This window comes from Kribbella sp. NPDC000426, assembly GCF_040300265.1.
Classification (GTDB): Bacteria; Actinomycetota; Actinomycetes; order Propionibacteriales; family Kribbellaceae; genus Kribbella.
The window spans coordinates 448187-560826 of sequence record NZ_JBEPDK010000006.1; the positions used below are offsets into that span (position 1 = coordinate 448187).

The window sequence follows — 112640 nt, forward strand, 5'->3', positions numbered from 1 at the left end:
AGTCCATCCGGGTGTCGAGGATCTTGCCCTTGGTCGACTGGGTCGGCGAGTACAGCCCGTACGTCGGCGCCAGGATCGCCGTCGGCAGGACCGCCTTGAGATGGTTGTACGCCGTGTCGACCGCGTCGGCGTGACCCGGGAAGTACGCCGGGTACGGCCCGTCGGACAGGTACTGGATCGGGAACTCCCCGAGGCACACCTCGCTGCCGCCGTCCTTGGTCAGCACCGGATCGGTCCCGTTCAGCGTGTAATGCCGCCCGAGCAGGCCGAACTTGCGGAACAGGTACTCCTCGGTCCCGAACGGCGCGGCCATCCAGTTCAGCATCCGGAGCAGCATCTTCGTCCGCGCCGGCGGCCCCGGCCTGATCGCCGCGATCGAGTTGTTCGGTGAACCGAGCAGCACCCGCCCGACCTTGCCGTCGTCGGCACGCGGGACCGGGATCGAGATGTTGAAGTCCTCGTCCGTGGCCCGCCGGTAGAAGCTCTGGATCGACGAGTACGTGTCCTGGGTCATCACCGCCGATCCCTGGGTGAACCAGACCTTCTGGTTGTTCTTCGCGACGCCGTCCGGGTGGATCACGCCGTCCTTCACCATCTGCCGGGTGATTGCCAGCATCTCCTTGTGTTCCGGCAGTTCCCGGCTGTGCACCAGCTTGCCGTCGCGGACCTCCCAGCCGTTGGGCAGCCCGAGCATCGCGCTCACCGCCGCGGTCGGCGGTACGGCGAAGCCCCACCGGTTCTTCTTCCCGTCGGTGACCGCCTTCGCCACCTTCTGCAGTTCGGCGACGGTCGGCGACCCGAGCTCGACGCCGAGCTTCTCGAGCAGGTCCTGGCGGGCCAGCAACGTGTTCGACGACATCACGCCGCGCTGGATCGGCACGGCCCGGATCCCGCCGGAGAACACGCAGCCCCGCCAGGACGCCTGGGGAGCGTTGGCCAGGAACGGGTATTCGAGGATGGCGTCGCCGGACAGGTACTCGGTCAGGTCCTGCGCCCGCGCCTCGAGGAATTGCGGCAGGTACGCGAACGACCCGTCCACGTTGAAGACGTCGCCCAAGGTGTCACCGGCCACCGACGTGGCGAACTTGTTGACGTAATCGGTCGCCGCCGTGATGGTCAGGTCGAGCGGCGACCCGAGCCTGCGGTTCAGTTCCTGCCAGTACTTGTTCCGATCGGCGGTCGGCGGAATCGGGTTCGACGTCAGGGTCGTTCCCACCACCTCGCTGCCGTCGCCCGGCACCCCGCTGGTCACCTTCTGCGGATCGGCCGGGAACCGGTAGAAGCAGTCCGGCATCAACGGATGGCTCCGCGGCAGGTCCGGCTTCGGCCCGTCGAACCGCTTGTACGTCGGCAGCGCGACCGGCTTGTTCAGCGCCGCGATGTCGTCCGAGCGGGTCACCGTGGAACACCCGGTCAGGCTGACGGCGGCCGCGGCCAGCGATCCGCCGAGGAGGGTTCTGCGGCTGACGTTCATCCCTTCACCGCCCCGGTCAGCATGCCCTTGGCGAAGTGCCGCTGCAGGAACGGGTACACGATCAGGATCGGGACGAGCGATACCACCAGGATCGCCATTTGGATCGACTCCTGCGGCGGCAGCTGATCGGCCGCCGCGCCGCCGAGATCACCGCTGCTGAGCTCGGTGTTGTTGATCACGTACGTCCGCAGTACCAGCTGCAACGGCCACTTCGCGGTGTCGCTGATGTAGAGCATCGCGTTGAAGAACGCGTTCCAGTACCCGACCGCGTAGAACAACCCGACCACCGCGAGCACCGCCCGGGACAGCGGCAGCACGATCGACCAGAAGATCCGGAAGTCGCCGGCGCCGTCGATCCGGGCCGAGTCCAGCACGGACTCCGGGATACCCATGAAGAACGACCGGAGCACGATCACGTTGAAACCGCTGATCGCCGTCGGCAGGATCAGCGCGAACAACGAGTCGAGCAGCCCGAACTGCTTCACCACCAGGTAGTTCGGGATCAGGCCCGGGCTGAACAGGATGCTGAACAACACGATCATCAGGATCGGCCGCTGCCCGAACGAGCCGGGCCGGCTGAGCGAGTAGGCCAGCATCGTCGAGCCGGCGAGACTGATCAGCGTGCCGCCGACGGCGATCACGACGCTGACCAGCAGCGCCCGCTGTACCACGCCGCCGTTGAAGATCGCCTTGTACGCGTCCAGGTGCAACGCGTCCGGCCACAGCACGAACCCACCGGAGTTCGTCACGTGTTGCTGGCTGGCGATGCTGGTCGAGATCACCCCGAGGAACGGGACGACGACCACCGCACAGCAGACCACCAGCACGATGGTCTTGAGGACCCGCGAGGACATCGCCGGGCCGTCATCGATTCCCTTCTGCATCGTGCTCATTTCTGGTACACCCCCGCCTCACCGAAGATGTGCGCGATCTTGTTGGCGCCGATCACCAGGACGACGGCAACAAGACCCTTCACCAGGCCGACCGCGGCGGACACACCCCATTGGCCTGCCAGTACGCCGTTGTTGTAGACGTACGTGTCGAGTACTTCGGAAGCCGGTCTGCCGACCAGGTTCTGCTGCAGGATGATCTGCTCGAAGCCCACCGTCAGCGAATCGCCGAGGCGCAGGATCAGCAGCAGGATGATCAGTCCGCGGATGCCCGGCACCGTCACGTGCCACAGCTGCCGCCAGCGCGACGCCCCGTCCACCCGGGCCGCCTCGTACAGCCCTGGATCGATCTGGGTCAGCGCGGCCAGGAACAGGATCGTTCCCCACCCGGTGTCCTTCCAGATCACCTGGCTGGTCAGCAACGCGATGAAGCCGTCCGGGTTGCCGAGGAAGTCGATCGTGCCAATCCCGTGCGACCGCAGGAAGTTGTTGATCAGGCCACTGCCGCCAAGGATCTGCTGGAAGATCGCGATCACGATCACCCAGGACAGGAAGTGCGGCAGGTACAGCACCGACTGCACGACCCGCTTGATCCGCTCCGACAGCAGGCTGTTCAGCAGCAGCGCCAGCGCGATCGGCGCCGGGAACACGAAGATGACCTGCACCAGGGTGATCAGCAGCGTGTTCTTCAGGGCGTTGAGGAACTCCTGGTCGCCGTTGAAGATCACGGCGAAGTTGTCCAGCCCGACCCACGCGCTGCGCCCGAACGGGACGAACGGCAGGTACTCCTGGAATGCGATCAGGTTCCCGAGCAACGGCAGGTAATGGAACACCAGCAGCAGGACCAGCCCGGGAAGGGCCATCAGCAACAAGATCTTGTCCCGGCGGGCTCGGGCCCACCAGGACAGGGGTTTAGCGGACGAGGGCAGTCCGGCGTCGCTGCCGGCCGCGCCCGGTGGTCCGGAACCGGTCGCCCCGACGCTGTCGCTCGGGGTGGACCGGTCTGTCTGGAGGCTGTTGATTGCGTCTGTTCGAGCCACGCGAGACTCCCTGGGTGGTTGTCGTCGCTCCCGCAACGGAGAGCGTTTTCCGTTCCCCTTTGTTCGATGCTGTCGTGTCTTGGGGAATCGCGCAGCTTCGTTCGGAGCGTCATCCAGGATTCGTGGTGAGGCGACCACCGGACGTGATCAACCGCACGGACGGTTACCTGAAAGTCATTGCCAGGTTCCGGCCGGTGGCTGCTGGCCGATGCCGGGCTTCGACCAGTCGCACACCCCGCCCGGGAAGATCGAGCGCAGCCTCCGCCACTGGGCGTCGGTGAAGCCCGGGTAGTCCGATCGCGAAGGCGACCTCAGCTTGCACTTGATCACGTCGGCCGCGACGCCCGCGCCCGCGACCTCGCGCGGGAACGACGCCGACGGGAAGAGTTGCTCGCAGCGTGATGCCGGGTCGCGGTTCAGCGGCTGGGCGATGAAGCCCGAGGGGCCGCGGCAGCCCTCTTGCAGTCCGGAAGGCCGCGCGGCGACGATCTTGTCGATCCTCGGCCGGGAGGTGCCGTCGGCGTCCAGCACGGTCAGCCAGCTGTCCATCGAGTCGACCGCGTGCTGCAGGAGCGGGCTGTCGGTGCTGAACAGTCCGTACTTCGCGTCCTCGAGCAGGCTGACCTGGTTCGCCGACGTACCGTTCGCCTTCTCGAGCCGGGCGCGCATCGAGAACGTGTGGTACCGGACGTGGATGTCGCCGTACGACTGGGTGTCGAAGTACGCGCGGTAGTCGATGATCGGGACGTCCTTCAGCCCTCCCCCGCCGTTGGTCAGCCGCCCGGTCCGGTACGCCGTACGCACCGCCAGCGGGTCCGCGACGGTCCGGGCCGGCACGAGGTTCGCGTCGGCGTCGAAGCCGCCGATGTGCTCGTTCAGGTCGAGGAACTGCGCGGGCGTGATCACGCCGGACTTCAGCACGCCGAGCCCGTACTGCACGCCGACGTTGTCCAGTGGCCGCCGTACGAACCCGGTCGCGGGATCCACGCCGTACGTGTTGATCGCGTGGTCGAACACGTCGCACCGCACCCCGCGAGGGTTCGCAACCGGGTCGTAGCGCTGGGCCGCCGGGACGATGTCGCAGTTGCGTCGCGGGTCGATCCGGTTCGCGCTCACAGCCATACTCGGCAGCGTCGCGTACGTCGCGAACCCGGCCACCCGCCGCTTCTGCTCCTGCGTCCAGGCGAGGCTCGACCTGGTGAAGTACGAGTCCAGCAGCCACGAGTCGCTGATGAACGAGATCGTGCCGAAGCCGACCTCCGGGAACGAGCACCCGACGATGATCCCGTCGAAGATGCCCGGGTAGTTGTCGGTGATCTGATGCGCCTGGTACGACCCGCCGGAGCAGCCGAAGCCGACCGTGTACTCCGGCCGCCCGTAGTGCTCGACGAACAGTTCCTTCGTCATCATCGCCGACTCGGCCGCGGTCAGGTCGTTGCAGTTCTGCCCGAAGACGTTGAGCGACGACGACATCAGCGCATACCCGCGGCCCAGCAGGAAGGCATCGGTCACGCCGCCGGTCGTGGAACCCGAGCGGTGCCACCCGCCGGCGCAGCCGCCGCCGAGCGTGAAGATCGCCCGTCCGTTCCAGCTCGACGACCGCCGGGTCGGTGTCGGCGTTGCCTCCCGCAACGGATCGTGCAGCATCGTGGTCTGGACGACGGCCCGGTTCGCGCTGCCCGTCTCCATCCGGACGATGAACGGATCACCCGCGTCGGTCTTCGCGAGATCCGCCGGGTACGCCGTCGTACCGGCCGGCCATTTCGCGAAGGCCCCCGCTGTCGTCCGGTAGAAGTAGTCGACCCGCGGCTTGACGGTGCAGTCGGTGTCGAGCGGGGCGCCGAGCGTGCCACCGATCACCGGGATCGTGAACTGCGCCGTCTCACACACGAACGGCTGCTCGTGCGGCCCGGAGAACACCGGACCCTGGCGCGGGTAGTTGCGCACGTCAAGCGTCGTACGGCGTCCTCCGGACTCGGCGCGCAGCACGTTCGAACCCGGAGGCATGTTCCCGACCAGCCCGGTCACACCGTCGCCATCGGCAACGAACACCGACGACACGTCCTTGCCGTTAAGCGTCACCCGAACACGGTCATCCGGTGTGATGACGTGGACGAGTGCATCGCCACCGGTGATCTTGTCCGGGCGGCTGGACACGATCTCCAGCTTCACCTCCCGCGACGCCACGGCCGGAACCGCGGGAAGGACGAGCGCACTGGCAAGCAGGACCACGGCCAGCCGAACTGGTCGGGAACCGATCACGAGACCTCCTAGTGGGCGGCCACCTCGTAGACACGGGCGATGTCAGGAGTCGTGCTGGACGGGTCGGAGATCGTCAGCCGGATCTGGTCGATCGCCGCCGACGTGACCGGAGTGGAGACCAGCGCCTTCGTGTTGGCGGTGTAGCTCCCGAGCTGGACCCAGCCCGCGGACGTGTGCCCCTCGACCTTGAAGGCGGTCAGAACGGTGCCGGTGGCAGCATTCGGGTACCCGTACCCGCTGTAGACGTCCACCTGACTCACATCCTTGTAGGTCCCCAGATCCACTGTGAGCACCGGCGCCGTGTCACCGACGGCCGACATCCAGCGTCCGCTGTCCGCACAGGACCCGTCAACCGCTTTCGGCGCGCCCGAGTTCGCGTCGTACGTCGAGGACGCGGTCACCGTCGCCCCGCGGGCCAGGTGATCCGAGCACGGTGACGTCGCCGGCGCACCCGCCAGCCAGTCGCGGATGAACGCGCCCTCGTACTCGCCGGACAGCAGGTTCCAATTCTTGTCGAACATCACCGGAGCCCAGAAGTTGTCGAACACCCAGCCGAGCCACCCGATCTGCGGACGAGCGTCCAAATACTGGCGCAGGGGCAGTCCCCAGCCGGACGTCGTACCGGCCGTGACCTGGTTCGCCGACGACGAGGGGTCCCAGCCGAACTCGGTCAGCACGACCGGCAGGGTCGCCGATGCGGTGCCGAACTTCGGATCGAGACTGGCCGCGGTCGTCGGGCCCTGGTTCGGATACAGGTGGTAGACGTACGCGATGTTGCCGCCGGTGATCGGGTCGGTGACCGCGCCGTTCAGCCGGGTGCTCCAGGACGGGCTGCCCATCAGGATCACGTTCGACGCCACCGAGCGGATCGAGTCGACGACCGGCTGGATGTACGACTTCCAGTTGGCCCAGTTGTCCGGCGCGATCGGCTCGTTGAACACCTCGAACAACACGTTCGGGTTGTTCGCGTACCGCGGCGCGACGAAGTCCCAGAAGCCCTTCACGTCGGACTGCGGTACGGCGCCGGCCGCGTCACCGTAGTTGCGGACCAGATGCAGGTCGATGATCACGTAGAGGCCCTTGGCCACGGCGTGGTCGACGTACGGCTTGATGTAGGTCGCGTCGTACGCGTTCAGGTCCTTGCCGATCGCCTCGGTGACGAGCAGGCGGAGGACCTTGGAGTTCCAGCCGTTCGAGACGGTCATGTCGATCAGGTCGTTGATCGGCTTGGAGTTGCAGTCGGTGCAGACGGAGTTCTGCTCGGGGGCGATGATCGACAGACCCTTGAGGGTCACGTCGGTCCCGGCGCTGTTCTTGATGCGATTGCCTTCGGTGTGCAGGGCGGGTAGTGCGGTGGTGCTCGCTGCTGCATTCACCAAACAAGCAGCGGAGAACAGCACCGCGGTACACAGGGCGGCCAAAGACTTTCGGAGCACAGCATCATCCCTTTTCAGTCGCGATGGGTGCGGATCTCTTCCGGCCATGCCAGCGGGATCTTCAGGTTGTCCGCGAGCAGGCGCTGGTAGTCGGCCAGGTGGGTGGGGTCGTTGCGGACCTTGCGTGGTGACAGGCCTTCGGCCAGACAGAAGCTGACCAGTGCGCCAACCGCCTCGCCGATGCTCCATTCGACCGGGTGCAGGCGGTAGCAACCATTGGTGATGTGCGTCGTGCCGATGTTCTTGTTCGCGGGCAGCAGGTTGTCGACGCGGACCGGGATCAGCGCGCCGAGCGGGATCTGGAACGGGTACGCCTCGATGTCGACGTACGTCCGCCCCGCCGTACTCGGGTGCAGATCGATCCGGTACCGGCCGAGCCCGACGGTGTCTGCGAACACTTCGCTGCCGGCGCCGTCCGGCCGGGCCTCGACCCCGACGTGCTGCTCGAGAACGGTGAACTCGGCTTGGATGCGACGCGACTCGCGGATGTACGGCGTCTTGGCCAGGCCGTCCGCAGTGCCGGTGACGTCCGGGCGCAAGGTGAGACCGGGGTATCCGCCCTCGGTCTGCATCCAGTAGAGGAAGGACAGCGACAGATCCCGGCTCGCGGCGAGAACCTTCGAGGGGTCCGGACCGCCGAGCAGCGGCTGCTCCCAGTAGTCGAGCTGCGGCCAGTTCACCACCGTCACGTCCGGGATCACCTTGTCGACAAAGTTGCTGCTGGCAAGGATTTGTCGATACCGCCAGAGCGAGAACGGCGCCCGCCGATCCTGGTTGGCCTCGAGCAACTTCCACTCCCGCTGCTCGAGCGTCACCGGTACGACGTCCGTCCACGACAGCTGCGGCCCTGGCCAGAACGGCGCGACTGTGTCCCGCCAGTGCTCGTAGGTGGCCGGGCGGTCGATCGTGTGGTCCTCCCCGGGCCGATGCTCCAGCGCGAAACACCACGAGAACGCCTGCTGATCAAGGGGATCCGCGACCTCCGGCGCGTGCAGCTCGCCGGTCTGATCGCGACCTTCCGCGCCGATCACGTGCTCGACTCCACCCAGCTCGAGCAGGTCGCCGAGCTCGGTCGCGTCGACGACGTACGTCGCGGACACCGTCAGCTCGTCACCGGTGCGCAGATCCCGAAGCGTCACCGCCTCGATCTCGTCACCGGAGGCGTGGGCCGCGACCGCTTCGTGCTCGAGGAACAGGCGGAGCCGGCCGGATGCCCGCCAGGGAGCGAGCATCTCCTCGAGGACGGCGGCGGCCACCCGCGGTTCGTGGCAGAACCGGCTGACGACACCCAGGCCCGGATCGAGCAGCGGATCGGCAGCGGCCTGCGGCGTCAGCGGGTAGTTGCGGCGGTAGTAGTCCCGGATCCGGCGACGCAGTTCGGCGTACCCGCTCGCGGCGTACTGCTCGATCCACGGGTGCTCGTCGGGCGGCACCAGCTGGCTGGTCAGCTGCCCGCCCAGCCAGTCGGTCGGCTCGGTCAGTACGACGCGGTGACCCAGCCGTACTGCGGTCAACGCAGCCGCGACCCCGCCGAGTCCGCCGCCGACGACCAGGACATCCGTCTCGAGTTCCACCCGTTCACTCCTTTACTCGGGGCGCGGCGACGGTTTCGCCGGCCACCAGATCACAGGCCACCAATTGGCTGACCGGTTCTTCGTCCGGGTTCTCGACCCGCGCCACCAAGGCGTCGATCGCGATCCGGCCGATCTCCTTACGCGGGATGACCAGGCAGTCCCAGCGGTGGCCGGGCTCGTCGCCCGATCCCTCCAGCACCGCGACCGACAAGTCACCCGGGATGCTCAGTCCACGCGTGCCGAGGCGCTCCCGCAGGTCCTCTGCCTGACCGATGTTCTCGGCAACCACCGCCGTCTCCGGTCCGGCCGTCAGCTCCTCCAGCCACTTGTCCGTGAGCCCCGGCTCACCCCGGAAGCCCGGTGAACGGTCCTGCAGACCGAGGCGCTCGACCGCGGCGCGGTAGCCGGCCCGGCGGTCGGCGTACGCCTCCTGCTCGATCCCCGAATGCAGGTACGCGAGGTGCCGATGGCCTCGCTCGGCGAGCGAGCTGACGATCCGGTCGGCGGCCGACACGTAGTCCGGGATGATGCACGGGATCTCCGCACCAGGGACCTCGCGGCGGCCGATGTGCACGAACAGGTAGCCGTCGTGCCACAGGCGCGCCAGCTCCTCGCGATCGGTCGCGGCGCCGAGCAGCACGGTGCCGTCGGCGAGGTTCAACCGGTTCGTGCCGTCGCGGTAGATCCTGCGCCGGCCGTCGCTGGTCCCGGTCGAGGTGAACAGGACCAGGTCGTACCCGATCTCCTCGGCCCGCTCCTCGATCCCGAGCAGGAACTCGAAGTAGAAGTCCTCGCGGGCATGCGGGAAGACAGCCTCGAAGGTGTGTACGCCGAGGAGCCGGTTGCGCTTGTTGCGGAGGTTGCGCGCGGCCGCGTTCGGGACGTACCCGAGCTCCTTCACCGCGGCCCGGATCCGCTCCTGGGTCTCCTCCGGGATCCGGTCGATGTCCCCGCTGACCACCCGGGACACGGCGGACTGCGAGACACCCGCGAGCCGGGCGACGTCGGATTGTCGTGGTGCTTTCATGCGTTCTCCTGCAACCAGCAGTGGGTCCATCGCCCGTCGGGCAGTTCGGTCCGCGGCGGTGTCTCGGTACGGCATCTGTCCATCGCGAACGGGCAGCGCGGGTGGAAGCGGCAACCGGCCGGCGGGTCGATCAGGCTCGGCGGCTCCCCCAGGTCCTCCGCGTCGAACAGGTCCGGCCGGTCCCGGCGTTCGGGATCGGGAGACGAGTCGATCAGCAGCTGCGTGTACGGGTGCAGCGGGTTCGCGATCACGTCTTCTTTCGGGCCGCCCTCGACCATGCGGCCGGCGTACATCACGACGATGTCGTCGCAGAGATAGCGCGCGCTGGCGATGTCGTGGGTGATGTACAGCAGAGCCAGGCCGTCCTCGGTCCGCAACCGGTCCAGCAGGTTGAGCATCTCCAGCCGGATCGACACGTCCAGCATCGAGATCGGCTCGTCGCCGAGCAGCACCTTCGGCTCGACTGCCAGCGCACGCGCGATCACCACCCGCTGCCGCTGCCCGCCGGACAGCTCGTGCGGGAACTTGTCGAGGTACTGCTCGGCCGGCGTCAGGCTCACCCGCTCCAGCAGCTCGACCACCCGCCGGTCCAGCTCCGCCTTCGTCCGTACGGCGTGATGCAGCTTGACGGCACGCTCCAGGTTGTACCGGACGCGATGCAGCGGGTTCAGCGAACCGAACGGGTCCTGGAAGATCAGCTGTACGTCGCTGTAGTACGCCCGCGGCTTGCCCTTCACGGTCTCGCCGTGCAGCCGGATCTCACCGGACGTCGGCGGGTAGAACCGCGCGAGCAGCCGCGCCAGCGTGGTCTTCCCGCTCCCGCTCTCACCGACCAGCGCCACGATCCGGCCCGGCTGCAACGCGAGTGTCGCGTCCTCCACCGCCCGGACCGTCGACCGGCCGGCTGGGAAGTGCTTCGAGACCGCGCGGGCCTCGAGAACAGGTTGGCTCATAGCTGATCATCTCCCGACGGATAGAGCCGGCAGGCGACGGCATGGTCCTCGATCGTCAGCAGCTCGGGTCGTTGCTCGTCGCAACCGTCGAAGCGGTCCGCACAGCGCGGGTGGAACGGGCAGCCGGGCGGCGGGTTGCGCAGGTCCGGCGGGCTGCCGGGGATACCGGTCAGTTTGCGGAGCGGCGAACGTAGCGGTGGGAACGAGTCGCGCAGGCCGCGGGTGTAGGGGTGCCGGGGCTTGGAGTAGAGCGACTCGGCGGTGCCGATCTCGACGATGCGGCCGCCGTACATGATCGCGATCCGGTCGGCGAGCTCCAGCAGCAGCGAGAGGTCGTGGGTGACGAACACGACCGCGAACCCGAGCTCGCGGCGCAGACGCAGTACCTGGGCGAGGATCTGGCGCTGCATCACCACGTCGACGGCGGTCGTCGGCTCGTCCATCACCACGAGCTCGGGACCGCAGGCGAGCGCGAGGGCGATGCTGGCGCGCTGCCGCATGCCGCCGGACAGCTCGTGCGGGTAGCTGCGCACGCGGTCCGCGGAGATCCCGACCATCGCCAGCAGCTCAGCCGCCCGCGCCCAGGCATCCGTCTTGCCGAGGGCCTTGTCGTGCGAGCGCAGGACGTCGACGAACTGCGCGCCGACCCGCATCACCGGGTTGAGCGCGTCCATCGCACTCTGCAGCACGATCGCGAGCGAGGTCCAGCGCAGCGACCGCAGCTCGGCCGGCGCGAGGCCGACCAGGTCCGTGGGCTCGCCGCCGCGCGGATGGAACGTGATCCGGCCGGCGGTGATGACGGCCGGTGGGCGCTGGAGCCGGGTCAGTGCGGTGATCAGCGTCGACTTGCCCGACCCCGATTCCCCCGCCACCCCGAGGATCTCGCCGCGCCGCAGCTCGAACGACACGTCGTCACACGCCCGCACGGGCCGATCCGCGGTCACGTAGTCGACGGTGAGTCCCTCGACCGCAAGGACCGTCGTCCGCGTCCGCGGCTCCGTGATCGTCATGCTTCCACGACCTTCCTGGCCCGGACGAGCACCGACCGGCGGGCCTGCCGCAGCTTCGGGTTGGACACTTCGTCGACGCCGAAGTTCACCAGCGTCGCCGCCGTACCGATCAGGGCGATGCAGAGCCCGGGCGGTACGAACCACCACCACAAACCCCGCAGTACGGCGCTCTGCTGCTGGGCGGCCTGGATCATCGTGCCCCAACTGATCGAGCCGGAGTCGGTGATGCCGAGGAACGCCAGCCCGGCCTCGGCCATCACGCCGCCGATCATCCCGTGCAGGAACATCGCCGAGATCCAGCCGGTCAGATGCGGGAGCACCTCGAAGAAGATCAGCCGCCGGTGCGGCTCGCCGATCATCCGCATCGCCAGCACGAAGTCACGGCTGCTCAGGCTGAGCGACTGCGCCCGGAGCGTCCGCGCGCCGCCCGACCAGCCGAACAGTCCGATGATCAGCGCGATCACGAACGGCCCGGTGCCTTGGACGTACCCTGCGACGATCAGGATCAGCGGGAGCACCGGCATCACCAGGAACAGGTTCGTGAGGAAGTTCAGGCCGTTGTCGACCGCGCCCCCGAAGTACCCAGCCGGTACGCCGACCAGGATCGCGATCAGCGTTCCGATCGCGGCGGCGAGGATGCCGACCAGCATCGAACCGCGGGCGCCGGCAATCGTCTGCGCGAGCACGTCCTGGCCGAACTGCGTCGTACCGAAAAGGTGGTGGGCGCTGGGCGGCTGCGAGATCGAACTGATGTCGTTCGCTCGTGGGTCGCCGCTGATCGCGGGCCCGAGGACCGCGAGCAGCACGAAGAACGTGAGGATGGACAGCCCGACCCGGACCTTCCAGCTCTTCAGCATGATCATCCCCTCGCCCGGATGCGCGGATCGAGCAGGACGTACGCCAGGTCGGCGACCAGGTTGGCCAGCAGGACCGCGAGCGTGATCAGCAGGAAGACGCCCTGCATCATCGGGTAGTCCCGCTTCTGCAGCGACTCGTAGAGCAGGTAGCCGATGCCGGGATAGCTGAACACGATCTCGGTGAGCAGCGCGCCGCCGACGACCCCGCCGAGCGCCATCGCGAAGCCGGTGAAGCTCGGCAGCATCGCGTTGCGGGCGGCGTACCTGAACATCACCCGCTGCGGCGACAGGCCCTTCGCCTGGGCAAGGAGGACATAGTCCTCACGGACCGTGGTGACGGTCATGTTCCGCATCCCGAGCAGCCAGCCGCCGAAGGCCGAGAACACGATGGTTGCTGCCGGCAACACACCGTGGTGGAGCACGCTGACGGCGTACGCGAAGCTGAAGCCCTGCGGCAGGTCGGCGTCGTACCCGCCGGACAACGGGGTCCAGCCGAGGACGAAACCGAAGATCCAGAGGGCGAGCAGCGCGACCCAGAAGTACGGGACGCTGCTCAGGAACGTGGTGAACGGGGTCAGGACCGCGTCCAGACGGCTGCCGGCCTTCCAGCCGGCGACGACGCCGAGCAGGGTGCCGATCGCGAACGCGGTGACGGTCGTCGTACCGACGAGCAACAGCGTCCACGGCAGCGCCTGCCAGACCAGGTCGGCGACCGGGACCGGGAAGTTCACCACGGAGACGCCGAGGTCACCGTGGGACAGCTGGCGGAGATAGTCGGCGAACTGCTGGGCCAGGTTGGCGTGCGGGTTGCCGAAGATCGCGCGGATCGACATCAGCGTCTCGGCCGGGACCTGCTGACCGCTGACGCGCTCGAGCTCCTCGACGATCGCCGACGACGGGTCGCCCGGCATCAGTCTCGGGAGCAGGAAGTTCAGCCCGATCGCGGCGGCCGCGGCGGCCAGGTAGAAACCCAACCGCCGGGCCAGGAACGCCCAGCGCATCAGCTTCCCCGGCGCTGCAGCTTGAGCATGGTGAGGATCGTGTCCGGTCCCATCCCGACGAACGGGATGTGGTCGAAGTCCTCCGGTGTCGGCCAGCCGGTCCAGCGGGTCGCGTTGATGTCGACGAAGTAGAAGTTGTTGTAGATCGGGCTGAACGGCACCTTGTCGACGACGATCTTCTGCAGTTCGCGGCCGAGCGTCTTCAGCTGGTCGACGTCGTCGGTCCGCTCCATCGCCTTGAGGATCGTGTCGGTCTGCGGGTCGCTCCAACGACCTTGGTTCAGCGTCGCTGACTTGCCGATCGGGACCTGGTACGAGCTGCTGAGGAAGCGGTAGACGCCGTACACCCCGGAACCGCCGGTGGATGCGGCGGCCAGGTCGAACTGGCCGAGGTTCTGCTTGTCGTAGTACCCGGCGCTCGGCTGGCCGGCGCCCTTCACCTGCAGGCCGAGGTTCTGCTTCCAGGTGTTGATCAGGATGTCGGCGTAGTTGCCCCAGCCCCAGTCGGAGTTGAACAGGATGCTCGGCTGGTACCGCTTGCCGTCCTTGACCAACGCGCCGTTGTCGATCGTCCAGCCGCCCGCGGCCAGCTCGGCCTTCGCCGCGGCGGCGTCGACCTTCTGGACCTTGCCCTTGTACGCCGGGTCGAGCCAGTCGGCGAACAGCTGGTCGGACAGTCCGGTCGGTCCGGCCTCGGTGCCGGGCCGCTGGAGCGTGGTGACGACGGCCGTGCGGTCGATCGTCAGTGCGAGAGCCCGCCGTACGTGCACGTCGTCGAAGGGCGCCTTGGCGGTGTTGAACAGGACGGACATCGCGCCGCCGTTGGAGTAGAGCTGGTAGAGGTGCTTGTCCGGGTCCTTGGCGACGTACTCCTTCTCGCCGTTCGGCCAGCTCGCGGACGCCCAGTCGATATCGCCCTTCAGCAGCTGGGCCTTCAGCGCGTCGGCACTGGTCGGGATGATCTTGTACGTCGTCATCGGCAGCTTCCCGCCCCAGTAGTCCGAGCGCGCGCTCAGCGTGATCTGCTGCGGCTTGAACTCCTTCAGCGTGAACGGGCCGGTGCCGATCGGGTCCGGGTTCGTCCAGGTGTTGAGGTTCTGCGTCGACCAGATGTGCTTGGGGACCATAGGGAGCAGGATGTTCGCGAACTGGTTCAGCGTCGCGTACGACGGCTCGGCGAAGGTGACATTTACGGTGCTGTCGTCGACCTTCGCCACTGACTTGTAGGTGACACCGGCGATGCTGAAGTCCGGCTTCTCGATCGGCAGGCCGAGCGAGTAGACGACATCGTCCGCGGTGAACTTCTGGCCGTCCGACCAGGTCACGTCATTACGCAGCTTGATCGTCAGCTGCTTGCCCTGCGCGGAGAACGTCCAGCTCTCCGCCAGCCACGGCTTCACCACGCCGCCGTCGCCGTAGTCGACCCGCATCAACGGCTCGTAGACGAGCTCCATGTTCGGCGCCTTGTCGGTCGCCGGGCCCATCACGTTGTAGTTGCGGACGAACGTCGTACCGCCGTCTGTCTTCGCGTAGACGACCGACGCGTCCGCCGCGCCGACGCCACCCGCGGGCTTGGCGGCGGGACCTGAGCATCCCGCCGCCAGCACCGCACCGACCACCAGAAGAACCCGCCACCGACTGCGCATATCTCTCACCCCAGGACTAGAGCGGCTGCACGTTCATACGTATGAGCACTCTGGTATGAGCTATTTCCGGTTTGCTCTTACGTATGCGCAGGAACCTACGAACGTTACGTGCACATGTCAAGACCGAGACGGCTCCGCAACCACGATCCGTGGATGCTGCCCCGCCACGGACACCTCGTAGACGGCGCTGACGCGCCAGCCGCGGGCGAGCTGAGCCGCTTGCTGCGGATTGAGGATCGCAACCAGCCGCCCGTCGAGCACCCGACGCCATTGCCGGATGTACGGCGAGAGATCCCCGATCGCCACCTGGCGATCCCACGGCGGGTTGGTGACGATGCGATCTGCGGTGATGTCCAGGCGAGCCGCATCACCACACTCCCACCTAATCCCCGCACCCCCCGCGCCTGCGGCGCAGGCCGCGCAGGCCGCGCAGGCCGCGCAGGCCGCGCAGGCCGCGCAGGCGGCGCAGGCGGCGCGGGCGGCGCGGGCGGCGCATTGCGTTCCTGGGGAGGCGGCCTCGGCCGCGTTCCCGCACACTGCCGCAAACGCTGCGTTCCCGCGGGCGGCCGCAACCGCGGCGTTCTCGCGGGCGGCCGCAACCGCGGTCGGATCTCTGTCGATGCCGGTGTAGGCAGCTCGCGGCTCGAGGGCCCATGCTTCCAGCAGCAGCGTGCCCGCGCCGCAGAACGGGTCGAGGACCATGTGGCCGGGCTCGATTCCTGCGAGGCGCGCCATCGCGGCGGCGACCGGCGGGTGCAGGCTCCCGCGCACCGTCCGCGTCCGCCAGGAGCGCCGGTGCAGCGGTACGGCGTACGGACGCAGGCCGACCCACAGGGTCTTCCCGTCCAGTACGACGCGCCACTCGGACCGCTCGGCCGGGGGCACCGCGCCTCCCCGGCGCGAGTAGTACCGGCCGCCGAGCCGCGCGCCTACCAGGTCCTCGATGGCGAAGCGGTTGAAGTTCCGCTCGCCGACGAAGGACGCACTGACGGCAAACGCCCCCGATCCCGAAGGCAATTCCAGCGAGCGGATGGCCGCGGCCAAGCCGTCCTTGGTTCGCCCTGGGTCCACCACGGCCGCGTGTACGACGAACAGGTCGTCCGCCAACCGCGGCGGATCAGCCAGAACCGACATCTCGGCGACCACCTGCCGCTTGGACACCTCGACCACCCGATGCCCCGCAGCGACGACTTCCTCAGCCGCCAGTTTTTCCAACCCCGCAACAGTTCGCACCAGCACCAAGTGCATGGAGAATCTCCCGGATAGCACCCGGGAACAACCAGACGGTCACTCCCGCATCGCTGACCGCGGGAAACCTCGAACAGGCCAGCGGAAGCTAGCCGGCGCGGAAGAAGTATGTCTCCATGGCGGAGATCCTGGCACAGCCGTGGCGAACTACCCAGCGAATTTTCGCTGTGCCCTTGAGTAATGAACTCGGCTGGTTTTAATCTCGGGTCTCCGCCGCCCCGGAGGTTGCTCGTGCCCAGACAGCTGTCCTGGATCGCCCGCCGAGCGATGCTCGTCATCGCGCTGCTGCTCGGACTCTCCCCCCTCGCCCCCGCGCAGGCGACCCCGACGGTGGTCGCCCAGCCTGCCCAGGTCGAACACCGCGGCGCCGAAGTCGTCGCGGTCAGGCAGGTCGCGGACCGGCTGACCGACCTGACCGTACGCTCCCAGGCGCTCGGCGGCCGGACCGTCAACGTCCGGTTGCTCACCCCCGACGGCTGGGACCCCGCCGACCGCAGCCAGCACTGGCCGACGTTCTGGCTCCTGCATGGCTGCTGCGGCGACTACACGTCTTGGTCGGGCACGGACATCGCGACGATCCCGAGCCTGCGCAAGGTCCTGGTCGTGATGCCCGAGGCCGGCTGGAACGGCTGGTACAGCGACTGGTGGAACTACGGCGCCGGCGGCGACCCGGCCTGGGAGACGTTCCACACCGTCGAACTGGCACACCTGCTCGAACACGGCTGGGGCGCCAGCTCGAACCGCGTCGTGGCCGGCCTGTCGATGGGCGGCCAGGGCGCGCTGCTGTACGCCGCCCGCCATCCCGGCATGTTCCGCGCAGCCGCGGCGTACTCCGGCTCCGCCCATCCGCTCCTCAACGACGAGTCGGTCAACCGGATCATGGGATTCTTCGCCGGTCAGGGCAACGACCCGCTCCGCGTCTCGGGCGACCCGGTCGCGCAGCGCTCGATCTGGGCGGCACACGACCCGTACTACCTGGCCCAGCGACTCAAGTCGCTGCCGGTCTACCTGTCGTGTGGCGACGGCACCGCCGGACCGTTCGACCCACCCGGCAAGACCGACGCCTTGGAGGCCGACTTCAACCGCCAGAACCACGCCCTGGCCGCCGAGCTCCAGCGAGTCGGCGCGAAGCACCTCACCACCAACTTCTACGGACCCGGCACCCACGCATGGGCGTACTGGCAGCGCGAGCTACACGCGTCGCTGCCGATGCTGCTCCAGGCCCTGCACGTGAGTCAGAGGTAGGTCTGGGTGCTCGGGGGGGCGGATTCCATCCAGGCCAGGACGCCGGTGAGGGCTTCTTCGGTCATGGCGAAGTGGACGGTGCGGCCGTCGAGGTCGGCGTCGACGATGACGTGGCCGGCGTAGGTGACGAGGGGCTCGTTGCCCATCGGGCGGCGGGTGCTGATGCTGTCGAGCTGGCGGCGGTTGACCACCAACTTGGGCCACCAAGCCAGGCTGAAGACGCGGAACCACTGCAGCTCGTCCCCGACGTACCGGGCCAGGCCGAGGGCCCAGCCGCGGCCGTGCTCCTTCTCGGCGAGCTGGAGGCTGCAATCAAAAGTTCCGCCGTCCCTGGACAACCAGCGACGGCGGAACGCGACAAGCACGATGAACAGCACGGCGGCAAGCAAACAGACCCCGACAACATCGAGGACTGTTCTCATACGTTGCCAACCTCATTTCCGGTGCCCGACCCCGGGCACCCCGGAGAACCGTACTGTCGTGACGATATTTGATTATGGCAGGTGGTCAGGAGGTCTGCTCGGCCGCCCGCACTCTGGCCTCGGCGAGGCGCAGTTCGTCGGCGTCGGCGTCGGCCAGACCGGCCGCCAGCGCCTGCTCGAGCTCGCGCCGAGCCTCCTCCAGGTCGATGTCGTGACCCATCTCGGCGTTCTCGGCCAGGATCGAGACCCGGTTGTTCGCGACCGAGATGAACCCGTCCGGCGCGGCCGCGACGAAGTACTCGTCGTCGACGGTCCGCACCTGGACGGTGCCGCCCTGCAGCAGGCCCAGCAGCGGCGCGTGGCCGGGCAGGATGCCGACGTCGCCGTCCGTGGTCCGGGCGATCACGATCGTCGCCTGCCCCTGCCAGACCGTCCGCTCGGCGGCGACGAGCGCCACCTCCAAGTGGTCAGCCATCTCAGTTTTCCTTCTGCAGCTCGGCCCACTTGCGGTCGACGTCCTCGAGCGAACCGACGTTGAAGAAGGCCTGCTCGGCGACGTGGTCGTACTCGCCCTCGGTGATCTTCTTGAACGACTCGATCGTGTCCTTCAGCGGCACGGTCGAACCCGGGATGTTGGTGAACTTCTCCGCCATGTAGGTGTTCTGGGACAGGAACTGCTCGATCCGGCGCGCGCGGGCGACGGTGATCTTGTCCTCTTCGGAGAGCTCGTCGACACCGAGGATCGCGATGATGTCCTGCAGTTCCTTGTTCTTCTGCAGGATCTGCTTCACCCGGACGGCCACGTCGTAGTGCTCCTGGCCGATGTACTGCGGGTCGAGGATCCGCGACGTCGAGGTCAGCGGGTCGACGGCCGGGTACAGACCACGAGCGGCGATGTCACGCGAGAGCTCGGTGGTCGCGTCCAGGTGCGCGAACGTGGTGGCCGGCGCCGGGTCGGTGTAGTCGTCGGCGGGCACGTAGATCGCCTGCATCGAGGTGATCGAGTGACCGCGGGTCGACGTGATCCGCTCCTGCAGCACGCCCATCTCGTCGGCGAGGTTCGGCTGGTAACCGACGGCCGACGGCATCCGGCCGAGCAGCGTGGAGACCTCGGAACCGGCCTGGGTGAACCGGAAGATGTTGTCGATGAACAGCAGCACGTCCTGCTGCTTGACGTCGCGGAAGTACTCCGCCATCGTCAGCGCCGACAGCGCGACGCGCAGTCGCGTGCCCGGCGGCTCGTCCATCTGGCCGAACACCAGTGCGGTGTCCTTGAAGACGCCGGCCTCTTCCATCTCGTTGATGAGGTCGTTGCCCTCACGGGTCCGCTCGCCCACGCCGGCGAACACCGACGTACCACCGAAGTTGTGGGCGATCCGGTAGATCATCTCCTGGATCAGAACGGTCTTGCCGACACCCGCACCGCCGAACAGGCCGATCTTGCCGCCCTGCACGTACGGCGTGAGCAGGTCGAGCACCTTGATGCCGGTCTCCAGCATCTCGGTCTTGGACTCGAGCTGGTCGAAGGCCGGCGCCTTGCGGTGGATCGGCCAGCGCTCGGTGATCTCGAACTCGGACTCGTCCTGGTTCAGGCACTTGCCGGTCACGGACCAGACCCGGCCCTTGGTGACGTCGCCCACCGGGACGGAGATCGCCGCGCCGGTGTCGCGCACCTCGGCGCCGCGGACCAGGCCGTCGGTCGGCTTCATCGAGATCGCGCGGACGATGTTGTCGCCGACGTGCAGCGCAACCTCGAGCGTGATGGTCTGGACGTCGCCGTTGAGGTCGATGTCGACCTCCAGCGCGTTGTAGATGTCGGGCATCGCGTCGGCCGCGAACTCGACGTCGACGACCGGGCCGATCACCCGGGCGACGCGACCGATGCCGGTGGCACCCGCCTCGTTGTTCTTCTCGGTAACCGTGGCAGTCATCTCTCTCACTCGCTCCCGGCGTTCGCGTCGGCCAGCGCGCTGGCGCCGCCGACGATCTCGCTGATTTCCTGGGTAATTTGTGCCTGCCGGGCCTGGTTCAGGTCCCGGGTCAGGCTCTCGATCAGGTCCTGCGCGTTGTCGGTCGCAGACTTCATCGCCCGCTGCCGGTTGGCCAGCTCGGAGGCCGCCGCCTGCAGCATGCAGTAGTGGATGCGGCTGGCGACGTACTTCGGCAGCAGCCCGTCGAGCACCTCGTGGGCCGACGGCTCGAACTCGTACAGCGGCAGCACGTCGTCCGCCGGCGGCTTCTCCTCGCCCTCGACGACCTCCAGCGGCAGCAGCCGGATCACGTCCGCGCGCTGGGTCAGCATCGACACGAACCGGGTGAAGACGATGTGGATCTCGTCCACGCCGCCCTCCTCGGTCGGGGTCAGGAAGGCCTCGATCAGCGCGTCGGCGATCTCCCGGGCCCGGGCGAACGACGGCGCGTCGGAGTCGCCGGTCCACGACTGCGCGACCTCGCGCTGCCGGAACGTGTAGTACGCGACGCCCTTGCGGCCGCTGAGGTAGGAGACGATCTGCTTGTCGTCCTCACGCAGCATCTGGTGCAGCCGCTCGCCCTCACGGATGACGTTCGCCGAGTACGCACCGGCCTGACCGCGGTCGGAGGTGATCAGCAGAACGGCGGCCCGCTTCGGGTTCGGCTTCTCGGTGGTCAGCGGGTGGTCGACGTTCGAGAACGTCGCCACCGCCGACACGGCGCGGGTGAGCTCACGCGCGTACGGACCGGCCGCCTGGGCGCGCTGCTGCGCCTTGACGATCCGGGACGCCGCGATGAGCTCCATCGCGCGGGTGAGCTTCTTGATCGTGGAGACCGAGGCCTTCCGATCACGAAGCTCCCGCAGGTTGGCCGGCATCGGTCAGCTCCGCTTCTGCTTGACGATCTGCTCCTGCTCGACGTCCTCTTCGTCCATCGCCTCGGCCTCGGCCTCGGTACCCAGCAGGGTGCCCTCGGAGGTCTGGAAGGTCGGCTTGAACGCCTTCAGCGCGTCGGTGACGGCCTGCGCCTCGTCGTCGCCGAACAGCCCGGACTCACGGATCGCGTCGAGCACCTTGCTCTCCCGCCGCAGGTAGTCCAGGAAGTCCCGCTCGAAGCGGAGCACGTCGTTCACCGGCACGTCGTCGAAGTGGCCGCGGGTACCGGACCAGATGGAGACGATCTGGTCCTCCACCGGGTACGGCGAGTACTGCGGCTGACGCAGCAGCTGGACGAGCCGCTGACCGCGGTCGAGCTGCCGGCGGGAGGTGGCGTCGAGGTCGGACGCGAACATCGCGAACGCCTCCATCGCACGGAACTGGGCCAGGTCCAGCTTCAGCGAACCGGACACGTTCTTCATGCCCTTGACCTGCGCGGCGCCGCCGACCCGGGAGACCGAGATACCGACGTCGATGGCCGGCCGGATGTTGGCGTTGAACAGGTCCGACTGCAGGAAGATCTGGCCGTCGGTGATCGAGATGACGTTGGTCGGGATGAACGCCGAGACGTCGTTGGCCTTGGTCTCGATGATCGGCAGACCGGTCATCGAGCCCGCGCCCAGCGCGTCGGACAGCTTCGCGCAACGCTCGAGCAGCCGGCTGTGCAGGTAGAAGACGTCACCCGGGTAGGCCTCGCGGCCCGGCGGGCGGCGCAGCAGCAGCGACATCGCGCGGTACGCCTCGGCCTGCTTGGTCAGGTCGTCGAAGACGATCAGCACGTGCTTGCCCTGGTACATCCAGTTCTGGCCGATGGCCGAACCGGTGTACGGCGCGACGTACTTGAAGCCGGCCGGGTCGGACGCCGGGGAGGCGACGATGGTGGTGTACGCCATCGCGCCGGCCTCTTCGAGGGCGCCGCGGACCGACGCGATCGTCGAGCCCTTCTGGCCGATGGCGACGTAGATGCAGCGGACCTGCTTCTTCGGGTCGCCGGACTCCCAGTTCGCCTTCTGGTTGATGATCGTGTCGATCGCGATCGCGGTCTTGCCGGTCTTGCGGTCGCCGATGATCAGCTCGCGCTGGCCGCGGCCGACCGGGATCATGCCGTCGATCGCCTTGATACCGGTCTGCAGCGGCTCGCGGACCTCCTGGCGGTCCATCACGCCGGCCGCCTGCAGCTCCAGCGCGCGGTCGCCGTCGAGGTCGGTGATCTCGCCGAGCCCGTCGATCGGCTTGCCCAGCGGGTCGACGACCCGGCCGAGGTAGCCGTCGCCGACCGGCACCGACAGCACCTTGCCGGTCCGGCGGACCTGCTGGCCTTCCTCGATCCCGTCGTAGTCGCCGAGGATGACGACACCGATGTCGCGCACGTCGAGGTTCAGCGCGATGCCCTGGGTGCCGTTCTCGAACTCGAGCAGCTCGTTGGTCATCGCCGAGGGCAGGCCCTCGACGTGGGCGATACCGTCACCGGCGTCGACGACGGTGCCGACCTCTTCGGCGGACGTCTCGGCGGGTTGGTACTCGTTGACGAACTGATCCAGGGCGTCCCGGATCTCCTCCGGCCTGATCGTGAGCTCAGCCATCTCTATATCCTGCTTCCTTGACCTTGCTGGCCTGTTGTCTGTGAGCCGTCAGCCCGCGATGCGCCGCTGCGCTTCGTCGAGCCGGGCCGCGATGGTTCCGTCGATCACTTCGTCGCCGATGTCCACCCGGACGCCGCCGACCACGTTCGGGTCGACGATCACGTTCAGCTGGATCTGCCGGCCGTACTGCCGGCTGAGCGCGTCGGCCAGCCGGGTGCGCTCCGCCTCCGACAGGTCGGTGGCCACCCGCACGGTCGCGATGCTGGCGTTGCGCCGGGCCGCCGCGGCGACCTGGTAGCTGCGCATCGACGCCGCGAAGCTCCGGCCCCGCCCGTCCACCGCCTGCTCGGCCAGCCGCACCGTGCTGACGTCGGCCTTGCCCTGGAGCAGTCCGCGGATCAGCTCCTGGCGGTGCTCGACCGGGATCACCCGATCCCCCAGCTTGTCGGCCAGGGCCCGCTCGACCGCGACCACGCGGTCCAGCCGGAACAGTTCGTCCTCGACCTCGTCCAGCTTGCGCCGGCTGTCGGCGTACGCCACCTCGGCCTCGACGCTCAGCTGGTCGAGGGCGTCGCCCAGGTCACGACCGCTGACCCAGCGGCCGGACACCGCGACGGACAGGATCTCCAACGCCTGGGGGGAGATCTTGCCGCCGAACAGCTGCCGGGCCAGACCGGCCTTGGTTTCCTTCGGCCGGGCCGGGTCGGTCAGTGCGCGCCGGAGCGCGCCGTTGCCGTCGAGCAGCTTGGCGATCGAGAACAGCTCGCCGCCCAGCGCCTCGGCCGGGCTCGCACCCGCCAGGGCCTGCTCGGCCCGGGCGAGTGACTCGTGCGACGCGCCGCGCATCAGCCGTCCGTTCCGACGGCCTGACGAGCGGACTCCGACTCCTCCAGCTCGGCCAGGAAGCGCTCGACGGTGCGACGCTGACGCGCCTCGTCCTCGAGCGACTCACCGACGATCCGGCCGGCCAGGGTGGTCGCCATCGTGCCGACCTCACTGCGCAGCGATGCGACCGCCTGGGCCCGCTCGGCGTCGATCTGGGTGCGCGCGTGCGTGACGATCCGCTCGGCCTCGGCGTTCGCCTGCTCGCGCATCTCCGCGATGATCGCCGCACCCTGCTCGCGGGCGTCCTCGCGGATCTTCGCAGCCTCTTGGCGGGCCTCCGCCAGCTGCGCGTTGTACTTGTCCAAAGCAGCCTTCGCCTCGGCCTGGGCCCGCTTGGCATCTTCCATGCCGCCTTCGATGGCCGCGGTCCGATCGGCGTACGCCTTCTCGAACTTCGGGACGACGACCTTGGCGAAGAGGATGGCCAGCAGGACCAGGAAGACGAAGCCAAAGATGATCTCTGGGGTGTGCGGCAGCAGCGGGTTCACGTCCTCACCGGCTGCCTCGCTGAGCGGTAGCACCAACGTCGTCATGTCTGCGTCCTGTCAGTCAGTCTGGAAAAGGGGTCAGCTGGCCTTGAAGACGAAGGCGAGCGCGATACCGATGATCGCCAGAACCTCGGTGACGCCGAAGCCGATCCACGCGATCGACTGCAGCTTGCTCTGGGCCTCCGGCTGACGCGCGGTGCCGTTGATGACGGCAGCGAAGATCAGACCGACGCCGACGCCCGGGCCGATCGCGGCGAGGCCGTAGCCGAGGACTGCGATGTTGCCGGCAATCTCGAGAGCCATTTCAGGTGTTTCCTTTCGGTACGGATAGGGACTATCCGGGTTTCCGTTACTACGGGTCTATGGAGGGGAACTGCGGATCAGTGGTCGTCGGCGATGGCGCTGCCGATGTACTGCGCGGTCAGCACCACGAAGATGTACGCCTGGATGCTCTGGACGAACAGCTCCAGCCCGGCGATCGCGAGGCCGAAGACCCACGTGACGACGCCGACGCCGGCAAGCAGGATGTTGTCGGCCTCGAACACCATGTAGTGGCCGCCGAGCACGAACACCAGCAGCAGGATGTGACCGGCGAACATGTTCGCGAACAACCGCAGGCTCAGCGAGATCGGCCGGACCACGATGTTCGAGATGAACTCGATCGGGATCATCAGCGGCATCAGCCAGACCGGGACACCGGCCGGCATCGTCTGGTGCTTGAAGTAGCCCCAGAGGCCGTGCTTCCTGATCCCGACGGTGTTGTAGATGATCCAGCTCATGATCGCGGCCACGTACGCCCAGCCGATGTGGCTGAAGGTCGGGAACTGGACCAGGGGAATCGTGCCGGCGACGTTGTTCAGCAGGATGAAGTAGAACAGGCCGCACAGGTACGGCACGTACTTCATGTACTCCTGGCTGCCGATCGCGTCCCGGGCGATCGAGTTGCGGACGAAGTTGTAGCCCAACTCGCCGGCGAACTGCAGTCTGCTCGGGACGATGGCGGACTTGCGGGAAGCCGCCCAGTAGAACCAGATGATCACGACGACGGTCAGCGCGCTCACCAGCACAGGCTTGGTGAACCAGTCCACGCCGTCGATGATGGGCGGGGTGTCGAAGCTCTGGGGACCGGGCGGGATGAACTCGGTCGGAACGCCGGTAATCACCGGGTCTCCTCTCGCGTCGTGCTCAAGTCGGACGCCTTGTAAGTAAGGGCAGGGCGGCTCAGGGCATGGCGGTCAACAACGTCAGACCCGGTGCGGATCGCGCCAGTCCCCGAAGGAATCAGGACTTTCCGTACCGGAAGTGCAGCAGCAGGATGGTGAGCCCGGCACCGAGGACGATGCCCACCGGAAGCAAGAATTCGGTGCCGAAGAGGCGATCCAGCCCGAAGCCGATGCCCCCGTAGAGCAGGACACCGCCGATCAAGTAGGACAGGACCCGCCAGCCGTCGCCCGAGTTCGGGGGTGATGGCTTCGGATCCTGATGCTCGCTCATTGGCACCCGAAACGTACCAGTTGGCGACAGATGCGGTCACATCGGGCCCCGTAATCTCCACCACAGCAGGGAAATCGTTACCTAGGGTGCTCATGCGGTCACCTCTTTGTCGAGGTCGTAGATCGGCACCCGGAGCCGCGACCAGGCCCAGATCTCGCCGGCCATCCAGCCCATCACGACGACCAGGGCGACCAGGCCGAGCACGGTCAGATTCACGTGCCTGGCCAGGCTGTCCGAGCTCAGCGCGACCGCGAGCAGACCGCCGAAGATCGCGATCCGGCCGGTGTACGACGCCATCGCGACCGCGAGCTGCATGGTCGGAGAGGTCTTGCGGGACAGGTGCAGCGCGATCAGGCCGGCGCCGGAGAAGACGATCACCATCAGCACGCCGAGCAGGGCACCCCACAGACCGGCGACACCGGCCGCGACAGTGGACACCGCGGTCGCATTCACTCCGACGACCAGGGCGGCGATCAGAGCGCCACGCAGCATTGCCAGCGCCGGGTGCTTTGTCGCTTGTCCGGCGGGTTTCGGGCTGTGGTCCGTAGGAGCCATCTGGTGGTTCCGTCCTGCTGGCGAAACTGGCTCGCGGCCAGTTCGTCGGGTGGGCGGGGTCAGGGGTGTCGCTGTTCTTTGCTGGTGCTTGTGAAAACTAGCACAAAGTCTGCACAGTCAGCAAAACGAGGGGCCCTCCCGCTGTACAGCCACACCTTATCGGTATGCCAGGACAGCGAGTGGTCTGGTCCCCGCCCGCGGGGATCAAACTTTGGCGAGCGGTTTCCGGGAACGCCTCGGGAGACCGGTCGTGAGCAGCACCGCGGTGACCGCGACGGCCAGCACGATCAGGGCCGTCCACCAGTACAGGACCAGGCCGAGCACCACCACGCCGTACGCGATCAGCGCGGTCCACAGGTACATCAGCAGGACGGCGCGGCGGTGCGAGTGGCCGCGTTGCATCAGGCGGTGGTGGAGGTGCTGCTTGTCGGCCGCGAACGGCGAGCGGCCGGCCTTGGTACGGCGGATGTAGGCGAGCGTCAGGTCCAGCGCGGGGATCGCGAGGATGGCGATCGGGAGCACCAACGGAAGCAGGGCGGGCAGCAGACTCGAGCCGCCGACCTCGTACGGGACGGCGTTGGGGTCCATCTGGCCGGTCAGGCTGATCGTCGACGCCGCGAGCATCAGACCGATCAGCAGGGCGCCGGAGTCGCCCATGAAGACCCTGGCGGGGAAGAAGTTGTGCGGCAGGAAGCCGAGGCAGGCGCCGGCCAGTGCGACCGTGATCAGGGTCGAGGTGGTCGCGCGGTCGAGGTTCTCGTGGAAGTTCAGCAGGTACGAGTACGCGAAGAACGCGGTCGCGCCGATCGCGGTGACACCGGCCGCGAGCCCGTCCAGGCCGTCGACGAAGTTCACCGCGTTGCAGGAGACCAGCAGGATGCCGGCGGTCAGAACCGCGAGCTGTGCCGGTGACGGCGAGATCACGCCGCCAGGCAGCGGGAGCCAGTACAACTGGATGCCTTGGACAACGAGTACGCCGACCGCGAGGACCTCGCCGGCCAGCTTGGTGATCGCATCCAGCTCGTACAGGTCGTCGACCACGCCGACCGCGCAGATCACCACGCCGCCGACCAGGATCGCGCGGGCGTCGTGTGCGACCTGCAGGCTGTTGCCGAGGAACGGCAGGCTGGAGGCGACCGCGAACCCCGCGATCAGGCCGCCGAGGATCGACAGGCCGCCGAAGTACGGGATCGGCACCTTGTGCACGTCCCGGGCCCGGACCTTGGCGACCGCGCCGTACCGCAGCGCGATCTGCCGGGCGACGCCGGTCAGCAAGAAGGTCGTGGCCATCGCCACGAACAGGACCAGCAGGTACTCGCGCACTAGTCCGCAGGCCTCACATCAGGGTCGGTCTTGTTCTCGTCGTCCTGGTTGGACGCTGCGACCGGCTCTTCAGTTGGCTTCTCCTCGGCCGGCTTGTCTTCGGCCGGCTTCTCTTCCACCGGCTCCTCGGTCGGCTTCTCCGCTGCCGGCTCCTCGGTGGTCGGCTTCGGTTCTTCGTCCTCGGTGCTCACCTCGGGGACGACGGCGCGCAGCTGCTCGAGCGAGAGTGCGCCGACGCGGACCACGCGCGGCGTCTCGCCGGTGATGTCGACGATCGTGGACGGTTCGCCGCCGGTGACCTGGCCGCCGTCGAGGTACACCGCGACCGATTCGGCCAGCTGCTCCTCGGCGTCGTACACGTCCATCGCCGCCGGCTGACCGGACTTGTTCGCGGAGGTGACCGCCAGCGGTCCGGTCCGCGACAGCAGTTCGCGGGTGTTCTCGTGGTCGGGCACCCGGAGCGCGACCGTGCCCTGGGTCTCCCCCAGGTCCCACATCAGCGAGGCCTGCGCGTGGCAGATCAGCGTCAGCGGCCCGGGCCAGAACTCCTGCGCGAGCTTGCGTCCGTTGTCCGGTACGTCGGTCGCGAGCGCGTCCAGCGACTCGGCCACCGAGATCAGCACCGGCGGCGGAATGTCCCGGCCGCGGCCCTTTGCGTCCAGCAGCCGCTGGACGGCGTCGGCCTTGAAGGCGTCCGCGGCGATGCCGTACACGGTGTCGGTCGGCAGGACGACCAGGTCGCCGGCCTCGATGGCGTCCACTGCCGCGCGGTAGGCCGGTGCCAGTTCGTCCCCGGTGAAGTCGAAGCGCTCACTCACGGGGTGAATCGTGCCACTCACGCGGGCCCCGGCACTAACCGGGTCGTTGCTGACAAACGATTGTCAGCTTTGCCCCCGCCCGCACCGTTGGCTCTCTAGGATCCGGCCATGACTGTCTCGCGTGAGTTCCTCGCCGGATTGCCGAAGGCCGAGTTGCATGTCCACCACGTCGGGTCCGCGTCGCCGCGGATCGTCGCCGAGCTCGCCGCGCGGCACCCGGGATCGCCCGTGCCGGCCGACCCGGGTGCGCTGACGGAGTACTTCAAGTTCAGCGACTTCGCGCACTTCATCGACATCTACCTGTCCGTCGTCGAGCTGATCAAGACGCCGGAGGACGTGCGGCTGCTGACGTACGAGATCGCCCGCGAGATGGCCGAGCAGCAGAACCTGCGGTACGCCGAGCTCACGGTCACGCCGTACACGTCGGTGGTGCGCGGGATCCAGGCCGAGGCGTTCTGCGAGGCGATCGAGGACGCGCGGGTCGCGGCCGAGAAGGAGTTCGGTCTGGTGCTGCGCTGGATCTTCGACATCTCCGGTGAGGCAGGGATCCCGGCCGCGGAGGAGACCTTGCGGATCGCGACCAAGATCCGGCCGGAGGGGCTGGTCGGGTTCGGGCTGGGCGGCCCGGAGATCGGCGTACCGCGGCCGCAGTTCCAGCCGCACTTCGAGGCGGCCATCGCGGCCGGGCTGCACAGCGTGCCGCACGCGGGCGAGACGACCGGCCCGCAGACGATCTGGGACGCGGTCCGGGTGCTGAAGGCCGAGCGGATCGGCCACGGTACGTCGACGATGCAGGACCCGGAGCTGGTCGAGTACCTGCGTGAGCACCGGATCCCGCTCGAGGTCAGCCCGACGTCGAACATCGCCACCCGCGCGGTCGCGTCGTACGACGTCCACCCGCTGCGCGCGATGGTCGACGCCGGCCTGGTGGTCACGATCAACTCCGACGACCCGCCGATGTTCGGCACCGATCTGACCAACGAGTACGTCGTCGCGTCGCAGCTGCTCGACCTCGACGCGACCGGCGCCGCCGAGCTGGCGAAGACCGCCGTCCGGGTGTCGTTCGCGGACGACGCGGTGAAGGACTCCCTGCTGACCGAGATCGACGCCTACGTCGAGCAGAACAAGGAGTAGCTGCCAGACTGTGCACCGTGACGGATGACCTGCGGCTGGACCTCCTCGGCCCGCTGCGCGGCCGGTCCGGGGACCGCCGGCTCGATCTCGGGCCGACCCGTCAGCAGACCCTGCTCGCCGTACTGGCGTTGCGGTCCAACCAGGTCATCTCCGCGGACGAGCTGCTCGACCTCGTCTGGAGTGATGCACCGCCGTCGACGGGCGCGAAGATCGTTCCGCCGTACATCTACCGGCTGCGCAAGCTGCTGCCGGACGGCGTGCTGGTGCACACGCGGGACGGCTACAGCTTGCGGCTGGCTCCTGGTGCGCTGGACCTGGATCGGTTCGAGGACCTCGTCAGTGCGGCGCACGCCTGCCGGAGCAAGGACGACGCGGCGGCGAATCTGTCGGAGGCGCTGGGGTTGTTCAGCGGTGAGCCGTTGAGCGGACTGGCCGGCCACTACCTCAGCGTGCAGCGTCACCGGCTGACCGAGCGACGGTTGAAGGTGCTGGCCGAGCGGATCGAGCTGGATCTGGAGCGCGGCCGGTACGGCGATCTCGTGCCGGAGCTGGTTGCGCTGGTGGAGGAGGACCGGCTGCGGGAGCAGTTCGCCGGGCAGCTGATGCTCGCATACTGGCGCAGCGGCCGGATCTCCCAAGCACTCGAGACCTACACGCGGACGCGGCACGAGCTGATCGAGCAGCTCGGTGTGGAACCCGGTCCGGAGCTCCGCTCGATCCACGAGCGGATCCTGCAGAACGACGAGCCGGTGGCGCGCCCGGCGGTGCGTGACGAGCTGCCGTACGACGGTGCCGCGTTCGTCGGGCGGGACGGCGTACTGAAGCAGGTGGTCGACGCACTGCGCGCTGCGGGACCTGCTGTCGTGGCGATCGACGGCATGGCCGGTGTCGGGAAGACTGCGCTCGCAGTACGTGCTGCACGTCAGCTGGCTGACGTGTATCCGGACGGGCGGCTCTTCATCGACCTGCACGGGTACACGCCGGGCCATGAGCCGGTGTCGGCGTTGCAGGCCCTGGATCGGTTGCTGCGCACGCTGTCCGTCCCGGCTGACCGCATCCCGGCGGACCTCGAGGAGCGGGCTGCACTGTGGCGTTCTGAATTGGCTGGGCGACAGATCCTCGTCGTACTCGACAATGCGCCGGACAGCGCGGCAGTGCGGCCGTTGCTGGCCGGTGGGCCGCGGTGTGGCGTGCTGGTGACCAGTCGGCGGCAGTTGACCGGTCTGGACGCCACTGCGCGGCTCGCACTCGACGTACTGCGGCCTGAAGACGCACGGGATTTGCTGGCAGAGATCGTCGGCGCAGACCGTGCCGGCTCTGCGAACGCCGCTGCGGAGGTGGTGAACCAGTGCGGCTATCTGCCGTTGGCGATCCGGGTGGCTGGGGCACGCTTGCGGCACCGTCCGAGCTGGACGATCGAGCACCTGGCCAAACGACTCGACGCCGAGGACAGGCGGCTGGCTGAGCTCAGCACGGACAGCGGTGGCGTCTCCCCCGCGTTCGCCTTGTCGTACGAGCACCTGCCGCCGGACCAGCAGCGCCTGTTCCGCCTCCTCGGCGCGATGACCGGACAGGACATCGAGATGTACGCCGCTGCCGCACTGGCCGATGTCGATGAGGTGGAAGCAGAGGACCTGCTGGAGCAGCTCGTGGACGCCAATCTGCTGCTGCAGCTGCGTCCTGGGCGTTTCCAGTTCCACGACCTGCTGCGGCAGTACGCACGGATGTTGGCGCCGGAGCCGGACGCAGTACGGCGTTTGCTGGACTACTACCTGTACGCGACCGCGGAGGCGAGTGCGGCGATCTTCAGCAGTCGGCTGCACCCTCTGCCCGAGCCGGCGCCTGTGCGGCTACCTGAGTTCGCTTCGGCGGCTGATGGGTTGGAGTGGATCGACACCGAGGGTGCGAACGTGTTGGCCACGCTCAGGGCCGCGGAGTCGTCTGAGCATGTCTGGCGGACCGGTCTGGCGGTGGCGTCGTGCTTCTTCCAGCGTGGCCGGGTCTACGAGATGGATGAGGCGCTGCAGCTCGCTCTGCGCGCGGCTGCGGGCGACGCGGAGGCGGAGTCCCGCGTGCTGTTGTCGATCGGCAGCCTCGGGCGCTATCGCCTTGGTGCGGAGGCCAGTCTGAGGACGCTGCAGGAGGCTCGGGACCGACTGCCGGCGGATGCGGACCTGGCTTTGCGTGCGCGGTTGCTGGCGTCGATCGGCTACAGCCTCGCGAAGCTCACCCCGGACGACGAGGCTCTCGCCGTACTGCGGGAGGCGTTGGAGGTGGCGCGGCGGGCTGGTGATCGGAGCATCGCATCGCGCGTGCTGGCGTACCTCGGAGCGACGTACGGCGATCGCAGGGAGTTCGATGAGGCTCTGGCGGCGTACCAGGACTCGCTGGAGCTGGGGGATTCCGCAGTACAGGGCGAAGTGCTGAACGGGATCGGTGAGTGTCTGCTGGAGCTGGACCGCGTGGACGAGGCGGTCGCTGCGTTGCGAACGGCGCGGGACCTCGGTGTCGAGCGCGGGGCGGACTACAGCTTGATCTACACCTATGCGTTCTTGGGTACGGCGTACGCGCGGCAGCGGCTGTGGAGCGAGGCGATCGACGTCGGTCGTACGTCGCTGGAGCTGGCGTTGGAGAGCGACTCGAAGCAGTCGCAGCGGAACGCGTACCTGCGGCTCGCGGAAACGCTGCTGGCCAAGGGGGATCTGGCTCAGGCGCATCCGCATTTCGCGCGGGCGCTGGAGCTCGCGCTCGAGGAGGGGCACGAGGCGACGGTCGAGCGGGCCGCTGTCGGGCTGGACCGAACCAGTCCGGCGGCTTGAGTGTGGTTGGCTGGTGCGGTGAGGAGAGTCTGTGGGGTGCTGGCCGTCGGCCTGTTGTGCCTGGCCGCCTGCAGCGACACTCCTAGCCCGTCCTCGGCGCCGTCGCCGACACCGGTGCGAAGTACCACTCCGACTCCGACTCCGCCTCCCCCGCCTGCCGATGGTGAGTTGCCGCGCGGCGGGCGGGTGATCTTCCCGAAGTACCAACTGGTCGGTTACGTCGGTCTGCCGGGATCGCCGGCGCTCGGGCCGTTGGACAAGGACCTCGACGCGAAGGCGGCCAAGCTCGAGAAGCTGGCGCAGGCGTACGCGGGCGGCCGGACGCCGCAGCCGGTGATGGAGCTGATCACCGTCGTCGCGCGGGGGTCCCGCGGCAAGGACGGCCTGTATCGGGGCCGGCTGGACGACTCGGCGATCGAGCAGTACCTGTCGGTCGCGCGGAAGCACAAGATGCTGCTGCTGCTCGACATCCAGCCGGGGCGAGCGAAGATCCTGCCGGAGGTGAAGCGGCTCGAGCGGTGGCTGAAGGAGCCCGACGTCGGACTGGCGTTCGACCCGGAATGGGCGGTCGGGCCGGGACAGGTGCCGGGGCGGGTCTTCGGCCATACGACGGGCGCCGAGCTCGACAGCATCGCGGCGTACCTCTCGGGGCTGGTGACGGCGAACGACCTGCCGGAGAAGGTGTTCGTGTTCCACCAACTGTCGGCGCGGATCGTCAGCAACGAGAAGGCGCTGAAGTCGCATCCGGGCGTGGTGGCGATCAAGTCGGTCGACGGGATCGGCGCTCGCGAGGACAAGCTCAAGACCTGGGCGAAGCTGACCACGAGCCTGCCGCCGGCGGTGCATGCCGGGTTCAAACTGTTCTACACCGAGGACACGCGGCACGGTCCGTTGATGACGCCGCCGCAGGTGCTCGCGCTCAAGCCGCGGCCCGAGCTGGTGATCTACGAGTGATCTCGGTCGCCTTCGCGAACGTGGCCGGCGGTCGGTTCGTAGACTCTTCCGGCCGCTACGTGGACGAGGACCGGACGGCGGACTTCGGGCAGGCGCTGGCGGGATTGCGGCCGGACGTGCTGATCGTGACAGAGCTCGACCCGTCCGGCGATCAGCTGGAGCGGCTGACAGCGGCCGCGATGCCCGATGCGCAGCTGGTACGGCATGCGTTCTCGGACTCGCATATCCCGGAGGTGCCGCGGTTGGGGGTCGGGATCGCGTCGACGTACCCGCTGGTCGAGCTCGAGCGGATCGATCTGCCGAATCCGTCGATCGACTTCCTGCATTGGCGAACCGGCGAGCCGCTTGTTGCCCACGGCAAGGGCTTCTTGGTGGTGCGGGGTGACTTCGGGGCACTCGGCGAGATCGACATCGTGGGCGGGCAGGTGTGTCCGATCCATATGTTCCGCAGTGCCGAGGGGGTCGAGTACACGTACCGCGAGGGGCCGGGACGGGAGGCGGGCGAGCAGTTGGCGGCGTACTTGCGGGAGGAGTTCGCGGCGCGCGGCGTGGAGCGCGCGATCGTCGCGGGCGATCTCAACATGCCGAACCCTGGGGACTTCTTCGGCGAGTCCCTGGGCCTGGTGGACGGCTTCGGCACCCCACCACCTGTCACCACCCCTGACAGCCGCTCCATCGACCGACTCTTCAGCACCCGCGACCTGGTCGTCCGTGACGTCGAGGTACGCCGGCTCCCCGGCGCGGACCATTATCCGGTCGTCTGCCGGGTCGACCGCCGTGTGCAGCCCCTCCCGGGCGCGGGCCGGGTGCGCGCGCAGGATCTCACCAGACCGCCGGCCCGCCCGCCCGGCCGGAACCGGGCCTTCGGCCGCGGCTGACCCGTCCGGAGGTCACAAAACGCAAACGGACGTTTGCGCCGGGTGGCCGCAGGAAACATCTCTTCCGGGCACAGAAAACCGCCCCCGAGGTGCTCGCAGGAAGATGATTTGCCATGACCAGTTGGTATTCGGCTCTGGACCGGCTCCGCGCCCACTGGGCCGTGCGTGGAGGACGCGCGGATCTCGTTGCCGCAGGCATCTTGTTGGTGCTGGCCGTGGCGGCGTTCGCCGCGACGTCAGCGCTGCAGTAGGACGTCAGATCCGTCGGCCGGTCGCGAACCTGTTGCGGCCGGCCAGGTCCAAGTTGTCGCGGACCTCGGTGAAGGACGCAGTGGCGGTGAAGACGGCCGGAGCTGATTCGCCCTGGACGTCGGCGTGTTCGCAGGCGAACCATCCGCCGGGTTTGAGCAGGCGGGCCGCAGTGGCGGCGACCACCTTGATCTCGTCGAGGCCGTCGTCGCCGGACCACAAGGCGAGCGCCGGGTCGTGGTCGCGGACCTCGGCGGTCACGGATTCCCAGGCAGTCAACGGGATGTACGGCGGGTTGGAGATCACGGCATCCACCTGTCCGTCGAACTCCGGCAGGCATCCGTCGATATCACCCTCGTGCAGGATCGCACCGGTGCCGTCCAGGTTCCGGCGGGCCCAGACGCACGCCTCCGGTGACAGCTCGACGGCGTGCACGATGCTGTCCGGCCGCTCGGTTGCCACCGCACCGGCGATCGCACCCGACCCCGAGCACAGATCAACCACCAGCGGGTTCTTCACCCCGGCGATCCGCTCGAGAATCCACCCGACCATCACCTCGGTCTCCGGCCGCGGCACAAACACCCCCGGCCCCACCACAAGCTCCCGATACCGAAACGCCGTCGTCCCCGTCAAATGCTGCAACGGCTCCCGGCCCGCCCGCCGCTCAACCAGCTCCCGATAAACCCGCAGCTGCTCCTCGGTCGGCTCGACCAAATGCATCCGACTGGCCCCGGTAACAAACGCCATCAACTCAGCCGCGTCATACTCAGGCGACCCAACCCCCGCCGCCCCCAACCGCCCAGCCGCCAACGCAACCACCGCCCGCACTCCCGAACCCCCGCCCGGAGCGGGGCTTTCTTCTACTCCCCCGCCCCCGGCCGGAGCGGCGCTCTCGTCTACTCCCCCGCCCCCGCCCGGAGCGGCGCTCTCATCTACTCCCCCGCCCCCGAGCGGAGCGAGGGGGCGGGGTTCTTTTTCGTTCACTGGGCCTCGACGGCCTCTAGGCGGGCGGTTAGGTCGGCTTCGGTGAGGGCGGTGATGACCGGCTCCAGCTCGCCGCCGAGGACCTGGTCGAGGTTGTGGGCCTTGTAGCCCACGCGGTGGTCGGAGAAGCGGTTCTCGGGGAAGTTGTACGTGCGGACGCGCTCCGAGCGGTCGACCGTGCGGATCTGCGAGCGGCGGGCGTCGGAGGCCTCCTGGTCAGCAGCCTCCTGCGCAGCGGCCAGCAACCGGGCACGCAGTACGCGCATCGCCTGCTCGCGGTTCTGCAGCTGGGACTTCTCGTTCTGCATCGACACCACGATGCCGGTCGGCAGGTGCGTGATGCGTACGGCGGAGTCCGTCGTGTTCACGCTCTGCCCGCCCGGGCCCGACGACCGGAACACGTCGATGCGCAGGTCGTTCGGGTCGATCTCGACGTCGACGTCCTCGGCCTCCGGCAGCACCAGTACGCCGGCCGCGGACGTGTGGATCCGGCCCTGCGACTCGGTCACCGGCACCCGCTGCACCCGGTGCACGCCGCCCTCGAACTTCAGCTTCGCGTACGGCGCATCGCCCGGCTCCGGCGTGCCTTTCGCCTTCACCGCGACCGTGATCGACTTGTACCCGCCCAGGTCGGACTCGGCCGAGTCGAGCACCTCGGTCTTCCAGTTCTGCGACTCGGCGTACTTCAGGTACATCTTCAGCAGGTCGCCGGCGAACAGCGCGGACTCGTCGCCGCCCTCGCCCGCCTTGATCTCGAGGATCGCGTCCTTGTCGTCGTTGGGGTCCCGCGGCACCAGCAGCGTCTGCAGCCGCTCCGCCAGCTCCTCGCGGCGAGCGGTCAGCCGGGTCGCCTCCTCGGCGAACGTCGGATCCTCGGAGGCGAGCTCCCGCGCGGCCTCGATGTCGTCGCCGGTCTGCTGCCACTCGTCGTACGTACGAACCACCGGCGCCAGCGCGGCGTACCGCTTGCCGACCCGACGGGCGTTGGCCTGGTCGGAGTGCAGCTCCGGCTCAGCCATCTGCCGCTCCAGCTCGGCGTACTCCGCCTTCAGCGTCTGAACCGCCTCGAACATCCCGCACTCCTCCTCTCGAACCAACCCTGACAACACAAACCGCGCGCCGGTCCCACCCAGAACGGGCGGAACCGGCGCGCGGCAGGAAAGCTACTTCTTGGCGTAGCGCTTCTCGAAGCGGGCGACCCGGCCGCCGGTGTCGAGGATCTTCTGCTTGCCGGTGTAGAACGGGTGGCACTGCGAGCAGACGTCGGCGTGGATCACGCCGTTCTCCGCGGTGGAGCGGGTCTGGAACGTGGCGCCACAGGTGCACGTCACCGTGGTCTCGACGTACGTCGGGTGGATGTCAGCCTTCACAACAAGTCTCCTAGGAAGTAACGAGCGCCCCGGGTCGCCCGCACGGTGCGAACGTGAACCGGAACCGACCAACCAGTTTGCCATCCGGGGACGGCAAACTGGTAATCGACGGTCGAGCAGCAGCTGATCGGTAGTCGGTCAGTCGCCGTTGGTGGTGCTGTGGCCGGCGCTGGTCGACGGGGTGGTCTTGTTGACCTGGAGCAGGAACTCGATGTTCGACTTGCTCTCCTTGAGCTTGCCGATCAGCAGTTCCAGCGCCGCCTGGCCGTCGAGTGCCGACAGCACCCGGCGCAGCTTCCAGACGACCTGGGTCTCGTCCTTCGACATCAGCAGCTCCTCGCGGCGGGTGCCGGAGGCGACGACGTCGATGGCCGGGAAGATCCGCCGGTCGGCGAACTCGCGACGCAGCCGGAGCTCCATGTTGCCGGTGCCCTTGAACTCCTCGAAGATCACCTCGTCCATCTTCGAGCCGGTCTCGATCAGCGCGGTCGCGAGGATGGTCAGCGAGCCGCCGTCCTCGATGTTGCGGGCCGCACCGAAGAACCGCTTCGGCGGGTACAGCGCGGACGAGTCCACACCGCCGGACAGGATCCGGCCGCTGGCGGGCGCCGCGATGTTGTACGCACGGCCCAGCCGGGTGATCGAGTCGAGCAGTACGACGACGTCGTGGCCGAGCTCGACCAGTCGCTTGGCCCGCTCGATCGCCAGTTCCGCGACCGTGGTGTGGTCGTCGGCCGGCCGGTCGAACGTCGAGGCGATGACCTCGCCCTTGACCGTGCGCTGCATGTCGGTGACCTCTTCGGGCCGCTCGTCCACCAGCACGACCATCAGGTGCACTTCGGGGTTGTTCGTCGTGATCGCGTTCGCCAGCGCCTGCAGCACCATCGTCTTACCGGCCTTCGGCGGCGAGACGATCAGGCCGCGCTGGCCCTTGCCGATCGGGCTGACGATGTCGACGATCCGGGTGGTGAGGATCCCGGGCTCGGTCTCCAGCCGCAGCCGCTCGGTCGCGTACAGCGGGGTGAGCTTGTTGAAGTCCTGCCGCTGCTTGGCGATCTCCGGGTCGGCGCCGTTGACGGTGTCGATCCGGACCAGCGGGTTGAACTTCTCCTTGCGCTCGCCCTCCTGCGGCTGCTTCACCGCACCGGTGATCGCGTCACCCTTGCGCAGGCCGTAACGCTTCACCATCGAGAGCGCGACGTACACGTCGTTCGGGCCGGGCAGGTAGCCGCTGGTCCGGACGAACGCGTAGTTGTCGAGTACGTCGAGGATGCCCGCGGCCGGCACGAGGACGTCGTCCTCGCTGATCGTCGGCTCGGCGTCGAAGCGCTCGCCGCGACCACGGTTGCGGTTGCCGTCGCGGCCGCTGTCGCGCCCGCCGTCCCGGCCGCCGTCGCGGCTGGTGGGCTGGCCGTCGCGGTTGCGGTCCCGGTCGCGGCCCCGGCGGCGGCGACGACGCCCGTCGCCTTCCTCGCCACGGTCGTTCTGGTCCTGGCGGTTCCGCTGGTCGCCCTGGCCGTCCCGCTGACTGTCGCGCTGGCCGTCGCGGTTCGTGTCCCGGTTCCGGTCGCGGTTCTGACTGCCGTCGCGGCCGCCGTCCCGGTTGCCCTGGCCGTCCCGCTGGCTGTCGCGCTGACCGTCCCGGTTGGTGTCCCGGTTCTGGTTGTCGCGGTTGCGGTCCCGGTTCTGGCCGCCGTCGCGGTTGTCCCGGCCGTCCCGGGCGCGGTTGCGGCTCTGGTTGTCGCCGCGGTCGTCGGTGTCACCACGGTCGCCACGGGTCTCGACCCGCTCGGCGGCGCCGTTCTGGGCGGCGGTCCCGGCGTGCGCGGCCGGCGCCTCGGCGGGGGCCGAGGAGGTCACGGTCGCGGCGGCCGGAGCGGTCACCTCGGGAGCGGCGCCGTTCTGCGCCGGCTCGTCCTGCGGGGTCTCTTTCTGGGCCGCGGCGCGGGTCCGGCGACTGCCGCCCTCGCGCTTGGCCGGCGCCTCAGCGGTCTTCGCCGCGGGCGCGGACGACTCGGCGCCCTCGTCGAGCGTCGGCTGTGTCGCCTTCGCCCGGGAGCTACCGGTCGAGCCGCCCCGGGCGGTGGAACCGCCGGCCTGAGCGGCCTTGATCGCCTCGATCAGCTGGCCCTTGCGCAGCGCGCCGGTGCCCTTGATGCCGAGCGTCCCGGCGAGCTGCTTGAGCTCGGGGAGCAGCATGCCCTCGAGGCCGCCGCCAGCTTTGCGGCGACGCGGCGCGGTGGTGGCCGCGGCGTCTCCTGCGCTGGAGGCTTCAACAGTTTCTGTCACGTGAGGTCCTTCCCACACGGATCGTCGAAGGCCTGCACGGCTCATCGACCAATTTCATTCCACCCACGACCGCACAACGGGCACGCGGGGTACAAGAGGCTCTCGCTTCGATCTGAGTCCCCCCGGACTTCTCCGACGCAGGCGGCGCAAGGTCACATCCACAGGAGGGTCGCCACACAACACAGGGTGCCGGGAGCACAGCCCGGATCGTGACGAGAGTTCACCGATCACCTGGAGGGGATCGGGTGAGTCGAGACTAGCACCACTACGGGTCGTCCGGTTGACTCGGTCAGTACAACGCGTGTCAGCGCCCCAGGATTCCCCCGCGTCAGCCGGCTTCCATCGACCAGACCTGTACGCCGACTGGATCAATGCCCAGCTCGTACTTCGTCCAGCCGTCCGGCGGCTCCGGCGTACCGCCGAAAAGATTGCCCTGACCTGCGCCTTTACCGTCGTGACCGCCCAGTACGGCGACGGTCGGGCCGGCCCCGCTGACGATCGCGGCCAACCCGCTGCCGCGCAGTTTGTGCACCAGCGCGAGGCTCTCCGGCATGGCCGGTTCGCGGTACTCCTGGTGCAGCCGGTCCTCGGTCGCGGTCAGCAGCAGCTCCGGCCGGCCGGTCATCGCGGCGACGAGCAGCGCGGCCTTGCCGGCGTTCGCCGCCGCGTCGGTGTGGGAAACAACGCCCGGGAGGAGTCCGCGCGCCTCTTTGGTCAGCACGCGGTTGTCGGGTACATAGGCAACCGCAGCCAATCCGTCCGCCGGTTCCAAACGAACTGCGCGGCCGGTTTCCCCTTGCGTCCAAGCGATCGTGAACCCACCGAGGGCCGCTGCCGCGACGTTGTCCGGGTGCCCTTCGAGCTCGTTCGCGAGTACGACGAGACGCTCGCGATCGACCGGTTCCCCGGCCAGCGCGTACGCCGCCGCGAGCCCGCCGACGATCGCCGCGGACGACGAACCGAGCCCTCGGCCGTGCGGGATCCGGTTCTCGCAGCGCAAGGTGAATCCGGGCACCGAGGCACCGAGCGCCTCGAGCCCGGCCCGGATCGACTGCACCACGAGATGCGTCTCGTCCAGCGGTACTTCGCCTTCGCCGCATCCGCTCACCTGAACGGTCACACCCGATCCGCACGGGGTCACCACCAGGTCGTCGTACAACGTCAACGCGAGCCCGAACGCGTCGAAACCCGGCCCGAGATTCGCACTCGTCGCCGGCACCCGAACCCGCACCTGGTGACACGGCCGCCGCTGCGCGGCGGTGGCCGGCTCACTCACAGACCGCGAGGCGGCGGAACCTGCCGCCGGGTCCGTGGCGGCCCGCTCGCCGGCCGCCACGGCAGTCCCGCCCGATGCGCCCGATGCGCCGGATGCGCCGTCCATGATGCTGTCCACTGCCCGGCCTCAGGCGAGGCCGGCGACGCGGGCTACTGCGTCGGTGTCGGCGGGGGTGATCGGCGACTCATCCACGGTTGCGTGGTCGAGGGCCGTGTCGATGTCCTTCAGACCGTGGCCGGTGACCGTGATCACGACGGTCGAGCCGCCCGGGAGCCAGCCCTGCGCCTTCGCGTGCAGCAGACCGGCGACCCCGGCCGCCGAGGCGGGCTCCACGAACACACCCTCGCGAGCGGCGAGCTCACGCTGTGCGGTCAGGATCTTCTCGTCGGTGATCATCTCGATCCGGCCGCCCGACTCGTCCCGCGCGGCCTCGGCCAGCGTCCAGGACGCCGGGTTCCCGACCCGGATCGCGGTCGCCGCGGTCTCCGGCTTCTCGACGATCGCGCCGCGCACGATCGGCGCCGCGCCCTCGGCCTGGAAACCCCACATCTGCGGGGTCCGGGTCGCGAGCTTGTCCTTCGCGTACTCCTGGTACCCCTTCCAGTAGGCCGCGATGTTGCCCGCGTTGCCGACCGGAAGCAGGTGCAGATCGGGCGCGTCGCCGAGCGCGTCGCACACCTCGAACGCCGCGGTCTTCTGCCCCTCGAGGCGGACCGGGTTGACCGAGTTCACCAGCGCGACCGGGTAGTGCTTGCCCAGTTCGCGGACGATCCGCAGACAGTCGTCGAAGCCGCCGTCGATCTGCACGAGCTTGGCGCCGTGCACGACCGCCTGCGCGAGCTTGCCCTTCGCGATCCGGCCGGCCGGGATCAGCACCAGCGGCACCATCCCGGCGCGCACGGCGTACGCCGCGGCCGAGGCCGACGTGTTGCCGGTCGAGGCGCAGACGACCGCCTTGTCGCCGGCCTGCGCGGCCAGCGAGATCGCCACCGTCATGCCGCGGTCCTTGAACGAGCCGGTCGGGTTGTTGCCCTCGACCTTCAGCCAGACCTCGCAACCGGTCTGCTCGCTCAGCCACTGCGCGGCCACCAGCGGCGTACCGCCCTCGCCGAGCGTGACGACCGGCGTGTCCGCCGACACGGGGAGCCGGTCACGGTATTCCTCGATCACGCCCTGCCACTGGTGAGCCATAGTTCTACTCGCCTTCCACCCGCATCACACTGCTGACTTCCCGAACGATGTCCATGTCGCGCAAGGCCTCCACGGTCGCGGACAACGCGGCGTCGGTCGCGGTGTGAGTGACCACCACCAGCTCCGCGTCACTGCCCCGGCCTTCCTGCCGGACGGTCTGGATCGACACGTCGTGCTCGGCGAAGGCCTGCGCCACCGCCGCCAGCACACCGGCCTTGTCGGCCACGTCCAGCGACACGTGGTAGCGGGTCATCGCGTCGCCCATCGGCCGCACGGACCGCTGGGTGTACGACGACTCGCCGACACCCGGCACACCCTTGAGCCGGTTGCGCGCGGCGGAGACCAGATCCCCGAGGACTGCGCTGGCCGTGGGGGCGCCGCCGGCACCACGACCATAGAACATCAACCGCCCGGCTGCCTTGCTTTCCACGAAAACCGCGTTGTACGCGTCCCGAACACTGGCCAACGGGTGCGTGACCGGGATCATCGCCGGATACACCCGGGCACTGACCGAGTCGGTGGTCTCGTCGAGCTCGCAGATCGCCAGCGACTTGACCACGCAGCCCATCTCCCGGGCCGACGCGATGTCGGTCGCGCTGACCTCGGTGATGCCCTCACGATGCACGTCGGCGATCGAGACCCGGGTGTGGAACGCCAGGCTGGCCAGCAGCGCCGCCTTCGCGGCCGCGTCGAACCCCTCGATGTCCGCGGTCGGGTCGGCCTCGGCATACCCGAGCGCCTGGGCCTCCTCGAGCGCCTCGTCGAAGCCGGCGCCGGTGGTGTCCATCTTGTCGAGGATGTAGTTCGTGGTGCCGTTGACGATGCCCATCACCCGGATCACGTCGTCACCGGCGAGCGACTCGCGCAGCGGCCGCAGGATCGGGATCGCGCCGGCGACCGCGGCCTCGAAGTACAGGTCGCGCTCGTACTTCTCGGCGGCCGCGAACAGCGTCGGGCCGTCCTCCGCGAGCAGCGCCTTGTTCGCCGTGACGACCGAGGCGCCGTGCTCGAGCGCGGTCAGGATCAGGCTCCGGGCGGGCTCGAGACCGCCGATCACCTCGATCACCAGATCCAGGTCGCCGCGCGACACCAGCGCCTGCGCGTCGGTCGTGATCAGCTCCGGGTCGACCGCGATGTCGCGGGCGCGGCCGGGACGCCGGACGGCGATACCCGCGATCTCCAGCCGGGCGCCGACGCGGGCCGCGAGATGGTCCGCCTGCTCGGTCAGGATCCGCACCACTTCGGTGCCGACCACTCCGCAACCGAGCAGGCCTACCTTCAGAGGTTTGTCATCAGTCACAGCATCATTCATTGGGCGGTCCCCATATCCAGGCGCAGCAGGTCGTCTTCGGTCTCGCGGCGTACGACGACCCGCGTTCGACCGTCCTTGACCGCGATCACCGGTGGCCGCGGCACGTGGTTGTAGTTGCTCGCCATCGAGCGGCAGTACGCGCCCGTGCCCGGGACGGCGATCAGGTCGCCGGGCCGCACGTCGGCGGGCAGGAACTCGTCCTTCACGACGATGTCCCCGGCCTCGCAGTGCTTGCCGACCACGCGGGCGAGCGTCGGCTCGGTGTCGGAGTACCGGTTGGCGAGCGTGCAGGAGTAGTCGGCGTCGTACAGCGCGGCGCGGATGTTGTCGCTCATCCCGCCGTCGACGGACACGTACGTCCGGGCGGCGCCGGCGTCGAGCTCGACCTCCTTGACCGTGCCGACCGAGTAGACCGTGCACATCGCCGGGCCGACGATCGCGCGACCGGGCTCGATCGACACCTTGGGCATGTCGACCTCGAACGCGCGGCACTCGTGCTCGACGATCTTGCCCATCTCGGTCGCCAGCTGCGCCGGGTCGGACGGGTCGTCCTGGGTTGTGTACGCGATGCCGAAGCCGCCGCCGAGGTCGAGCTCGGGCATGTCCACGCCGAGCTCGTCGGAAACCCTTGCGTGCAAGGCGATCACGCGCTTGGCGGCGACCTCGAACCCGGACGAGTCGAAGATCTGCGAGCCGATGTGCGAGTGCAGGCCGAGCAGCCCGAGCTCCGGCGCTTCGTTGACCCGGGCAACGGCTTCGAAGGCCGCGCCCGAGGTGATCGAGAAGCCGAACTTCTGGTCCTCGTGCGCGGTCGCGATGTACTCGTGGGTGTGCGCCTCGACGCCGGCCGTGACCCGGATCATCACCGGCGCGACGACGTTGCGCGCCCCCGCCAGCTCGATCAGCCGGGTGATCTCGTGCTGCGAGTCGACGATGATCCGCCCGACGCCGGCGTCCAGCGCGCGGGCCAGCTCGGACTCGGACTTGTTGTTGCCGTGGAACCCCAGCCGCTTCGGGTCGGCACCGGCCCGGAGCGCGACGGCGAGCTCGCCACCGCTGCAGATGTCGAGGTTGAGGCCCTCTTCCATCACCCAGCGGACGACCGTCGTACAGAGGAAGGCCTTGCCGGCGTAGTAGACGTCGAAGTCCTTGAACGCGGTCTTGAACGCCCGGGCGCGGGCGCGGAAGTCGTCCTCGTCCAGGATGAAGGCCGGGCTGCCGTGCTCGGCGACCAGGTCACGGACGTCGACGCCGCCGACGACCAGCGAGCCCTCGGCCGTCTTCTTGGCCGACATCGACCAGAGCGAGGTGACCAGGTCGTTGGGGTCCCGGGGCGCGCGCAGCCACGGCGGGGCCCTGTGGCCGATGTCGGCGTGCAGCGCGCCCGCCTCGTGCGCTCTCACATCCGCTCCGGTGCGGAGACGCCGAGCAGGTCGAGCCCGTTGGCGATCACGGTCCGGGTCGCGGAGACCAGGGTCAGGCGGGCCTTGTGCACCGGCTCGACCTCCTCGTCGCCGCGCGGGAGCACGCGGCAGCTGTCGTAGAACTTGTGGAACGCCGACGCCGTGTCCTCCAGGTACCGCGCGATCCGGTGCGGCTCGCGCAGCTCGGCGGCGGTGGCGACGACCCGCGGGAACTCCGCCAGCGCGCGGAGCAGGTCGCCCTCGCGCTCGTGGCTGAGCAGGCCCGGGTCGAACTCGTCCAGCTTGATGCCGAGCTCGTCGGCGTTGCGCAGGATCGAGGCGAGGCGGGCGTGCGCGTACTGCACGTAGAAGACCGGGTTCTCGCTGGCCTGCTTGGTCATCTCCTCGATGTCCAGGGTCAGCGGCGAGTCCGTCGGGTAGCGGCAGAGCGTGTAGCGCAGGGCGTCGACGCCGCCCTCCTCGACCAGCTCGGCGAGCGTCACGATCGTGCCGGCCCGCTTGGACAGCTTCATCTCCTCGCCGCCCTTGAGGATCTTCACCAGCTGGCCGATCAGGATCTCGATGTTGTGCTCGGGGTCGTCGCCGGCGCAGGCCGCGATCGCCTTCAGCCGGTTCACGTAGCCGTGGTGGTCGGCGCCGAGCATGTAGATGCAGGTCTCGAACCCGCGCTCGCGCTTGTTCACGTAGTACGCCGCGTCGGAGGCGAAGTACGTCGGCTCGCCGTTCGAGCGGATCAGCACCCGGTCCTTGTCGTCGCTGAAGTCCGTCGTCCGCATCCAGAGGGCGTCGTCCGCGTCGTACAGATGGCCCTGCTCGCGGAGCTTCTGGATCGCGTGGCCGACGCCGTCCTGCTCGTGCAGGCTGCGCTCGGAGAACCAGACGTCGAACTTGGTCCGGAACTGCTCGAGCTGGGACTGCTGCTCCTTGAGCTGGCGCTCGTACCCCGCCTCGCGGAACGCGATCGGCTGCTCGTCGGCGGGCAGCTCGGTGATCCCCGGCACCTCGGCGACGATCTGCTTGGCCAGGTCGAGGATGTACTCCCCGTGGTAGCCGTCCTCGGGGATCGGCTGCCCGTGCGCGGCCGCCTGCAGGCTGGCGCCGAACTTGTCCATCTGGTTGCCGCGGTCGTTGATGTAGAACTCGCGGGTCACGCTCGCGCCCGCGGCCGACAGCACCCGGGCGAGCGCGTCGCCGACGGCCGCCCAGCGGGTGTGGCCGAGGTGCAGCGGGCCGGTCGGGTTCGCCGAGATGAACTCGACGTTGATCGCGCGGCCGTGCAGGCTGTCGCTCGACCCGTACGCCGGGCCGGCGTCGAGGATCGCCTGCGCGACCTTGCCCTGGGCGTCGGCGGCGACCCGGAGGTTGATGAACCCCGGACCGGCGATGTCCACCGCGGTGATCGCCGCGTCGTCGCGGAGCCGGGCGGCGAGCAGCTCGGCGAACTGCCGCGGATTCATCCCGGCCCGCTTGCCGAGCTGCATCGCGACGTTGGTGGCGTAGTCCCCGTGCTCGGGGTTCTTGGGGCGCTCGACCTTCAGCTCGCGCGGCAGCCCGCCCTCGACGGTGATGGCGCCGTCGTCGGCGAGTGCGGCCAGGGCCTGCAGGATCTTCTCAGCGAGCTGTTCCGGAGTCACCGCCTCAGCCTAATGGCCCTGCCCCCAAACCCTTGACTCGCTATCCACAGCCCGGTACACGGCGGCTGGCGAGCTCGTACAGATTGCCGTCCGGAGCCCGGAAGTTGACCCAGTCCCAGCCGTCGTCCTGCCCCGGCGGCCCGACCAGCTCCACCCCGGCCCGGCGGAGCTCCTCGGTGGCAGCGTGTACGTCGTCAACCTCGAACAGTGGCACCGGCCCGGTCGCGTTCGCCGTACCGAACTCGAAGAACACGTCGCCCGGAGCCATGATCTGGACGGTGTCCCCCTCTGCCGTGGCGAACTCCGCGGTCGTCTCGGCCGCGAAGACCGGCTCCAGGCCCAGCACACCGTGCAGGAAGTCGTACATGGCCTGGTAGTTCCGGGTCGCGACACCGATCCAGCGCACGTTCAGGACCTTCACAGCCGTCCGGTCCCCTCGAGCGGCGGTGGCAAACGGGGTCAGTGGCCGGCCGAGATCCGGATCTGGGCGTCGCGGGTGAGTGGAGCGTCCCAGGCAATCGGCTTGCCGTCGCTGGTGACAGTCAGGCCGGTGCAGGCGTCCGCCAGGCACTTGGCGTCGTAGCGGAGGCCCCAGAGGGTGAAGAACTGGTGGAGGGTGGGGTGGTCGGAGGTGGTTTTGGCCTCGACCCAGACCAGGCCGTCGGTGGTGTGCGTGTGTACGGCGGCCTGCTCGGCGCGGAGCTTGTCGATGCCGATGCCGGCCGGGACCTCGACCGGCTTGCCGTCCACGACGACCGCGATGTGCACGGTGTACGGCGCGGGGCCGGAGAAGTCGAGCGGGAGGCGTTCGAAGCCGGCCTTGTCGATGTACGAGACCGCGTCCCGCGGGGCGTCCCAGGGCGGTGCGGTGGTCCGCAGTACGGCGGCTGCCGGCGGCGCGGGGCCGACCTGGCAGCCGCCCACCACGCTGCTCGTGAGCAGCAGGGCGGCCGCCGTTGCGGCCGTTCGCCAGCTGCCTGCTCTCATGCAGAGCAGGTTGTCATGCGGCGCGGCGTACTCCGCCGGAGGGTCAGCGCTCCGAGGGCATCAGCACCCACAGCACGATGTAGATCAGGAACTGCGGGCCGGGCAGGAGGCAGCTGACCACGAAGATCAGGCGCATCGTGTTGGACGAGATACCGAACCGGCGAGCGAGTCCGGAACAGACACCGCCGATCCAGCGATCATTTGACGGGCGGACCAGAGAGCTAGCCATGAGTACCGATTCCTTTCCACTGTTGGGCCTTACACCCACTATGACGGTGCCCATGGCCGATCTGATCCCGCCGCACCGACCTTCCAGGGTCCACTCAGGGGACCCCCGTACGACGATGGATCTAGCGCTGGAATCGGTAGGTCTTGCTGTCGATGCCGACGCAGACACTCGGTGACATGACCACCACCCGCAGCGTGCCGTCGTCCTCGTAGTAGTCGATGCCCTCCACCTCGAAGGCTCCGGAGCAGCCGCTCTTGAGCGGGAGCTGGCCCAGCGAGGTGACATGTCCGGTCACGTCCCCGGAGCCGACCGGTGCGGTCAGGTCGACCTGGAGCAGCGGCTTCGTCGTACCGAAGAGGCTGCCGTCCGGGTCGTCCGAGGAGCAGAGCAGCTGTGTCGCGGTGACGAAGTCACAGCCCTGGACGTCGCGGACCTGGTGGTCACGGCTCGAGGGCGTGGACGTAGTTGGACCAGGTGCCGGCCGGCGATTGCACGCGGTACAGCTTCCCGTTGCGGTCGTCGCGCTGGTACGGCTCGACGTACCAGCCCTGTGCGGCGCCCGGGTCCCCGACGTGATTCCAGCCACGCACCAGCAGGTCGGCCGGGATGGTGCCGACGCCGGTATAGCGGTACTGCGTACTGCCGCCACGGGTGACCGTGGCGAGGCCCTGGCTTTCGTCGAGCGGACGGGCGTTGTCGGACCCGACAACTTGCCATCCGGAGACAGCGTGGGCCGGAGTGGGTAGAAGGAGGGCGGCCAGCACGAGAACAAGAGCAATCCCCAGTTTGTGCATGCCCCGGTTTCTACCCCGCCGACATGTCCCCCAATTCGGGATCTGGGTGAACTTCCTGCTACTGTTCTGCTCGTTCCTGAGCCCCCGTAGCTCAGGGGATAGAGCACCGCCCTCCGGAGGCGGGTGCGCAGGTTCGAATCCTGCCGGGGGCGCGACCGATCTGGCCGATCTGTGTCCGCGGAGAGCGCGGACTTGGATCGGTCTTTGTGTTTTGTGGGGGCGCAGCCCCCACGCCCCGCCCGGAGGGGCTTCGCCCCCCGGACCCCCTCGGTGGTTGCCTTTGTTGTTCGCTGGCGGTTGCTCGGGGTTGCCTTTGTCATTCGCTGACGGCCGCTCGGGGGGTTGCCTTCGTCAGGCGCTGAGACCCGCTGCTGCTCGGCAATAGCTCCACATTGCTTGGCGATCTGCCTCTGATTCCTGGGTGCGGTTGAGGTAGTGGGTTGGGCGGGGGGAGCGGTCGTGCCAGAAGAGGCCGGTGGGGAGGGGCTGGGTTGTTGCGGCCAGCCAGACTGTGGTGTCGGCTCCTTCGGTGGGGGTGCGGAGGAGGGGGCCGGTGAGTTTGGTGAAGAGCGGGAGTGACGTGGTCAGGCCCGGAGTGGTGGACCAGCCGGGGTGCATGGTGGCTACGAAGGTGGGGGCCAGGTCGGTGGCCAGGAGTGGAGTCAGGGCCACCTGGATGCGTTTCGAGCGCGCATAGGCGGTCGCACCGCGGTAGGTGCCCTCGCGGTACTCCGGATCGTCCGTCGGCAGCTGCTGCGTATACATGCCACCGGACGCCACGAAGATGACGCGGCCGTTGGTCAGCAGGGGTTTCAGGAGCTCTGTCAGAAGCAACGGCCCGAGGACGTGGGTGGCCAGCGTCAGCTCATGCCCCTGTGGCGATTCGGTGCGCTTCGCCGGCATCACTCCGGCGTTGTGGATCAGGGCGTGGATCGGCTCGGTCAGCTGGCCGGCATAGCGCCGTACGGCGTCCAGGTCCGAGATGTCACACTCGTCGACCACGAAGCTGGCGCCGGGGACCTCACCGCGCAGGTCGGCCACAGCGTCCGCGGCCTTGTCTGCGTCGCGGACTACCAGTCGGACCGTGGCGCCCAGTCCGGCCAGGCCGGATGCGGTGGCCTTGCCGAGCCCGCTGCGCGCACCGGTGACCACGACGGTCTTCCCATGCAGTACGTCGCGTGCCGGGTCGTTGTCCGGCCAGGTGCGTCTGCGGAGCCGGTAGCCGAGCTTGCTGTAGCCAGGGACCACCGTCCGGTCCAGGAGCGTGTCCAGCAGGCTCATGCCGCCAGCTTCCCCAGAGCGTCGCGCAGACCCTGCTCAGCTTCCTCACCGAGCCGGTCGAACGGCTTACGGAAGAAGGGTTCGGCGAAGCGAGCCAGGCCTTTGAGCTGAAACTCGGCGCGATAGGTGACCCGGGTGATGTGCGCCTCGACGCGGAACGACATGGTGTCGTGGGCAACGACCGTACGGTTCTCACCTCGCAGGACGATGCGGTCCGGCCGGATCCGCTCCACGACCTCGTAGACCAGCTCGGTCTCCCGGCCGGCGAAGCGTGAGGTGTTGCGGTACGTCGTGCCGATGCCGCCGTCCCCTTGCAGCAGCACCGTCCGGACCGTGCCGGGATCCCACTCCTCCGTACTGCGAAAGTCGGCCAGGTAGTCGAAGACGCGCTCAGGAGTGGCCGCGACGGCCACTTCACGTTCGATGACGATCATCGGGTCTCCTCGGCTCGTTCGGCGGCGTGCGCGATATTGCGCTGCATGCCGCCGAAGACGACGTCGTGGAACGGCCGGATGGCCGCCCAGTACAGCTCCCCCGGCAGACCCCGTGGATGGAACAGCGCACGCTGCCGGAACAGCGTCCGCCCGTGCTCGTCGGTCCCGGCCCGCAGCTCGAGCCAGGCCTCCCCCGGCAACCGCATCTCGGCACGCAGCCGCAGCAACCGGCCGCGCTCGAGCGTCTCGACCCGCCACCAGTCCAGCGGATCACCGACCGACAGCGTGTCCGGGTGGAGCCGGCCACGCCGCAGCCCAGGCCCGCCGACGACCCGGTCGAGCAGTCCGCGAGTCCACCAGCCCAGGCGCCACGAGTACCAGCCGCGGCGACCGCCGATGCCCTCGATGACCCTCCAGAGTCGGTCCGGCGGTGCTGCGACCGCACAGTCGCGTTCGTCGACGTACAGCGAGCCGCCGGACCAGTCCGGGTCGCTCGGCAACGGATCGCTCGGCGCACCGGGTGTCGAGGCGGACGCCCACGACGTACTGACGTCCAGGTCGTGCACCTTCTTCAGTGCCAGCGCTACCGCGCGGTCGAACCCGATCCCGCCGGCCGGACGCGGCTCGACGTACCTGTCGATGTCGTGGTCCTTGCAGACCACCTCGTGCACCAGGCTGTCGACCAGCGGCCGTGCGATGCCGCTGGGCACCGGCGTGACCAGTCCGACCCAGTGACTGGACAGACTGGGAGTCAGCAACGGCACCGTCCTGATCCGGCGCGGACGCAGGCCGGCCACGGCGGCGTACCGCTGCATCATCGCGCGGTACGTCAGCACGTCCGGTCCGCCGATGTCGAAGCCGCGGTTCACCTCGGTCGGCATCCGGGCGGACCCGACGAGGTAGTGCAGTACGTCGCGTACCGCGATCGGCTGGATCCGCGTGTCCAGCCAGCGCGGCGTCACCATCACCGGCAACCGCTCGGTCAGGTAGCGCAGCATCTCGAACGACGCGGACCCCGAGCCGATGATCACCGCCGCCTGCAGCACCGTCGTCGGAACGCCACTGGCGAGCAGGATCTCCCCGACCTCACGCCGAGAGCCCAGATGCGGCGACAACTCCTCACCGTCGGGGTGCAGACCGCCCAGGTAGACGATCCGCCCGACACCGGACTCGCGACAGGCCGCCCCGAACGCCAGCGCTGTACGCCGATCACGCTCCTCGAACCGCCGGCCCGTGCCCATCGAGTGGATCAGGTAGTACGCCACGTCGACGCAGTCCAGCGCCCTGGTCAGCACCGCCGGGTCGGACGCGTCACCCTCGACCACGTCGATCCGGCTCCGCCACGGACGGGTGTCGAGCCGCTCCGGGTGCCGGGCCAGCACACGTACGTCGTACCCGGCTGCAAGCAGCTCCGGCACGAGCCGGCCGCCGATGTAGCCGGTGGCTCCGGTCACGAGGACACGAGTCATCGGTCCGCCCATTGCTCGGCGGCGGTCACCGGGTCGACATCGACGTACTGCGCGCCAACAGCGGCAGCGAGCTCCATGGACGCACCGGGTCCGGCTAGAGCGACAGGCCAATCCCGCGCTAGCTGGGTCAGAGCGGACTGCACCTGCGAGAACCGGTCGGGGTCGGACGACGACAGCATCACCACATCCGGCTGCAGAACCGAGGCTGCGTGCTCGACATCGGCCATCGGCGAGTCCGAGCCCAGATAGATCACCCGCCAGCCGGACCGCCGCAGCACCAGCCCGAAGGACAGCAGTGCGATGTCGTGCAGCTCACCGGGTGGACAGGCCAGCAGCGCCCGCGGGCCCTGGCCCCCACCCCACCCAGGGGCCAGGCCCGCGAGCCGGGACCGAATCAGGTTGCTGGCGAAGTGCTCCTGCCCGACGCTCACCTCGCCCCGGCCCCACCGGTCACCCAGCTCGTGCAGGTAAGGAATCAGCACGTCCCGGATGACAGCCTCGATCGTCAGTGCACCGAAGAGCTCGTCCAGTACGTGGTGAGCGGCCCGCTCGTCCAGGTCGTCCAGGGCCGACCGCAGGCCGGCTGCACCACCGGCCTCCGCCTTCCGTACCGACACCGGGTCAGCAGCCGCCGGCGAGCGCTCAGCCAGTACTGCGCGGGCCGCCTCGGCCGCGGAGAGCCCCTGGGCGAGGAACGCCCGCATCCGCTGCACCCGGCGTACGTCGCTCTCGGAGTACAGCCGGTAGCCGCCGGGCGAGCGCGTCGGCGTCAGCAGCCCGTACCTGGTCTCCCAGGCACGGAGGACGTGCTCGCTGACGCCGGCGCGCTTGCTCAACGCACCGATCCGCAGCCCGTTCGGCACCGAAGTCTCCACAGGGACACTATACAAACTCTAGACAGACCTTTGACTAGCCTCCAGCCATCTGTCTAATCTCTAGACAGACCTTAGACAAACGTGAGGTGCTGCCGATGCGAGAGACCGTGGCTGTGGTCGGTGCCGGAGTGTCCGGCCTGACCGCCGCGTATCTGCTGACCCGTTCGTACGACGTGACGCTGCTCGAAGCCGAACCGCGGCTGGGCGGACATGCCCACACCCACGACATCACCGACCCCGCCGGCAGTCCGCTCGCGATCGACACCGGCTTCATCGTGCACAACGCCCGGACCTATCCGCTGCTCCGCCGGCTGTTCGCGGAGCTCGGTGTACGGACCCAGCCGACCGAGATGAGCATGAGCATCAGCGACCCGGCCAGCGGGCTGGAGTTCGCCGGCGGCCGCGGGCTGGCCGGCATCTTCGCCCAGAGCCGCCGCCTCTCGGACCCGCGGTTCTTCCGCCTGCTGACCGAGGTACGCCGCTTCCACCGCCGCGCCGCTGCCTACGTCGAGCGGACCGGCGACGACGACCTCGCGACGTTCGGCGAGTTCCTCGAGGCCGAGCGTTTCAGCCCGGCCTTCATCCGGTTGTACGCCGTCCCCGTGGTCTCCTGCGTGTGGTCCTGCGGCGGCGGCTCGGCCCTCAGCTATCCGGCGCGCTACCTGTTCCGGTTCCTCGACCACCACGGGATGCTCTCGGTGAGCGGCTCCCCGCAATGGCTGACCGTCTCCGGCGGCTCCCGACAGTACGTCGACGCCCTCGCCGACCGGCTGGACGCGGTCGCTGCGAATCTTCCGGTGCGGGCGGTTCACCGCCATCCCAACGGCGTCACGGTGACCGTTGCCAACGGCAACTCCACGGACTTCGACCGGGTAGTGCTGGCGACGCATGCGGACCAGGCACTCGACCTGCTCACGGACGCCACGCCCGCGGAGAAGGCGGTGCTCGGCGAGTTCGAGTACAGCCGCAACGAGACCGTCCTGCACACCGACGCGTCGTTGCTTCCCGGAACGAAGAACGCCCGGGCCTGCTGGAACTACGTCGTCCGCGACGACGCGCCGCTGACGACGTACTGGATGAACCGGTTGCAGGGTCTCGAGACCGAGGAGACCTACCTGGTCACGCTGAACGGCGGCGGGGCCGTCGATCCGGCGAAGGTGATCGCGCGGATGGACTACGAGCACCCGATCTACACCCCGAAGGCAGTGGCCGCCCAAGGCAGGCTGGCGGCGCTGAACACCGGCCGGATCGCGTTCGCGGGGGCGTATCACGGCTGGGGATTCCATGAGGACGGCTGTCGCGCCGGGGTCGCGGCGGCGGAGTCCTTCGGGGTGCGCTGGTGACGATCGTCGGTGAGTTCCCCACCCTCCCGGCGGTCGTCACCGGCTTCGTCCGGCATGCGCGGTCGATCCCGATCCGGCACGCGTTCCGGCACCGGGTCTACCAATGGCTGGTCGACCTCGACGACCTGCCGCGGCCGCCGTGGTACCTGCGGCCGTTCGGCAGGTTCGACGTACGCGACCATCTCGACGGCGACGGCCCGACGATCAAGGCAGCGGTACGCCGCTACCTGGCCGGCCGCGGCATCGAGTACGACGGCCGGATCGTGATGCTGTCCAACGCCCGCGTGCTCGGCCACGTCTTCGACCCGATCACCGTGTACTGGTGCATCGACAGCCCGTACGTCGTCGCCGAGGTCCACAACACCTACGGCGAACGGCACACGTATCTGCTCACGCCGGATGCCGACGGCAACGCCGAGACCGCGAAGGAGTTCTATGTCTCGCCGTTCAACGACGTGTCGGGCGACTACCGGCTCCGGTTCGAGCTCGATCGCAGCCGGGTGCGCGTCCAGGTCAGTCTGGCCCGCGGCCACCACACGGTCTTCGGTGCGAGCTTCGACGGCGTACCGCGTCCGGCCACCCGCCGAGCTGTGCTGGCGGCCGCCGTACGGATGCCGCTGATGCCGCAGCGGGTCACGGCGCTGATCCGGCTGCACGGGTTGTACCTGTGGGCTCGGCGCCTGCCAGTCGTGAAGCGGAGGTCATTGCGCGGCCGGGTCGCCAAGCTGATCGTCGACCGCGTCTTCGACCGGGTGCCCGTCCGCACGGTCTACCCGGACGGCACCATCAGAGGTCAGGGCGAGCCCGTCCTGCGGATCATCCGACCGAACTCCCTGTACGAACGTCTCGCACAGAACCCCAAGATCGGCCTCGGCGAGGCCTACACGGCAGGCGACTGGGAGCCGGGTGACGGCACCGACCTGGGCGAGCTGCTGACTCCCTTCGCGGCCCGGCTCACGAAGCTCGTGCCCCGGCCGCTGCTGCGTTTCCGTGGTCTGGCCGAGCAGCGCATCCCCGACCGTCTGCGCAACACACCGAAGGGTGCCCGCAGCAACATCAGCGCGCACTACGACCTCAGCAACGCCTTGTTCTCGGCTTTCCTGGACCCCGGGATGTCGTACAGCTCAGCCATCTTCGAGAGCTCCGAGCAGTCCCTGGAGGAAGCGCAGACGCGCAAGGTAGAACGCATCCTCGACCTTGCGCAGGTCGGACCCGGCAGTCGGGTGCTCGAGATCGGCATCGGCTGGGGCACGCTCGCGATCGCCGCCGCCCGCCGTGGCGCCCACGTCACCGGCATCACGCTGTCGAGCGAACAGCTGACGCTCGCCCGCAAGCGGGTCGCCGAGGCCGGGCTGAGCGTCGACCTGCGGTTGCAGGACTACCGCGCGGTCACCGGCTCGTACGACGCGATCGTCAGCGTCGAGATGATCGAGGCCGTCGGCGAGGAGTTCTGGCCGGAGTACTTCGGCACCCTCGACCGGCTGCTGGCACCCGGCGGATCCGTTGCGCTGCAGGCGATCCTGATGGACCACGACCGGATGCTCGCGACCCGGCACTCGTACAGCTGGATCCAGAAGTACATCTTCCCGGGCGGCCTGATCCCGTCCCGGACCGCGATCGACGAGTCACTGGCGCGCCATACCGCCCTGGTGGTGCAGGACGATCATCGGTTCGGTCCGGACTACGCCGAGACCCTGCGTCGCTGGCGGCGGCAGTTCATCGCGAACTGGTCGGCCGTCCGCGCGCAGGGCTTCGACGAGGACTTCCGGCGTACCTGGGAGTTCTATCTGGCCTACAGCGAGGCCGGCTTCGCGTCCGGCTATCTCGATGTCGGCCAGCTGCTGCTCAGGCGGTCCGATCCTCGCCCGGAGTCCGGCCGAACGCCTGATGGTAGGTCCGGGTGAAGTGGGCGGAGCTGGTGTAGCCGACCTGGAAGCCGACCTCGGCCGCCGTGAGGGACTGTGTGCGGAGCAGGACCCTGGCCTCCTGCAGACGGATCTGTTTCTGGAACTGGATCGGTGTCATCGAGGTCGCCGCCCGGAAGTGCCGGTGGAACGTCGACGGGCTCATCCCGGCCAGCTCGGCCAGGTCGGCGACCAGAAGCGGCTCGTGATGATGGCGACGGATCCAGCTGATCGCACGGGAGATGTGAGCGAGCATGCCGTCGGCCAGACCGATCTGCCGGACCAGTCCGCCCTGTTCACCGGTCAGCAGGCGCCACAGGATCTCCCGCCGGATGCCCGGCGCCAGCACCCGTACATCGTCCGGACGGTCGGCGATCCGCAACAGCCGTACGACGGGATCCAGCAAGTCAGGTGTCGCGTCGCTGACGACCAGACCCGCGTACTGCGGCGACCGCGGCGGCGCGTCGAGCAGCAGCGGGGCGATCTCGACCGGATCGAGTCGCAGGCTGATGACTGCGAACGGTTCGTCCGGGGTTGCCTTCAGCGCCTGACCGACGACGGGCAGGTCCAGCGACGTGACGAGGTATTGGCCGACGCCGTACTCGTAGGCAACGCCGTTGAGCATCGTCAGTTTGACGCCTGAGGCAACGATCGCGACGGACGGCTGGGCCATGCTCGCGGTCAGCTCGGTCGGCTCGTCGCGCCGGCTGACCCGCACCCCGTCGATCAGCTGCACGCTGTCACCGCGCTGACCGGCCGTGTGCCGGATGATCAGAGTCCTGAGTTCGTCGAGCGGGTCCACCTCTCCAGTGGAGCGACTTTGACAGGATCGCGCAAGCCGGCGCCAGGATGACGCTCACGCAGGGAGGCCGGGAGGTGCTCTGCTGGAGAACATGAATCGCAGAATCCTCGGCGGCACCGGTATCTCCGTCAGCGACATCTCCCTCGGCGCGATGATGTTCGGCGCGATGGGCAATCCCGACCATGAAGACTCGGTCCGGATCATCCACCGCGCCCTCGACGCCGGCATCAACCTGATCGACACCGCCGACGTCTACTCCGGCGGCGAGTCCGAGGAGATCGTCGGTACGGCGATCCGCGGCCGGCGCGACGAGGTCGTCCTGGCGAGCAAGTTCGGCCTGCCGCGGGGCGAGGACCCGAACCAGCGCGGCGCGTCCCGCCGCTGGATCCGGCAAGCGGTCGAGGCGAGCCTGCGCCGGCTCGGCACGGACCACCTCGACCTCTATCAACTGCACCGTCCGGACCACGACACCGATCCCGCGGAGACGCTGTCGGCGCTGTCGGACCTGGTCCAGGCGGGGAAGATCCTCGCGTTCGGTTCGTCGATGTTCCCGGCCGAGACGATCGTCGAGGCGCAGTGGACCGCCGAGCGTCGCGGCACCCACCGCTTCCTGACCGAGCAGACCTTGTACTCGATCCTGACCCGCCGGCCGGAGGCGTCGGTGTTCCCGGTGGCGCAGCGGCACAACCTCGGCGTACTCACGTTCGGCCCGCTCAACGCGGGCTGGCTGACCGGCCGGATCGACATGTCGTCGACCCACCGCGCCGCGAGCCGGCCGTCGAGCTTCGATCCGACCAGCCCTACCGGTCAGGCGAAGGCCGCGGCAGTCGCGAAACTTGCTCCACTCGCCGCCGAGGCCGGGCTGACGCTACCGCAGCTGGCCATCGCGTTCGTCCGCGCGCACCCGGCGGTCACGTCGGTCCTGATCGGTCCGCGGACGCAGGACCAGCTCGACACGCTGCTCCCGGCCGCCGACGCCACGCTCTCCGCCGACATCCTCGACCGGATCGACGAGATCGTTGCCCCCGGCACCGAGCTGGACCCGGCCGACAACTACGCCGCGACGCCGCCCGCGATCGCCGACGCCCGGCTCCGCCGACGCTGAGCCTCCATCCACCGCGTCATCAGTCGTCAGGCATCGCGACGAACGACAGCACCACCCGGTCCTTGCCGGGCCCCTCCTGCAGATGCGGCTCGAGTACGGCGTTGATGCCCTCGCGGATCGCGTCCAGATCAGCGGGATCGACGTACACCGCCAGTTGGCTGTAGCCGAGCTGGGCCAGTCGCGGATAGAAGTCGCCGCTGTCGACGAGGCGGTCGAAGTCCGCGGCCAGGCGGGTGAGCATCATCAGGAACGCCTGGCGGTGCTGCTCCGGCGTCATCGCCCGGGCCTCGCGTTCGTCGATCCGGCCGACCTTGGTCTGGTCGAGGCTGAGCGTGCGCTCCGTCGTACCGCGGACCTTGCGCTCACGAACCACGGTGAGGAAGCCGGCGTCGATCAGGACGGCGACATGGCGGTACAGCGACGTACTCGGGACATCGGGGAGGTCGCGCTTGAGATCGGTCGTGGTCAGCTCGCGGCCGAGCAGGCGCTGGACGATCCGCCAGCGGACCGGGTGCAGGAGCAGGTCCGACACCGGCGTGGATGACGGCTCGTCCATCAGGGTCGCTCCAGGGTTTTCACGGGTCACCATTAATCCCAAGTTTGGTAATAATAGCGTGAACGGAAGCATTTCCCCGTCGCCCAAGGAGAACGTGCTGTGTCGCTCACCCGTCGTAGGTTGCTCAAGTCCGCCGCTGCCGCTGTGCCGGTCGCCGCGCTCTCTTCTCTGCCCGCATCAGCCACCGGCACGCGTGAACCGGCCGCGATCGGGCGGCTGGCCGACAAGATCGAGGCCGGGATGGCGAAGTACGCGATCCCCGGTGCCGGTCTCGGCCTGTGGTACCGGGGTCGCGAGTACGTCCGCGGCTTCGGGGTCACCAGCGTCGACACCGGAGAACCGGTGTCCGGCGACACCGTGTTCCGGATCGGCTCGACCACCAAGACGTTCACCGCGACCGTGATGATGCGGCTCGTCGAGCGCGGACGGGTCAGCCTCGACCGTCCGGTGCGCGCGTACCTGCCCGACTTCCGGACGGCCGACCCGTCGGTCGCGGCGCGGGTGACCGTGCGCCAGCTGCTGAACCACACCGCCGGCTGGCAGGGCGACTACCTCGAGGACTACGGGGAGGGCGACGACGCGCTCGCGAAGTACGTCGCCGGGATGGCGAAGGTCCCGCAGCTCACCCCGCTGGGGAAGGTGTTCGCCTACAACAACGCCTCGCTCGGGGTGGCCGGCCGGATCATCGAGGTGGTGACCGGCAAGCCGTATGAGGTCGCCGCGCGCGAGCTCTTGGTGGATCCGCTCGGGCTCGACCACAGCCGCTTCTTCCGGAGCGAGCTGGGCGGTTTCAGCGTCGCGGCGTCGCACAACATCGTCGACGGCAAGGCGGTTGTGGAGCCCGCGTTCGATGCGCTTCCGCGCAGCCTGCAGTCGATCGGCGGGCTCATCTCCAGCGCCCGCGACCAGCTGCGGTACGCGCGCTACCACCTGGGGCACCGGGACCTGCCCAGGTTGCTCAGCGACCGCAGTCGGTTGGCGATGCAGTCGCACCCCGGTCCCGGCGGCACTCTGTTCGTCGAGCTGAACGGTGTGGGCGTCAGCTGGATGCTGCGTCCGACCGCGCAGGGTCCGACGGTGGTACAGCACGGCGGCGACTGGTCCGGTCAGCACTCCGGCTTCCTGTTCGTGCCGCAGCGGGACTTCGCGATCACGTTGCTGACCAACTCGGAGAGCGGTCCGCTGCTGGTCGCGGAGCTGTTCGCGGACGACTGGGCGCTGCAGGAGTTCGCCGGCCTCAACAACCTCCCCGCCGTACCGCGTGACCTGCCGGCGCGGCGGCTCGCGGAGTACGAGGGCACGTACGTGTCGCAGCAGATCGGTCTCGACGGCAAGCCGGAGGACCTGGCACTCGACGTGACTGCCGACAAGGGCCAGCTGGTCGCCGGTGCGGGTGGGCAGGCGCTGCTCCGGCTCGCCTTCTACCGCAAGGACTACGTGCTCTCCTTGAACCCGGACGGCACGTCGACCCACACCCGCGCCAACTTCGTCCGCGGCAGCAACGGACAGGTCGAATGGCTGCGGTACGGCGGGCGTCTGTTCCGCCACCACGCTGCCGGAGCTCGCACGACCACTCGGACGACGGCTGCCCGTGCCGCCAACCTTCGTCTGCTCAGTCGGTAGTTGTCACCATCCACAGATGCCCGTCCGGGTCGGTAAAGGTGGCTAGGTACGCCCATGGCTTGCGTACGGGCGCTGTCACCTGCACCGCTCCGGCGGCGATCGCCTTGGCGGTCCGATCGTCGACAGCAGCCTCGCTGTCGACGGTCACCGTCAGGATGCATTCGCTCTGGCCATACGGTGCGGCGGGCTGGTCGCCGAGCACCCAACCGAAACCCTCAGTTGGGATGAGCATCATCGTGACGTCGTCCGCCAGGGCGAACTGCAAGGGCTCGGGGATGCCGTCCTCGTCCGGCTCCCCTACCGGTGTCAGGCCGAGCGCCGCCTGGTAGAAGGCGTACGAGCGGGGCCGGTCCTCGATCGGGAGGCTGATGATCATCGGGTCACTCCAGCGGTGAAGCGGACGGCGTCGGAGCCGGTCAGGTGGTTCGGTGGGAGGGTACGACCGCACAGGACCAACAGGAGGTCCTGTGCTGTGCCGGTCAGCGGTGTGCCGGTGCCATAGGTCCAGTCGAGGTCGGTGGCCTGCAGCTGGATGCCGGTGAGGTCGACGCCGAAGTACTTGACCTGGCGTGGGTTCATGTCGTCGAGGATGTAGTGCAGTCGCTCAGCCGGGACCTGTCGATCGATGCCTAGCGCAACGGTCACGTCGAGGCCGTGGATCACGTCGTGCGACAGTGCGCCCACGTAGCCGCCACCTGGTGGCTTCCACGGGTGGTCGACGTTCTGGCGAAGACAGTCGACCAGCTCGGCCGATGAGAGCGCCGCAGCGTCCGCGCGGGCCTGCCGGTCGGCGTACCGTTCGAATTTGCCGCCTGCCCGGACCAGTCCGGCCAGGAACCGTGGCATCGAGACCCGGTACGGCATGGTGATGTGCGCGACCAGCTCCCGCACCCGCCACTCCTTGCATAACGTGGGCCTGTCCCAGTCGTCATCCGGCAGCCCGGCCAGCACCTCCGCCAGCTCCGTGCGTTCGGCCGCGACCGCAGTTCTGATATCCGTCATACCCCACCGACGAACGACTCAGGACCGCACAGACACCTCCTGCAATCTTTTCTGGAGGTACAGCCGCTCCGCCCCCGTGGTCGCCAGTTCGAGGGCTTCTTCGTACGACGTCTTTGCCTCGGGCCAGCGCTCCAGCCGACGCAGGAAGTCGGCCTGTGTGGCTGGCAGGAGGTGGTAGCCGGCCAGCGGTCCTTCGGCGAGCTCCTGGACCAGGCGGAGACCGATGGCTGGGCCGTCTGCCATACCGATGGCGACTGCGCGGTTGAGCGTGACAACTGGAGTCTGCGGGAGTTGGGCGTACAGACCGGCGATCTGCGGCCAGTCCGTGTCGGCTGCGGTACGGGCGGTCGCGTGGCAGGCGGCGATGGCAGCCTGCACCTGGTACGGACCTGGAGTGCCACGGTCGAGGGCTGAGTCCAGCAGATCAACGCCCTCCTTGATCTGGCTGTGGTCCCAGCGGGAGCGGTCCTGGTCGTCGAGGGTGATGAGGGCGCCGTCCTCAGCAAGCCGCGTATCGCGTCGCGCGTCGTGCAGCAGCATCAGAGCGAGCAGTCCGGCGGCCTCAGGCTCGGATGGCATCAGCTGGACGAGCAGTCTGGCCAGTCGGATCGCCTCACCGCTCAGATTGCTCCGGACGACATCGGAATACCCCTCGTTGAAGAGCAGGTACAGCACGGCGAGTACGGCGGGCGTCCGCTGCGGCAGGAGATGCGCGGGCGGCACGCGGTACGGGATGCCGGCGTGCTGGATCTTCTGCTTCGCGCGAGTCAGCCGTTTCGACATGGTCGCCTCAGGGACCAGGAACGCCCGGGCGATCTCCGCAGTACTCAGACCGGCCAGCGTGCGCAGCGTCAACGCCACGCGCGCCTCCATCGCCAGTGCGGGATGGCAGCAGGTGAACATCAACCGCAGCCGGTCGTCCGGTACGTCGTACGGCGGGTCCTGGTCGTCCTCGAGCGCCGCGACCTCACGCAGCTTGGCGGCACCCACGGCCTCGCGACGCAGCCAGTCGATCGCCCGGTTGCGCGCGGTCGTGGTCAGCCAGGCACCGGGCCGGTCCGGTACGCCGTCGACCGGCCACCGCTGGAGTGCCGCGGCGAACGCCTCCTGCGCACACTCCTCGGCGAGCTCCCAGTCGCCGGTCACCCGGATCAGAGTGGCGACCACCTGCCCCCACTCCTGCCGGTAGATGTCCTCCAACGTCACACCGGCGGCTCCAGCACCGGGCGGATCTCGATCGTGCCGTAGCCGGCCGCGGGGTGTTTCGACGCGATCTCGATCGCCTCGTCGAGGTCGGCGCAGTCGATCAGCACGAAGCCGCCGATCTGCTCCTTCGTCTCGGCGAACGGACCGTCGGTGAGCAGCAGTTGCTCGTCACGCACCCGCACCGTGGTGGCTTCGTGCGGCGGCCGCAGCCCCGCACCCCCGGCCACCACGCCGCGGGCCTCCATCTCCTCGGACCACCCGCCGCACCCGTCGTTCGCGTACTCGGTGCCGGAGGGGTCACCGCAGATCATCAGCAGGTACTTCACCCAGCCATCGTCGCAGGTCTAGCGTCGATTGAAAGGAACCTGAGGCGGGAGGGCATGTGATGACCGGACGGATCGTGCACTTCGAGGTGCCGTACGACGACGGTGAGCGAGCGCGGGCGTTCTACCGCGAGGCGTTCGGGTGGAACCTGATGGAAATGCCCGAGATGAACTACACGATGGTGTCGACCGGACCGGTGAACGAGCAGTCGATGCCGTCCGAGCCCGGGTTCATCAACGGCGGCATGTACCGGCGCACCGGCGAGCTGACCCGCCCGATCCTGACCGTCGACGTACCGGACATCGACGCGGCCTGGAAGACCATCGAGAGCCTCGGCGGCGAGCGTGTCGGCGAGAAGCTGCCGGTCGGCGACATGGGCTTCGCGGCGTACTTCAAGGACCCGGAAGGCAACGTTCTCGGGCTCTGGCAGACCGCCTGACAACACTCTGGAGGCTCCCGGCGGGCCAAGGTCTTGACAAGCTTGCGCAACTTGGCGCAATCTTGCCGAAACCTTGGCGCAACCTCTGGGAGCCTTCGTGAACCCCACCCTGACCGACGTCGCGCAGCGCGCGGGCGTCTCGCTGTCGACCGCGTCCCGGGCGTTCAGCGACCCGGACCGGATCGGCCGCGACACCCTGCGCCGGATCATCACCGCCGCGGAGGAGATCGGGTACGTCGCCTCGGCCGGCCGCCGCTCGCGGTCGAGCCTGCCGACCCGCTCGTCCACCGTCGCGATGATCGTCCCGGACATCGGCAACCCGGTCTGGGCGAGCTTCGTCAAGGCTGCCCAGGCGCACGGCTGGAACCGCCGCCACACGGTCGTGCTGACCGACACCGACGGCAGTCCGGACCGCGAGCGGGAGATCATCGGCGAGTTGCACGAGCGCGTCGACGGGTTCGTCGTCTGCTCGCCCCGCCTGCCCGCGCACGACATCGCCGAGCTGTGCGGTGACACGCCGCTCGTGCTGGTGAACCGGACGAGCGACGAGACCAACAGCGTCGTGCCGGACGCCGCGGACGGTCTGCGCCAGGCTTTGGAGTACCTGCGGGTCCTTGGTCACGAGCATGTCGCCTACGCCCAGGGCTCGCCGTTGTCATGGTCGAACCAGACGCGGGTGGAGGCGATCCAGCAGCTCGCTGACCAGGCCGACATCGAACTCGAGGTGCTCGGTTGGCAGGCCGAGACCGTGGCCGGCGGCCAGGCAGCGGCGGCCAGCGTCGTCGCTTCCGGCGCCACCGCGGTGATCGCCCACAACGACCTGATGGCGCTGGGCATCATGGCCGGCGCGACCGCGCTCGGTGTCGAGGTGCCTGGCGAGCTGAGCGTGGTCGGCATCGACGACACTCCGCTCGCGGAGGTCGGCCGCCCGACGCTGACCAGCATCCAGGTGCCGATGTCGCGCGCCGGCGTGATGAGCATCGACATGCTCCACCAGCAACTGACCGCGGAGACGCCGACCGAGCCACGCACGATCACGCTGCCCACCCAGCTGGTAGTCCGTCAGAGCACCGGCCCGGTGGCCGGCTGGACGCCGGCCCGCCGCGATCGGAGCGACGGATGAGAGTCGTCATCACCGACCCCAACCTGCTCCCCCTGCGGTCCGAGCTCGAGGCGTTGTTGCCCGACGCCGACCTGGACTGGCTCCCCGACGATCTCCTGGCCAGCCTGAAGTCCGCCGACGTCCTCGTCGGTCCGGCGTTCGACCAGGAGATGGCGGATGCGGCACCGGGTCTCCGGCTCGTCCAGGTCGCCGGCGCCGGCACGGACCGAGTCACGGCCGACGGCGTACCCGTTGCGAACACCTATCACCACGAGGACTCGATCGCGGAGTACATCGTTTGGGCCCTGATCGCCCTTCGCCGCGAATTCCCCCAGGCCGACGCTGCCCTGCGCGCGAACCGCTGGCGCTCGCCCGTCTACGACCCCGCGCTCCCCCAGCCGCAGACGCTGGCTGACGCGAAGGTCGGCTTCCTCGGCTTCGGTCACATCGGCCGGGCGACCTGGCGAGTCCTCCAGGCCTTCGGCGCCCAGGCCCAAGCTGTCACCGCGAGCGGAAAGGCCGAGGGAGTCAGCTGGGCCGGTGACACGAGTCAGCTCCCAAGGCTGCTGGACGAGTCGAACGTCCTGATCGTCTCCGCGCCGCTGACCGAGGACACCCGCGGCATCATCGGCGCCGCGGAACTCGAGCGGCTCGGCGCCGACGGCGTACTGGTGAACGTTGCCCGCGGCCCGCTGGTCCAGGAACTCCCGCTGTACGACGCGCTTCGCAACCGCACGATCCGCGGCGCCGCCTTGGACGTCTGGTACTCCTACCCGTCGACCGGCAACCAGGCCCGACCGGCCGACGCGCCCTTCGGCGAGCTCGACAACGCCCTGCTGACGCCGCACCTGTCCGGGATCACCCGGCAGACGTACCGCGGCCGCATCCACGACATCGCCGCGAATATCACAGCCCTTGCTGAGGGCAACGAACTGCGCAACCTCGTCCGACCCTGAGAGCACCCACCATGACCGATCGCATCATCGCCGCCGAGGTCGTCGTCACCAGCCCCGGCCGCAACTACGTCACGCTCAAAGTCCAGACCGCGGACGGCCTCGTCGGGTACGGCGACGCGACCGTCAACGGCCGCGAACTCGCCGTCGCGAGCTATCTGCGCGACCACGTCGTACCGCTGCTGACCGGCCTCGACCCGGCGCGGATCGAGGACACCTGGCAGTACCTGTACCGCGGGGCGTACTGGCGCCGCGGCCCGATCACGATGGCCGCGATCAGCGCGGTCGACCTGGCCCTGTGGGACATCAAGGGCAAGGCGGCCGGAATGCCCGTCTACCAGCTGCTCGGTGGCGCGGTCCGCGACAAGGTCCTCGCCTACACGCACGCATCCGCGTGGGAGCTTCCGGCGCTGCTCGACGAGGTCGACGCGCGGCGGCAGGACGGGTTCCGCGCGGTCCGCGCGCAGTCCGGCGTACCAGGGCTGGAGACGGTGTACGGCGTACATCGCGACGCCGGCGGATACGAGCCGGCGAAGCGCGGCGCCGTACCCGTGGTCGAAGCGTGGGACACCGATGCGTACCTGCGCCACATCCCGGGCGTGCTCGCCGCCGTCCGAGAGCATGTCGGTCCCGAGCTGGCCTTGCTGCACGACGCACATCACCGGCTGACCCCACAGCAGGCCGCACGACTCGGCAAGGCGCTCGAACCCGCGGACCTGTTCTGGCTCGAGGACGTGACCCCGGCGGAGAACCAGGACGCGCTGCGCCTGGTCCGGCAGCACACCACCACCCCGCTGGCGATCGGCGAGGTGTTCAACTCGATCTACGACTGCAAGGACCTGATCACCGAGCAGCTGATCGACTACATCCGGGTCGCGGTCGCGCACGCCGGCGGGATCAGCCACCTGCGCACGATCCTGGCGCTCGCCAGTGTGTACCAGGTCAAGGCCGCTCCGCACGGCCCGTCCGACGTCTCGCCGGTCTCGTTCGGTGCGAGCGTCCACCTTGGGCTGTCGACGCACAACTTCGGCATCCAGGAGTACATGGGGTACGACGCGCTCGCGCACGAGGTCTTCCCGCACTCGTGGTCGTTCAGCGACGGCTACCTGCACCCGGGCGAAGCGCCCGGTCTCGGCGTCGAGCTCGACGAGGCGCTGGCCGCGAAGTTTCCCTACGAACCCGCCTACCTGCCCGTCGCGCGTCGGCTCGACGGCTCTGTTACCGACTGGTGAGCGCCTTGAACCGCACCTCGGTGTCCAAGCACCTTCTCAGCCGTCCGCCCGTCGGCACCGGCATCGTGCATCTAGGCCTGGGCAACTTCCACAGAGCGCATCAAGCCGTCTACACCGCGAACGCCGGCGACGGCTGGGGTGTCCTCGGTGTCGCGAGCCGCTCGTCCGAGGTCGCCGATGCGATGAACGCGCAGAACGGCCTGTACTCGGTGCTCGAGCTGTCGCCGGAGGGCTCGTCGATCAGCGTGCCGGGTGTCCACACCGGCGCGATCGTTGCCGCTGGCAACCCTGCAGCGGTGGTCGACGCCATCGCCGCCGAGGACACCCGCATCGTCTCGATGACGGTGACAGAACACGGCTACTGCATGGATCCGAGCACGCATCGGCTCGCGCTGGATCACCCAGGCATCGTCGCGGATCTGTCCGGCGCGACGCCGCGTACGGTCATCGGGCAGATCGCACGCGCTCTGGAACGGCGGGCCGCGACGCACGGCGCGCCGATCACCGTCCTCAACTGCGACAACATGCAGTCGAACGGTCGACAGACCCGCTCGTTGGTCCTCGAGTTCCTCCAGGGGAGCAAGGCGGAGAGCTGGATCGCCGAGAACGTCGCCTTCCCGAACTCGATGGTCGACCGGATCGTGCCGGCGACCACGGACGCCTACCGTGCGTCGGCGTACGAACTGCTGGGGGTGCACGACCGCAGCCCGGTGCCGGCCGAGCCGTTCACGATGTGGGTGATGGAGGACCACTTCGCCGCCGGGCGACCGGCCTGGGAGCGCGGCGGCGCGATCTTCTCCGACGAGGTCGAGGCCTACGAACTGCTCAAGCTCCGCCTGCTCAACGGCACCCATTCCTTGATCGCGTACCTCGGTGCGCTCGACGGGCACTCGACGATCCCCGGGGCTCGGGCCACCGGGTTCATCGAGGCCGCGGCCCGCGCGGTCCTGGAGGACGAGTACCTGCCGACCGTCACGCCGCCGCGCGACTTCGACGTCAAGGCGTACATAGCCTCGCTGTTCGAGCGGTGGTCCAACGACGCGCTCGGGCACCGGACCCAGCAGGTCGGCAGCGACGGATCGGTGAAGCTGCCGCAGCGGGTCCCCGAGCCCGCGCTCGAGCTGCTGAAGCAGGGCGTGATGCCCGAACACCTCGCGCTCACGGTCGCCGCCTGGCTGTGTTGCGTCGTGCCCCTGTCCGGGTTCGATCCCGGTCCGCACGCGCGGGCCATGGTCGACCCGGCCCGCGAGCGGCTCGGGGCGCTCGCGGCGCAGGCCCGCAGTACCGGGGAGCTGGTCCGGTCGGCGATCGGACAGGTCTTCTCCACCGAACTTGCCGAGAGCAATGACTTTGCCCGGCGCGTGACCGACTACGTCGCCGTCATCACCCGTGACGGCGTCCGCGTCGCGGCCCGTGCGGCCGCGCGCTCCCGTACGTCCCGGCCGCACGCCTCGCCCGCGGCCTGAGACCCCGAAGGAATCCGCCATGCACACCTTGGCCCCTGAACCGACGCTTGATCCAACTCCGCAGGAGACCCGGCGCGCCGCGCTCGCCGGCCTGATCGGCACCGCGCTCGAGCAGTACGACTTCGTCATCTACGGGACCGCGTCCGCGCTGGTCTTCAGCCACCTGTTCTTCCCCAACATCTCCGCGTCGGCCGGGCTGCTGGCGAGCTTCAGCGCGTACGCGGTCGGGTTCTGCGCCCGTCCGCTCGGCGGCTTCTTCTTCTCGCGGTACGGCGATCGGCTCGGGCGCAAGTGGATCCTGGTGGCCACGCTGACCCTGATGGGCGTTGCGACGATGGCGATCGGCGTGCTGCCGACGTACGAGACGGTGGGCGTTTGGGCGCCGATCCTGCTCGTGCTCAGCCGGTTTCTGCAGGGCTTCGGCGCCGGTGCGGAGCAGTCCGGCGGCGCGACCCTGCTGACCGAGACGGCTGTGCGTGGCAAGCGCGGACGGCTGGCGGCGCTGATCATGACCGGTGCCGCGGCGGGTACGGCGCTCGGAGCCGGCGCGTGGGCGCTGGTCCAGCTGCTGCCGGATGATCAGCTGATGTCGTGGGGTTGGCGGCTGGTGTTCCTGAGCAGTGCGTTCGTCACGGTCGCGGCGTACGTCCTGCGGCGGAAGCTGAAGGAGACGCCGGTCTTCGCCGAGATCAAGGCGGAACGTACGGCGGCCGCGGCGCCGGTGCGCGAGGTGTTCCGGAACGGCAAGAAAGCAGTTGCCCTGGTCACCTTGATGACGGTCGGGCTGAGCGTGCAGTCGTACACGTACCAGGTGTTCATGGCCTCCTACCTCAAGGGGACCGTGAAGATCGACGCGCAGACCGTACCGGAGATCCTGCTGGTGGGAGCGATCTTCGGCGGCCTCGGCGCGGTCGTGCTCGGCTACCTGTCCGACCTGTTCGGGCGACGGCCGCTGTTCCTCGGCATCACCGGACTGTTGCTGCTGCTGCCGTTCCCGACGTTCATTGCCTTGAGCACCGGCAATCTCACCGTCATCTACCTGGCCATGATCATCGGGTTCGTGTTCGCCTGCCAGGGCGGTGTGGCAGTGACGATGAGCTACCTCCCGGAGCTGTTCGGCAGCCGGTACCGGTACGCCGGTGTCACGCTGGGGCGCGAGTTCGCCGCCGTACTCGGTGGTGGTTTCGCGCCGCTGATCGCGGTCGCGCTGATGGGCGCCTTCGACTCGTGGGTGCCGGTCGCGATCTACATGACCGTCGCGATGGCGATCACGTTCGGCGCCGGATTGGCCGCGCCGGAGACCCGCGACCGTGACCTGCTCGCACCCGAGAACGCCACCGACCGCACACCGGTCGCCGCCTCCGCCGCGGCGCCCGTCACCGCAACGGCCTGAAGGAGAGACATGAAGGCGATCGTCATCCGGAGCAAGCTCGACCTGGTCGAGACCGAGCTGCCGACCCCGGAACCGCAGGCCGGCGAGGTTCGCCTCCGGATGGCGTACGGCGGGATCTGCGGGTCCGACCTGCACTACTACCACGAGGGCGCGAACGGCTCGTTCGTCGTCCGCGAACCGCTGGTGCCCGGCCACGAACTGTCGGGCACCGTCGACCTCGACCCGTCCGGGGAGTTCGCGCCGGGCACACCGGTGACGATCCATCCGGCCACCTTCGGTACTCCGGAGCCGGGCATCGAGGACCGTCCGCACCTGTGGCCGAACGGCGCCTACCTCGGCAGCGCGTCCACCTGGCCGCACACGCAGGGCGGCCTGAGCGAGTTCGTTGTCGTAGGCAATCACATGGTCCGGACGCTGCCGCCTTCGTTGCCGTTGCGGCGCGCTGCGCTGGCCGAGCCGCTCGCGGTCGGGCTGCATGCATTGGAGATTGCCGGCGGCGTGAAAGGCCGGCGTGTGCTGGTCTCGGGCTCGGGTGCGATCGGTCTACTGACTGCAGCGGCAGCGCTGGCCGCCGGCGCGACCGAGGTGGTGACGACCGACGTCCTTCCGGGGCCACTACAGCGGGCCCGGGAGCTCGGCGTACATCGAGCGCTGCAGGTCGGCACGGACGAGGTCCCGTCCGGGTACTTCGACGTCGCCCTCGAGTGCACCGCCGTACCGGCCGCGATCAGCACCGCGATCGACGCAGCCCGCCGCGGCGGAATCGTCGTACTCGTGGGCATTCCGGCCGACGAGCCACGCGGCGTGAACCTCGCTCCGGTGGTCTCCCGCGAACTCCAGATCCGAGGCACGCTCCGCTTCAACAACGAGATCGACCACGCGATCGAACTCCTGAACGCGAATCCCGAGCTCGAGCGCGTGATCACCCACGAGTACCCGGCCGACCAGGCCGTCGAAGCCTTCGCCACCGCCACCGACTCCAACACCTCCGGCAAGGTCCTCCTCTCCCTCTGGCCCTAGCCACACCCCACCCACCCGACGCCCGCCCGCCCCACACCCCGCCCGGCAGGCTGCCATCCGCCCGCCGGGCGACGTTGCCACCAACGCGCCGACTGCCACCGGACCGCCGGACCCGGCCAGGCACCCAACTCCCATCTCCATCCTCTTCTTTCTCGCCTGTCGGAGTGGTGGAGGCGATGACGAGGTCGGCGTACACCCTCAGTTCACGGTCGAGTGCCTAGACTGCGAGGTGTGTTGGCTCCGGTGGTGTCCTCGGGAGGACTGAATGCCTGACCGTATCCAGACCATTGCGTATCCGGCGCCGGGGTCTCGGCCGTCGCGGCGGGATCCGGATCCGCTCGCGCCGCATGTGATCGTGCTGTTCGGGGCGACCGGTGACCTGGCCAAGCGCAAGCTGCTGCCGGGGCTGGCCTATCTGCAGCAGTCCCGGTTCACGCCCGACGTACGCATCATCGGTACGGCGACCGAGGAGATGACCTCGGACGAGTTCCGGGCCCGTGCCCGGGAGGCCGTTGAGATGTTCGGCATGCACAAGCTGACCGACGAGCAGTGGGCGCAGTTCTCCGAGACGCTCGACTACGTGCCGGTGACCGCCGGGCCAGAGGCGCTGGCGAGCGCGGTGAAGGCGGCCGAGGAGCACCTCGGCCCCGACGTACGCCGGTTGCACTACCTCTCGGTGCCCCCGAAGGCGGCCCAGTCGGTGATCGCGATGCTGCGCGACGCGGATCTGGTGGACCGGGCCCGGGTGGTGATGGAGAAGCCGTTCGGCGACGACCTGGCCAGCGCGATCAAGCTCAACGACTTCGTCCACGAGACCTTCGACGAGTCGCAGATCTTCCGGATCGACCACTTCCTCGGCAAGGAAGCGGCGCTGAACATCCTCGCGTTCCGGTTCGCGAACGGCCTGTTCGAGCCGATCTGGAACCGGAACTTCATCGACCATGTGCAGATCGACATCCCGGAGTCGCTCGGGCTGGACCAGCGCGCGACGTTCTACGAGCCGACCGGCGCCTTCAAGGACATGGTCGTGACACACCTGATGCAGGTGATGTCGTTCGTGGCGATGGAGCCGCCGACCGCCCTGGAACCGCGGGCGATCTCGGAGGAGAAGAACAAGGTCTTCCGCTCGATGCTGCCGCTCGACCCCGCCTGCGTGGTGCGCGGTCAGTACGGCGGTTACCGCAGCGAGGAAGGTGTCGCGCCCGACTCCGACACCGAGACGTTCATCGCGCTGAAGGTCGAGATCGACAACTGGCGCTGGGCCGGTGTGCCGTTCTTCCTGCGGACCGGCAAGAAGCTGGCCGAGGGCCAGCGGATCATCTCGATCGCCTTCAAGGAGGCGCCGAAGACGATGTTCCCGTCCGGCTCCGGCGTCGGCTCGGAAGGCCCGGACCACCTGACCTTCGACCTGGCCGACTCGTCCCGGGTGTCGCTGTCGTTCTACGGCAAGCGCCCCGGCCCGGGCATGCGCCTGGAGAAGCTCTCGATGCAGTTCTCCACCCAGGAGACCGAGAGCGCGGGCGACGTGCTCGAGGCGTACGAGCGTTTGATCCTCGACGCGATGCGCGGCGACCACACCCTGTTCACGACGGCCGAGGGCATCGAGTCCCTGTGGGACCGCTCGGCCCCGCTGCTCGACGACCCGCCGCCGGTCAAGCCCTACCAGGCCGGCACCTGGGGCCCGAACGCCATCCACCAACTGATCGCTCCCCGCGCCTGGCGCCTCCCCTTCGAAAGGGAGTGGCGGGAGTAGTTAGGCTGCCGCGCATGCGGGAGATATTGGTGATCGGGGTCGGGGCCGGCGATCCGGAGCAGGTGACGATGCAGGGTGTGTCGGCGCTGAACCGGGTCGACGTGTTCTTCGTGCTGGACAAGGGCGAGGTCAAGCAGGAGCTGGTCGATCTGCGGTCCGAGATCCTGCGGCGGTATGCGACGTCGAAGGACTACCGGGTCGTGGTCGGCCGTGACCCGGAGCGCGACCGCACGGCTTCGGCGTACGTCGAGGCCGTGGACGACTGGCGCCGGCGCCGGGCCGATGTGTGCGCGGAGCTGATCGCGTCCGAGCTGGCTCCGGACCAGGTGGGTGCGTTCCTCGTCTGGGGCGATCCGTCGCTGTACGACAGCACGCTGGCGATCCTCGACGACATCCAGGCGCGGGGTGAGCTCGACTTCGAGGTCGAGGTGATTCCCGGGATCAGCAGCGTGTCGACGCTGGCGGCGCGGCATCGGGTCGGGTTGAACCAGGTGGGCCGGCCGATCCAGATCACCACCGGGCGGCGGCTCGCGGCCGGCTGGCCGGACGGGGTGGACGACGTGGTGGTGATGCTCGACGCGCAGACGGCGTTCACCGAGCATCTCGACCAGGACGCGGAGATCTACTGGGGTGCGTACCTCGGGACGCCGGACGAGATCCTCATCTCCGGGCCGCTGCACGAGGTCGCGGCCGAGATCGAGAAGGTCCGCGCCGAGGCCCGCGACCGCAAGGGCTGGATCATGGACACGTACTTGGTGAGGCGAAGCACGCCGCCTTCAGCGGCAGGTGAGAGGTAGGCAGGCGGCATAGACCAAAGGTGTAGGTCTGGTGGACTTCGGACCGACGCGGGGATGCCGGGGGCCGGGTGAGGCTCTTGGCATGAAGAGAATCTTGGTGGGATTGGTTGCCGGCTTGGTGCCGGTGGGGTTGCTGGTGGGCCTCGCCGGGCCGAGTGACGCGGCGCCGCAGAACGTCGTACGAACTGACAACGGGCTGGTGGCGAGCAAGACCGTCGGGGACTCGCAGGTCTTCGACGGGATCCCGTACGCCGCTCCTCCGGTCGGCGCGCTGCGCTGGAAGGCGCCGCAGCCGGCGAAGCCGTGGACCGGCGTACGCGAGTCGAAGGTCGGCAACGTGTGCCCGCAGCAAGCGAACTCCGAGGCGCCGGACGGATCGACCACCGAGGACTGCCTCTACCTGAACGTCACCACCCCGTCCAAGCCGTCCGGGAAACCGCGCGCCGTCGTCGTCTGGCTGCCCGGCGGCGGGTTCTTCTCCGGCGCCGGCAGCAGTTACGAGGCGTCGAAGTTCGCCGCCCGCGGCGACGTGGTCGTCGTGACGGTCAACTACCGGCTCGGCATCTTCGGCTTCTTCGGGTATCCGGGCCTGACGGGCTCCGGCACCTTCGGCCTGCAGGACCAGCAGGCGGCCCTGCGCTGGGTGCAGCGGAACGCGCGGGCCTTCGGTGGCGACCCACGCAACGTCACCGTGGCGGGTGAATCCGCCGGTGGCATGAGTGTCTGCGCCCAGCTGACCTCGCCGACCTCCACGGGCCTGTTCTCGAAGGCGATCATGCAGAGCGGCTCCTGCGCGTTCGACTGGGCCGACAACAGCCAGTACCCGGGTCAGGAGGCCGGCTCGTTCTGGGTCCCGGCCGGCGCGGTGCAGGCGCACGGCAAGGAATGGGCCGCCGGCAACAAGGCCAAGTTCGGGTGCAAGCCCGGACAGTCGATGCTGGACTGCCTCCGCGGGACGAAGTCCGACGTACTGGTCGACGACACGCTCGAGTTCGTCCAGATCGGGTACGGCCAGACTGCCGCCGTACCGCTGTCACCGGCCGGCGCGCTGAAGGCCGGACTGTTCCACCGGGTACCGATCATCTCCGGGAACAACCACGACGAGGCGAACGCCTGGCTGTCCGCGTTCGGTGACATCAAGGACTACCCGCAGCTGGTGACGAACATGGTCGGCGCTCAGAAGGCTGCGCAGGTGCTCAACCACTACCCGCAGACCAACTACGAGTCGCCCGCCGCGGCGTGGGGCGCTGTCACCACGGACCGGCTCTGGTCGTGCACACAGGTCGCTTCGGACCAGCAGGCCGCCGCGAAGGTACCGGTGTACGCATACGAGTTCGCAGACAAGCACTCCCCGATCGCTGCGGCCGGACTGGGAGCCGCACACGGCACGGAGCTCCCGTACCTGTTCCGGCTGGGCGGATACGACTTCCCGATGTCAGCGACCCAGCAGACGCTGTCGAACCAGATGATCGACTACTGGACGTCGTTCGCCCGGACCGGCAACCCGAACGGCGCCGGCCGACCGCACTGGTCGCCGACCGGCGTACGTGAAGTCAAGGGACTCTCACTCGCGCCGACGGATCAGAGCGGCATCCAGCAGGTCAGCCTGAGCACCGAGCACCAGTGCGGGTTCTGGTCACGCCTTGGCTGACCTCTTCCTCCACACCGGCATGAGGACCGGCGACAGGAGAAGCAGGAGCAACGCATAGAAGTTCACTCCGGGAACGAAGGCCGCCAGTACGAAGGCCACGACGGTCAACCCGGTCAGCATCAGCGAGCCGATCAGCTCGCTCTGCTTGACCGGGTTGTCCGGCTTCTCGAGGTCCTTGCTCCCGTGGATCATCCAGGTGATCGCGGACTGGCAGACACTCAGCGCCAGGATCGTGCCGGTGTACAAGCCGGCCGTGAACCGGTCGCTGGGGAAGGCCCCGATGATCTCGGTCGGGAACGGCAGTACGACGATCGTGAGCAGCCAGAGCAGGTTCACCCGGATCAGCCTCGTCGTGTACGCCCGGACGTGTTCGAAGACCCGGTGATGGCCCAGCCAGAAGTTGGCGATCACCACGAAGCTCAGCAAGAACGTGAAAAGCTCCTGCCGGTGGTCCTGGATCACGCTGACCGCGTCACCGCCTTCGGCCTTCACCTCCGGCACCAGGTCCACCAGCGGCAGCACCAGCAGGGTGATGGCGATCGCGACGACCGCGTCGGTGAACAGGACCAGCCGGTCGGGGTCTCTCGTCGTACTCACGGCCGAAAGAGTAGCCGTCAGGTGTGTCGTTCGCGGAGCAGGCTGATCGACAGGACGGCCGCCGCGAACACGAATCCGGCTGCGGCGAGCCACGCTGCGCCGTACCCGTCCCTGAGGGCTTGGAGGGTGCCTTCGGAGTGGCGGTGTGCTGTGGTCGAGGCGGCGAGGGTGGCCAGTACGGCGGTGCCGATGGCCGCGCCGGCCTGTTGGGCGGTGTTGTTGAGCCCTGAGGCCAGTCCGGCGTCGCTGGCGTCCGCGCCGGACATGGCAAGCATGATCGATGCCGGGATGGCCACGCCGATACCAGCGCCCATCACGGCAAGCACCGGGCCCACGTTGACGACGTACGAGCCGTCGACCGGCGCCTGGCTGATCCAGAGCAGCGCCAGCACGAACACAGCCAGTCCGGCGATCAGCATCTTGCGCGGGCCGAAGCGGACGGTGAGTCGTGGGGCGATGGACAGCGACATCAGTGCGTTCATGAGCGGGGCGGGCAGGAACGCCAGGCCGGTGGTGAGCGAGTCGTAGCCGAGCACGCGCTGCACGTACAGCGCGGTGGTGAACTGGAAGCCGAATCCGGCGGCGAAGAGCAGCACGACCACCAGGTTGGCCACGCTGAGCTGACGACGGCGGAAGATGCGCAGGGCAAGCAATGGGTTCTTGATGCGTGCCTGTCTTGCGACGAACGCGGCCAGCAACACGACCGACGCGGCGGCCTGCAGGAGCGTGCGGGTGAGGGTCGCGTTGGGCTCTGCGGTCTGGACGATCGTGTAAACACCCAGCGAGAGCCCTGCGGTGACGAGCACGGCTCCCAGTACGTCGGCACCTCTGGCCAGGCCTAGCCCGGGCCGGTGGGACAGCAGGCGTAATGCGAACACCAGTGCGATCGCACCGATCGGCACGTTGATCAGGAACGCCCAGTGCCAACCGATGGTCTGGGTGATCACGCCACCGAGGATCAGCCCAATCGACGCACCGCTGGCGGCTGTGAAGCTGTAGACACCCATGGCGCGCGCCTGATCTCCCGGGGCTGGGTAGAGGTTCACGATCATCCCGAGAATCACGGCCGAGGCCAGTGCGCCACCTACGCCTTGCAGGAACCGCCCGGCGATCAGGACCTCGGCGCTGCCCGCCAGCCCGCACAGGAGCGACGCCGCCGTGAACAGGGCGAGGCCGGCGAGGAAGATCCGCTTGCTGCCGATCAGGTCGCCGATCCGGCCGGCGAGCAGGAGCAGTCCGGCGAAGGCGATCAGGTACGAGTTCATCACCCAGGCCAGGCCTGCCTGCGAAAACCCCAGATCACCTTGGATCGTGGGCAACGCCACCGTCACCACCGTGCCGTCGAGAATGATCATCAACTGCATCACGCAGAGCACGACCAGCGCCTTACCGCGCCCGCGCACCGCCGCCTCCACCACATCCACGCTCACAGCCGTCTCCTTCGATCTGTTGTGTAAGCGACCATAGCAGATAGTTCTTTAGTAGACGATCTCTTATCGGATGACTAAATGGGCTGAGACTTGCGCGCGGCGCGGCTAGGGTCGATCGAATGAGAGACGAGCCGACTGAGATCTCATGCGACCTCGTAGCCCGGATCCTCAAGGAACACTGGGGTTTCACGGCTGTGGAGGTTGTCTACGCAGCGGTGGGCTTCGGCAGCTACCACTGGATCGCCTCCGATCTTGACGGACATCGCTGGTTCGCAACCGCCGATCGCGTCGGCCGGGATGGCGCGCAGGCGATCACCGCCGCCATGCAGACAACCCGAGAACTGGCCGACCGCGGCTACGAGTTCGCAGTCGCGCCATTGGCTGATCGGCGTGGGCAGCTGGTCCGCGAAGTCCTGCCTGGTTGGACGCTGATGGTGCTGCCGTACCTGCAGGGCTGGAGTACACCGGACGGCTCGTGGGACGATCCCGCCGAGCGCGAGCAGATCGCACCTATCGTCGGCCGCCTGCATGCGGCTGCAGCACCGGAAGCCTTACAGCGCTGGGATTTCGCCATCCCCCACCGTGACGGACTACTCGCCGCACTGGCCGACCTCGACCACCCGTGGTCCAGCGGCCCGTACGCCGAGCCGACGCGCCTGCGACTGGCCGGCGCAAGCTCCTACGTCTGCAGCCGACTGGAGTACTACGACACCCTCGTACGCGAGGTCGAGGCCTCACCCGACCCCTGGGTCATAACCCACGGCGAACCCCACAGCGCCAACGTCCTCCGCACCCCCGACGGCCAGATGCTCCTGGTCGACTGGGAAACAGCCCGCCTCGCACCCCGCGAACGCGACCTGGCCGCATTCCTCGACAACTCCGCGGAGGTACTCACGGCCTACCAGTCAGAAGCCGGCCCCATCACCCCCAACCCCACAGCCTTAGAACTCTTCGAGGCCTGGTGGCCCCTAACCGAGATCACCTCCTACGTAGCCCTCTTCCGCCACCCACACCACGCCTCCGAAGACACCAAGCAGTCCTGGCACGAACTGACGGAGTACCTCCCTGGGTAGGTCAGCTGGCGCGTTGGCGGGAGCGGCGTATGGGTTGGGCTGTGGTGGGGGTGGCTAGGGGGCCGTCGACGAGCGTGGTGAGGGCGTCGATGAAGGATTTGCGGTGGGGGGCGGGGAGGGTGTTGAGGGCGTTGGCGTGGACCTGGTCGACTATTTTCTGGCCTTCGGCGGCGATCTTGGCGCCGGCGGGGGTGACGGCGATGATGCGGGCGCGGCGGTCGGTGGCGGAGGGTTTGCGTTCGGCGTAGCCGGCTTCCTCGAGCGCGTCGACGGTGACGACCATCGTGGTCTTGTCCATGTACGCGAGCTCGGCGATCTGGATCTGGGTTCGCTCGGCCTCGAGTGCGTGCCGCAGTACGCACTGCATGCGCAGCGTCAGGCCGACCTCCGCCAGCGCCGCGGACAGCTGGGTCTCCAGGACGTGGCCGGCGTGCGTGAGGTACCCGGTCAGGTCGGGCACGGTGCGTTCCGGAGGTTGCGCCATACCTCCGAGAGTAGCGCGGGATCGTCCGGCCGCAGATGATCCGGAGCTGGATCATTCCCCGCGGGCGCCGTCGATCAGCTCGCGGACCACATCGAGGTGGCCGAGGTGCCGCGCCGACTCCTGCAGTACGTCGAGCAGCAGCCGCTCGATCCGGATCGGGCCGCGGTACCCCTCGATGAACCCGGTCCAGTCCACCTCGCGCAGCGTCTGCTGCGACCGCTCCCACTCCGCGTCGTACGCCGCGACGACCGACGCGATCGTCTCGTCCGGCCCGATCCGGAACTCGTAGTCGTGGTCGTCCGACCGCCACAGCGACGGGAGGTCCTGGCCGCCGATCGTCCGCTGGATGTGCTGGCGTTGCACCGCGGTCAGGTGTTTGATCAGCCCGAGCGGATTCATCACCGGCGACGTGGCGAGCGGCGTCGCGCGCGCCTGCTGCTCGTCCAGCCCGTCCAGCTTGTTCACCGCGGTGGTGTGGACGAACTCGAAGTACCCGATCACCGATTGCGCGAGCGTCAGGTCGTCACCCGGCCACGGCCGGTCTCTCAACACCATGCGCCGCACTCTGTCACCCGGCGCCGACAGTAAATGGCGAGCGCCCGGGATGGCGGAAATGCGACGGCTTGCTCGACGACCACCGCGATGTCGCGAAACCGCCAGTGTGGCGTTATTGCAACTAGTTCGCTCGACACTATGACTCTTCTGGAAACCCGTACGCCGACCGTTCGGTGGCTCGGAGTCGTCGCCGTGACGCTCGGGATCTTCGCGATCACCACCACGGAGATCCTTCCGATCGGACTGCTCAATCCGATCGGTGCGGATTTCGCGCTCACTCCAGGGCGCACGGGGTGGTTGATGACCATGCCCGGGCTGGTCGCCGGTGCCGCCGCTCCGATCGTCACGGTCGCCACAGCCCGGCTGGACCGCCGGCTGATGCTCTGCGTGCTGATGGTGCTGCTGGCCGCCGCCGGCTTCTTGGCAGCGGCCGCACCGGTCTTCTGGCTCGAGCTGGTTGCCAGATTCGTTGTCGGACTGACCATCGGCGGCTTCTGGTCGATCGCCGCCGGTCTCGCCGGTCGCCTGGTCCCGGAGCGCTGGGCGCCGCGGGCGACAGCCGTCATCTTCTCCGCGGTGCCGCTCGGCTCGGTACTCGGCGTACCAGCAGGCACGTTCCTCGGTCAGCTGGCCGGCTGGCGTACGTCGTTCGCCGCGCTCGGAGTACTCGGTGTGGTGGCGCTGGTCGCCCTGCGGACCACGGTGCCTCCGCTACCTCCCGTGCAAGTCACACGGACCGCAGTACTCCGCGAAGCGCTTCGCGGCAGCCGCGGCGCTCTTGTGGTGACCTGCTTGATCGTCACGGCCCAGTTCGCGGCCTACACGTACGTGACACCGTTCCTGCGAGGTGTCGTACGCCAGGAGCTCATTGGACTGTTCCTTCTCATCTACGGAGCCGCGGGACTGGTGGGCAACCTCATCGCCAGTACGGCGGCTGTCCGGAACCTGAAGGCGACGTTCGCTACCTGCGCAGGGCTGATCGCGGCAGCAACCCTCCTGCTGCCGGTCGCGGGCCACACTGCCGCCGGAGCCCTTGCGGTGCTCGTGGTCTGGGGACTCGGGTACGGCGGCATCCCGGTCTGCTCGATGAGCATGTTCGCCCAGGCCTCACCGCAGTCGCGTGAGGCGGCGACGGTGTGGTTCACGTCGTCGTACCAGGCGGTGTTGTCGATCGGCGCGCTGCTCGGCGGGCTCGTGGTGGACGCGTGGTCCCTGCCGGCGGCGATGGTGGCCGGCGGCGGGTGTGCGGCGCTGGCGGTGGCGGTGCTGCTGTGGTCCAGAACACACGAGGTCACGGGGACGTAGCATCGCGGGCATGGCGCGGACCGAGACCGATCGATGCCCTGGTGTGCTGGCAGTGCACCAGGCGGCGGACGGCGGTCTGGCTCGAGTCCGGTTGCCCGGTGGGTGGCTGACTGCTGAGCAGCTCGACGTACTGCGGGTTGCTGCAGCCGGCCTGGGTGACGGACGGCTGGAACTCACATCCCGCGCGAACGTGCAGATCCGCGGGCTGGACGCGCGTGGGCCGCGGGAGCTGTCGGACCGGTTGTTTAAATCCGGTCTGCTCCCGTCGATCGCCCACGAGCGTGTGCGCAACATCCTGGCGTCGCCGCTGTCCGGACTGGACGATGAGTCGCGGTACGACGTACTCCCGCTGGCGGGCGCGCTGGACCGGGCGCTCTGTGATCGGCCGGGGCTGGCGGAGTTGCCCGGGCGGTTCTTGTTCGCGCTGGACGACGGGCGGGGCGATCTGGCCGATGTGCGGGCCGACGTCGCTGTGCGCGCCTTGGACGAGCGGAGTGCTGTGCTGAGCCTCGGCAACCGCGGTGTGCGGATCGGGTGGGGTCAGGTGCCGGACCTGATGTTGGCTGCCGCGGAGGCGTTCCTGGAGGTGCGGGACCAGGAGTGGCGGATCGCTGAGGTGCCTGATGGCGAGAAGCGGATCCTGGCACGCCTCGGGCTGACTGCGGACGAGCCGCTGGACACCAGCACCACCCAGGTAACAGCCGGTGTACACGGCACGGCGCAGGTCGTGACAGTCCCCCTCGGAAGCCTCACCCAACCCCAGGCAACCGCCCTGGCCGCAGCCGCCGGCACAACCGGGGTGCGCGTTACGCCTTGGCGGTCTGTGGTGGTTGAGGTGGGGGCTGCTGGGTTGGAAGAGGTTGGGTTGGTCACTGAGGCCGACTCGGTCTGGGAGGGTGTGACTGCCTGTGCCGGGAGGCCGGGGTGTGCGAAGGCGCTGGCTGATGTCCGTGCGGACGCTGTGCGGCTGATGCCCACGTTCGCCCGTGACGGGCGGCGGGTGCATTGGGCTGGGTGTGCGCGGCGGTGTGGGAAGCCGAGTGGTGGGTTTGTGGATGTGGTTGCGGTGGGCGATGGCTACTTGGTGGATGGGGAACGGGTGTGAGTTTCGAGTACGTGCGCGACGGTGCGGAGATCTATCGGCGGTCGTTTGCGACGATCCGGACCGAGGCGGAGCTGGACGGGTTGCCGGCTGAGGTGGCGCAGGTCGCCGTACGGATGATTCATGCGTGTGGGATGACCGACCTGGTGGCGGACCTCGCCTGGTCGCCCAACGTCGTGAAGAACGCGCGTGCTGCGCTGCAAGGCGGTGCGCCGGTGCTGTGTGACGCGCAGATGGTGGCGGCCGGCATCACCCGGCGGAGGCTGCCGGCGGACAACGAGGTGATCTGCACGTTGCAGGACCCGCGGACCGCCGGACTGGCGCAGGAGCTGGGGACAACGAGGAGTGCGGCGGCAGTCGAGCTGTGGGGCGACCACCTCGACGGCGCGGTTGTTGCTATTGGCAACGCTCCGACCACGTTGTTCCACCTGCTCGACCTGCTCGCCAGTGGCGCACCGCGACCGGCGGCGGTCCTCGGCATCCCGGTCGGGTTCATCGGCGCGGCCGAGTCGAAGGACGCGCTGGCGGCAAACGAGCTCGGCCTCGAGTACCTGGTCGTCCGGGGCCGCCGCGGCGGCAGTGCGATCACCGCCGCCGCTGTCAACGCAATCGCGAGTGAGGCGGAGTGATGAGCGAGGCGAAGCCGAACACGGGACGGCTCTGGGGCGTCGGGCTCGGACCGGGTGATCCTGAGCTGGTGACTGTGAAGGCGGCCAGGCTGATCGGCGCCGCAGCTGTGATCGCCTTCCACAGCGCGCGGCACGGACGCAGCATCGCCCGCGGCGTCGCCGCGCCGTACCTGATCGATGGGCAGATCGAGGAGCACCTCGTCTATCCGCTCACCACGGAGACGACGGACCACCCTGGCGGCTACCAGGGCGCGATGGACGACTTCTACGCCGACTGCGCGGCCCGCCTGGCCGCGCATCTCGACGCCGGCCGCGACGTCGTCGTACTCGCGGAAGGCGATCCGCTCTTCTACGGGTCGTACATGCACATGCACAAACGCCTCGCCGACCGCTACCCGTGCGAGGTCGTCCCGGGCGTGACGTCGGTCAGCGCGGCCGCCGCAGTACTCGGGCGCCCGCTCTGCGAACGCGACGAGATCCTCACCGTGCTCCCCGGCACCCTCCCGCCGGACGTACTGGCGGAGCGCCTGACGGAAACCGACGCAGCGGCCGTCATGAAACTCGGCCGGACCTTCGCAGGAGTCCGCGAGGCCTTCGAGTTGGCCGGACGCGCAGACGAGGCCTGGTACGTCGAACGCGCCACCACCGACGCCCAGCGCACCGCACCCCTCAACGACGTCGACCCCGACGATGTCCCGTACTTCTCCCTCGCCCTCCTCCCGAGCCCGATCAACAACACCTTCACTCCCCCGACGACGAAGACCGCGGCCGAAGGCTCGGTGACGGTCGTCGGCCTGGGACCAGCCGGTCCGGAGTGGATGACCCCAGAGGTTCGCGCTGCGATCGCGAGCGCCGACGACGTCATCGGTTACACCACGTACGTCGACCGACTGCCCGACCGCGCCCGTCAGCGCAAGCACGGGTCCGACAACCGCGTCGAGTCCGAGCGGGCCGCCTTCGCGCTCGACCTCGCTCGCAAGGGCTCCAACGTCGTTGTGGTCTCGTCCGGTGACCCCGGCGTGTTCGCGATGGCCAGCGCGGTCACGGAGGTCGCCTCGGAGCCGGAGTACGCCGACATCGCCGTACGCGTGCTGCCCGGGATGACCGCGGCCCAGGCCGTGGCCAGCCGGGTCGGCGCACCGCTCGGGCACGACTACTGCGTCCTGTCGCTCTCGGACCGGCTCAAGCCGTGGGAGGTGATCGCCCAGCGCCTGACCGCGGCGGCCGCGGCGGACCTGGCGATCGCGATCTACAACCCCGCCTCGAAGTCGCGCACCTGGCAGGTGGCGGCGACGCGCGACCTCCTGCTCGAGCACCGCGACCCCGGTACGCCGGTCGTGATCGGGCGCGACGTGGGCGGTCCGGAGGAAGCGATCACCGTCACAACATTGGCGGAACTCGACGAACAAACGGTTGACATGCGGTGCCTGCTCCTGATCGGCTCGTCACAGACCCGCACGGTGCCACGCCCCGACGGCCCGCTGGTCTTCACCCCACGTCGCTACCCCGCGACGGTGAGTGAGGCCATCCCAGGAGCCGGTTAAATCCGCTCGCAGGCTGTGTCAGGCGCAACCCGGACGGGTAGGACCCGCGCGGAAGCCGACCAGTGAGGAGCCAGCGGACATGAGTCAGCAGTACCCCGGCGACGGCAACGCAGGCAGCGCAGGCAGCACAGCCACGATCGCCACACCCGCCGGCGCGGACACCACCACGCAGCGGTACGAGGAGGCCCGGGCCGCGGCGAGCCGGGCCATGAGCACGATCACGATCCCGGAACCGCCCGGCGCAGGCCCCGCGGAGCCGGAGGTCGCGCCGGAGCTGCTGTCGTACCGCGGGTTCAAGTTCGGCGCTGCGTTCTTCGGCTGGCTGATCGCGATCTCGATGTCGGTCCTGCTGCTGGCGGCCGTGTCCGCGGCCGCGCTCGGGACCGCCGAGGTCCTCGACTACACCACCAGCGACGCGAAGGCCCAGCCCGGCGCGGCCTCGATCACGGCGGCGGCGGTGTCGATCTTCATGCTGATGATCGCCTTCTACACCGGCGGGTACGTCGCCGGCCGGCTCGCCCGCTTCGACGGCGGCCGCCAAGGCTTCGGCGTGTGGATGATCGCGCTGGTGGTCGGTCTGCTTGTGGGCGGCGGCGGCTGGGTGCTCGACAACCAGTACGACCTGGTCGGCAGGATCAACTGGCCGGACGTGGCACTGAGCGACAACACGCTCCTGCTGGGCAGCATCGCCGCCACGGCCGCACTGCTCCTGCTGACGCTGCTGATGGCGATCCTGGGTGGCAAGAACGGCCGGCGGTACCACGACCGGATCGACGAACTGATCAGCTAGCAGGGTTTTGCTGCGGGGTACCGGACGGGAGCACGGGGCTGTCTGGTGAGGAGACACCGCTATGACCCAGCAGCATGAGGAAGACACCCGGATCGATCCGTCGCAGACCTACGACGACGACCGGACCACAACGCACGACCGCACTACGCACGACCGCACCGAGACTGGGCGGACGACGACGTCCGACCGGGGCACGTTGCCGACCAAGGATCGGGTCGATCCGGCGTACCGCGGGTTCAAGGGCGGCGCGGCCTTCTTCGGCTGGATCGTCGCGATCGGGCTGATCGCGCTGCTCACCGGGATCGTCGGGGCGGTCGCGGCCGCCGTCGACTACGCGCTGACGATCGACTGGAACAACTCGGCCGGCACCATCGGGATCGCCTCCGCGGCCGTCCTGCTGGTGATCCTGGCGATCGCCTACTACAACGGCGGATACGTCGCCGGACGGCTGGCGCGCTTCGACGGCGCCCGGCAGGGGTTCGGCGTCTGGATGATCGGCGTCATCGTGACGGCGGTCGTCGCAGGGCTCGCGGCGCTGGCCGGTTCGCAGTACGACGTCCTGGACCGGGTGGACCTGCCGTCGGTGCCGATCGATGACCGCACGCTGACAACGGGCGGTGTGGTCGTGATGATCGCGGCCGTGGTGATCACGCTGCTGGCCGCGCTGGTCGGCAGCCTGGCCGGACAGCGGTACCACAAGCGGATCGACGTGAGCTGACAAGCGGCAAACCGGACGGCGGATAGACCCGATCCGCCGTCCGGCTCACGCTTGCCTGGCAGCGCGCCATACGGCCAGGATGCGAACCATGACACGCACCGCGCTCGTCGTCGGCGGCACCAGCGGCATCGGCGCCGCCACGGCCCGCCGCCTCGCCGCGGACGGCCTGCACGTCATCGCGGCCGGCCTCGGGGCGGGGCCGACGCAGGTACAGGTCGATCTGCGGCAACCGGGTGAGCTCGAGGCGCTGATCAGCTCGCTCGGGTCGCTCGACGTGCTGGTGAACGCGGCCGGCATCATCCGGCGCGGCGACGAGCACCAGCCTGACGTGTTCCGCGAGGTCGTCGAGATCAACCTGACCGGAGCGATGCGAGCCTGCGAGGCCGCCCACGACCTGCTCGCCGCGAGCAGCGGCTGCATCGTCAACGTCGCCTCGATGCTCAGCTACTTCGGCGGCCCGCTCGTCCCGGCGTACAGCGCCTCCAAGGGCGGGATCGTCCAGCTGACCAAATCCCTCGCCGTCGCCTGGGCCGCGGACGGCATCCGGGTGAACGCGGTCGCCCCCGGCTGGATCGCCACCGACCTGACTGCCGCGCTGCAGGCCGACCCGGTCGCCTCCGAGCGGATCCTGTCCCGTACGCCGATGGCCCGCTGGGGCACGCCCGACGAGGTCGCCGGCGTGATCGCGTTCCTGTCCGGCCCCGACGCGGGCTTCGTCACCGGCACCATCGTACCCGTCGACGGCGGCTACCTGAGCATGTAGGAGACCCGATGATCCCCGTATCCGCAGGTGTCCCGGCCGAGATCGCGGTCCAGGCCGTCCCGGACGACGACCGACTCTGGGTGCAGCAGGCGCCGGGCGTGTGGTTCCGGCCGTTGATGCTCAACACGGTCACCGGTCAGTGGTGCAACCTGCTCAAGGTCACCCGCGCCGGCATCGTCTCCCGCCACCGCCATCCCAGCGCAGTCTTCGGCTACGTGATCAAGGGCAAATGGCAGTACGACGAACACGGCTGGGTCGCCGAGACCGGCTCGTTCGTCTACGAGCCGCCCGGCGAGATCCACACCCTGCGCGTGCCCGAGGACTGCACCGAGATGATCACGTTCTTCAACATCTCCGGCGCGATGATCTACGTCGACGAGGCCGGCAACCAGATCGGCTACGAGGACACGTTCACCAAGATCCAGCTCTGCCGCGACCACTACGGCGCCAACGGCCTCGGCGCGGACTACGTGGACCAATTCATCCGCTGACCGCTCGGACCGCCTCGATCACCCGGGCCAGCGACGGCGAGTGCCCGCGGTCGCCGCGGGTGAACAGGCCGACCTGGCGGTCCACGCCCGCGTCGTGGATCGGCACGAGCTTCACGCCGTCGAGGTTCGCGGTGGTGACGGCCAACTGGTTGGTCACGCCAACGCCGAGCCCGTGGCGGACCAGCGAGAGCAGCGTCTGCGGCTGGTTGGTGCGGAACGCGGACCCGGGGTTGAGACCCGCCGACGCGAACGCCAGGTGCGACTCGAACTGGCGTGGCCCATCCGCCTCACCGATCGAGATGAGCGGGAGCTCGGCGAGCTGCGCCAGGCTCACTGACTCGGCGTCCGCGAGCGCGTGCCCGGCCGGGAAGACGGCGGTGAGCGGTTCGCGCCAGAGCACCTCGTGGACGAGGGATTCGTCGGCCACCAGCGGGTGCACCGGCCGGATCGCGAGATCGATGTCGCCGCGGAGCAGCGCGCTCTCGAGGTCGATGCTCGGTCCCTCGACGAGCAGGAGCCGGATGCTGTCCGGCAGACAGCGGACGACCCGGGGGAAGAGCCAGGCGGCTGCGCTCGGGTAGGCGCCGAAGCGGACCTCTCCCCCGCCGTTCAGGCTCTGGAGGTTGTGCAGGATCTCCTCGGCGCGCGGGAGCAGTGCACGGCCCTCGGGGGTCAGGCTGGTCGGATGCGTGCGGTCGAACAGCTGTACGCCGAGGGCGCGCTCGAGCTCGGCGACATGTTCGCTGATCCGCGACTGACCGCGGTACACCGCCTTTCCGGCCGCGGAGAACCCGCCGTACCGCGCGACCGCGACGAAGCTCACGATCCAGTCCATCCGGAAGCCGTACGCCGCGTTGAGGTCCATGAGCGTCACGGTAGCCGGGAAGACTCGCGCCGGGGGCGGCGTTGTCCACAGTGTGCTCGAGGTAGCGGTGATCGGTGCGGGACAGGCGGGGCTGTCGGCTGCGTACCACCTGGTCCGGCTCGGATTCACGCCGTACGACGAGGTGGTCGTGCTGGACCGGAATCCGGCGCCCGGCGGCGCGTGGCAGCACCGGTGGGACTCGCTGACGATGCACGACGTGCACGGGATCGCGAACCTGCCCGGCGTGCCGGTGCCGCCCAGTTCCGACTCCGAGCGGGCCAACGCGTTCGTGCCGTCGTACTTCGCGGACTACGAGAAGCGTTTCGACCTGCCGGTGGTACGACCGGTTGCGGTGGAGAGCGTGCGCGAGATCGCCCATGGCTTTGAGCTGCAGACTTCAGCCGGCGTGTACTCCGCGGCCGCGCTGGTCAACGCGACCGGGACGTGGGACCGGCCGTTCATCCCGTGGTATCCGGGGATCGAGACGTTCAAGGGCCGGCAGCTGCACACTGCGGACTACGCGGGCGCTGCGGAGCTGGCCGGGCAGCATGTCCTGGTGGTTGGTGGTGGTGCCTCGGCGGTGCAGTTGCTGGCGGAGATCTCTGCTGTCACGACCACGACGTGGGTGACGCGGCGGCCGCCGGAATGGCGGACGGGTGACGACTTCACGCCGGAGTACGGGCGGCAGGTGGTCGCTCAGGTCGAGGAGCGGGTACGTGCGGGGCTGCCTCCTCGGAGTGTGGTGAGCGTGACCGGCCTGCACCTGCGTCCGCAGGAGCAGGCCGCCTGGGAGCGCGGCGTCTACACCCGCTACCCGATGTTCACCCGCATCACGGCGGACGGCGTGGAGTGGGCGGAGGGGACGGACTGGCCCGAGGGCATCCAGGCGCCGGCCGGCGGCCGTCTCCACGTCGACACCATCCTCTGGGCCACCGGCTTCCGCGCGGACCTGGCCCACCTCGCGCCGCTCCACCTGCGCGAGCCCTCCGGCGGCATCCGCATGGACGGCACCGCTACCGTCGCCGACCCGCGCATCCACCTGGTAGGCTACGGCCCCTCCGCGTCGACCATCGGCGCCAACCGGGCCGGCTTCGCCGCCGCCCGCTCCCTCCGGAACCTCCTGAAGTCACAGGCCGCCTAGGGCATGGCTGGCCGGCAGACTTCGCCCTGGATCGTGGTGACGAAGTGGTCGGTCTGCCAGTGCTGGTTCAGGTAGGCGTAGCCGGTGGCGTCCTGGTAGCGGCCGGTACCGCCGGTGAACTCCTGGGTGCCGCCGGCGTGGCCGGTGCCGGTGGTCGTGTTGACGTTGCCGATGCTGGTTTCCAGTGCGGTCAGAGTGGCGCCGTCCCCGAAGGTGTAGGTGATCGTCCCGCTCACCGGGCGGTAGCCGGGTGCTGTCGGAGGCGCCTCGCCCCGGGAGCCGAGGATGAAGACGGTGCTGCCGTCGAAGCCGTGCCGGCCGCGGACCGTACCGGCCACGCAGACCTGGGTCGGCGGCGGACACCCGACGTCCACGACCTTGTCGTAGATAGTCGCGTCGATCTGGTCGCAGCGCGGATGCGCGTTGGCGACGGACGAGCCGGCAACCACGCCGACACTGGCGAGGGCAACCGCGGCGATGCGCAGGGATCTCATCGGTCCTCCTGTGGTGGGTGTCCGCGGCAGCCTAGGAACGGACCCGGCCCGGTGGAGGTGCTGGTTCGCGACGTACCGCGTCAGTCCAATCTCGATCAGATAACGCGGCGCAGGGCGGTCAGCGCGGCCGGAATGCGGTCGGTCGCGATAGCGCCGTACCCGAAGACGAACCCGTTCGGGCCGGGGCCCTCGATCCCCCAGCGGGAGACGGTCCCGACGTTCACGCCCTCGGTGAGAGCGCGTGCGGCGAGCGTCGTGTCGGAGGGCTGCTCGGGTGCGAGCAATGCGGTCATGTGCGTGCCGCCGCTGGACTCGATCGGGTCGAGCAGACCGTCGAACTGATCGCGCAAAGTGCTGATCAGCAAGTGGTGCCGGCGCTCGTACGTCCCGCGCATCCTCCGGATGTGGCGCGCCAGATCGCCATTCTCGATGAAGTCGGCGAGCGCGGACTGCACGTGACCGGCGGTGCCGTAGTCGGCGACGAACTTCGCCCGCCGCGCGGCCTCGGCCAGCTCCGCAGGGATGCCGAGGAATCCGACCCGCAGCGCCGGCAGCAGGGTCTTGGAGAACGACCCGACGTACAGCACGCGTCCCTCCGTGTCGATCGCGTGCAACGGGGTCAGCGGGCGCCCGCTGAAGCGGAACTCCGAGTCGTAGTCGTCCTCGACGATCGCCGCGTCGTGGCGCGCGGCCCACGCGAGCAACGCCGTACGGCGGGCGTCGGACATCGACATGCCGAGCGGGAACTGATGCGACGGCGTCACGTAGACCAGCCGGGTCCCGGCCGGGATCTGGTCGACCACCAGCCCCTCGCCGTCGACGGGTACGCCGACAACGCGGGCGCCGTGGGCAACGAAGCCGCGATAGGCCGGCAGATAACCGGGGTCTTCGACGGCCACCAGGTCACCCGGATCGAGCAGGACTCGCGCGGCGACGTCGAACGCCTGCTGCGCTCCTGTCGTGATCACCAACTGCTCCGGCGTCACCGTCACGCCGCGACTCACGACCAGATGCCGCGCCAGCGCAGTACGCAACTGGGCCGAGCCGGCCGGATCCGCGTAGCTGACGTCGGTCCGGGTCCGGAGTTGATCGTTGAGCAACGCCCGCCAGCGCGCGAACGGGAACTCCGCCCGCGTGGGAACCCCGGGCGCGAAGTCGAACTCGGCATCCGGCCTGGTGAGATCGGGTACGGCGAGCCGCGCGGAGCTCCAGATCTCGCGCGGCTGCAACCGCGACGCGGGCGCGGCCGTCGACGTACGGCTGCGCTGAGCGGTGACGACCGTCCCGACCCCGGCGCGGGCGCGGATCAGCCCGTGCGCAGCAAGCCGTTCGTACGCCGCAACCACCGTCGCGCGTGACACCGACAGCCGGTCTGCCAGCTCCCGCGACGACGGCAGTACAGTCCCGGCCGGCAGCACGTCGGCGGCGATCCGCTCCGACAGCTGCATGTAGATCTGCTCGGCGAGCCCGCCCTCCCCCAGCTGCAGATGCAGATCCATGCGGGCATTCTCGCCAACAGATCAGCTCACAACGAGTGCCTGTTGCTCCGTGTTGGCGCGGTGGCCGGCGACCACACCCGGGATCAGCAGGCCCGCAACCAGGAAGAGAGCCGCGACGAGAAGCCAGCCCGGCCAGCCCCAGGAGATCGCGACCGTGGTGAGAAGCAGGGGTGCGACGAGGTCGCCGAGTTGGCGACCCATGGCGTACGCACCCTGGTACTGCCCCTGCGCACCGGCCGGCGCGAGATCGAAGCTGATCCCCCAGCCGCCTGCCGACTGGAGCATCTCGCCGAGGACGTGGATCAGTGCAGCGACGATCAGCAGGCCGACCGTCACCACGCCCGACGTCGCATCGGTGAGTGCCAGCACCACGCAGGCACCAGCCAGCAGCAGTCCGGCCCGGCGGCCGGCTCGGGCAGCGCCTGAGAGCTGCTCGGTGCCACGAGCGACCCGGACCTGCAGCAGGATCACCGCGACCGAGTTGATGACCAGTAGCACCGAGATCATCCACCGCGGCGCGTCTGTCGAAGTAGCCACCCAGAGCGGGATCCCGACCTGCGCCAGTGCCGCGTGCATCGTCAGTACGCCGTCCAGCGCCACGAACACCAGGAACCGCCGGTCCACCAGCGCGGTCAGTCCCGACGGCCCACTGGCCCGCGGCACCTTGTCGACCTCGGGCATGCCGAAACGAACCAGTCCGGCGGTGACCAGGTACGTCGCTGCGTTCGCGAGCAGTGCGATCACATAGACCTCGCGCCGGTCGACCGCGAGCACGATCCCGGCCAGCCCCATGCCGACGCCCATGCCGACGTTCGTCGCGACCCGGAGGATCGCCCGGGTCCGTACGCGCTGGTCGGCAGGTGACAGTCCAGCGATCAGTGCGCCCTTGGCGCCGCGCTGGCCGGAGTCCGCGATCGCTGTCACCGCGGCGACCACGACGTACGGGGCGAACGAGCGGACCTGGGTGAGCGCGGTCATCGTGAGGGTCTGGAGCAGCAGGAATCCGACGTACGCACGGTTCGGACCCAGGCGGTCGGCGACGACACCGAGCGGGGTGCTGGTCACCAGACCGACCAGCGCGGCCACCGTGAGCCCGATGCCGACGTGTCCGACAGACAGGCCGGCCGCCCTGGTGAGGTAGAGCGCGCCGACGGCCGCATAGACGCCGTTGCCGAGCGTGTTCACCAACGTGGCGAGGACCAGCCGACGTACTGCAGGCGGAAGAGAAGTCACGTGTTCACCCAAAGCCCACGGGCCTGCTGCGGGCGGTGAATTGACGGATCTGGTCAGTCCAACGCGGTCATCGCATGATCAGGGTCAGGAGGTCGGTGCCCAGCGTGGTGAGGGCCTGGTTGTCGAGGCGATAGGCGACGAAGCGGCCCTGGCGTTCGGCGGTCACCAGACCGGCTCTCGTCAGAGCTCTGAGGTGGCGGGTGACCTGTGTGGGGTGGAGGCCCCAGAGGGCGGCGATCTCACCGGCGGTGCGGGGTTCGCTGGCGACCGCTCGGCAGACCTGGAGGCGGTCCGGTGACGCGAGCGCGTCCAGCCTCGCACGGATGAGCTGAGCGGCCGGTACGGCGGTGCCGCGGCCGCTCACCGGATAGATGATCGTGATCGGCTCGCCGGGGATCTCGCCGACGAAGAGGTGCGGTGCGATGTAGTTGCTCGGGACAAGCAACAGGCTCCGGCTGCTGATGTCGATGCGCTTGCTCTGAACCTTCTGTACGACGACGCTGTCCGCGTCACGGACGTCGATCGAACCGTCCAGCGAACGCAGCATCGCACCGGCTCCGTCGCGGATCGCCAGGTCGCGGTCGTGCCGGCCGCGGGCAGCCAGCTCGTCGCGTGACACGGACCAGATGTCTGAGAACCACTCCTGCCAGCAGGCATCCAGCAGGTCGACAAAGCGCCGTACCGGATCTGCAGGAGACGTCACCAGCGACTCCACCAGTGCGGCCACCGCCCGGCCCCGGCTGCGAGCCCAGTGCAGTACGGCGTCAGTGTCGACGGAGCGACTGCTCAACGGGCGACCACGCAACGGCCGGACCAGCTCGGCCGCCACCTCCTCTGGTGGACGCGACCTGAGGGCGGCCAGCTCATCCGAGAACGACGGCATGCCGGTGGCAGTTGTCGTGGCGAAGAAGCGGGCCCGGACCGCACGCACCGTCCACGACCATTGCGCCAGCTCGGCGCGCAGCTCGGCGGACAGGGGTACGGACGCTGCCCACTCGACCTTGTTGTGGTGAGTGGGCTCAGCCAGCACGTGCAGAGCGCAACCCAACTCGATCAGCGGCGACGCAACATGCCGAATCCGCTCCGCCTCGAGCCGGCTGACCCCCGCCAGAACAGTCGGCACTCAGTCCTTCAGTTTGAACTGGAGGTCCATGTCCCAGTCGTTCATGTCCGGGACCTCGCGGGGGTCGGAGCGGTAGATCTCCAGGCGTGCGGTCCAGTGGTCGCCGTTGACGTCCCACTCCAGGCCCTGCTCCTCGCCCCACGCGAGCAGGGCGCGGGTGGCCTCCAGCAGGCCGTCCGGGTGGCCGTGGTGGCTGACGGTCGCGTACCGGCCGGCCGGGAGTACGCCGGTGACGATCTCGCCCTCACCGGAGTGCAGGTCGTCGACCGGGAACCCGATCTCCATCACCAGCCCGGCGTCCATGTCGACCACGTCGTACTTGAAGAACGGCGCGTCGTTCGGCGCGATCTCCTTGGCCGCGAGCCAGTCGACCACCTCCCGCATCCGGTCCGCGAACGCCCCGATCCCGTCCATCGCGACCTTGCCCCGCAACGCGACGTACGGCCGCTCCTCAACCTCGACGATCTCCGGCATGGCAACTACCCTCCGACACTCGATGGTGGCCTCAACCTAGCGCCTGCCGGATCGCAGCGGTGTTCTGGTACTCACGCCAGCCCGCGATCTTCCCGTCCCGGACCCGCAGTACGCCGATGAACCGCGCCGCCCCGCGCGAAGGCGACGACCGAGCAGGTTGCGCAGCGGGCCGGTGTCGCGGTCGGCACCGTGTTCCGGCACTTCCCGACCAAGGACGCGCTGCTGGTCGCGATCATGAAGGAGTCGCTGCAGCGGCTGATCACGCTGGCCGGCCAGGCGACGCTGTTCGGATTCATCACCGCGGTCGTCGACGAATCGGCGCGGACCCGGACCGTGGTCGACGCATTGGCCGGTCCGGAGCTCGACGTCGGGGACGCGTTGCGGGGACTCACCGACGAGGTCGGACGTCTGCTGGATCAGGCCCAGGAGGCCGGCGACGTGCGGTCCGACGTACGTGTCGACGAGGTGATGGCGTTGCTGACCGCTGCCGCTCAGGCGGCGCAGCGAAGTGGCTGGCCGGAGGACCTGCGGGAGCGGACGCTGGCGATTATCTTCAGAGGTCTGGCGCCGGCTGTTCCCTGAGCGTCTACTGAGACCGGGGGTGGCCGACATGGTCAAGATCAAGGTTCTCGTTGCCGCTCTGACCGTCACGCTCGTCGGGCCGTCTGCACCGGCACTGGCCGAGCCGACGACGCCGATCACGTACAACGCGGGTACTACGGCGACACGGTTCACCGGGCTGGCGTTCGACACGTGTACTGCGCCGACGCTGGCGCAGATGACGGCGTGGAAGGCCTCGCCGTACAAGGCGGTCGGGATCTACTTCGGTGGGGTCAACCGGAGCTGTGCACAGCCGCAGCTGACTCCGGCCTGGGTCAAGTCGGTCACTGCGATGGGATGGCGGCTCGTCCCGATCTACCTGGGGCTGCAGGCACCCTGTGGCACCCGGAAGTACAAGATGTCCACGACGGCGTCCAACCGCGAGGCCGTCCGGGACGCCGACGATGCAGTCGCGAAGGCCAAGGCACTGGGCCTCCTGCCGGGGAGTGCGCTCTACAACGACATGGAGAACTACGACAACACCAACGCGGTCTGCCGGTCCGCCGTGCTGCACTACCTGTCCGCCTGGACGAAGGAGCTGCACCTGCAGCGCTACCTCTCTGGCGTGTACGCCAACCTGAGCTCAGGTGCGCCCGACCTCGCCGCCGCGTACAACTCGCCGTCCTACGCCCGGCCGGACGCCCTGTGGATTGCACGCTGGGACAACAGCAGTCTGCTCACCGGCTGGGCGGGTATCCCCAACACGTTCTGGGCGGTCGGGCAGCGCGGCAAGCAGTACATGGGCGACCACACCGAGACGTACGGCGGCGTGACGCTCAACATCGACAACGACCGCTTCGACGCACCGGTCGCGTCCGTCGCCTACACCTACACCGTCCGTACGACGATCCACTCGTACTCCGGTCCATCGACGGCGTACCCGGTCCGTTCGACGATCGCGGCCAACGCTGGGGTCCGGGTGGTCTGCCAGACGTTCGGGCCGAAGATCGGCACCAGCTCCGTCTGGGACAAGCTCATCGACGGTACGTACGTCACCGACTACTACGTCCGCACACCGAGCAAGCCCGGCTACAGCGCACCGCTGCCCGGCTGCAGCTTCCCCTTCCAGACAACGATCAACGGTCTGAGCCGGCGGCACGGCCCGGGTACGGCGTACGCAACGTACCCGAGCGCTCTGCCCGCTGGGTCGCTGGCGTGGATCACCTGCCAGCAAGCCGGTTCCAAGGTCGGCACCACGACGGTGTGGGATCGGCTGAGCGACGGGAGCTGGGTCACCGACTACTACGTCGCCACGGCGAGCCAAACGACGTACACCGCACCGATCCGCCGCTGCTGACCTGCTACTGCGCCCAGGGCGGCTGGACCGCCGTACCGTCGGCCATGAAGCCCGTGAAGCCGGCGGTGATCGCGACGTACAGCTCTGCGGGGCCCTCGCCGAGGTTGGTCAGCGAGATCGGCTCACCGGCTGGTACGACGACCGCGTCGCCCGGGCCGAGCTTGTCGGCGCCCAGCGACACCGTGCCGCTGATCACCATGAACACCTCGTCCCGGTCGAGCGTGTGCGGCGCGTCGCCGCCGTGCCCGGGCTCGACCGTGAGCCTCCACGTGCACAACCCGGCCGACCCGCGACTCGGCGCAGCCAGCGCGGTGAACTCGACCCCCGGCAGCTGGAACCGCTGCGCCTCGGCCGCGTGAATGACGTGCATTTCGTCCCCCAACCATTTAGACAAGCTGACTTGACCAAGTCAGCTTGACTATCATGACCGGCATGACGCGATCGGGCAAGCCGGATATCGGGATCTTGTTGCTGCTGGCGGACCAGGAGTTCGTCCGCGAGCTGCGCGGGCACGTGGCCGCGCAGGGGTTCGACGACCAGGGTCGGTCGGACGGATTCGTGTTCCGGACGCTCAGCGCCGGGCCGACGACGATCAGCGGGCTGGCCGAGCGGCTGGAGATCACCAAGCAGGGCGCCGGCCAGATCGTCGACGACATGGAGCGCCGCGGCTACGTCGAACGCCGCCCGGACCCGTCGGACGCCCGCGCGAAACTGCTCCACCTGACCGAACACGCCGAGGCAGCCCTGGCCACGGCGCGGAAGTTCCATCAGGCGTACGAGCGGCGCCTGCGCAAACAGTTCGGCGACGAGGCGATCGACACCCTGCGCGACGTGCTGACCGGCATGGCCGGCGAGGCCCAGATCAGCACGCCGCACTTCAGGGCGTTGATGTTCTAGAAGTACTTGGAGAACAGGTCGTTCGTGGGCCAGGACTTGACGCCGTTGGCTGCCGTCCAGAGGGCGGCGTCGATGTCGCCGTACGACTTGCCGCTGGCGTCGTCGCGGCGGTTGAACAGTGCGGCCCAGCTCATCCCGTTGTAGGTCCGCACCATGATCGTGAAGGTGCCCGGCATGCTCCCGGTGTGCCATGTGTTGCGGCCGGTGCCGCCGGTCGTCACGGGACGGACCTGCCAGCCGAGACCGTAGTACCAGCCGTCGGAGTTGACGCCGATCTCCGGCTTGGCCCAGATGCTGTTCAGCGACGCGGTGTTCAGCACGCTGGACGACTTGTCGAACATGCGCGCCCACCGCACCAGGTCGGGTGCGCTCGCGATCCAGCCGCCGTTGGCGTCCTGGATCCGCATGCTGAACGTCCCGTACGGCGCCGCCACCTTGGTGCCCGACATGTCCAGCACGGTCGGCCCGGAGTACTGCGAGTCGTACGGCACCTCGCCGGTGTGCTTCGCGATCGAGTAGCCCTGCGCCATCCGGGTGATCCCCAACGGCGTCAGCAGCTTCTGCTGCACGTACGTCGGGTAGCTCAGGCCGCTGACCTTCTCGATCACCCGGCCGGCGAGCGTGTATCCGAAGTTCGAGTACGCGTACTTGGTGCCCGGGGTGTAGTCGAGCTTCCGGCCGGCCTGGTACTTGATCACGTCCGCCGGGTGCAGCTCCATCGGGACGCCCAGAGCCTTGGAGATGACGGCGTCCTCCCATTCCGGGTCGCCGGAGATGTCACGGTCCCAGCCGCCGAGGTGCTGCAGCAGGCGCTTGATCGTGACGGCGGACCAGCGGGTGTCCTTGGTCTGACCGGTCGGCGGGGTGATCGAGATGATGTTCCCGACCGGCGTCGAAAGGCTCAGCTTGCCATCCTGGACGAGCTTCACGACCGCGGCCGCGGTGAACGACTTCGTCAGGCTCGCGACCCGGAACAACGACGTCGGCTGCACGGTCAGCGCGGTGGACGTGCTGTAGCCGCGGGCAAGCACCAGGCGGCCCTTGTAGGTGACCGCGAGCTGACCGGCGGTGACGCCGCGGGCCTGCATGAACGTCTTCATCTGGTTGTCGAACCCGGCCAGCGCCGAGACCGCGGTACCGGTGGTCTTCCAGGTCGCCGCCGCGTCCGCGGAACGACTCAGAACCGATCCCGCCCCGGTCCCGACGGCCGCGACCGCTCCGGTAGCGAGGGCAAGCTTGCCGAAGTTGCGGCGCGTCAACTCCACGAACGTGTTCTCCTTCAAGGCAGGGGTTTACAACTACTTGCTGCGTTGAAGGAAGTCTTTCACCCGAAGAGGTCTACTCGACCATCGAGGCGTAGGAGATCACGCCGCGGCGGATCTGGTCGACGACGGTGCGGGCTGTCTTGCGGAGCGGGGTGTCACCGGCAGCGTCGGCGATCTGCTCGGTGAGGTCGATGAGCTGCTTGACCCAGCGGACGAAATCGCCCGCCGCGAGGTCCGACTCGTACAGCACCTCTGCCAGCGAAGCACCCGACGCCCACCGGAACGCGGGCCAGCAGAAGTTCAGGTCCATCGATCGCAGGAAGTCCACCCGCATGTCCCGCTCGAGCGCGGACAGATCCCGCCAGATCAACCCCATCCGCTCCAGTGCTTCCCGTACGTCGCCGCGCGGCAACCGCGGTGAGGTTGGCTCGTCCTTGGACCGCGACTCGTAGACCAATGCGGCCAGGCACGCAGCCAGCTCGGGCACCGTCAGGTCGTCGAAAACACCTTGCCGCAGGCACTCGGCCGCAACCAGGTCGAGCTCGGTGTAGATCCGCGCGAGCCGGTCACCGGCCTCGGTCGTCTTGTCGCCGTCGAGGTAGTGCAGCGCATCCAGCACCTGGCAGACCCGGTCGAACTGGCGGGCGATCGTGTTCGTCCGCTGCTCGATCTTGCGCTGAACCTCACGGTTCTCCCGGTCGAGCCGGAAGTAGCGCTCCGCCCACCGGGCATGGTCCTCGCGGTCCGAGCAGCCGTGGCACGGGTGCGCGCGCAGCTGCGCCCGCATCTCCTGCAGCTCGGGATCGTCCGCGTGGCTGATCGCGTCCTTGCCCCGGGTGCGCGACGGCGGCCCGTCCTCACCGAGCAGGTCGGTGCGGGTCCGCAGTACCTGGGCCAGCTCGCGACGCTGCTGCGGGTTGCGCGGGTTGAACTTGCGCGGGATCCGCAGTACGCCGATCGCCTCGACCGGGGTCGGGAAATCGACCATCGACAGCTTCCGCACCTGCCGGTCCAGCGTCAGCACGGTCGGCCGCGGACCCTCGCGCTCCGACCGCATCCCCGGGTCGAGCACGAGCGCCCAGCCCGCGCTGCGGCCGGCCGGGATCCGGATGATGTCGCCGGTCTTCAGCTTCTCGATCGACTCCTGCGACTCGATCCGGCGGTCCAGCTTGCGCCGCTTCGAACCGGACGCCTCGCGATCGCCGATCCGCCGGCGCAGCGCGGCGTACTCGAGAAAGTCGCCGAGATGGCACTCGATCGACTCCTTGTACCCTTCCAGCGCCTCGGTGTTGCGCTGCACCTGCCGCGCCAGCCCGACCACGGCCTGGTCGGACTGGAACTGCGCGAACGACAACTCGAGCATGTCCCGCGCCCGCGTCCGCCCGACCTGGCGAACCAGGTTGACGGCCATGTTGTACGACGGGGAGAACGACGACCGCAGCGGATACGTACGCGTCGACGCGAGACCCGCCACCTCACGCGGATCGAACCCGGGCTGCCACAGCACGACCGCATGGCCCTCGACGTCGATCCCGCGGCGCCCGGCCCGGCCGGTCAGCTGGGTGTACTCCCCCGGCGTGATGTCGACGTGCGCCTCGCCGTTCCACTTCGACAGCTTCTCGAGGACGACCGTGCGGGCCGGCATGTTGATGCCCAGGGCAAGCGTCTCGGTGGCGAACACGACCTTGATCAGACCGCGCGCGAACAACTCCTCGACGACTTCCTTGAACGCCGCCAGCATGCCCGCGTGGTGCGCCGCGATCCCGCGGCTGAGCGCCTCGGCGAAGTCGTGGTACCCGAGCACGCCGAGGTCCTCGTCCGGCAGGTCGGCGGTCCGCTCGGCCACCACCCGCTTGATCTCGTCGCGCTCCGACGGCTTGGTCAGCCGTAGCCCCGACCGCAGGCACTGCACGACCGCGTCCTCACACCCCTTGCGGGAGAAGATGAAGAAGATTGCCGGCAGCAACGCTCCGGCGTCGAGTTCCTCGACCACGTCCGAGCGGTACGGCGTGAAGTGGGAGCGGGACGGCCTGCTCTTGGGCAGGTCGCGGCGCCGGCGCGGTTTGCGGGAGTCGTCGCGGAAGATCCGGTTGTCGTCGCGGGCAATCCGGACGAGCTGCGGGTTGACCAGGTCCTTCACATCGGGCTTCGCGTTGGCCTTCGCCGGGTTGCCCGACCTGCCGGGCGCACCGACCCTCGCCGTCGGCGCCTCACCGGCGAACAGGTCGTGCAGCCGCTTGCCAACCATCACGTGCTGGAACAGCGGCACCGGCCGCTTCTCCTCCAGGACCACGACGGTGTTGCCGCGGACCGTCTCCAGCCAGTCGCCGAACTCCTCGGCGTTGCTCACGGTCGCCGACAGCGAGACCACGCTGACCGAGTCCGGGAGATGGATCAGGACCTCTTCCCAGACCGCGCCGCGGGACCGGTCGGCCAGGTAGTGCACCTCGTCCATCACGACGTACGACAGGCCGAGCAGGGTCTGCGATCCGGCATACAGCATGTTGCGCAGGACCTCGGTGGTCATCACGACGATCGGGGCCTCGGAGTTGACCGAGTTGTCGCCGGTCAGCAGGCCGACCTTGTCCGCGCCGTACCGGCTGACGAGATCGCCGTACTTCTGGTTGCTGAGGGCCTTGATCGGGGTCGTGTAGAAGCACTTCTGGCCGCGCTCCAGGGCCAGGTGCACGGCGAACTCGCCGACCAGCGTCTTCCCGGAGCCGGTGGGCGCCGCGACCAGCACCTGGTGACCGTCCTCGAGGGCGGCGCAGGCGCGCAACTGGAACTCGTCCAGCGCGAAGTCGTAGAGCCCCCGGAACTCCTTCACGGCCGGATGCTCCTGGTCCGAGCGGAACGAGGCGTACTTCTCGGACGGGGTGCTCATGGACCCCAATCTATGCGACGGCACCTACAGATTTGTCCCGGAGCCGGTTCTTGACGAAGGTGGCGGCGTGGTCGAGGGCCTCGTCGGCCTCGGACATGGCGCCGGCGAAGTACTGGAACACGTGTGGGGCGCCGGCGACCACGTCGAGGCTGACGTCGACGTCCTGCTCGGCGGCGCGGGCGACCAGGCGGAGCGAGTCGTCGAGCAGGATCTCCGCCGTACCGACCTGGACGAGCAGCGGCGGTAGACCCCTCAGGTCGGCGAAGACCGGGCTCGCGAGCTCGTTCGACGGGTCCGTGCCGCCCAGGTAGAACCCGGCCGATTCGGCCATGTTGGCGCGGCTGAACAGCGGGTCGTCCTCGCCCCGACTGTCCATGCTCGGGCTCTTCAGCGAGACGTCGGTCCACGGCGACAGCAACACCGCACCGGCCGGGAGCCGCAGCCCCTCGGCCCGCGCCGCGATCATCATCGCCAGCCCGAGCCCGCCACCGGCCGAATCGCCCACGAGGACGACGTTCCGGCCACTCTCGACCAACTCCCGGTACGCCGCCAGCGCATCGTGGATCCCGGCCGGGAACGGATGCTCCGGCGCGAGCCGGTAGTCGAGCGACACCGCCGGTACGCCGCTGCGCCGCGACAACGGCGCCGCCAGGTTGGCCCCGGTCCGCGCGGAGCCGAGCACGTACGAGCCGCCGTGCAGGTAGAGGATGACACCGTCCGCGTCGGCGCCGTCGACGTGCACGTCCAGCGCCGGCACCCCGCCCAGCGTCCGCTCGACCAGCTTGACGTCGTCACCGAGCGGCAGACCGGCGAACCGTTCGTCGAAGCCGGCGCGCTGCTCCTCCGGCGTCCGCCCGAGCTCGGCCTTCTGCATCATGCCGCGTGCCGCTTCACGTTCTTCAGCGCTCATCCGTCCGCCTCCTGCTGATAGATTCCTCGGAATATAGTTCCCTCCAACTACATTCCGAGGAATCTAATTCCGTGACTGATCTCACAGCATTGTTCACGGACCTGGTCCGGTTGGAAACGCGGCTCTACAACGTGCTCGACGCCCGCCTGAAGGCGGAGCACGACCTCCCGCTCGGCCAGTTCGAGTTCCTCCGCTTCATCTCCGCGCACGGCACGACCCGGGTCTTCGACCTGGCCCGCGAACTGGCCATCACCGTCGGCGCCACCAGCAAGGCCGTCGACCGGATGGAGTCCGCCGGCCGCGTCCGCCGTACCGCCAACCCCGACGACCGCCGCTCCTCCCTCGTCGAACTCACCCCCGAGGGCGCCCGGGCCCTCGCGGCAGCGGCACCCGCGGTCGAGGCCGAGCTCGACAGGTGGATCGGCTCGGTCCTGCCCACCAGACTCCTCGACCAGCTAGCAACCGGACTCTCCACACTCAGGCAGCACGCGGAGCTCGACAACCGGACATGACGCAGCCGGGCTCCCTTCCCTGGTGGTCCGATGGGAGCCCGGCTGCGCGCCTGGGGATGACTAGTCGATGTGGTACGGGTCGCCGTACACCTTCCAGCTGAGCGGGGTGTCCAGGTTGAAGTTGCCGTTCTTGAGGAAGACCCGCTGGGCGGTGTCGACCCGGCTGGTGTCGCTGTGCGCCTCCTCCTGCTTCATCGCCCACACCCGCGCGTCCAGGAACGCGTTCAGCCAGGTGGTCTCGTTGCCGCCCTGCGACGGGGGCTTGGCCTTGCCGAGGGCACGCTTGCGGATGCCGCCGAAGCTGGTCGAGTCGTTGCCCGGACCGTGCATGACGATCGCGTCGTAGTAGCAGAACTGACCGAGGGTGCGGACCCCGTCGGCCTTGCCCTGCGCCACCGCCGGGTTGAAGTACACCCGGTCGCGCTCGTCGTTCTGGCAGCTCTGGAACGCGGTGTCCTTGGCAGCAGTCTTCCAGTCCTTGGTGTAGTTCGGGTCGAGGCCATTGTGCGAGTCACTGCCGTTCACCTTGCGCAGCGCCGGCAGGTACTTCGCCAGCACGTTGCCGGGCTTGCGGTCGGTGTACAGCTCGACCAGGTCGAGCATGTCGCCGGTGCCCGAGCAGAACCCGATGATGCCGGCCGTGTAGCCGCGGCCGTCGTCGATGTCCTCGATGTACTTGTACTGCGCCTTCCAGTCCAGTGACGAGTTCTCCGCGCTGCAGACGATCTCCATCGCGATCTCCTTCTTCGCGGGATCGTCGAGACCGGTCGCCTGCACCGCTGCGTCGGCGTGCGACGCGTAACGGGAGACGGCCAGGCCGGTGGCGGGGACGGCCGCGAGCGACAGTCCGAGCAGCAGTGCGGTCCTGCGGGTGGGGCGGTTCTCCATGACTCCTCCGAGGGGCGTCCGAGGCAGCAACTGTTAGGAAGCTTTCCTATCAGACGGAGGACAGAAATGAGAATAGCTCGGACGTTAATGTTTTCGAAGGCTCAGGCGAAGACTGTGAGCGCGCCCGGCGCGATGCCGATGTCGACCGGCAGTTGGCCCAGCGGCTCGCCATCGGCGTACGCCGTGATGCCGGGCGACTCGATCCGGACCGAGCGGCCCTGGAGCGTACGCACCGCGGGATGGCCGACATGGGTGCCCTTGGACAGCTTCGGGAACAGCTGCAGCAGGGTCAGGCGGGACACCGGCTGGATGATCGTGACGTCCAGCAGGCCGTCGTCGATCGCGGCGCCGGCGCAGATCTGCAGTCCCCCGCCGTACGTCGGCCCGGTGCCGACCGCGACCAGCATCGCGCTCGTCTCGATCGGGTCGCCGTCGACGGTCACGACGTACTCGAGCGGGGTGAAGGTGCGCAGCTCGGCCAGGGTCGCGACCGTGTAGCGGGAGCTGCCCTTGGGCCACGACATCGCGTTGGCCCGCTTGTTCACCAGCGAGTCGAACCCGCCGGCGACGACCGTGGTGATGAAGACGTCCTTCGCGGTGGCGAGGTCGACGGTGCGGGTCTTGCCGGCCACCACCAGGTCCGCCGCCGCGAGCGGGTCCTTGAGCGGTACGCCGATGCCGCGGGCGAAGTCGTTTCCGGTGCCGGCCGGGATCACGCCGAACGGCATCCCGGAGTTCGCCAGCACCTGCGCGCCGAGGTGGACCGTGCCGTCGCCGCCGATCAGCGCGACCGCGTCCGCCCCGGACGCGACCACCTCACCGGCGATCCGGCCGACGTCCTCGGCGCAGGTCGTCGCATGCACGTCGACCGTCAGCCCGGCGGCCGCGATCCGGTCCCGAACCACCGGCGCGATCCGCGCACCCAGGCCGCGACCGCTGGTGGGATTCACCACCAGCGCGATCCGTCGGCTCATCAATCAGCCAGGAGCTCGTCGGCGCGGGTCTTGCGGCGTTTGTCGTTGATCCGCGCGATCACCTCGGAGGCGAAGAACAGCACGCACATCGGGAACGCCAGCAGACACATCGTGAACGGGTCACCGGACGGCGTCGCCACCGCGGCGAACACGAAGATCACCAGGATGATGTACGGCCGGAACTTGGACAGCGCGCTGCCCGGCAGCACGCCGACCATGTTGAGCAGCACGACCACCAGTGGGATCAGGAACGCGATACCGAACACCAGCAATGTCCGGATGACGAAGTCCAGGTACTTGCCGAGCTCGATCAGGTTCTGCACCTGGTCGGGCGTGAAGCCGAGCAGGATCTGGATGCCCTTCGGCAGGGTCCAGTAGCCGAGCGCGATACCGGTGGCGAACAGCGGCGCGGCGATCGCGGCGAACAGGTACGCCCACTTCTTCTCGTTGCGGTGCAGACCCGGCGCGATGAACGCCCACAGCTGGAACAGCCAGATCGGCCCGGCGACGATCAGGCCGAGCAGCGCCGACACCTTGATCCGGAACGTCAGCGGGTCGCCGACGCCCTGGAAGGTGAGCTGTGGCTTGAGGCCCCGGTTCTCCGCGAACGGTTTCACGGCCGTCTCGAACGGGTGCTTCAGGATCTCCAGCGCCTGGTAGTAGATGAACCAAGCCGCGATCGTGCACACCACGATCGCGAGCACACTGATGAGCAGCCGGTTACGGAGCTCGACGATGTGCTCGCGCAGGGTCATACGACCCTCGGGGTCTTTCGGGTGGCGGTCCTGTTTGTCCTTCCGCCGCCCGAACTTCACCATCGACACAGGTGCGTCGTTCGGCTCAGTTGGCGGTGTGGGTCGGCGGCAGGCCGTCGCCCGGCGCCTGGCCGTTCACCTGGTTCGGCTGCGCTGCCTGGGCCTGCGGGGCCGGCTGCTGCGCCGGAGGCTGCGACGCCTCCTGGGTCAGTTCCCCGTCCTTCTTCTTGGGGCCGACCTCCTCCTCCCAGATCTTCTTCGACTTGCCGAGCTGCTTGACCAGGGCCGGCAGCTTCGCCGATCCGAACAGCAGCACGACGATCGCGAGGATGACGAGCCACTCTGCGCCTTGGGGCATACCGAGGAGCGGTGCCATGTCGATCTCCCTTTCCAACATCAACTCGAAGCTCGAGCCTGAGTTCGTGGCCGAATACTACGCCGGAGCGTGCGCTTCCTCGCGGGTCTGTCCAGACCCGGTGGTGGACTGCGCACCGTCCAGCTTGGACTGGGCGGCGACCAACTCACGCGTCAGTGCCTTGGCCTGGCCCCACAGCTTCTTCGCGAGCAGGGCAAGGACGAGTGTCCACACCGCCACCACCGCGAGGAAGAGCAGGAACCAGTACATAGGAAGGAGCCTAGCCGGTTCCCGGCGATCGCCCACGTCCGCCGGGGCGTCTCGACGGACAACGGTGTCGGAACGTGATGGTAAAACCGAGTGTCCCCGGGGTGTGACAGCGCGGGACAGCTGGTACGACAACGGCTCGGGAACGGGCCGGCAAGGGAGCAGGGATGGCGCGGATCGGCGTCGATGAGCGGCGGACGCGGCTCGCGCGGAGACATCGGCTCGGGGCGGGTTGCCAGGCGGCCGACCCGGTCGAGGCGGCCGCGTCGATGGTGGCGCTGCATGCCACCGATCCGGCCACGGTCCACTTGAGCGTGGCTGCGCGGGTGCCAGGGAGTGACGTTGCGGGCACGGAGCGTGCGCTGTACGACGATCGCTCGCTGATCCGCATGCTCGGCATGCGCCGTACGGTGTTCGTCGTACCGACGCCGTTCGCGCCTGTTGTGCAGGCAGCGTGCACGGATGACATCGCGGTCAAGCAGCGGAAGCTGCTGGTCAAGCACCTGAACGAGGCGGGCGTCGCAGAGGGCGCCGAGGCGTGCGGCCGCTGGCTTGCCGCCGTCGAGGAGTCGACCGCGACCGCGCTGGCCCTGCGTGGGTCTGCGACGGCACAGGAGCTGTCGCAGGACGAGCCGCGGCTGCGGACCAGGCTCAGCATGGCTGCCGGGAAGACGTACGCCGCTCAGCCGTATGTGACGAGCCGCGTGTTGTTCCAGCTGTCCGCCGAGGGCCGGATCGTGCGTGGACGGCCGCTGGGGACGTGGCTGAGCGGCCAGCACCAGTGGTCGCCTTCTGCCGACTGGCTGCCGGGCGGGCTCGGTGACCGGCCAGTGGCCGAGGAGGCGCGGGTCATGCTCGCGCGGGCGTGGTTGTCGTCGTTCGGCCCGGGCACGGCGGCCGACCTGCAGTGGTGGGCCGGCTGGACGGGCGGACAGACGAAGAAGGCGCTGGCTGCAGTCGAGGCGGTCGCTGTGGATCTGGATGGTCAGGTGGGCTACGTGCTGCCCGGCGACGAGGCGCCTGAAGTGCCGGTCGAGCCGTGGGTCGCGTTCCTCCCGGGTCTGGACCCGACGCCGATGGGCTGGAAGGAGCGTGACTGGTTCCTCGGTCCGCACAAGTCCAGGCTGTTCGACAACACCGGCAACATCGGCCCGACGATCTGGGCCGACGGCCGCATCATCGGCGGCTGGGGCCAGCCCGAGTCCGGCGAGGTCCGCTACGAACTTCTCGAGGACGTCGGCCGCGACACCGCCGCCCTGGTCGCCGCCGAAGCCGACCGTTGGACCACCTGGCTAGCCGGGGTCCGTGTCACCCCGCGCTTCCGCTCCCCCTTGGAGAAGAAGCTCAGTCAGGGTTAGTCGTCGTACGCCGAGAGGGCGTCGCGGGCGGTGGCCGCTATCTGGGTGGTGAGATCGGGGGGATCCAGGACCGTGGCGGCGCCGCCCAGGCGGAGGACCAGGCGCTGGAGCCAGGCCGTGTCCGCGACGCGGAGTTTGACGATCAGGGAGTCGTCGGGGCCTTCTTCGACGGACTCGTTCGGGTAGTACTCGGCGACCCAGCGGGCTGGAGGGGCCAGCTTCACCGTTGCCAGCAGGTCCTGCTCGGAGGGCTGGAACATGCCGTTCGAGAGGTCGCGCGGCGTGGCCTCCGGCGGGGGCTCGCTGGGCAGATCGAGGAGCTTGACCGCGGCGATGCGGTCCAGGCGGAACAGGCGCACGTCCTCGGCCAGGCGGCACCAGGCCTCGAGGTACGTGCGGCCCTCGGACACGACCAGCCGCATCGGGTCCACGTCGCGCTCGGTCGTCTCGTCGCGCGACGGTACGTCGTACGTCAGGTGGAGCCGTCGCTTCCCGGCCAGCCCGCGGTTGACGGTCTCGGCGATCTCCGGCGCGGCCGGCTCGACGTGAACGTGCGCCGCGGCACCCTCACTCGCCGCAGCAGCCTCTCCAGCCGCTCGCTCCAGCTTGGCGATGGCCCGGTCGACCGCGTCCCGGTCCGGCCCTGCGGTCACCTCGCGCAGCGTGCGCAGCGCGGTCAACAGCGCCAACGCCTCGGCCGCGGCCAGTCGCAGCGGCCGCGCCAGGTAGTCCGCGTTGTTGATGTGGATGACGCCGTCGCCCTCGGCCGCCTCGATGTCGATCTCGATCAGATCGCCCATCTGCGCACCGGGCAGCCCGCAGAACCACAGCACCTTCAGGTCCGCGATGATCTGCTTCGGCCGTACGCCGAACTCCTTGGCGACGTCGTCGACGCGGGCGCCGTCGTTCTCCCGCAGGTACGGCACCAGTGCCAGCAGGCGCTGCACCTGGTCACGCGCGTTGCTCATGCCCCGGCCACCGTCCGCAGCCGCCACAGGACCCCGTCCAGCACGTCCCCAGGCCCCTCGACGACCGCATCCGGGCCGTACGACGCGATCTCCTCGGCCAGGACGGACGAGTCGGCGTACGGGACGTGGAGCAGGTCCCAGCCTTCTTCGTACTCCTCGATGGCGTTCGCGCGGCGACGCAGGCTCACACACGAACCGGTCCGCGCCCGCACCTTCGCCTCGGACGTCGGACGCGGTGGCGCGAGCTCGGTCACCAGCGAGCGCAGGTCGGTCCCCTCGGGCACGGTGAACGCACCCGGCTCCCCCACGGTCTTCACGTTGCCGCCGATCCGCGACAGCCGGAACATGCGGGTGGCCTGACGGTCGCGGTCGCGACCCACGACGTACCACCGGCCGTGCCAAGAGACGATGCCCCAGGGCTCCAGCGTCCTCGTCGTCGGCTCCGACGCACCACTCCGGACGTGCTGGAACCGGACTACCTGCCGCGCCACCACAGCGGACCAGAGCGGGTCGAAGGCCGGCTCCGACGCGCCGACGTGCGGCTCGATCGCGCTCAGCGCGGACTGGTCGGTCTGGATGCCGGCTGCCTTCAGCTTCAGCACCGCCGAGGTGGTCGCCTCGGACAAGCCGGCGTGCTGCCACACCCGCGCGGCCACACCGAGCACGGCGGCCTCGTCCGGCTCCAGGTGGACCTCGGGGAGCTCGAAGACGTCGCGCCGGATCCGGTAGCCGACCTCGTCGGAGAAGAACTTGTCGATCGTGCCCATCTCGATCGGGATGCCGAGGTCGCGCAGCTCGTCCTTGTCCCGCTCGAACATCTTCTCGAACGCGTCGTCGGTCTGGCCGGCGTACCCCTCGACGACCTCGCGGATGCGTTCCTTCGTCACGTAGGTGCGCGCGACCAGCAGGCAGATGACCACATTGAGCAGTCGCTCACTCTTCCGCGCCGACACCCGACCACCTTACGGCCTCCGGGCGTCCAAAACCCGCCTTTCCGCACCGAAACTTCGAACACACCTTCGACGCGCTGGGGACACACGGGGGACACGCTATGGTCGCTCCGTGATTCGCTGGCGGGACGGTGTGGTGGCGCAGGTCGGCCGGAGCTGGGCCGGCGCAGTTGAGCTGACGGTGACGGTCGGTGCGCAGACAGTGCGCGCCCTGGCCTACCCGGACCTGGTCGGTACGCCGGTGGCCGGCGACCGCGTGCTGCTCAACGTCAGCGCGCTGGACCGCGGCCTGGGCACGGGCGGCTACGCGCTGGTGGTCGCCGTACCGGACCGGCTGCCGGAAGACCCGCCTGAGCGCGGCCACCTGGTGAAAGCCCGCTACACGCCGATGCAGGCGATGGTGCTGGGTGCGGACGAGCAGGACTCCCCCGACCACGACGTACTGCGGGACGCAGACGACCTCTTCGGTACGCCGGTTGTTGTGGCGGACCTGCACTCTGCGCTGCCTGCCGTGCTGGCAGGTGTCTACGAGGCCAGGCCGACCACTCGGGTCGTCTACGTCATGACGGACGGCGGTGCGCTCCCGCTGGCGTTCTCGCGGAACGTGGCGACGCTGCGGGACGCCGGCTGGCTCAGCGGGACGGTGACCGTCGGCCAGGCGTACGGCGGGGACCGGGAGGCCGTCACCGTCCACACCGGTCTGTTGACCGCTGTGCAGGTCCTGGCGGCGGAGGTGGTCGTCATCACCCAGGGACCGGGCAATCTGGGCACTGGCACGCGCTGGGGCTTCTCCGGTGTGCAGTCCGGTGAGGCGGTCAACGCAGTCGGCACACTGGGCGGCCGGGCTGTCGCATCGCTGCGGATCTCCGAGGCTGACCCGCGTCCACGCCACCGTGGCATCTCACACCACAGCCTCACCGCATACGGCCGCGTGGCGCTCCAGCCGGCGGATGTCGTCGTACCGGATCTGGCAGGTGACTTCGGCGACGCCGTACGGGATGCGGCTGAGCCGTTGAAGGCGCGGCACCGGGTCGTGCGGGTCGGCGTGGACGGGTTGTACGAGGCGATGGAGGCAGCGCCGGTCAAGCTGTCCACGATGGGCCGCGGGCTCGACGAGGACCGCGCGTACTTCGAGGCCGCGGCCGCGGCAGGCCGGCACGCGGCCGGTCTGGTGGATGTACCTCCACCCGGAGTGGGGACGCAGTACTCCTGATCCCGCGGGCCTTCGCGGCCACGCTGGGAGCATGAGAACGATTAGCCGGGTTGAACCGCCGCTGACCGCCCGGTCGGCGACGATGTCGTGGTTGCTGGCGGTGGCCGCCGGGGTCGTGGAGACCGTGGTCCAGGTGGGGCTCGCGCTGGCTGACGACGTCTCGACGTCGTCGATCGTCGGGCAGATCGCAGTACGCGCGGTCATCTACGGCGCGCTGTTCGTGATCATCGACCGGTACTTCCGGCGCGGTGTGCGCTGGTCGCGCTATCTACTGGCCGGGGTCCTCGGCACGGTCGGCGTGGTCTCGCTGGTTACCGAACCGATCGGCTGGCTGATCGACAACGGCGACTTCACCACGATCGACTGGTCCGTCAGCTTCGTCACGATCGCCGCGCTCCGCGCCGTGCACCTCACCGCGGTGATCAGCGCGCTGTTCTTCACCTTCCACCGTGACACCGCCCGCTGGTTCAACGCGAAAGGCCGGTCCCCCAGGTAAGGAGACCGGCCGGCTCGTGCGGAGCTCTGGCTGACTACTGGCCCGTCTGCTTCGGGGCCGGGAAGGCGTTCAGGATGTCGATGACGGCGAAGGCGTTGACCGTCTTGCCGGACTGGTCCTTCGAGGCCGGCAGCTCGACCAGGACGCGGCTGCCGACCGGGATGCCGGCGAGGCCGTCCAGCGCGCCGGTCTGGCCGGTCGCACTCGGGCCGACCTGGAGCTGGTCGGTCGGGGCGCCCGGCTGAGCCGGGCTCTGCGCGGTGGCGGGCTGGCCGTCCCAGGTGCTGGCCTGCTTCTTGCCGGTGTAGTCGTAGACGACGTAGCGGCCGATCAGCTGGCTGGCCTTCTCGATCGGCTTGCCCTTGCCGAGCGCGAACACGACCGGCTTGCCGGGCTTCGCCGGCGGCTTGGTGCCGGCCGCGACAGTCACCTTCGGCTCGGCGTTCAGCGGGCCGCTGACGGTGATCTTGGTCGGCGTCGACGGGGTGACCGGGTCGGCGTTCAGCGGGGTGTCGTTGGCGGCCTCGCCGACCAGGTCGACGACGAAGATCAGCGTGTCGTCGCCCTTGATGCCGGCCTGCTCGTTACCGGCGGACTTGTAGCCCTTGTCGGCCGGGATCGACAGCATCACGCGGCTGCCGATCTTCTTGCCGACCAGACCCTCGTCCCAGCCGGCGATGACGCCGCCGACCCCGATCGGGAACGACGACGGGGCGCCGCGGTCGTAGGAGTTGTCGAAGACCTTGCCGTCGCGCCAGATCTGGCCGAGGTAGTTCGCGGTGAGCAGCTCGCCCTTCTTCACCTCGGGACCGTCGCCCTCCTTGAGGACCTCGGTCACCAGGGTCTTGTCCGGCTCACCGTCGCGATGGGTGATGGTCGGCTTCTGCCCGAAGTCCGACGTCACCTTGACACCGGCGGCCCCGAACTCGTCCTTCTTGTCCGAGCCGCACGCCACCAGGGACGACCCCAGCGCCGCAACCACGACCAGACTCAACAACTTGCGCACGAAACCAGCACCTCGAACCATCCCGGCGCGCTGTGCGCCGCTCGCCTCCGGTCAACAACGCCGCCCACCCTAGCTTGCGGCTTCAACTGGGTGGACGGCTGGCCGCGTCACCGTTGAGTCACAGCACGTACAGTCACGGCCGCTCAGAAACCGACGGCGTTGTGCGGTGCGCGCTCAGTTCGCAGTACTGCGTCGAGCCGGGAGATGGCGCCCGGTGTGTGCTCGTCGATGCGGCCGGCGTGGGACAGCTCACTTGCGCGGACTCCGCCGAGGTACAGCGATCCCAGCTCTGCGATGCCGAGGGACAGGTCTGCAGTCTGGTTCGTCGCGGTGCAGGCTGCCCCAGCGGGCGCTGCGTCCAGGCGCCAGCGGCCAGAGCCGAACAGGTCGTCGGACACGTCCAGTACGAGCGAATCGGTCGCGGCGTACGTCCGTGCCTCCAGAGCGCCTTGTACGTCGAGGATGCGTAGCCACAGGTTGTCCCGGGTCCGGGTGAGCTTCAGCGCGCGCGGATTGGTCAACATCCACCGCAGGGGCTCGTCCACTGGTCGCCGTGCAGCCACCACGCGCTTGGTGAGGTCGAAGTCGAGCAGCAACCCCCACAGCGCCCGGTACGCGTCGGATGTCAGCGCCTCGAACGCCTCAACCTGCAGCACGCCGGCCTGTGCCGGGTCCGGCGACCATGGCAACCGGAAGATTGCAGCACCGTCCACCGCACCCGCAGCGTCGCGATGCACCAGGTGGTGCGCCGGACCGGACCCGTCCGCCGGCAAAGCACCGGCTGACAGCCCGTCCCACTTACCCGGCAACGGACTGATCTCACCGACGCGCTGGGCTCGCGCCTGTTCATGCAGCACCGGCCACACCTCGCCCGCCACCACGCCGTCCACCAACTCGAGCGCACCCGAGTCAGAGAACTCGGACCGGAAGGCAACGTCGGTACGCCGTACCTCCCAGCGGTGCTGGAACGTCGCCGGCGAGAACCCGTACCGGCCGTAGATCGTGCCCTCGCTGGCGCTGAGCCCGGCCAGGAACTCACCACGCTCGCGGCAGTCCGCCAGCATGGCGGACATGATCTTCCGCAGCAGCCCACGCCTGCGGTACGTCGGCAACACCGCGGTCGAGGTCACGCCGCCGAGCGCCAGTTGCCGCCCGCCCGGGACGGTGACCTGGACCGACACGATCGCCGAACCGCCTGCGATCTTGCCGTCCACGAACGCTGCCTGCGGGCGGAACCAGTCCGCCTGCAGTTCCTCGGCGTACCGGTCGAGGTCGGCCGCGGTCGGCGGGACCTGCGGCGGCCAGGCGGCTGTTCCGGCGTACCAGGCCGACGGCTCGGGCTCCTCCTGCGGAAACCCGTTCACGTACGGCAGGACGCGCAGGTACTCCAAGGATTCTGAAGGACTGACAGGTGGCCGAACCTCGATGGTCATACGACCGTTCTAGGTCCGGCCACAAGAGTCCTGCATTGGATTTAGTCGGCGACTACATGCTCGCGATGAGCTTCTCGACCCGCTCGTCGTGGGACTTGAACGGGTCCTTGCACAGGACGGTGCGCTGGGCCTGGTCGTTGAGCTTGAGGTGGACCCAGTCGACGGTGAAGTCGCGGCGGCGCTCCTGGGCTCGCTTGATGAACTCGCCGCGCAGCCGGGCCCGCGTGGTCTGCGGCGGCACCGACTTGGCCTCGAACACCCGCAGGTCGTCGACGACCCGGGTGACCGCGCCCTTGCGCTCGAGCAGGTAGTACAGCCCGCGCGGCCGGTGGATGTCGTGGTACGCCAGGTCGAGCTGCGCCACCCGCGGGCTGGCCAGACCGAGGTTGTTCTGCGCCCGGTAGCGCTCGATCAGCCGGTACTTGATCACCCAGTCGATCTCGCGCTCGATCCCGGACATGTCGCCGGACTCGATCGCCTTCAGCGTCCGCTCCCACAGCGACAGCGCCCGCTCCACCGCCGGCGTCCCGAGCTCGCGGCGGTCGACGAAGTCGCGCGCCTTGGTCAGGTACTCCGTCTGGATGTCCAGCGCCGACGCCTCGCGACCGTTCGCCAGCCGGACCTCGCGGCGACCGGTCATGTCGTGGCTGATCTCGCGGATCGCCCGGATCGGGTTGTCCAGGGTCAGGTCGCGCATCACGATGCCGGCCTCGATCATCCGCAGCACCAGGTCGGTGCTGGCCACCTTGAGCAGCATGGTGGTCTCGGACATGTTCGAGTCGCCGACGATCACGTGCAGCCGGCGGAACCGCTCGGCGTCCGCGTGCGGCTCGTCCCGGGTGTTGATGATCGGCCGGGACCGGGTGGTCGCGCTGGAGACCCCTTCCCAGATGTGCTCGGCCCGCTGCGACACGGAGTACACCGCGCCGCGGGGGGTCTGCAGCACCTTGCCGGCGCCGCAGATCAGCTGCCGGGTGACCAGGAACGGGATCAGCACGTCGGCCAGCTTGGCGAAGTCGCCGTGCCGGCTGACCAGGTAGTTCTCGTGGCAGCCGTAGCTGTTGCCGGCCGAGTCGGTGTTGTTCTTGAACAGGTAGACGTCGCCGAAGATGCCCTCGTCGTGCAGCCGCTTCTGCGCGTCCACCAACAGACCTTCGAGGATGCGCTCCCCGGCCTTGTCGTGTGCGATCAGGTCGGTGACCGAGTCGCACTCACCCGTCGCGTACTCCGGGTGGGAGCCCACGTCGAGGTAGAGCCGCGCCCCGTTGCGGAGGAAGACGTTGCTGCTCCGCCCCCAGGACACGACCCGCCGAAACAGGTACCGCGCCACCTCGTCCGGGGTCAGTCGCCGCTGCCCGCGGAACGTACAGGTCACGCCGTACTCGTTCTCCAGACCGAAGATTCGCCGGTTCACATCACCCACACTACGGCGCGGTTCCGACAAGCGGGCCAGATCTCAGGCGCGCCGTCGTCGGGCGTTATCCCTTTGATGCACCTGCGAGGCCGCAACAATCAGCTGTCCGCCCGCATCAAGCATGTCGCGAGGAAGGACTTCCAGATGACCAAGAACAGGCGAGCGCTCGGCGCGATCGCTTCCGGAGTGCTCGCCGCGGGCACCCTTGTCAGCGCACCTGCCGGAGCAGCTCCGGCCACTGCGACCAGCCAGTCCGCCGCCTGCTCACTGCGGCTGGGCTCGATCACACCGGGTGGCGACCACACCCAGCAGACCATCACTGCCACCCCGTCGGCCGGCGCCCGTCAGCTCGGGCCGAAGGGCATCTATACGGCCGGCCAGGCGCACCTGCCGACGGCGGTCCGCACAGAGCTCGTCGTACCGGCCGGTGAGGAACGGACCGGTCTGGCGGTCGACGGAGTGCGGATGTACGGCACCAGCTACATGACCGACGGCAC

Annotated in this window: 112 protein-coding genes, 1 tRNA gene and 1 pseudogene (2 of these 114 running past the window's edge); 40 read left to right on the plus strand and 74 right to left on the minus strand. The window is 68.9% G+C overall.

Translation table 11 applies throughout. From position 1 onward, the window contains the following. From ABT313_RS30800 to ABT313_RS30860, 13 genes are all read right to left on the minus strand, one after another. A protein-coding gene (locus ABT313_RS30800) for an extracellular solute-binding protein (protein ID WP_350861041.1) crosses the window boundary here: on the minus strand, nucleotides 1–1474 show its 5' portion. The gene continues 137 nt to the left of window position 1, outside the view; only the first 1474 of its 1611 coding nucleotides appear in the window; the start codon lies at nucleotides 1472–1474; its stop codon lies off the left edge, out of view. Next, nucleotides 1471–2367 (minus strand): carbohydrate ABC transporter permease, encoded by an 897-nt coding sequence (locus ABT313_RS30805; protein ID WP_350861043.1) that lies wholly within the window; start codon nucleotides 2365–2367, stop codon nucleotides 1471–1473. Before ABT313_RS30805 ends, ABT313_RS30800 begins: the two co-directional genes overlap by 4 nt. Then, nucleotides 2364–3404, minus strand: a complete 1041-nt coding sequence (locus ABT313_RS30810; RefSeq protein WP_350861045.1) for an ABC transporter permease — start codon at nucleotides 3402–3404, stop codon at nucleotides 2364–2366. Before ABT313_RS30810 ends, ABT313_RS30805 begins: the two co-directional genes overlap by 4 nt. 174 nt (nucleotides 3405–3578) lie before the next feature. Beyond that, a complete protein-coding gene (locus ABT313_RS30815) occupies nucleotides 3579–5666 on the minus strand; it encodes a DUF6351 family protein (protein ID WP_350861047.1) in 2088 nt (695 codons plus the stop codon). 8 nt (nucleotides 5667–5674) lie between these two features. Further along, nucleotides 5675–7102 (minus strand): cellulase family glycosylhydrolase, encoded by a 1428-nt coding sequence (locus tag ABT313_RS30820; protein ID WP_350861049.1) that lies wholly within the window; start codon nucleotides 7100–7102, stop codon nucleotides 5675–5677. Between the two features lie 14 nt (nucleotides 7103–7116). After that, the gene (locus tag ABT313_RS30825) at nucleotides 7117–8676 is read right to left on the minus strand and encodes an FAD-dependent oxidoreductase (RefSeq protein WP_350861051.1); all 1560 of its coding nucleotides are present in this window, start codon (nucleotides 8674–8676) and stop codon (nucleotides 7117–7119) included. 4 nt (nucleotides 8677–8680) lie between these two features. Continuing rightward, entirely contained in the window at nucleotides 8681–9703 is a 1023-nt protein-coding gene (locus tag ABT313_RS30830) for a LacI family DNA-binding transcriptional regulator (protein ID WP_350861053.1), read from the minus strand. Next, entirely contained in the window at nucleotides 9700–10656 is a 957-nt protein-coding gene (locus ABT313_RS30835; protein WP_350861055.1) for an ABC transporter ATP-binding protein, read from the minus strand. The genes ABT313_RS30830 and ABT313_RS30835 overlap by 4 nt, the downstream gene beginning before the upstream one ends. Beyond that, nucleotides 10653–11666 carry an ABC transporter ATP-binding protein gene (locus tag ABT313_RS30840; protein WP_350861057.1) on the minus strand — a complete coding sequence of 338 codons (1014 nt, stop codon included), beginning with the start codon at nucleotides 11664–11666 and terminating at the stop codon, nucleotides 10653–10655. Before ABT313_RS30840 ends, ABT313_RS30835 begins: the two co-directional genes overlap by 4 nt. Continuing rightward, nucleotides 11663–12523, minus strand: a complete 861-nt coding sequence (locus ABT313_RS30845) for an ABC transporter permease (protein WP_350861059.1) — start codon at nucleotides 12521–12523, stop codon at nucleotides 11663–11665. Before ABT313_RS30845 ends, ABT313_RS30840 begins: the two co-directional genes overlap by 4 nt. A 2-nt stretch (nucleotides 12524–12525) precedes the next feature. Next, nucleotides 12526–13524 (minus strand): ABC transporter permease, encoded by a 999-nt coding sequence (locus tag ABT313_RS30850; RefSeq protein ID WP_350861061.1) that lies wholly within the window; start codon nucleotides 13522–13524, stop codon nucleotides 12526–12528. After that, nucleotides 13524–15170, minus strand: a complete 1647-nt coding sequence (locus tag ABT313_RS30855) for an ABC transporter substrate-binding protein (protein ID WP_350861063.1) — start codon at nucleotides 15168–15170, stop codon at nucleotides 13524–13526. The genes ABT313_RS30850 and ABT313_RS30855 overlap by 1 nt, the downstream gene beginning before the upstream one ends. 117 nt (nucleotides 15171–15287) lie before the next feature. Next, the gene (locus ABT313_RS30860; RefSeq protein WP_350861065.1) at nucleotides 15288–16418 is read right to left on the minus strand and encodes a methyltransferase domain-containing protein; all 1131 of its coding nucleotides are present in this window, start codon (nucleotides 16416–16418) and stop codon (nucleotides 15288–15290) included. A 231-nt stretch (nucleotides 16419–16649) separates the two neighbouring features. Between ABT313_RS30860 and ABT313_RS30865 the strand changes: the two genes are divergently transcribed. Beyond that, complete coding sequence (locus ABT313_RS30865) at nucleotides 16650–17663, plus strand: alpha/beta hydrolase (protein WP_350861067.1); 1014 nt, start codon at nucleotides 16650–16652, stop codon at nucleotides 17661–17663. Here ABT313_RS30865 and ABT313_RS30870 read toward each other — a convergent pair. From ABT313_RS30870 to ABT313_RS30930, 13 genes are all read right to left on the minus strand, one after another. Beyond that, nucleotides 17654–18085, minus strand: coding sequence for a DUF2550 domain-containing protein (locus ABT313_RS30870; protein WP_350861069.1), 432 nt, complete (start codon nucleotides 18083–18085; stop codon nucleotides 17654–17656). The genes ABT313_RS30865 and ABT313_RS30870 overlap by 10 nt on opposite strands. An 85-nt stretch (nucleotides 18086–18170) precedes the next feature. Further along, nucleotides 18171–18560 (minus strand): F0F1 ATP synthase subunit epsilon, encoded by a 390-nt coding sequence (locus ABT313_RS30875; RefSeq protein ID WP_350861071.1) that lies wholly within the window; start codon nucleotides 18558–18560, stop codon nucleotides 18171–18173. Between the two features lies 1 nt (nucleotide 18561). Next, nucleotides 18562–20016: a F0F1 ATP synthase subunit beta gene (atpD, locus tag ABT313_RS30880; protein ID WP_350861073.1), complete on the minus strand. Its 1455-nt coding sequence runs from the start codon at nucleotides 20014–20016 to the stop codon at nucleotides 18562–18564. A gap of 5 nt (nucleotides 20017–20021) precedes the next feature. Then, nucleotides 20022–20933, minus strand: a complete 912-nt coding sequence (locus ABT313_RS30885; protein ID WP_350861074.1) for a F0F1 ATP synthase subunit gamma — start codon at nucleotides 20931–20933, stop codon at nucleotides 20022–20024. Nucleotides 20934–20936: 3 nt separating this feature from the next. Beyond that, nucleotides 20937–22574, minus strand: coding sequence for a F0F1 ATP synthase subunit alpha (atpA, locus tag ABT313_RS30890; protein WP_350861076.1), 1638 nt, complete (start codon nucleotides 22572–22574; stop codon nucleotides 20937–20939). Nucleotides 22575–22622: 48 nt separating this feature from the next. Further along, nucleotides 22623–23420: a F0F1 ATP synthase subunit delta gene (locus tag ABT313_RS30895; RefSeq protein WP_350861078.1), complete on the minus strand. Its 798-nt coding sequence runs from the start codon at nucleotides 23418–23420 to the stop codon at nucleotides 22623–22625. Then, nucleotides 23420–23992 carry a F0F1 ATP synthase subunit B gene (locus ABT313_RS30900; protein WP_350861080.1) on the minus strand — a complete coding sequence of 191 codons (573 nt, stop codon included), beginning with the start codon at nucleotides 23990–23992 and terminating at the stop codon, nucleotides 23420–23422. Before ABT313_RS30900 ends, ABT313_RS30895 begins: the two co-directional genes overlap by 1 nt. A 33-nt stretch (nucleotides 23993–24025) precedes the next feature. Next, nucleotides 24026–24250 carry an ATP synthase F0 subunit C gene (gene atpE, locus ABT313_RS30905; RefSeq protein ID WP_130448646.1) on the minus strand — a complete coding sequence of 75 codons (225 nt, stop codon included), beginning with the start codon at nucleotides 24248–24250 and terminating at the stop codon, nucleotides 24026–24028. 77 nt (nucleotides 24251–24327) lie between these two features. Beyond that, on the minus strand, nucleotides 24328–25110 hold the full coding sequence (gene atpB / locus ABT313_RS30910) for a F0F1 ATP synthase subunit A (protein WP_350861083.1): 783 nt from the start codon (nucleotides 25108–25110) through the stop codon (nucleotides 24328–24330). A gap of 118 nt (nucleotides 25111–25228) precedes the next feature. Further along, nucleotides 25229–25441 carry an AtpZ/AtpI family protein gene (locus ABT313_RS30915; protein WP_134111295.1) on the minus strand — a complete coding sequence of 71 codons (213 nt, stop codon included), beginning with the start codon at nucleotides 25439–25441 and terminating at the stop codon, nucleotides 25229–25231. 90 nt (nucleotides 25442–25531) lie between these two features. Then, nucleotides 25532–25996, minus strand: a complete 465-nt coding sequence (locus ABT313_RS30920) for a Cg1360 family ATP-synthase-associated protein (RefSeq protein WP_350861085.1) — start codon at nucleotides 25994–25996, stop codon at nucleotides 25532–25534. Between the two features lie 204 nt (nucleotides 25997–26200). Continuing rightward, entirely contained in the window at nucleotides 26201–27319 is a 1119-nt protein-coding gene (locus tag ABT313_RS30925; RefSeq protein WP_350861087.1) for a glycosyltransferase family 4 protein, read from the minus strand. Beyond that, the gene (locus ABT313_RS30930; RefSeq protein WP_350861089.1) at nucleotides 27319–28137 is read right to left on the minus strand and encodes an L-threonylcarbamoyladenylate synthase; all 819 of its coding nucleotides are present in this window, start codon (nucleotides 28135–28137) and stop codon (nucleotides 27319–27321) included. Before ABT313_RS30930 ends, ABT313_RS30925 begins: the two co-directional genes overlap by 1 nt. A 108-nt stretch (nucleotides 28138–28245) precedes the next feature. Here ABT313_RS30930 and ABT313_RS30935 point away from each other — a divergent pair, with 108 nt between their 5' ends. The 5 genes from ABT313_RS30935 (at nucleotide 28246) to ABT313_RS30955 (ending at nucleotide 34173) form a co-directional block, all read left to right on the plus strand. Beyond that, nucleotides 28246–29271 carry an adenosine deaminase gene (locus tag ABT313_RS30935; RefSeq protein ID WP_350861091.1) on the plus strand — a complete coding sequence of 342 codons (1026 nt, stop codon included), beginning with the start codon at nucleotides 28246–28248 and terminating at the stop codon, nucleotides 29269–29271. A gap of 17 nt (nucleotides 29272–29288) precedes the next feature. Next, the gene (locus ABT313_RS30940; protein ID WP_350861093.1) at nucleotides 29289–32090 is read left to right on the plus strand and encodes an AfsR/SARP family transcriptional regulator; all 2802 of its coding nucleotides are present in this window, start codon (nucleotides 29289–29291) and stop codon (nucleotides 32088–32090) included. A gap of 18 nt (nucleotides 32091–32108) precedes the next feature. Continuing rightward, nucleotides 32109–33044: a hypothetical protein gene (locus ABT313_RS30945; protein ID WP_350861095.1), complete on the plus strand. Its 936-nt coding sequence runs from the start codon at nucleotides 32109–32111 to the stop codon at nucleotides 33042–33044. A 20-nt stretch (nucleotides 33045–33064) separates the two neighbouring features. Further along, nucleotides 33065–33922, plus strand: coding sequence for an endonuclease/exonuclease/phosphatase family protein (locus ABT313_RS30950; protein WP_350861347.1), 858 nt, complete (start codon nucleotides 33065–33067; stop codon nucleotides 33920–33922). A 113-nt stretch (nucleotides 33923–34035) separates the two neighbouring features. Continuing rightward, complete coding sequence (locus ABT313_RS30955; RefSeq protein WP_350861097.1) at nucleotides 34036–34173, plus strand: hypothetical protein; 138 nt, start codon at nucleotides 34036–34038, stop codon at nucleotides 34171–34173. 4 nt (nucleotides 34174–34177) lie between these two features. Here ABT313_RS30955 and prmC read toward each other — a convergent pair whose 3' ends face one another. From prmC to ABT313_RS31025, 14 genes are all read right to left on the minus strand, one after another. Then, complete coding sequence (gene prmC / locus ABT313_RS30960) at nucleotides 34178–34999, minus strand: peptide chain release factor N(5)-glutamine methyltransferase (RefSeq protein WP_350861099.1); 822 nt, start codon at nucleotides 34997–34999, stop codon at nucleotides 34178–34180. Between the two features lie 152 nt (nucleotides 35000–35151). Next, nucleotides 35152–36228, minus strand: a complete 1077-nt coding sequence (prfA, locus tag ABT313_RS30965) for a peptide chain release factor 1 (RefSeq protein WP_350861101.1) — start codon at nucleotides 36226–36228, stop codon at nucleotides 35152–35154. A 90-nt stretch (nucleotides 36229–36318) separates the two neighbouring features. Next, nucleotides 36319–36525, minus strand: a complete 207-nt coding sequence (rpmE, locus tag ABT313_RS30970; protein WP_137259516.1) for a 50S ribosomal protein L31 — start codon at nucleotides 36523–36525, stop codon at nucleotides 36319–36321. 138 nt (nucleotides 36526–36663) lie between these two features. Next, entirely contained in the window at nucleotides 36664–38814 is a 2151-nt protein-coding gene (rho, locus tag ABT313_RS30975) for a transcription termination factor Rho (RefSeq protein ID WP_350861104.1), read from the minus strand. A gap of 328 nt (nucleotides 38815–39142) precedes the next feature. Beyond that, nucleotides 39143–40195 (minus strand): homoserine kinase, encoded by a 1053-nt coding sequence (gene thrB, locus ABT313_RS30980; RefSeq protein WP_350861106.1) that lies wholly within the window; start codon nucleotides 40193–40195, stop codon nucleotides 39143–39145. Nucleotides 40196–40216: 21 nt separating this feature from the next. Then, on the minus strand, nucleotides 40217–41281 hold the full coding sequence (gene thrC / locus ABT313_RS30985) for a threonine synthase (RefSeq protein WP_350861108.1): 1065 nt from the start codon (nucleotides 41279–41281) through the stop codon (nucleotides 40217–40219). A 4-nt stretch (nucleotides 41282–41285) separates the two neighbouring features. Further along, on the minus strand, nucleotides 41286–42593 hold the full coding sequence (locus tag ABT313_RS30990; protein ID WP_350861110.1) for a homoserine dehydrogenase: 1308 nt from the start codon (nucleotides 42591–42593) through the stop codon (nucleotides 41286–41288). Then, nucleotides 42590–43996 carry a diaminopimelate decarboxylase gene (gene lysA / locus ABT313_RS30995; RefSeq protein WP_350861112.1) on the minus strand — a complete coding sequence of 469 codons (1407 nt, stop codon included), beginning with the start codon at nucleotides 43994–43996 and terminating at the stop codon, nucleotides 42590–42592. The genes ABT313_RS30990 and lysA overlap by 4 nt, the downstream gene beginning before the upstream one ends. Then, nucleotides 43993–45651 carry an arginine--tRNA ligase gene (argS, locus tag ABT313_RS31000; protein ID WP_350861114.1) on the minus strand — a complete coding sequence of 553 codons (1659 nt, stop codon included), beginning with the start codon at nucleotides 45649–45651 and terminating at the stop codon, nucleotides 43993–43995. The genes lysA and argS overlap by 4 nt, the downstream gene beginning before the upstream one ends. A gap of 40 nt (nucleotides 45652–45691) precedes the next feature. Next, complete coding sequence (locus tag ABT313_RS31005; protein ID WP_350861116.1) at nucleotides 45692–46072, minus strand: VOC family protein; 381 nt, start codon at nucleotides 46070–46072, stop codon at nucleotides 45692–45694. 38 nt (nucleotides 46073–46110) lie between these two features. Next, a complete protein-coding gene (locus tag ABT313_RS31010; RefSeq protein ID WP_350861118.1) occupies nucleotides 46111–46638 on the minus strand; it encodes a hypothetical protein in 528 nt (175 codons plus the stop codon). Nucleotides 46639–46681: 43 nt separating this feature from the next. After that, the gene (locus ABT313_RS31015; RefSeq protein ID WP_130448604.1) at nucleotides 46682–46867 is read right to left on the minus strand and encodes a PspC domain-containing protein; all 186 of its coding nucleotides are present in this window, start codon (nucleotides 46865–46867) and stop codon (nucleotides 46682–46684) included. Nucleotides 46868–46988: 121 nt separating this feature from the next. Next, nucleotides 46989–47162: a hypothetical protein gene (locus ABT313_RS31020; RefSeq protein WP_350861121.1), complete on the minus strand. Its 174-nt coding sequence runs from the start codon at nucleotides 47160–47162 to the stop codon at nucleotides 46989–46991. Nucleotides 47163–47307: 145 nt separating this feature from the next. Next, nucleotides 47308–47661, minus strand: coding sequence for a hypothetical protein (locus ABT313_RS31025; RefSeq protein ID WP_350861123.1), 354 nt, complete (start codon nucleotides 47659–47661; stop codon nucleotides 47308–47310). Nucleotides 47662–47741: 80 nt separating this feature from the next. On the opposite strand from ABT313_RS31025, the gene ABT313_RS31030 reads away from it, so the two are divergent. After that, nucleotides 47742–47813, plus strand: a tRNA-Arg gene (locus ABT313_RS31030). Nucleotides 47814–48012: 199 nt separating this feature from the next. Here the strand turns inward: ABT313_RS31030 and ABT313_RS31035 are convergent. From ABT313_RS31035 to ABT313_RS31050, 4 genes are read right to left on the minus strand one after another with little or no spacing between them, the layout of a single operon-like run. Continuing rightward, nucleotides 48013–48942 carry an SDR family NAD(P)-dependent oxidoreductase gene (locus ABT313_RS31035; protein ID WP_350861125.1) on the minus strand — a complete coding sequence of 310 codons (930 nt, stop codon included), beginning with the start codon at nucleotides 48940–48942 and terminating at the stop codon, nucleotides 48013–48015. After that, on the minus strand, nucleotides 48939–49376 hold the full coding sequence (locus tag ABT313_RS31040) for an SRPBCC family protein (protein ID WP_350861127.1): 438 nt from the start codon (nucleotides 49374–49376) through the stop codon (nucleotides 48939–48941). The genes ABT313_RS31035 and ABT313_RS31040 overlap by 4 nt, the downstream gene beginning before the upstream one ends. Beyond that, complete coding sequence (locus ABT313_RS31045) at nucleotides 49373–50845, minus strand: SDR family oxidoreductase (RefSeq protein ID WP_350861129.1); 1473 nt, start codon at nucleotides 50843–50845, stop codon at nucleotides 49373–49375. Before ABT313_RS31045 ends, ABT313_RS31040 begins: the two co-directional genes overlap by 4 nt. Then, the gene (locus tag ABT313_RS31050) at nucleotides 50842–51720 is read right to left on the minus strand and encodes a MerR family transcriptional regulator (RefSeq protein WP_350861131.1); all 879 of its coding nucleotides are present in this window, start codon (nucleotides 51718–51720) and stop codon (nucleotides 50842–50844) included. Before ABT313_RS31050 ends, ABT313_RS31045 begins: the two co-directional genes overlap by 4 nt. Before the next feature lie 95 nt (nucleotides 51721–51815). Between ABT313_RS31050 and ABT313_RS31055 the strand changes: the two genes are divergently transcribed. Both ABT313_RS31055 and ABT313_RS31060 read left to right on the plus strand, forming a co-directional pair. Next, entirely contained in the window at nucleotides 51816–53063 is a 1248-nt protein-coding gene (locus ABT313_RS31055) for an NAD(P)/FAD-dependent oxidoreductase (RefSeq protein ID WP_350861133.1), read from the plus strand. Beyond that, entirely contained in the window at nucleotides 53060–54967 is a 1908-nt protein-coding gene (locus tag ABT313_RS31060; RefSeq protein WP_350861135.1) for a DUF1365 family protein, read from the plus strand. Before ABT313_RS31055 ends, ABT313_RS31060 begins: the two co-directional genes overlap by 4 nt. Here the strand turns inward: ABT313_RS31060 and ABT313_RS31065 are convergent. Beyond that, nucleotides 54909–55769 (minus strand): AraC family transcriptional regulator, encoded by an 861-nt coding sequence (locus tag ABT313_RS31065; protein ID WP_350861137.1) that lies wholly within the window; start codon nucleotides 55767–55769, stop codon nucleotides 54909–54911. The two genes, ABT313_RS31060 and ABT313_RS31065, sit on opposite strands and share 59 nt — an antisense overlap. A 91-nt stretch (nucleotides 55770–55860) precedes the next feature. Between ABT313_RS31065 and ABT313_RS31070 the strand changes: the two genes are divergently transcribed. Next, complete coding sequence (locus ABT313_RS31070; RefSeq protein ID WP_350861139.1) at nucleotides 55861–56874, plus strand: aldo/keto reductase; 1014 nt, start codon at nucleotides 55861–55863, stop codon at nucleotides 56872–56874. A gap of 19 nt (nucleotides 56875–56893) precedes the next feature. Here the strand turns inward: ABT313_RS31070 and ABT313_RS31075 are convergent, their stop codons facing one another. Then, complete coding sequence (locus ABT313_RS31075; protein WP_350861141.1) at nucleotides 56894–57430, minus strand: helix-turn-helix domain-containing protein; 537 nt, start codon at nucleotides 57428–57430, stop codon at nucleotides 56894–56896. A gap of 99 nt (nucleotides 57431–57529) precedes the next feature. On the opposite strand from ABT313_RS31075, the gene ABT313_RS31080 reads away from it, so the two are divergent. After that, a complete protein-coding gene (locus ABT313_RS31080; RefSeq protein ID WP_350861143.1) occupies nucleotides 57530–59053 on the plus strand; it encodes a serine hydrolase domain-containing protein in 1524 nt (507 codons plus the stop codon). Here the strand turns inward: ABT313_RS31080 and ABT313_RS31085 are convergent. Genes ABT313_RS31085 through ABT313_RS31100 form a run of 4 tightly spaced genes read right to left on the minus strand, consistent with a single transcriptional unit; the run spans nucleotide 59043 to nucleotide 61587 of the window. Then, nucleotides 59043–59429: a VOC family protein gene (locus ABT313_RS31085; protein WP_350861145.1), complete on the minus strand. Its 387-nt coding sequence runs from the start codon at nucleotides 59427–59429 to the stop codon at nucleotides 59043–59045. The genes ABT313_RS31080 and ABT313_RS31085 overlap by 11 nt on opposite strands. Beyond that, a complete protein-coding gene (locus ABT313_RS31090; RefSeq protein WP_350861147.1) occupies nucleotides 59426–60055 on the minus strand; it encodes a maleylpyruvate isomerase family mycothiol-dependent enzyme in 630 nt (209 codons plus the stop codon). Before ABT313_RS31090 ends, ABT313_RS31085 begins: the two co-directional genes overlap by 4 nt. 18 nt (nucleotides 60056–60073) lie before the next feature. Further along, nucleotides 60074–61261, minus strand: coding sequence for an RNA polymerase sigma factor (locus ABT313_RS31095; RefSeq protein ID WP_350861149.1), 1188 nt, complete (start codon nucleotides 61259–61261; stop codon nucleotides 60074–60076). Then, nucleotides 61258–61587: a YciI family protein gene (locus tag ABT313_RS31100; protein WP_350861151.1), complete on the minus strand. Its 330-nt coding sequence runs from the start codon at nucleotides 61585–61587 to the stop codon at nucleotides 61258–61260. The genes ABT313_RS31095 and ABT313_RS31100 overlap by 4 nt, the downstream gene beginning before the upstream one ends. Before the next feature lie 59 nt (nucleotides 61588–61646). Here ABT313_RS31100 and ABT313_RS31105 point away from each other — a divergent pair, with 59 nt between their 5' ends. The 10 genes from ABT313_RS31105 (at nucleotide 61647) to ABT313_RS31150 (ending at nucleotide 73391) form a co-directional block, all read left to right on the plus strand. Then, nucleotides 61647–62024 (plus strand): VOC family protein, encoded by a 378-nt coding sequence (locus tag ABT313_RS31105; RefSeq protein WP_350861153.1) that lies wholly within the window; start codon nucleotides 61647–61649, stop codon nucleotides 62022–62024. 97 nt (nucleotides 62025–62121) lie between these two features. After that, nucleotides 62122–63147 (plus strand): LacI family DNA-binding transcriptional regulator, encoded by a 1026-nt coding sequence (locus ABT313_RS31110; RefSeq protein WP_350861155.1) that lies wholly within the window; start codon nucleotides 62122–62124, stop codon nucleotides 63145–63147. Further along, a complete protein-coding gene (locus ABT313_RS31115) occupies nucleotides 63144–64082 on the plus strand; it encodes a 2-hydroxyacid dehydrogenase (protein WP_350861157.1) in 939 nt (312 codons plus the stop codon). The genes ABT313_RS31110 and ABT313_RS31115 overlap by 4 nt, the downstream gene beginning before the upstream one ends. Nucleotides 64083–64093: 11 nt before the next feature. Next, entirely contained in the window at nucleotides 64094–65311 is a 1218-nt protein-coding gene (gene manD / locus ABT313_RS31120; RefSeq protein ID WP_350861160.1) for a D-mannonate dehydratase ManD, read from the plus strand. Next, nucleotides 65308–66777 (plus strand): mannitol dehydrogenase family protein, encoded by a 1470-nt coding sequence (locus ABT313_RS31125; protein WP_350861162.1) that lies wholly within the window; start codon nucleotides 65308–65310, stop codon nucleotides 66775–66777. Before manD ends, ABT313_RS31125 begins: the two co-directional genes overlap by 4 nt. A gap of 19 nt (nucleotides 66778–66796) precedes the next feature. After that, complete coding sequence (locus ABT313_RS31130) at nucleotides 66797–68170, plus strand: MFS transporter (protein ID WP_350861164.1); 1374 nt, start codon at nucleotides 66797–66799, stop codon at nucleotides 68168–68170. Nucleotides 68171–68179: 9 nt separating this feature from the next. Continuing rightward, on the plus strand, nucleotides 68180–69190 hold the full coding sequence (locus tag ABT313_RS31135) for a zinc-binding dehydrogenase (protein WP_350861166.1): 1011 nt from the start codon (nucleotides 68180–68182) through the stop codon (nucleotides 69188–69190). 265 nt (nucleotides 69191–69455) lie between these two features. Further along, the gene (zwf, locus tag ABT313_RS31140; RefSeq protein WP_350861168.1) at nucleotides 69456–70943 is read left to right on the plus strand and encodes a glucose-6-phosphate dehydrogenase; all 1488 of its coding nucleotides are present in this window, start codon (nucleotides 69456–69458) and stop codon (nucleotides 70941–70943) included. Nucleotides 70944–70957: 14 nt separating this feature from the next. Then, nucleotides 70958–71740 (plus strand): precorrin-6A synthase (deacetylating), encoded by a 783-nt coding sequence (cobF, locus tag ABT313_RS31145; RefSeq protein WP_350861170.1) that lies wholly within the window; start codon nucleotides 70958–70960, stop codon nucleotides 71738–71740. Nucleotides 71741–71822: 82 nt separating this feature from the next. Beyond that, entirely contained in the window at nucleotides 71823–73391 is a 1569-nt protein-coding gene (locus tag ABT313_RS31150) for a carboxylesterase/lipase family protein (RefSeq protein WP_350861172.1), read from the plus strand. Here ABT313_RS31150 and ABT313_RS31155 read toward each other — a convergent pair. Beyond that, complete coding sequence (locus ABT313_RS31155) at nucleotides 73377–73988, minus strand: TMEM175 family protein (protein ID WP_350861174.1); 612 nt, start codon at nucleotides 73986–73988, stop codon at nucleotides 73377–73379. The two genes, ABT313_RS31150 and ABT313_RS31155, sit on opposite strands and share 15 nt — an antisense overlap. Before the next feature lie 17 nt (nucleotides 73989–74005). Then, on the minus strand, nucleotides 74006–75418 hold the full coding sequence (locus ABT313_RS31160; protein WP_350861176.1) for a DHA2 family efflux MFS transporter permease subunit: 1413 nt from the start codon (nucleotides 75416–75418) through the stop codon (nucleotides 74006–74008). 119 nt (nucleotides 75419–75537) lie between these two features. On the opposite strand from ABT313_RS31160, the gene ABT313_RS31165 reads away from it, so the two are divergent. Continuing rightward, nucleotides 75538–76491, plus strand: coding sequence for a phosphotransferase enzyme family protein (locus ABT313_RS31165; RefSeq protein WP_350861178.1), 954 nt, complete (start codon nucleotides 75538–75540; stop codon nucleotides 76489–76491). A gap of 1 nt (nucleotide 76492) precedes the next feature. On the opposite strand, the gene ABT313_RS31170 is transcribed toward ABT313_RS31165, so the two are convergent. Both ABT313_RS31170 and ABT313_RS31175 read right to left on the minus strand, forming a co-directional pair. Beyond that, nucleotides 76493–76975 (minus strand): MarR family winged helix-turn-helix transcriptional regulator, encoded by a 483-nt coding sequence (locus ABT313_RS31170; RefSeq protein WP_350861180.1) that lies wholly within the window; start codon nucleotides 76973–76975, stop codon nucleotides 76493–76495. A gap of 51 nt (nucleotides 76976–77026) precedes the next feature. Beyond that, on the minus strand, nucleotides 77027–77530 hold the full coding sequence (locus ABT313_RS31175; protein WP_350861182.1) for a mycothiol transferase: 504 nt from the start codon (nucleotides 77528–77530) through the stop codon (nucleotides 77027–77029). A 138-nt stretch (nucleotides 77531–77668) separates the two neighbouring features. Here ABT313_RS31175 and ABT313_RS31180 point away from each other — a divergent pair, with 138 nt between their 5' ends. The 8 genes from ABT313_RS31180 (at nucleotide 77669) to ABT313_RS31215 (ending at nucleotide 84872) form a co-directional block, all read left to right on the plus strand. Next, nucleotides 77669–78835, plus strand: coding sequence for an MFS transporter (locus tag ABT313_RS31180; protein ID WP_350861184.1), 1167 nt, complete (start codon nucleotides 77669–77671; stop codon nucleotides 78833–78835). Nucleotides 78836–78845: 10 nt separating this feature from the next. Then, nucleotides 78846–79940: a ferredoxin-like domain-containing protein gene (locus tag ABT313_RS31185; protein ID WP_350861186.1), complete on the plus strand. Its 1095-nt coding sequence runs from the start codon at nucleotides 78846–78848 to the stop codon at nucleotides 79938–79940. Next, nucleotides 79937–80566, plus strand: coding sequence for a precorrin-8X methylmutase (locus ABT313_RS31190; protein ID WP_350861188.1), 630 nt, complete (start codon nucleotides 79937–79939; stop codon nucleotides 80564–80566). Before ABT313_RS31185 ends, ABT313_RS31190 begins: the two co-directional genes overlap by 4 nt. Further along, nucleotides 80566–82110 carry a precorrin-2 C(20)-methyltransferase gene (locus ABT313_RS31195; protein ID WP_350861190.1) on the plus strand — a complete coding sequence of 515 codons (1545 nt, stop codon included), beginning with the start codon at nucleotides 80566–80568 and terminating at the stop codon, nucleotides 82108–82110. Before ABT313_RS31190 ends, ABT313_RS31195 begins: the two co-directional genes overlap by 1 nt. Before the next feature lie 79 nt (nucleotides 82111–82189). After that, nucleotides 82190–82900 carry a hypothetical protein gene (locus ABT313_RS31200; protein ID WP_350861192.1) on the plus strand — a complete coding sequence of 237 codons (711 nt, stop codon included), beginning with the start codon at nucleotides 82190–82192 and terminating at the stop codon, nucleotides 82898–82900. 61 nt (nucleotides 82901–82961) lie between these two features. Continuing rightward, on the plus strand, nucleotides 82962–83618 hold the full coding sequence (locus tag ABT313_RS31205; RefSeq protein ID WP_350861193.1) for a hypothetical protein: 657 nt from the start codon (nucleotides 82962–82964) through the stop codon (nucleotides 83616–83618). Between the two features lie 88 nt (nucleotides 83619–83706). After that, entirely contained in the window at nucleotides 83707–84381 is a 675-nt protein-coding gene (locus ABT313_RS31210) for an SDR family NAD(P)-dependent oxidoreductase (RefSeq protein WP_350861195.1), read from the plus strand. Nucleotides 84382–84389: 8 nt separating this feature from the next. Then, a complete protein-coding gene (locus ABT313_RS31215) occupies nucleotides 84390–84872 on the plus strand; it encodes a 2,4'-dihydroxyacetophenone dioxygenase family protein (RefSeq protein ID WP_350861197.1) in 483 nt (160 codons plus the stop codon). Here the strand turns inward: ABT313_RS31215 and ABT313_RS31220 are convergent. Continuing rightward, the gene (locus tag ABT313_RS31220; protein WP_350861199.1) at nucleotides 84862–85737 is read right to left on the minus strand and encodes a LysR family transcriptional regulator; all 876 of its coding nucleotides are present in this window, start codon (nucleotides 85735–85737) and stop codon (nucleotides 84862–84864) included. The two genes, ABT313_RS31215 and ABT313_RS31220, sit on opposite strands and share 11 nt — an antisense overlap. Between ABT313_RS31220 and ABT313_RS31225 the strand changes: the two genes are divergently transcribed. Beyond that, nucleotides 85736–86878, plus strand: a complete 1143-nt coding sequence (locus ABT313_RS31225; RefSeq protein WP_350861201.1) for an FAD-dependent oxidoreductase — start codon at nucleotides 85736–85738, stop codon at nucleotides 86876–86878. The two genes, ABT313_RS31220 and ABT313_RS31225, sit on opposite strands and share 2 nt — an antisense overlap. Here ABT313_RS31225 and ABT313_RS31230 read toward each other — a convergent pair. The 5 genes from ABT313_RS31230 to ABT313_RS31250 form a co-directional block, all read right to left on the minus strand. Beyond that, a complete protein-coding gene (locus ABT313_RS31230) occupies nucleotides 86875–87372 on the minus strand; it encodes a hypothetical protein (protein WP_350861203.1) in 498 nt (165 codons plus the stop codon). The two genes, ABT313_RS31225 and ABT313_RS31230, sit on opposite strands and share 4 nt — an antisense overlap. Before the next feature lie 95 nt (nucleotides 87373–87467). After that, nucleotides 87468–88871, minus strand: a complete 1404-nt coding sequence (pdxR, locus tag ABT313_RS31235; RefSeq protein WP_350861205.1) for a MocR-like pyridoxine biosynthesis transcription factor PdxR — start codon at nucleotides 88869–88871, stop codon at nucleotides 87468–87470. A gap of 21 nt (nucleotides 88872–88892) precedes the next feature. Then, nucleotides 88893–90104 (minus strand): MFS transporter, encoded by a 1212-nt coding sequence (locus ABT313_RS31240; protein ID WP_350861206.1) that lies wholly within the window; start codon nucleotides 90102–90104, stop codon nucleotides 88893–88895. 67 nt (nucleotides 90105–90171) lie between these two features. Then, a complete protein-coding gene (locus tag ABT313_RS31245; RefSeq protein WP_350861208.1) occupies nucleotides 90172–91227 on the minus strand; it encodes an ArsR/SmtB family transcription factor in 1056 nt (351 codons plus the stop codon). Further along, nucleotides 91228–91701 carry a GyrI-like domain-containing protein gene (locus tag ABT313_RS31250; RefSeq protein ID WP_350861210.1) on the minus strand — a complete coding sequence of 158 codons (474 nt, stop codon included), beginning with the start codon at nucleotides 91699–91701 and terminating at the stop codon, nucleotides 91228–91230. Nucleotides 91702–91851: 150 nt separating this feature from the next. Here ABT313_RS31250 and ABT313_RS31255 point away from each other — a divergent pair. The 3 genes and pseudogenes from ABT313_RS31255 to ABT313_RS31265 all read left to right on the plus strand — a co-directional run. Then, a pseudogene (locus ABT313_RS31255) lies at nucleotides 91852–91923 on the plus strand (TetR family transcriptional regulator); the annotation flags it as partial. Nucleotides 91924–91935: 12 nt separating this feature from the next. Next, nucleotides 91936–92283, plus strand: a complete 348-nt coding sequence (locus ABT313_RS31260) for an SbtR family transcriptional regulator (RefSeq protein WP_350861349.1) — start codon at nucleotides 91936–91938, stop codon at nucleotides 92281–92283. Nucleotides 92284–92311: 28 nt separating this feature from the next. Then, on the plus strand, nucleotides 92312–93598 hold the full coding sequence (locus tag ABT313_RS31265; RefSeq protein WP_350861212.1) for a glycoside hydrolase domain-containing protein: 1287 nt from the start codon (nucleotides 92312–92314) through the stop codon (nucleotides 93596–93598). Between the two features lie 4 nt (nucleotides 93599–93602). Here ABT313_RS31265 and ABT313_RS31270 read toward each other — a convergent pair whose 3' ends face one another. Continuing rightward, nucleotides 93603–93968, minus strand: a complete 366-nt coding sequence (locus tag ABT313_RS31270; protein WP_350861213.1) for a cupin domain-containing protein — start codon at nucleotides 93966–93968, stop codon at nucleotides 93603–93605. A 62-nt stretch (nucleotides 93969–94030) separates the two neighbouring features. Between ABT313_RS31270 and ABT313_RS31275 the strand changes: the two genes are divergently transcribed. Next, nucleotides 94031–94495 carry a MarR family winged helix-turn-helix transcriptional regulator gene (locus ABT313_RS31275; RefSeq protein WP_350861215.1) on the plus strand — a complete coding sequence of 155 codons (465 nt, stop codon included), beginning with the start codon at nucleotides 94031–94033 and terminating at the stop codon, nucleotides 94493–94495. On the opposite strand, the gene ABT313_RS31280 is transcribed toward ABT313_RS31275, so the two are convergent. The 3 genes from ABT313_RS31280 to ABT313_RS31290 form a co-directional block, all read right to left on the minus strand. Further along, nucleotides 94492–95760, minus strand: coding sequence for a serine hydrolase (locus tag ABT313_RS31280; protein ID WP_350861217.1), 1269 nt, complete (start codon nucleotides 95758–95760; stop codon nucleotides 94492–94494). The two genes, ABT313_RS31275 and ABT313_RS31280, sit on opposite strands and share 4 nt — an antisense overlap. Nucleotides 95761–95833: 73 nt before the next feature. After that, the gene (locus ABT313_RS31285; RefSeq protein ID WP_350861219.1) at nucleotides 95834–98644 is read right to left on the minus strand and encodes a DEAD/DEAH box helicase; all 2811 of its coding nucleotides are present in this window, start codon (nucleotides 98642–98644) and stop codon (nucleotides 95834–95836) included. Between the two features lie 10 nt (nucleotides 98645–98654). Next, nucleotides 98655–99554, minus strand: a complete 900-nt coding sequence (locus ABT313_RS31290; protein ID WP_350861221.1) for an alpha/beta hydrolase — start codon at nucleotides 99552–99554, stop codon at nucleotides 98655–98657. A gap of 71 nt (nucleotides 99555–99625) precedes the next feature. On the opposite strand from ABT313_RS31290, the gene ABT313_RS31295 reads away from it, so the two are divergent. Beyond that, on the plus strand, nucleotides 99626–100066 hold the full coding sequence (locus ABT313_RS31295) for a MarR family winged helix-turn-helix transcriptional regulator (protein ID WP_350861223.1): 441 nt from the start codon (nucleotides 99626–99628) through the stop codon (nucleotides 100064–100066). 60 nt (nucleotides 100067–100126) lie between these two features. Here the strand turns inward: ABT313_RS31295 and ABT313_RS31300 are convergent, their stop codons facing one another. The 5 genes from ABT313_RS31300 to ABT313_RS31320 all read right to left on the minus strand — a co-directional run bounded on the left by ABT313_RS31300 (nucleotide 100127) and on the right by ABT313_RS31320 (nucleotide 103308). Beyond that, the gene (locus tag ABT313_RS31300; protein ID WP_350861225.1) at nucleotides 100127–100954 is read right to left on the minus strand and encodes a chitosanase; all 828 of its coding nucleotides are present in this window, start codon (nucleotides 100952–100954) and stop codon (nucleotides 100127–100129) included. Nucleotides 100955–101055: 101 nt separating this feature from the next. Beyond that, on the minus strand, nucleotides 101056–101928 hold the full coding sequence (locus ABT313_RS31305) for a diacylglycerol/lipid kinase family protein (protein WP_350861227.1): 873 nt from the start codon (nucleotides 101926–101928) through the stop codon (nucleotides 101056–101058). Then, entirely contained in the window at nucleotides 101928–102746 is an 819-nt protein-coding gene (gene tatC / locus ABT313_RS31310) for a twin-arginine translocase subunit TatC (protein WP_350861351.1), read from the minus strand. The genes ABT313_RS31305 and tatC overlap by 1 nt, the downstream gene beginning before the upstream one ends. 22 nt (nucleotides 102747–102768) lie before the next feature. After that, complete coding sequence (locus tag ABT313_RS31315) at nucleotides 102769–103059, minus strand: twin-arginine translocase TatA/TatE family subunit (RefSeq protein WP_130439214.1); 291 nt, start codon at nucleotides 103057–103059, stop codon at nucleotides 102769–102771. Between the two features lie 57 nt (nucleotides 103060–103116). After that, on the minus strand, nucleotides 103117–103308 hold the full coding sequence (locus ABT313_RS31320) for a hypothetical protein (protein ID WP_350861229.1): 192 nt from the start codon (nucleotides 103306–103308) through the stop codon (nucleotides 103117–103119). 164 nt (nucleotides 103309–103472) lie between these two features. Between ABT313_RS31320 and ABT313_RS31325 the strand changes: the two genes are divergently transcribed. Beyond that, on the plus strand, nucleotides 103473–104663 hold the full coding sequence (locus ABT313_RS31325; RefSeq protein WP_350861231.1) for a winged helix DNA-binding domain-containing protein: 1191 nt from the start codon (nucleotides 103473–103475) through the stop codon (nucleotides 104661–104663). On the opposite strand, the gene ABT313_RS31330 is transcribed toward ABT313_RS31325, so the two are convergent. Then, nucleotides 104660–105631 (minus strand): helix-turn-helix transcriptional regulator, encoded by a 972-nt coding sequence (locus tag ABT313_RS31330; protein ID WP_130439220.1) that lies wholly within the window; start codon nucleotides 105629–105631, stop codon nucleotides 104660–104662. The two genes, ABT313_RS31325 and ABT313_RS31330, sit on opposite strands and share 4 nt — an antisense overlap. After that, nucleotides 105628–106584, minus strand: a complete 957-nt coding sequence (locus ABT313_RS31335; protein WP_350861233.1) for a helix-turn-helix transcriptional regulator — start codon at nucleotides 106582–106584, stop codon at nucleotides 105628–105630. The genes ABT313_RS31330 and ABT313_RS31335 overlap by 4 nt, the downstream gene beginning before the upstream one ends. A 109-nt stretch (nucleotides 106585–106693) precedes the next feature. Between ABT313_RS31335 and ABT313_RS31340 the strand changes: the two genes are divergently transcribed. Next, nucleotides 106694–107794 carry a DUF3866 family protein gene (locus ABT313_RS31340; RefSeq protein ID WP_350861235.1) on the plus strand — a complete coding sequence of 367 codons (1101 nt, stop codon included), beginning with the start codon at nucleotides 106694–106696 and terminating at the stop codon, nucleotides 107792–107794. 31 nt (nucleotides 107795–107825) lie between these two features. Then, nucleotides 107826–108290: a hypothetical protein gene (locus tag ABT313_RS31345; protein WP_350861237.1), complete on the plus strand. Its 465-nt coding sequence runs from the start codon at nucleotides 107826–107828 to the stop codon at nucleotides 108288–108290. A gap of 34 nt (nucleotides 108291–108324) precedes the next feature. On the opposite strand, the gene ABT313_RS31350 is transcribed toward ABT313_RS31345, so the two are convergent. The 3 genes from ABT313_RS31350 to pafA form a co-directional block, all read right to left on the minus strand. Continuing rightward, entirely contained in the window at nucleotides 108325–109296 is a 972-nt protein-coding gene (locus ABT313_RS31350) for an FKBP-type peptidyl-prolyl cis-trans isomerase (protein ID WP_350861239.1), read from the minus strand. 143 nt (nucleotides 109297–109439) lie between these two features. Continuing rightward, nucleotides 109440–110729, minus strand: a complete 1290-nt coding sequence (locus ABT313_RS31355; RefSeq protein WP_350861241.1) for a GNAT family N-acetyltransferase — start codon at nucleotides 110727–110729, stop codon at nucleotides 109440–109442. A gap of 52 nt (nucleotides 110730–110781) precedes the next feature. Continuing rightward, nucleotides 110782–112143, minus strand: a complete 1362-nt coding sequence (pafA, locus tag ABT313_RS31360) for a Pup--protein ligase (protein ID WP_130439232.1) — start codon at nucleotides 112141–112143, stop codon at nucleotides 110782–110784. A gap of 144 nt (nucleotides 112144–112287) precedes the next feature. Here pafA and ABT313_RS31365 point away from each other — a divergent pair, with 144 nt between their 5' ends. Next, nucleotides 112288–112640: the 5' portion of a hypothetical protein gene (locus ABT313_RS31365; protein WP_350861243.1), read on the plus strand. Its footprint extends 580 nt past the window's final position; only the first 353 of its 933 coding nucleotides appear in the window; its start codon is at nucleotides 112288–112290; its stop codon lies off the right edge, out of view.

Bases quoted from the DNA above. Each gene is read 5' to 3' on its own strand.
- ABT313_RS30805 (WP_350861043.1), bottom strand. From the start codon at position 2,367: ATGAGCACGATGCAGAAGGGAATCGATGACGGCCCGGCGATGTCCTCG.
- ABT313_RS30830 (WP_350861053.1), bottom strand. From the start codon at position 9,703: ATGAAAGCACCACGACAATCCGACGTCGCCCGGCTCGCGGGTGTCTCG.
- ABT313_RS30835 (WP_350861055.1), bottom strand. From the start codon at position 10,656: ATGAGCCAACCTGTTCTCGAGGCCCGCGCGGTCTCGAAGCACTTCCCA.
- ABT313_RS30840 (WP_350861057.1), bottom strand. From the start codon at position 11,666: ATGACGATCACGGAGCCGCGGACGCGGACGACGGTCCTTGCGGTCGAG.
- ABT313_RS30845 (WP_350861059.1), bottom strand. From the start codon at position 12,523: ATGCTGAAGAGCTGGAAGGTCCGGGTCGGGCTGTCCATCCTCACGTTC.
- ABT313_RS30850 (WP_350861061.1), bottom strand. From the start codon at position 13,524: ATGCGCTGGGCGTTCCTGGCCCGGCGGTTGGGTTTCTACCTGGCCGCC.
- ABT313_RS30855 (WP_350861063.1), bottom strand. From the start codon at position 15,170: ATGCGCAGTCGGTGGCGGGTTCTTCTGGTGGTCGGTGCGGTGCTGGCG.
- ABT313_RS30860 (WP_350861065.1), bottom strand. From the start codon at position 16,418: ATGCACTTGGTGCTGGTGCGAACTGTTGCGGGGTTGGAAAAACTGGCG.
- ABT313_RS30870 (WP_350861069.1), bottom strand. From the start codon at position 18,085: ATGAGAACAGTCCTCGATGTTGTCGGGGTCTGTTTGCTTGCCGCCGTG.
- ABT313_RS30875 (WP_350861071.1), bottom strand. From the start codon at position 18,560: ATGGCTGACCACTTGGAGGTGGCGCTCGTCGCCGCCGAGCGGACGGTC.
- atpD (WP_350861073.1), bottom strand. From the start codon at position 20,016: ATGACTGCCACGGTTACCGAGAAGAACAACGAGGCGGGTGCCACCGGC.
- ABT313_RS30885 (WP_350861074.1), bottom strand. From the start codon at position 20,933: ATGCCGGCCAACCTGCGGGAGCTTCGTGATCGGAAGGCCTCGGTCTCC.
- atpA (WP_350861076.1), bottom strand. From the start codon at position 22,574: ATGGCTGAGCTCACGATCAGGCCGGAGGAGATCCGGGACGCCCTGGAT.
- ABT313_RS30895 (WP_350861078.1), bottom strand. From the start codon at position 23,420: ATGCGCGGCGCGTCGCACGAGTCACTCGCCCGGGCCGAGCAGGCCCTG.
- ABT313_RS30900 (WP_350861080.1), bottom strand. From the start codon at position 23,992: ATGACGACGTTGGTGCTACCGCTCAGCGAGGCAGCCGGTGAGGACGTG.
- atpE (WP_130448646.1), bottom strand. From the start codon at position 24,250: ATGGCTCTCGAGATTGCCGGCAACATCGCAGTCCTCGGCTACGGCCTC.
- ABT313_RS30915 (WP_134111295.1), bottom strand. From the start codon at position 25,441: ATGAGCGAGCATCAGGATCCGAAGCCATCACCCCCGAACTCGGGCGAC.
- ABT313_RS30920 (WP_350861085.1), bottom strand. From the start codon at position 25,996: ATGGCTCCTACGGACCACAGCCCGAAACCCGCCGGACAAGCGACAAAG.
- ABT313_RS30935 (WP_350861091.1), top strand. From the start codon at position 28,246: ATGACTGTCTCGCGTGAGTTCCTCGCCGGATTGCCGAAGGCCGAGTTG.
- ABT313_RS30955 (WP_350861097.1), top strand. From the start codon at position 34,036: ATGACCAGTTGGTATTCGGCTCTGGACCGGCTCCGCGCCCACTGGGCC.
- prfA (WP_350861101.1), bottom strand. From the start codon at position 36,228: ATGTTCGAGGCGGTTCAGACGCTGAAGGCGGAGTACGCCGAGCTGGAG.
- thrB (WP_350861106.1), bottom strand. From the start codon at position 40,195: ATGGACGGCGCATCCGGCGCATCGGGCGCATCGGGCGGGACTGCCGTG.
- thrC (WP_350861108.1), bottom strand. From the start codon at position 41,281: ATGGCTCACCAGTGGCAGGGCGTGATCGAGGAATACCGTGACCGGCTC.
- ABT313_RS30990 (WP_350861110.1), bottom strand. From the start codon at position 42,593: ATGAATGATGCTGTGACTGATGACAAACCTCTGAAGGTAGGCCTGCTC.
- ABT313_RS31010 (WP_350861118.1), bottom strand. From the start codon at position 46,638: ATGAGAGCAGGCAGCTGGCGAACGGCCGCAACGGCGGCCGCCCTGCTG.
- ABT313_RS31015 (WP_130448604.1), bottom strand. From the start codon at position 46,867: ATGGCTAGCTCTCTGGTCCGCCCGTCAAATGATCGCTGGATCGGCGGT.
- ABT313_RS31025 (WP_350861123.1), bottom strand. From the start codon at position 47,661: ATGCACAAACTGGGGATTGCTCTTGTTCTCGTGCTGGCCGCCCTCCTT.
- ABT313_RS31035 (WP_350861125.1), bottom strand. From the start codon at position 48,942: ATGAGCCTGCTGGACACGCTCCTGGACCGGACGGTGGTCCCTGGCTAC.
- ABT313_RS31040 (WP_350861127.1), bottom strand. From the start codon at position 49,376: ATGATCGTCATCGAACGTGAAGTGGCCGTCGCGGCCACTCCTGAGCGC.
- ABT313_RS31045 (WP_350861129.1), bottom strand. From the start codon at position 50,845: ATGACTCGTGTCCTCGTGACCGGAGCCACCGGCTACATCGGCGGCCGG.
- ABT313_RS31055 (WP_350861133.1), top strand. From the start codon at position 51,816: ATGCGAGAGACCGTGGCTGTGGTCGGTGCCGGAGTGTCCGGCCTGACC.
- ABT313_RS31070 (WP_350861139.1), top strand. From the start codon at position 55,861: ATGAATCGCAGAATCCTCGGCGGCACCGGTATCTCCGTCAGCGACATC.
- ABT313_RS31075 (WP_350861141.1), bottom strand. From the start codon at position 57,430: ATGGACGAGCCGTCATCCACGCCGGTGTCGGACCTGCTCCTGCACCCG.
- ABT313_RS31085 (WP_350861145.1), bottom strand. From the start codon at position 59,429: ATGATCATCAGCCTCCCGATCGAGGACCGGCCCCGCTCGTACGCCTTC.
- ABT313_RS31090 (WP_350861147.1), bottom strand. From the start codon at position 60,055: ATGACGGATATCAGAACTGCGGTCGCGGCCGAACGCACGGAGCTGGCG.
- ABT313_RS31105 (WP_350861153.1), top strand. From the start codon at position 61,647: ATGACCGGACGGATCGTGCACTTCGAGGTGCCGTACGACGACGGTGAG.
- ABT313_RS31115 (WP_350861157.1), top strand. From the start codon at position 63,144: ATGAGAGTCGTCATCACCGACCCCAACCTGCTCCCCCTGCGGTCCGAG.
- manD (WP_350861160.1), top strand. From the start codon at position 64,094: ATGACCGATCGCATCATCGCCGCCGAGGTCGTCGTCACCAGCCCCGGC.
- ABT313_RS31130 (WP_350861164.1), top strand. From the start codon at position 66,797: ATGCACACCTTGGCCCCTGAACCGACGCTTGATCCAACTCCGCAGGAG.
- ABT313_RS31135 (WP_350861166.1), top strand. From the start codon at position 68,180: ATGAAGGCGATCGTCATCCGGAGCAAGCTCGACCTGGTCGAGACCGAG.
- zwf (WP_350861168.1), top strand. From the start codon at position 69,456: ATGCCTGACCGTATCCAGACCATTGCGTATCCGGCGCCGGGGTCTCGG.
- cobF (WP_350861170.1), top strand. From the start codon at position 70,958: ATGCGGGAGATATTGGTGATCGGGGTCGGGGCCGGCGATCCGGAGCAG.
- ABT313_RS31150 (WP_350861172.1), top strand. From the start codon at position 71,823: ATGAAGAGAATCTTGGTGGGATTGGTTGCCGGCTTGGTGCCGGTGGGG.
- ABT313_RS31165 (WP_350861178.1), top strand. From the start codon at position 75,538: ATGAGAGACGAGCCGACTGAGATCTCATGCGACCTCGTAGCCCGGATC.
- ABT313_RS31170 (WP_350861180.1), bottom strand. From the start codon at position 76,975: ATGGCGCAACCTCCGGAACGCACCGTGCCCGACCTGACCGGGTACCTC.
- ABT313_RS31175 (WP_350861182.1), bottom strand. From the start codon at position 77,530: ATGGTGTTGAGAGACCGGCCGTGGCCGGGTGACGACCTGACGCTCGCG.
- ABT313_RS31180 (WP_350861184.1), top strand. From the start codon at position 77,669: ATGACTCTTCTGGAAACCCGTACGCCGACCGTTCGGTGGCTCGGAGTC.
- ABT313_RS31185 (WP_350861186.1), top strand. From the start codon at position 78,846: ATGGCGCGGACCGAGACCGATCGATGCCCTGGTGTGCTGGCAGTGCAC.
- ABT313_RS31195 (WP_350861190.1), top strand. From the start codon at position 80,566: ATGAGCGAGGCGAAGCCGAACACGGGACGGCTCTGGGGCGTCGGGCTC.
- ABT313_RS31200 (WP_350861192.1), top strand. From the start codon at position 82,190: ATGAGTCAGCAGTACCCCGGCGACGGCAACGCAGGCAGCGCAGGCAGC.
- ABT313_RS31205 (WP_350861193.1), top strand. From the start codon at position 82,962: ATGACCCAGCAGCATGAGGAAGACACCCGGATCGATCCGTCGCAGACC.
- ABT313_RS31210 (WP_350861195.1), top strand. From the start codon at position 83,707: ATGACACGCACCGCGCTCGTCGTCGGCGGCACCAGCGGCATCGGCGCC.
- ABT313_RS31215 (WP_350861197.1), top strand. From the start codon at position 84,390: ATGATCCCCGTATCCGCAGGTGTCCCGGCCGAGATCGCGGTCCAGGCC.
- ABT313_RS31225 (WP_350861201.1), top strand. From the start codon at position 85,736: ATGAGCGTCACGGTAGCCGGGAAGACTCGCGCCGGGGGCGGCGTTGTC.
- ABT313_RS31220 (WP_350861199.1), bottom strand. From the start codon at position 85,737: ATGGACCTCAACGCGGCGTACGGCTTCCGGATGGACTGGATCGTGAGC.
- ABT313_RS31230 (WP_350861203.1), bottom strand. From the start codon at position 87,372: ATGAGATCCCTGCGCATCGCCGCGGTTGCCCTCGCCAGTGTCGGCGTG.
- pdxR (WP_350861205.1), bottom strand. From the start codon at position 88,871: ATGGATCTGCATCTGCAGCTGGGGGAGGGCGGGCTCGCCGAGCAGATC.
- ABT313_RS31250 (WP_350861210.1), bottom strand. From the start codon at position 91,701: ATGCCGGAGATCGTCGAGGTTGAGGAGCGGCCGTACGTCGCGTTGCGG.
- ABT313_RS31260 (WP_350861349.1), top strand. From the start codon at position 91,936: ATGAAGGAGTCGCTGCAGCGGCTGATCACGCTGGCCGGCCAGGCGACG.
- ABT313_RS31265 (WP_350861212.1), top strand. From the start codon at position 92,312: ATGGTCAAGATCAAGGTTCTCGTTGCCGCTCTGACCGTCACGCTCGTC.
- ABT313_RS31270 (WP_350861213.1), bottom strand. From the start codon at position 93,968: ATGCACGTCATTCACGCGGCCGAGGCGCAGCGGTTCCAGCTGCCGGGG.
- ABT313_RS31275 (WP_350861215.1), top strand. From the start codon at position 94,031: ATGACGCGATCGGGCAAGCCGGATATCGGGATCTTGTTGCTGCTGGCG.
- ABT313_RS31285 (WP_350861219.1), bottom strand. From the start codon at position 98,644: ATGAGCACCCCGTCCGAGAAGTACGCCTCGTTCCGCTCGGACCAGGAG.
- ABT313_RS31290 (WP_350861221.1), bottom strand. From the start codon at position 99,554: ATGAGCGCTGAAGAACGTGAAGCGGCACGCGGCATGATGCAGAAGGCC.
- ABT313_RS31300 (WP_350861225.1), bottom strand. From the start codon at position 100,954: ATGGAGAACCGCCCCACCCGCAGGACCGCACTGCTGCTCGGACTGTCG.
- ABT313_RS31305 (WP_350861227.1), bottom strand. From the start codon at position 101,928: ATGAGCCGACGGATCGCGCTGGTGGTGAATCCCACCAGCGGTCGCGGC.
- tatC (WP_350861351.1), bottom strand. From the start codon at position 102,746: ATGGTGAAGTTCGGGCGGCGGAAGGACAAACAGGACCGCCACCCGAAA.
- ABT313_RS31315 (WP_130439214.1), bottom strand. From the start codon at position 103,059: ATGGCACCGCTCCTCGGTATGCCCCAAGGCGCAGAGTGGCTCGTCATC.
- ABT313_RS31320 (WP_350861229.1), bottom strand. From the start codon at position 103,308: ATGTACTGGTTCCTGCTCTTCCTCGCGGTGGTGGCGGTGTGGACACTC.
- ABT313_RS31325 (WP_350861231.1), top strand. From the start codon at position 103,473: ATGGCGCGGATCGGCGTCGATGAGCGGCGGACGCGGCTCGCGCGGAGA.
- ABT313_RS31330 (WP_130439220.1), bottom strand. From the start codon at position 105,631: ATGAGCAACGCGCGTGACCAGGTGCAGCGCCTGCTGGCACTGGTGCCG.
- ABT313_RS31345 (WP_350861237.1), top strand. From the start codon at position 107,826: ATGAGAACGATTAGCCGGGTTGAACCGCCGCTGACCGCCCGGTCGGCG.
- ABT313_RS31355 (WP_350861241.1), bottom strand. From the start codon at position 110,729: ATGACCATCGAGGTTCGGCCACCTGTCAGTCCTTCAGAATCCTTGGAG.